Annotated in this window: 93 protein-coding genes and 2 pseudogenes (2 of these 95 cut by a window edge); 52 read left to right on the top strand and 43 right to left on the bottom strand. The window is 45.8% G+C overall.

Annotated elements, in window-relative coordinates; translation table 11 throughout:
* Nucleotides 1-95: the beginning of a hypothetical protein gene (locus tag VOA_RS08675; protein WP_001187745.1), read on the bottom strand. Its footprint begins 256 nt before the window's first position; only the first 95 of its 351 coding nucleotides appear in the window; it begins with the start codon at nucleotides 93-95; the stop codon falls past the left edge of the window.
* 308 nt (nucleotides 96-403) lie between these two features.
* On the opposite strand from VOA_RS08675, the gene VOA_RS08680 reads away from it, so the two are divergent.
* Nucleotides 404-1456 carry an alpha/beta hydrolase gene (locus tag VOA_RS08680; RefSeq protein ID WP_001037588.1) on the top strand — a complete coding sequence of 351 codons (1053 nt, stop codon included), beginning with the start codon at nucleotides 404-406 and terminating at the stop codon, nucleotides 1454-1456.
* Nucleotides 1457-1621: 165 nt separating this feature from the next.
* On the opposite strand, the gene VOA_RS08685 is transcribed toward VOA_RS08680, so the two are convergent.
* Nucleotides 1622-2833: a multidrug effflux MFS transporter gene (locus VOA_RS08685; RefSeq protein ID WP_000993849.1), complete on the bottom strand. Its 1212-nt coding sequence runs from the start codon at nucleotides 2831-2833 to the stop codon at nucleotides 1622-1624.
* Between the two features lie 89 nt (nucleotides 2834-2922).
* On the opposite strand from VOA_RS08685, the gene VOA_RS08690 reads away from it, so the two are divergent.
* Entirely contained in the window at nucleotides 2923-3813 is an 891-nt protein-coding gene (locus VOA_RS08690; RefSeq protein ID WP_000383816.1) for a LysR family transcriptional regulator, read from the top strand.
* A gap of 290 nt (nucleotides 3814-4103) precedes the next feature.
* A complete protein-coding gene (locus VOA_RS08695; protein WP_000204838.1) occupies nucleotides 4104-5954 on the top strand; it encodes a putative bifunctional diguanylate cyclase/phosphodiesterase in 1851 nt (616 codons plus the stop codon).
* 62 nt (nucleotides 5955-6016) lie between these two features.
* On the opposite strand, the gene VOA_RS08700 is transcribed toward VOA_RS08695, so the two are convergent.
* Both VOA_RS08700 and VOA_RS08705 read right to left on the bottom strand, forming a co-directional pair.
* On the bottom strand, nucleotides 6017-7276 hold the full coding sequence (locus VOA_RS08700) for a peptidoglycan DD-metalloendopeptidase family protein (RefSeq protein ID WP_001228054.1): 1260 nt from the start codon (nucleotides 7274-7276) through the stop codon (nucleotides 6017-6019).
* Nucleotides 7277-7509: 233 nt separating this feature from the next.
* A complete protein-coding gene (locus VOA_RS08705; protein ID WP_000608710.1) occupies nucleotides 7510-7809 on the bottom strand; it encodes an isoamylase early set domain-containing protein in 300 nt (99 codons plus the stop codon).
* Nucleotides 7810-8149: 340 nt separating this feature from the next.
* On the opposite strand from VOA_RS08705, the gene VOA_RS08710 reads away from it, so the two are divergent.
* From VOA_RS08710 to VOA_RS08720, 4 genes are all read left to right on the top strand, one after another.
* Nucleotides 8150-9829: a SulP family inorganic anion transporter gene (locus VOA_RS08710; RefSeq protein ID WP_000457406.1), complete on the top strand. Its 1680-nt coding sequence runs from the start codon at nucleotides 8150-8152 to the stop codon at nucleotides 9827-9829.
* 404 nt (nucleotides 9830-10233) lie between these two features.
* The gene (locus VOA_RS08715) at nucleotides 10234-11610 is read left to right on the top strand and encodes a YjiH family protein (RefSeq protein ID WP_001153663.1); all 1377 of its coding nucleotides are present in this window, start codon (nucleotides 10234-10236) and stop codon (nucleotides 11608-11610) included.
* Between the two features lie 293 nt (nucleotides 11611-11903).
* Nucleotides 11904-12371 carry a molybdopterin-dependent oxidoreductase gene (locus tag VOA_RS0117860; RefSeq protein ID WP_032468237.1) on the top strand — a complete coding sequence of 156 codons (468 nt, stop codon included), beginning with the start codon at nucleotides 11904-11906 and terminating at the stop codon, nucleotides 12369-12371.
* Nucleotides 12368-13468, top strand: coding sequence for a GGDEF domain-containing protein (locus tag VOA_RS08720; protein ID WP_001097207.1), 1101 nt, complete (start codon nucleotides 12368-12370; stop codon nucleotides 13466-13468). The genes VOA_RS0117860 and VOA_RS08720 overlap by 4 nt, the downstream gene beginning before the upstream one ends.
* Before the next feature lie 46 nt (nucleotides 13469-13514).
* Here the strand turns inward: VOA_RS08720 and pstB are convergent, their stop codons facing one another.
* From pstB to VOA_RS08740, 4 genes are all read right to left on the bottom strand, one after another.
* The gene (gene pstB, locus VOA_RS08725; protein ID WP_000858917.1) at nucleotides 13515-14270 is read right to left on the bottom strand and encodes a phosphate ABC transporter ATP-binding protein PstB; all 756 of its coding nucleotides are present in this window, start codon (nucleotides 14268-14270) and stop codon (nucleotides 13515-13517) included.
* 28 nt (nucleotides 14271-14298) lie between these two features.
* Nucleotides 14299-15162 (bottom strand): phosphate ABC transporter permease PstA, encoded by an 864-nt coding sequence (gene pstA / locus VOA_RS08730; RefSeq protein ID WP_009355943.1) that lies wholly within the window; start codon nucleotides 15160-15162, stop codon nucleotides 14299-14301.
* 5 nt (nucleotides 15163-15167) lie between these two features.
* Nucleotides 15168-16088: a phosphate ABC transporter permease subunit PstC gene (gene pstC / locus VOA_RS08735; protein WP_000150744.1), complete on the bottom strand. Its 921-nt coding sequence runs from the start codon at nucleotides 16086-16088 to the stop codon at nucleotides 15168-15170.
* A 78-nt stretch (nucleotides 16089-16166) separates the two neighbouring features.
* On the bottom strand, nucleotides 16167-16988 hold the full coding sequence (locus VOA_RS08740) for a phosphate ABC transporter substrate-binding protein (protein ID WP_000754396.1): 822 nt from the start codon (nucleotides 16986-16988) through the stop codon (nucleotides 16167-16169).
* Nucleotides 16989-17363: 375 nt separating this feature from the next.
* Here VOA_RS08740 and VOA_RS08745 point away from each other — a divergent pair, with 375 nt between their 5' ends.
* Nucleotides 17364-19007, top strand: a complete 1644-nt coding sequence (locus tag VOA_RS08745; protein ID WP_001249524.1) for a methyl-accepting chemotaxis protein — start codon at nucleotides 17364-17366, stop codon at nucleotides 19005-19007.
* Nucleotides 19008-19072: 65 nt separating this feature from the next.
* Here the strand turns inward: VOA_RS08745 and VOA_RS20510 are convergent, their stop codons facing one another.
* The 5 genes from VOA_RS20510 to VOA_RS08750 all read right to left on the bottom strand — a co-directional run bounded on the left by VOA_RS20510 (nucleotide 19073) and on the right by VOA_RS08750 (nucleotide 21852).
* Nucleotides 19073-19378, bottom strand: coding sequence for a hypothetical protein (locus VOA_RS20510; protein ID WP_198006580.1), 306 nt, complete (start codon nucleotides 19376-19378; stop codon nucleotides 19073-19075).
* Nucleotides 19379-19410: 32 nt separating this feature from the next.
* Nucleotides 19411-19818 (bottom strand): transposase, encoded by a 408-nt coding sequence (locus VOA_RS20505; RefSeq protein WP_198006579.1) that lies wholly within the window; start codon nucleotides 19816-19818, stop codon nucleotides 19411-19413.
* 27 nt (nucleotides 19819-19845) lie between these two features.
* Complete coding sequence (locus VOA_RS20500; RefSeq protein WP_009355942.1) at nucleotides 19846-20085, bottom strand: hypothetical protein; 240 nt, start codon at nucleotides 20083-20085, stop codon at nucleotides 19846-19848.
* Between the two features lie 88 nt (nucleotides 20086-20173).
* Nucleotides 20174-20314 carry a transposase domain-containing protein gene (locus tag VOA_RS20495; protein WP_009355941.1) on the bottom strand — a complete coding sequence of 47 codons (141 nt, stop codon included), beginning with the start codon at nucleotides 20312-20314 and terminating at the stop codon, nucleotides 20174-20176.
* Nucleotides 20315-20505: 191 nt separating this feature from the next.
* Complete coding sequence (locus VOA_RS08750) at nucleotides 20506-21852, bottom strand: DEAD/DEAH box helicase (RefSeq protein ID WP_001159713.1); 1347 nt, start codon at nucleotides 21850-21852, stop codon at nucleotides 20506-20508.
* Between the two features lie 327 nt (nucleotides 21853-22179).
* On the opposite strand from VOA_RS08750, the gene VOA_RS08755 reads away from it, so the two are divergent.
* Nucleotides 22180-22428, top strand: coding sequence for an Lpp/OprI family alanine-zipper lipoprotein (locus tag VOA_RS08755; protein ID WP_001038493.1), 249 nt, complete (start codon nucleotides 22180-22182; stop codon nucleotides 22426-22428).
* Between the two features lie 67 nt (nucleotides 22429-22495).
* Here the strand turns inward: VOA_RS08755 and VOA_RS08760 are convergent, their stop codons facing one another.
* From VOA_RS08760 to VOA_RS08775, 4 genes are read right to left on the bottom strand one after another with little or no spacing between them, the layout of a single operon-like run.
* Nucleotides 22496-23416: a L,D-transpeptidase family protein gene (locus VOA_RS08760; RefSeq protein ID WP_000269110.1), complete on the bottom strand. Its 921-nt coding sequence runs from the start codon at nucleotides 23414-23416 to the stop codon at nucleotides 22496-22498.
* Between the two features lie 8 nt (nucleotides 23417-23424).
* Complete coding sequence (gene phrB / locus VOA_RS08765; RefSeq protein WP_001241782.1) at nucleotides 23425-24834, bottom strand: deoxyribodipyrimidine photo-lyase; 1410 nt, start codon at nucleotides 24832-24834, stop codon at nucleotides 23425-23427.
* 9 nt (nucleotides 24835-24843) lie between these two features.
* Nucleotides 24844-25644, bottom strand: a complete 801-nt coding sequence (locus tag VOA_RS08770; protein ID WP_000742038.1) for a MerR family transcriptional regulator — start codon at nucleotides 25642-25644, stop codon at nucleotides 24844-24846.
* Nucleotides 25634-26587 carry a YbgA family protein gene (locus VOA_RS08775; RefSeq protein ID WP_001195133.1) on the bottom strand — a complete coding sequence of 318 codons (954 nt, stop codon included), beginning with the start codon at nucleotides 26585-26587 and terminating at the stop codon, nucleotides 25634-25636. The genes VOA_RS08770 and VOA_RS08775 overlap by 11 nt, the downstream gene beginning before the upstream one ends.
* Before the next feature lie 321 nt (nucleotides 26588-26908).
* Between VOA_RS08775 and deoD the strand changes: the two genes are divergently transcribed.
* From deoD to VOA_RS08805, 6 genes are all read left to right on the top strand, one after another.
* Nucleotides 26909-27619, top strand: coding sequence for a purine-nucleoside phosphorylase (gene deoD / locus VOA_RS08780; protein WP_000224883.1), 711 nt, complete (start codon nucleotides 26909-26911; stop codon nucleotides 27617-27619).
* A 64-nt stretch (nucleotides 27620-27683) separates the two neighbouring features.
* Complete coding sequence (locus VOA_RS08785) at nucleotides 27684-29153, top strand: hypothetical protein (RefSeq protein WP_001132376.1); 1470 nt, start codon at nucleotides 27684-27686, stop codon at nucleotides 29151-29153.
* A 155-nt stretch (nucleotides 29154-29308) separates the two neighbouring features.
* Nucleotides 29309-30793 (top strand): hypothetical protein, encoded by a 1485-nt coding sequence (locus VOA_RS08790; RefSeq protein WP_009355940.1) that lies wholly within the window; start codon nucleotides 29309-29311, stop codon nucleotides 30791-30793.
* Nucleotides 30777-32357, top strand: a complete 1581-nt coding sequence (locus tag VOA_RS08795) for a GGDEF domain-containing protein (RefSeq protein WP_000444719.1) — start codon at nucleotides 30777-30779, stop codon at nucleotides 32355-32357. Before VOA_RS08790 ends, VOA_RS08795 begins: the two co-directional genes overlap by 17 nt.
* A 197-nt stretch (nucleotides 32358-32554) precedes the next feature.
* A complete protein-coding gene (locus VOA_RS08800; protein ID WP_000478183.1) occupies nucleotides 32555-32944 on the top strand; it encodes a DUF3302 domain-containing protein in 390 nt (129 codons plus the stop codon).
* Entirely contained in the window at nucleotides 32944-34074 is a 1131-nt protein-coding gene (locus VOA_RS08805) for an HlyD family secretion protein (protein WP_000364995.1), read from the top strand. The genes VOA_RS08800 and VOA_RS08805 overlap by 1 nt, the downstream gene beginning before the upstream one ends.
* A gap of 61 nt (nucleotides 34075-34135) precedes the next feature.
* On the opposite strand, the gene VOA_RS08810 is transcribed toward VOA_RS08805, so the two are convergent.
* Together VOA_RS08810 and VOA_RS08815 are read right to left on the bottom strand one after the other, a co-directional pair.
* Complete coding sequence (locus VOA_RS08810) at nucleotides 34136-37390, bottom strand: S41 family peptidase (protein ID WP_000550601.1); 3255 nt, start codon at nucleotides 37388-37390, stop codon at nucleotides 34136-34138.
* A gap of 128 nt (nucleotides 37391-37518) precedes the next feature.
* Nucleotides 37519-37806 (bottom strand): GNAT family N-acetyltransferase, encoded by a 288-nt coding sequence (locus tag VOA_RS08815; protein WP_000002922.1) that lies wholly within the window; start codon nucleotides 37804-37806, stop codon nucleotides 37519-37521.
* 130 nt (nucleotides 37807-37936) lie between these two features.
* Here VOA_RS08815 and VOA_RS08820 point away from each other — a divergent pair, with 130 nt between their 5' ends.
* The gene (locus VOA_RS08820; RefSeq protein ID WP_001088588.1) at nucleotides 37937-38695 is read left to right on the top strand and encodes a PilZ domain-containing protein; all 759 of its coding nucleotides are present in this window, start codon (nucleotides 37937-37939) and stop codon (nucleotides 38693-38695) included.
* A gap of 82 nt (nucleotides 38696-38777) precedes the next feature.
* On the opposite strand, the gene gltS is transcribed toward VOA_RS08820, so the two are convergent.
* The gene (gene gltS / locus VOA_RS08825) at nucleotides 38778-40004 is read right to left on the bottom strand and encodes a sodium/glutamate symporter (RefSeq protein ID WP_001071812.1); all 1227 of its coding nucleotides are present in this window, start codon (nucleotides 40002-40004) and stop codon (nucleotides 38778-38780) included.
* Nucleotides 40005-40614: 610 nt separating this feature from the next.
* Here gltS and VOA_RS08830 point away from each other — a divergent pair.
* The 6 genes from VOA_RS08830 (at nucleotide 40615) to VOA_RS08855 (ending at nucleotide 46732) form a co-directional block, all read left to right on the top strand.
* Nucleotides 40615-41526, top strand: coding sequence for a DUF368 domain-containing protein (locus VOA_RS08830; RefSeq protein ID WP_001108570.1), 912 nt, complete (start codon nucleotides 40615-40617; stop codon nucleotides 41524-41526).
* Nucleotides 41527-41669: 143 nt separating this feature from the next.
* Nucleotides 41670-42089: a hypothetical protein gene (locus VOA_RS08835; protein ID WP_198006582.1), complete on the top strand. Its 420-nt coding sequence runs from the start codon at nucleotides 41670-41672 to the stop codon at nucleotides 42087-42089.
* Entirely contained in the window at nucleotides 42086-42676 is a 591-nt protein-coding gene (locus VOA_RS08840) for an SCO family protein (protein WP_000042318.1), read from the top strand. The genes VOA_RS08835 and VOA_RS08840 overlap by 4 nt, the downstream gene beginning before the upstream one ends.
* A 4-nt stretch (nucleotides 42677-42680) precedes the next feature.
* Nucleotides 42681-43133 (top strand): copper chaperone PCu(A)C, encoded by a 453-nt coding sequence (locus tag VOA_RS08845; RefSeq protein WP_000769855.1) that lies wholly within the window; start codon nucleotides 42681-42683, stop codon nucleotides 43131-43133.
* Between the two features lie 322 nt (nucleotides 43134-43455).
* The gene (sstT, locus tag VOA_RS08850) at nucleotides 43456-44697 is read left to right on the top strand and encodes a serine/threonine transporter SstT (RefSeq protein ID WP_001180727.1); all 1242 of its coding nucleotides are present in this window, start codon (nucleotides 43456-43458) and stop codon (nucleotides 44695-44697) included.
* Nucleotides 44698-44947: 250 nt separating this feature from the next.
* Nucleotides 44948-46732: a M28 family metallopeptidase gene (locus VOA_RS08855; protein WP_001198094.1), complete on the top strand. Its 1785-nt coding sequence runs from the start codon at nucleotides 44948-44950 to the stop codon at nucleotides 46730-46732.
* Between the two features lie 60 nt (nucleotides 46733-46792).
* Here VOA_RS08855 and VOA_RS08860 read toward each other — a convergent pair whose 3' ends face one another.
* A complete protein-coding gene (locus VOA_RS08860; protein ID WP_000857419.1) occupies nucleotides 46793-47545 on the bottom strand; it encodes a phosphatase PAP2 family protein in 753 nt (250 codons plus the stop codon).
* A 229-nt stretch (nucleotides 47546-47774) separates the two neighbouring features.
* Between VOA_RS08860 and VOA_RS08865 the strand changes: the two genes are divergently transcribed.
* Complete coding sequence (locus VOA_RS08865) at nucleotides 47775-48605, top strand: HDOD domain-containing protein (protein WP_000240306.1); 831 nt, start codon at nucleotides 47775-47777, stop codon at nucleotides 48603-48605.
* Nucleotides 48606-48663: 58 nt separating this feature from the next.
* On the opposite strand, the gene VOA_RS08870 is transcribed toward VOA_RS08865, so the two are convergent.
* From VOA_RS08870 to VOA_RS08885, 4 genes are all read right to left on the bottom strand, one after another.
* The gene (locus VOA_RS08870) at nucleotides 48664-50538 is read right to left on the bottom strand and encodes a PhoX family protein (protein ID WP_000265847.1); all 1875 of its coding nucleotides are present in this window, start codon (nucleotides 50536-50538) and stop codon (nucleotides 48664-48666) included.
* Between the two features lie 235 nt (nucleotides 50539-50773).
* A complete protein-coding gene (locus VOA_RS08875) occupies nucleotides 50774-51610 on the bottom strand; it encodes an arginase family protein (RefSeq protein WP_009355939.1) in 837 nt (278 codons plus the stop codon).
* Nucleotides 51611-51616: 6 nt separating this feature from the next.
* Nucleotides 51617-52351, bottom strand: coding sequence for an IclR family transcriptional regulator (locus VOA_RS08880; protein ID WP_001006059.1), 735 nt, complete (start codon nucleotides 52349-52351; stop codon nucleotides 51617-51619).
* Nucleotides 52352-52717: 366 nt separating this feature from the next.
* Nucleotides 52718-55261, bottom strand: a complete 2544-nt coding sequence (locus VOA_RS08885; protein ID WP_001080022.1) for a glycosyl hydrolase family 18 protein — start codon at nucleotides 55259-55261, stop codon at nucleotides 52718-52720.
* Nucleotides 55262-55687: 426 nt separating this feature from the next.
* Between VOA_RS08885 and VOA_RS08890 the strand changes: the two genes are divergently transcribed.
* Complete coding sequence (locus tag VOA_RS08890) at nucleotides 55688-56323, top strand: DUF2057 family protein (protein WP_000803880.1); 636 nt, start codon at nucleotides 55688-55690, stop codon at nucleotides 56321-56323.
* A 114-nt stretch (nucleotides 56324-56437) separates the two neighbouring features.
* On the opposite strand, the gene VOA_RS08895 is transcribed toward VOA_RS08890, so the two are convergent.
* Entirely contained in the window at nucleotides 56438-57826 is a 1389-nt protein-coding gene (locus VOA_RS08895; protein ID WP_001081265.1) for an SLC13 family permease, read from the bottom strand.
* 310 nt (nucleotides 57827-58136) lie between these two features.
* Here VOA_RS08895 and VOA_RS08900 point away from each other — a divergent pair, with 310 nt between their 5' ends.
* Complete coding sequence (locus tag VOA_RS08900) at nucleotides 58137-59093, top strand: AEC family transporter (RefSeq protein WP_001002575.1); 957 nt, start codon at nucleotides 58137-58139, stop codon at nucleotides 59091-59093.
* 130 nt (nucleotides 59094-59223) lie between these two features.
* On the top strand, nucleotides 59224-60249 hold the full coding sequence (locus tag VOA_RS08905) for an acyltransferase (RefSeq protein WP_009355936.1): 1026 nt from the start codon (nucleotides 59224-59226) through the stop codon (nucleotides 60247-60249).
* A gap of 62 nt (nucleotides 60250-60311) precedes the next feature.
* On the opposite strand, the pseudogene VOA_RS08910 reads toward VOA_RS08905, so the two are convergent.
* From VOA_RS08910 to VOA_RS08950, 9 genes and pseudogenes are all read right to left on the bottom strand, one after another.
* Nucleotides 60312-60696: pseudogene (locus VOA_RS08910) on the bottom strand (MAPEG family protein).
* 62 nt (nucleotides 60697-60758) lie between these two features.
* Entirely contained in the window at nucleotides 60759-61859 is a 1101-nt protein-coding gene (locus VOA_RS08915) for a hypothetical protein (protein WP_000498620.1), read from the bottom strand.
* Nucleotides 61860-61861: 2 nt separating this feature from the next.
* A complete protein-coding gene (locus tag VOA_RS08920; protein WP_000097990.1) occupies nucleotides 61862-65146 on the bottom strand; it encodes a toxin VasX in 3285 nt (1094 codons plus the stop codon).
* The gene (locus tag VOA_RS08925; RefSeq protein WP_001177869.1) at nucleotides 65143-66009 is read right to left on the bottom strand and encodes a DUF4123 domain-containing protein; all 867 of its coding nucleotides are present in this window, start codon (nucleotides 66007-66009) and stop codon (nucleotides 65143-65145) included. Before VOA_RS08925 ends, VOA_RS08920 begins: the two co-directional genes overlap by 4 nt.
* Entirely contained in the window at nucleotides 66009-68093 is a 2085-nt protein-coding gene (locus tag VOA_RS08930; protein WP_000212081.1) for a type VI secretion system Vgr family protein, read from the bottom strand. The genes VOA_RS08925 and VOA_RS08930 overlap by 1 nt, the downstream gene beginning before the upstream one ends.
* A gap of 127 nt (nucleotides 68094-68220) precedes the next feature.
* Nucleotides 68221-68739 carry a type VI secretion system effector Hcp-2 gene (gene hcp-2, locus VOA_RS08935; RefSeq protein ID WP_001142921.1) on the bottom strand — a complete coding sequence of 173 codons (519 nt, stop codon included), beginning with the start codon at nucleotides 68737-68739 and terminating at the stop codon, nucleotides 68221-68223.
* A gap of 305 nt (nucleotides 68740-69044) precedes the next feature.
* Nucleotides 69045-71234: a 1,4-alpha-glucan branching protein GlgB gene (gene glgB / locus VOA_RS08940; protein ID WP_000705030.1), complete on the bottom strand. Its 2190-nt coding sequence runs from the start codon at nucleotides 71232-71234 to the stop codon at nucleotides 69045-69047.
* A gap of 212 nt (nucleotides 71235-71446) precedes the next feature.
* The gene (gene malQ / locus VOA_RS08945) at nucleotides 71447-73627 is read right to left on the bottom strand and encodes a 4-alpha-glucanotransferase (protein WP_001070812.1); all 2181 of its coding nucleotides are present in this window, start codon (nucleotides 73625-73627) and stop codon (nucleotides 71447-71449) included.
* Nucleotides 73628-73713: 86 nt separating this feature from the next.
* Entirely contained in the window at nucleotides 73714-76167 is a 2454-nt protein-coding gene (locus VOA_RS08950; protein ID WP_000805374.1) for a glycogen/starch/alpha-glucan phosphorylase, read from the bottom strand.
* 574 nt (nucleotides 76168-76741) lie between these two features.
* On the opposite strand from VOA_RS08950, the gene malT reads away from it, so the two are divergent.
* Complete coding sequence (gene malT, locus VOA_RS08955) at nucleotides 76742-79450, top strand: HTH-type transcriptional regulator MalT (RefSeq protein WP_000264961.1); 2709 nt, start codon at nucleotides 76742-76744, stop codon at nucleotides 79448-79450.
* A gap of 67 nt (nucleotides 79451-79517) precedes the next feature.
* Here malT and VOA_RS08960 read toward each other — a convergent pair whose 3' ends face one another.
* The gene (locus VOA_RS08960) at nucleotides 79518-79874 is read right to left on the bottom strand and encodes a YibL family ribosome-associated protein (protein WP_001050214.1); all 357 of its coding nucleotides are present in this window, start codon (nucleotides 79872-79874) and stop codon (nucleotides 79518-79520) included.
* A gap of 143 nt (nucleotides 79875-80017) precedes the next feature.
* Here VOA_RS08960 and VOA_RS08965 point away from each other — a divergent pair, with 143 nt between their 5' ends.
* Nucleotides 80018-81679 (top strand): methyl-accepting chemotaxis protein, encoded by a 1662-nt coding sequence (locus VOA_RS08965; protein ID WP_032468235.1) that lies wholly within the window; start codon nucleotides 80018-80020, stop codon nucleotides 81677-81679.
* A gap of 82 nt (nucleotides 81680-81761) precedes the next feature.
* On the opposite strand, the pseudogene VOA_RS08970 reads toward VOA_RS08965, so the two are convergent.
* From VOA_RS08970 to VOA_RS08985, 4 genes and pseudogenes are all read right to left on the bottom strand, one after another.
* A pseudogene (locus VOA_RS08970) lies at nucleotides 81762-82664 on the bottom strand (NAD(P)-dependent oxidoreductase); the annotation flags it as partial.
* 47 nt (nucleotides 82665-82711) lie between these two features.
* Nucleotides 82712-83431, bottom strand: a complete 720-nt coding sequence (locus VOA_RS08975; protein WP_000533703.1) for a YebC/PmpR family DNA-binding transcriptional regulator — start codon at nucleotides 83429-83431, stop codon at nucleotides 82712-82714.
* Between the two features lie 87 nt (nucleotides 83432-83518).
* Nucleotides 83519-83728 (bottom strand): DUF3283 family protein, encoded by a 210-nt coding sequence (locus VOA_RS08980; RefSeq protein ID WP_000009500.1) that lies wholly within the window; start codon nucleotides 83726-83728, stop codon nucleotides 83519-83521.
* A 163-nt stretch (nucleotides 83729-83891) separates the two neighbouring features.
* Nucleotides 83892-84089: a PA3496 family putative envelope integrity protein gene (locus tag VOA_RS08985; protein WP_000026552.1), complete on the bottom strand. Its 198-nt coding sequence runs from the start codon at nucleotides 84087-84089 to the stop codon at nucleotides 83892-83894.
* A 423-nt stretch (nucleotides 84090-84512) separates the two neighbouring features.
* On the opposite strand from VOA_RS08985, the gene VOA_RS08990 reads away from it, so the two are divergent.
* Complete coding sequence (locus VOA_RS08990; RefSeq protein ID WP_001292188.1) at nucleotides 84513-84995, top strand: hypothetical protein; 483 nt, start codon at nucleotides 84513-84515, stop codon at nucleotides 84993-84995.
* Between the two features lie 196 nt (nucleotides 84996-85191).
* On the opposite strand, the gene VOA_RS08995 is transcribed toward VOA_RS08990, so the two are convergent.
* Nucleotides 85192-87168, bottom strand: a complete 1977-nt coding sequence (locus VOA_RS08995) for a replication initiator protein RctB domain-containing protein (protein ID WP_000093506.1) — start codon at nucleotides 87166-87168, stop codon at nucleotides 85192-85194.
* Nucleotides 87169-88390: 1222 nt separating this feature from the next.
* On the opposite strand from VOA_RS08995, the gene VOA_RS09000 reads away from it, so the two are divergent.
* Both VOA_RS09000 and VOA_RS09005 read left to right on the top strand, forming a co-directional pair.
* Nucleotides 88391-89608, top strand: a complete 1218-nt coding sequence (locus VOA_RS09000) for an AAA family ATPase (protein WP_000817995.1) — start codon at nucleotides 88391-88393, stop codon at nucleotides 89606-89608.
* Nucleotides 89609-89615: 7 nt separating this feature from the next.
* Nucleotides 89616-90587, top strand: a complete 972-nt coding sequence (locus VOA_RS09005) for a ParB/RepB/Spo0J family partition protein (RefSeq protein WP_000985770.1) — start codon at nucleotides 89616-89618, stop codon at nucleotides 90585-90587.
* A 61-nt stretch (nucleotides 90588-90648) separates the two neighbouring features.
* On the opposite strand, the gene VOA_RS09010 is transcribed toward VOA_RS09005, so the two are convergent.
* The gene (locus VOA_RS09010) at nucleotides 90649-91683 is read right to left on the bottom strand and encodes an ABC transporter substrate-binding protein (protein ID WP_000846693.1); all 1035 of its coding nucleotides are present in this window, start codon (nucleotides 91681-91683) and stop codon (nucleotides 90649-90651) included.
* 219 nt (nucleotides 91684-91902) lie between these two features.
* Between VOA_RS09010 and VOA_RS09015 the strand changes: the two genes are divergently transcribed.
* The 8 genes from VOA_RS09015 (at nucleotide 91903) to VOA_RS09050 (ending at nucleotide 100532) form a co-directional block, all read left to right on the top strand.
* Complete coding sequence (locus tag VOA_RS09015; RefSeq protein WP_000193424.1) at nucleotides 91903-93915, top strand: tRNA(Met) cytidine acetyltransferase TmcA; 2013 nt, start codon at nucleotides 91903-91905, stop codon at nucleotides 93913-93915.
* Between the two features lie 254 nt (nucleotides 93916-94169).
* Entirely contained in the window at nucleotides 94170-94772 is a 603-nt protein-coding gene (locus VOA_RS09020) for a thermostable hemolysin (protein ID WP_001016204.1), read from the top strand.
* Nucleotides 94773-94782: 10 nt separating this feature from the next.
* Nucleotides 94783-96282 carry an AMP-dependent synthetase/ligase gene (locus tag VOA_RS09025; RefSeq protein ID WP_000993198.1) on the top strand — a complete coding sequence of 500 codons (1500 nt, stop codon included), beginning with the start codon at nucleotides 94783-94785 and terminating at the stop codon, nucleotides 96280-96282.
* 2 nt (nucleotides 96283-96284) lie between these two features.
* Entirely contained in the window at nucleotides 96285-96968 is a 684-nt protein-coding gene (locus VOA_RS09030; RefSeq protein WP_000200303.1) for a TenA family transcriptional regulator, read from the top strand.
* A 9-nt stretch (nucleotides 96969-96977) separates the two neighbouring features.
* The gene (locus VOA_RS09035) at nucleotides 96978-97775 is read left to right on the top strand and encodes an SDR family oxidoreductase (protein WP_000351949.1); all 798 of its coding nucleotides are present in this window, start codon (nucleotides 96978-96980) and stop codon (nucleotides 97773-97775) included.
* 59 nt (nucleotides 97776-97834) lie between these two features.
* Complete coding sequence (locus VOA_RS09040) at nucleotides 97835-98467, top strand: tetratricopeptide repeat protein (protein WP_032468260.1); 633 nt, start codon at nucleotides 97835-97837, stop codon at nucleotides 98465-98467.
* Nucleotides 98468-98470: 3 nt separating this feature from the next.
* Entirely contained in the window at nucleotides 98471-99127 is a 657-nt protein-coding gene (locus VOA_RS09045; RefSeq protein WP_001238032.1) for a response regulator, read from the top strand.
* 61 nt (nucleotides 99128-99188) lie between these two features.
* Entirely contained in the window at nucleotides 99189-100532 is a 1344-nt protein-coding gene (locus VOA_RS09050; RefSeq protein WP_009355934.1) for an ATP-binding protein, read from the top strand.
* 69 nt (nucleotides 100533-100601) lie between these two features.
* Here VOA_RS09050 and VOA_RS09055 read toward each other — a convergent pair whose 3' ends face one another.
* Entirely contained in the window at nucleotides 100602-102248 is a 1647-nt protein-coding gene (locus VOA_RS09055; protein ID WP_001265509.1) for a phosphoethanolamine transferase, read from the bottom strand.
* 964 nt (nucleotides 102249-103212) lie between these two features.
* Here VOA_RS09055 and VOA_RS09060 point away from each other — a divergent pair.
* The 13 genes from VOA_RS09060 to VOA_RS09110 form a co-directional block, all read left to right on the top strand.
* On the top strand, nucleotides 103213-103482 hold the full coding sequence (locus VOA_RS09060; RefSeq protein WP_000956861.1) for an STAS domain-containing protein: 270 nt from the start codon (nucleotides 103213-103215) through the stop codon (nucleotides 103480-103482).
* Nucleotides 103483-103492: 10 nt separating this feature from the next.
* Nucleotides 103493-103852, top strand: coding sequence for a response regulator (locus VOA_RS09065; protein ID WP_000170010.1), 360 nt, complete (start codon nucleotides 103493-103495; stop codon nucleotides 103850-103852).
* Between the two features lie 49 nt (nucleotides 103853-103901).
* The gene (locus VOA_RS09070) at nucleotides 103902-106064 is read left to right on the top strand and encodes a chemotaxis protein CheA (protein ID WP_001162441.1); all 2163 of its coding nucleotides are present in this window, start codon (nucleotides 103902-103904) and stop codon (nucleotides 106062-106064) included.
* Between the two features lie 9 nt (nucleotides 106065-106073).
* Nucleotides 106074-106601 carry a chemotaxis protein CheW gene (locus VOA_RS0117850; RefSeq protein ID WP_000555412.1) on the top strand — a complete coding sequence of 176 codons (528 nt, stop codon included), beginning with the start codon at nucleotides 106074-106076 and terminating at the stop codon, nucleotides 106599-106601.
* Entirely contained in the window at nucleotides 106598-107062 is a 465-nt protein-coding gene (locus VOA_RS0117845; RefSeq protein ID WP_000194056.1) for a chemotaxis protein CheW, read from the top strand. The genes VOA_RS0117850 and VOA_RS0117845 overlap by 4 nt, the downstream gene beginning before the upstream one ends.
* 10 nt (nucleotides 107063-107072) lie before the next feature.
* On the top strand, nucleotides 107073-109112 hold the full coding sequence (locus VOA_RS09075; protein WP_000508173.1) for a methyl-accepting chemotaxis protein: 2040 nt from the start codon (nucleotides 107073-107075) through the stop codon (nucleotides 109110-109112).
* Between the two features lie 14 nt (nucleotides 109113-109126).
* Nucleotides 109127-109957 (top strand): CheR family methyltransferase, encoded by an 831-nt coding sequence (locus VOA_RS09080; RefSeq protein ID WP_000881725.1) that lies wholly within the window; start codon nucleotides 109127-109129, stop codon nucleotides 109955-109957.
* Nucleotides 109944-110597: a chemoreceptor glutamine deamidase CheD gene (gene cheD / locus VOA_RS09085; RefSeq protein WP_032468234.1), complete on the top strand. Its 654-nt coding sequence runs from the start codon at nucleotides 109944-109946 to the stop codon at nucleotides 110595-110597. The genes VOA_RS09080 and cheD overlap by 14 nt, the downstream gene beginning before the upstream one ends.
* Nucleotides 110594-111643: a protein-glutamate methylesterase/protein-glutamine glutaminase gene (locus VOA_RS09090; RefSeq protein ID WP_000821438.1), complete on the top strand. Its 1050-nt coding sequence runs from the start codon at nucleotides 110594-110596 to the stop codon at nucleotides 111641-111643. The genes cheD and VOA_RS09090 overlap by 4 nt, the downstream gene beginning before the upstream one ends.
* Nucleotides 111644-111670: 27 nt before the next feature.
* Nucleotides 111671-112834 carry a methyl-accepting chemotaxis protein gene (locus tag VOA_RS09095; RefSeq protein ID WP_000632949.1) on the top strand — a complete coding sequence of 388 codons (1164 nt, stop codon included), beginning with the start codon at nucleotides 111671-111673 and terminating at the stop codon, nucleotides 112832-112834.
* A gap of 10 nt (nucleotides 112835-112844) precedes the next feature.
* A complete protein-coding gene (locus VOA_RS09100) occupies nucleotides 112845-113144 on the top strand; it encodes an STAS domain-containing protein (protein WP_000155320.1) in 300 nt (99 codons plus the stop codon).
* Between the two features lie 30 nt (nucleotides 113145-113174).
* Nucleotides 113175-114860 carry an ATP-binding SpoIIE family protein phosphatase gene (locus tag VOA_RS09105; RefSeq protein WP_000634469.1) on the top strand — a complete coding sequence of 562 codons (1686 nt, stop codon included), beginning with the start codon at nucleotides 113175-113177 and terminating at the stop codon, nucleotides 114858-114860.
* A gap of 389 nt (nucleotides 114861-115249) precedes the next feature.
* A protein-coding gene (locus VOA_RS09110; protein ID WP_001104652.1) for a BtpA/SgcQ family protein crosses the window boundary here: on the top strand, nucleotides 115250-115343 show its beginning. It continues 716 nt past the right edge of the window; only the first 94 of its 810 coding nucleotides appear in the window; the start codon lies at nucleotides 115250-115252; the stop codon falls past the right edge of the window.

Below are 115343 nucleotides of genomic sequence, written 5' to 3'. Positions count from 1 at the left end.
TCATCTTCACTGTTTTTCAGTAGCGTTAATGCCGCCGGTAAAGTGGTTTGCTCACATAAAAGTTTCACTAAAGATTCAAATTGGCTCTGCTGCATGGTGTTCCCCGTAAAAAGTGCTTCCCCGTAAAAATGAGCGCCGATTATATACACTTCTGCAATAAAACGTCAGCGAATCCTAGCTGCTGAAGCCGCATTGAATTTATGAAAGACAAAACGTGTCTTCTCCACCCTATTTAGAGCAAGTCAAAACAGCGAACTTGCATCCTCACTTTCGGAAAATTCATAGCAAGATTGTTGTTCAAAATGCAACAGAGTTATTTGTTGTGGCATATATATCAACAATAAACAGCCACATATAATCCAATCTGTTTTCAAAAACACCATGAATATAATTGGAGAATTAAATGAACAAACTAAAAACAATCAACCTTTCTTTGGTGATATCAGCAATATTAAGTGCAGCACCAGCAATGGCAGAAAGTCAATTTTTAGGTGATGAATACCAAGCAGGAAAAAATAAAGTTTCATTCCTCAGTGAAAATATACGTATTGCGGGTAACGTATTTCTTCCCCCTAATTACGATGAAAATAAAAATTATCGAGCGATTGTGGTTGTCACACCAGCGAGTGGTGTTAAAGAACAAACCGCTGGTATTTATGCAGAGAAAATGGCTAAAAAGGGGTTTATTACATTAGCATTTGATCACCGAACTTACGGTGAAAGTGGCGGTTATCCTCGTGGCATGGAAAACGCACCAATGAAAGTTGAAGACATAAAAAATGCTATTACATTTTTAAGTCATTTCCCTGGTGTTGATTCTGAACGAATTGGTTTATTGGGACTTTGTTCTGGCGCTGGCTATAGCCTCCAAGTCGCGACACAAGATACCCGGTTAGATTCAGTAGCAACCGTAAGCGGTTTCGTTGATTTTACTGATTACGGTATGGGAGGGGCGACTCAGTATATGGATGAACTCACGGGAAGTCCGGTCGAGCAGTACCGCCAACAAATTAAAATGGCGAGTGATGCAAGACAGAAATATTATGAAACCGGTGAAGTAGTGCTAGTGGATGGTATTCCATCGATGGAAAAAGCCAAGACCATGAATGAATTTTGGGTTCGAGCTGCAGATTACTATCGAAATCCTGAACGTGGTGGTGCCGCTGAAAATTATACCCCTCTGCGAGCGGCGATGTCCCTTGATACGCGATATGCTTTTAACCCATCTGAAAATATGGAACTGATTGGTGATACTCCATTTTTGGCTATCGTGGGAACCAAAGCACTTTCAGCTTATTTTAGTGAAGTAGCAGTAAAACGAGGCATTGAAGCAGGTAAAGATGCTCAGCTATTTAAAATTGAAGGAGCCCAACATTTTGATCTCTATGATCAAGAAAAATATGTTAATCAAGCAGTGAATAAACTAGATGATTTTTTCTTAAAAACGCTGCGCTAATTCTTTATTAATAAGCAAAACCACCATTTTATGGCATCATTCAATGGTGGTTTTCATTTACCTTTGGAGATATACGGCTTATCAACCATCACTTATCTCACTCTGAATATTATTGCTTCCAAGCAAATAGCAGTACACACAAACCTCCACCGCTTGTGAAAAGAATCATGTTGATGCCTGTGCGATACTCGACTGTGAATATGATTTCTTAGTAAGAATTAACACGGTGAGCATAGTACCGCTGACCATAATGTAAAACACGCCCATGGCCGTCTGAGTTGTCACCCAATGCTCCACTAAATAACCACCCAATAAGCCCGCAATCCCCATTTGAATTGAGCCAGAAAGTGCAGAAACAGAACCCGCTTGCGCTTTATGCGGCGACAGTAACAGCGTTGTAGCCAATGGGAAAGAGATCCCCTGTGCGATACTGAGCCAAGTAAATGCCCAAATAAGGTTGAAAACAGAAAACTCAGTCAGCAATAACCAGAGGCCAGAAAACACCATCAAGCTAATTGCACAGGCTAGTAACTGGCGCGCAGAAAACCGAGAGGTCAACATATTCACCAATAGGCTTCCTACCAGTAAACCTGCTGAAGGTATGATTAGGGTAGAACCATAATCCGCTGCCGTCATTCCGAGCTGTTTTTGCAACAAGAAGGGAAGAATCGACAATGTCACTAAACTGGCTAAATAGCTCAGCCAGTTATAACTCGCACTGCTGGTGACTTGGTGATTGGTCAGTAGTTTCGCATAATTCATCACAATCCCACGCCACTGAACGCGCCGCTTCGGGTAAGGCAGGGTTTCCGGCAAAATCAAAAAACCGAGCGTAAAAATTGCCCCGATATAGATCAGCACAAAAATAAACACCGATTGCCAACTCAAATGATAGGCCATCCAACCCCCGAGCACTGGCGCAATAATCGGCATGATCGACGCAGTAATCGACAAATACGAGAGCGCTTTGGTGAGATGAAAACCATCATAGCTGTCTCGCAACACACTACGCCCAAGTACCGAAGCACTGCCCGCCCCTAATCCTTGTAAAAGACGACCAAATTCAAGCGCTTGGAAGTGATCAGCCATCATCACACAAACGATCGTCCCAACCAGATAGATGCCTTGACCAAGCAAAAATGTGGGGCGTCTCCCTACCGCATCAGACAATGCACCATAGAACAACTGAGAACCGCCAAAGCCCAACAAAAACAGAGTGACGAGCATCTGCGCACTCGCTTGATCCACCTGTAAATCGCGGCTAATCAGAGGCAGTGAGGGTAAATAAATACTCACACCAACTTGGCCTGTCGCGATGATCATCATCGCAAGTAGCATAGGGGTGCGGCGAAAACGAGAAGATGTTTGTGCGTTCATAGCAGAGAGTCTATATTGGCAACTCTCATTTGATAATCTCGCAATTTGGAAATAAATTAGTTCCCAGTTGGAATGAATAAGGCAAAGAGATGGATTGGATCCAGAGCGTAAAAACCTACATCAAGGTGGTTGAAGAAGGTAGCTTCAATGGGGCCGCGCGCAAGCTCAACACCACCAGTTCTGCCGTCAGTAAACGCATTCACTGGCTTGAGGAACGTATTGGCGTACAACTGCTTAAACGTACTACACGATCTGTCACTCAAACGGAAGCCGGCGCACTATTTTATCAACGTGCAAAAACGCAACTGGAAAGCTGGCAATCGGTAGTGGATGAAACTCGCTCCGTCAATCAAACTCCAGCGGGATTACTGCGTATAGGTGCGACTCTGGCCGTTGGCTCTAAGTTTTTGATGCAGTATCTCGATGAATTTTTACAACGATATCCCGATATTCGTATTCAACTTATCACCACGACACCCGGGCAGTTACCTGAACTGCATCTTGATCTCTTCATCAGTCGCGAGATAGAACAGCTCAATTCACTCAGTTTTAAGGCTACGCCGCTGTTTGAGCATCAAGCTGGGTTTTACGCCTCTCCTAGTTATCTACAAAAGCAGGGCACCCCAAAAACATTACAAGAATTGACTCAACACAATGTGTTGTGTTGGGGGGAACAAACATTCCGAGAAGTGAAGAATGCGCAAGGCAAGCGCATTACCTTAACGGGAAATTTTGCTACCACCAACCCTGAAGCATTATTTTATGCGGGGAAATCGGGAATGGGTGTCATTGTAACTGGCCACATCATGATTAAAGAGGAGCTAAAACAAGGAAACTTGATGAGAATTTTACCGGATATCACTGTCGATGAAGCCACGGTATACGCTTACTATCCCAAACTGGAATATCAGCACACTCGCACTCGACTCTTTGTGGATTATCTTAAAGAGAAGCTGACACACAGCAAAGCATTCACCTAATATGCCCTGAAAATAGAAGAGAAGGCGTACACCATGGGCATGCCTTTTCTTTCCCAACCAAAACGTGCTGTATTAACCACTATTAAAGATAACTTTAAGAAAAAATAATTCATTCATTCATTCAAACTAACCAATTGAATTTGAATTCGATCTCATTTCTGATGCAAATTGGCTTTGGAATTTGTAGTGGAAAAAGCGCCAAGTCTCATCAATAGTAACTGTGTGCATATAAGAATTTATTTCAAATAAACACATTCATTTGTCAGTCAAGGCTAAAAGAGATCAAAAGTATGACAAGCACTCAACTTATCGCTGAAGAACTGAGTCTGGATGCCATACACCATTTCAATGGACTTTGTGGCCCAGAGCTGCTCACACAAATCACCCAGTTTTTACATCGCACTTTTAATAGCCACAGCTCAATGATTATAGAGTTAGATAAACTGCGTTATCGTGCGCAAAATTTGTGCTGCGCCAGCCTAGAACCGAGCAGTTTAGACCCCTATTACGAGCTGAAAGGCACCCCTTGTGAGCAAGTTGGTATAAAAAAACAACCTTATTGCTTATATACCAGTAAAGTCGCAGAGCTTTTCCCTACTGATACCTATCTGGTCGAAAACCGCATTGAGGCTTATCTTGGCATTCCCATCTACCTATCTAACGGTGAAAATTACGGAGTCTTACTCTCTACCTTTACTCGCCCGTTAGAGGAGATGACGCATCTGGTGCTAATCCATCAGGTTTTGGCGCAGATCATTGCCCATGATTTGGAATGTAAACAGATAGAAGCGCGCTCGCAAAGCCTAGTTAATCAACTGCGCCATGAGATTTCCCACGATAGTCTAACTGGGTTAATGAATCGCAATGATTTAGCAGAAAAACTTTCTACTTTCATTCAAGAAGGACAACAGCATTTCACTTTAGCCTTCCTCGACATTGATGAATTCCGCTCAATTAACGACCTGTACGGACACTACATTGGGGATTTGGTGTTGAAGTTTGTCGCTGATGCTATCGCAAAAGCAGTACCTGAAGAACATCTCGCCTTTCGTATCGCAGCCGATGAATTTGCTTTTATAACCACCGATCGTGAACCGATGAAAGTCTGTCAAAGCATACTCAATTTACTGGCGCAAGACTTCGTCAATCAAGAGCTACAGATTAAAGTCAGCGTAAGCATAGGGATTGCTAAATACAATGGTGAAAAAGTAACGGCAGACCAATTGCTGTTCAATGCCAGTCTTGCTCTAAAAGAGTGTAAGCGAAACCATAACACTAAAATTCGTTTCTACGATACGTTACTGAGCAACCAGTACTATCGGCGAACACAGATTATCGATGCGTTGCGACATGAATTGAGTAAGCCCTTTCATCAAACAGAGCTGTATGTCGTGGCACAACCGATAGTAAAAAGGAACCAACAAGATTGGCGCTATTTTGAGATTTTAACCCGTTGGAAAAGCAGTTTGCTTGGTTTTGTCTCTCCGATCGAGTTTATTGAAGCCGCCGAACAATCTGGTTTAATTATCGAACTGGGAGAACAGATACTTGAATTGGCTTGCATAGCCAAATCCGAATTAGAGCAGGGGCTAGGGCATAAAGTTCGTTTAAGCATCAATTGCTCCGCTGATGAACTCACCAATTCCAACCGCTACCTTGAGTACTTATTAAAAACGCTCAATAAATATGGCTATCAGCCTGATGAGTTTACAATTGAACTCACTGAAACCGTACTGCTATCAAAAGCAGTAGAAGCACGCAGCATCTTAACAATATTGCGCGAGCTCGGTTTTAAAATTGCCTTGGATGATTTTGGAACTGGCTATTCAAGCTTGAACTACATTCACAGCTACCCGATTGACTGCATCAAAATTGATGCAACCTTTGTCCATAATCTACTAACGAATCAAACCGCTGAAAGCGTTGTCTGGCTGATTATTCAACTTGCCAATCAACTCAAACTCGACTTGGTCGCAGAAGGCGTAGAAAACCAGCAAGCCTTAGACAAACTCTACCAAATGGGTTGTGAACAGATTCAGGGTTATTACTTCAGTAAACCAGAGCTGCCTTCTAAAATTGTTAAACAATGGCAGCAGAAAACTTCTCACCTCCCCCCCAAAGCTCAAGCCAGCAACAACTAGCACTAGAGCCAGCAAAAACAACAAAGCCCCAAACTGGGGCTTTGTGATAATAAACATCGCGATTATTGAGAGGCTAACATACTTTCTTGACGAGCAAGCATTTGATCCAGCTCTTTACGCTTCGCCACAAATTGCGACATCTCTTTCTTTGGCACAGAACTCGCCATAGGGATGTTCGCCTTCATCGCGTTCACCGCTCGGCCACGAACAATTAATTCATAGTGAAGATGTGGTCCCGTCACACGCCCTGTATTGCCAGATAAACCAATACGCTGGCCACGTGATACTTTCTGGCCTTTCTTCACCAAAATTTTGCTCATGTGCAGGTAGCGGGTCATATAAGTGCTACCGTGTTGAATCACCACATAGTTACCCGCATAAGGGTGGCTACGTGTCATCACGACTACGCCATCACCCGAAGAATAAATTGGCGTACCAATCGGCATGGCGAAGTCTGTACCGTTGTGAGGCGCAACTCGTTTAGTTACAGGATGCAGGCGCTTCGGATCAAAATTCGATGAAATACGCCACTTACTATCGACCGGATATCGTTGGAAAGCACGCTGTAAACTTTCACCATTCTTATCGTAGTACTGACCATCTTGATGCAAATAAGCGGTGATCTCTTTGCCTCGATTGAAAATCTTAATCGCCTGAATCTCAGAATTACCCGTGAGCTTTTCACCAACAAACTGGCGCGACAACACAACTTCAAAACGATCACCACTACGCAGATCTCGTCCAAAATTGATTTTGTCTTTTAATAACGTAACGATTTGGTCCACATCAGCAGCACCCAATCCTGCACGGCTCGCAGAAACAGAAAAACTTCCATCCACATCACCGATCAGTGGTTCCACTTTCCATGTGCCGGGGATTTTACGCTCTTCAAATTCATAGTTACCATCATTAAGACGTGTATAAACCGCGCGATCAACCAAGCTAAACTCAAGCTCCATCTTGCTCAGTGTATTGTCTTTTCCTTTCCAGAAGCGCAGCACGTTACCAGGTCTCAACGTATCGAGAGCTAAGTAGTTCAAGTCAGTTTCCATGACTTTCATCAGCTCGGTATAAGCAAAGCCAAGCTGACTGAAGATTGTACTCAGATTATCGCCCGGTTTAATCTCATACTCATAATCTGGATGACCCGCTCGGTAGACTTCTGTCTGCTCAGCCGCGGACTCTGCGGTTGAGAAAGGAACTAATGCGGACTCAGGAAGAGAGAGCTCAATTCGTTGTTGCCGAATCGGACTGTTTAGCGAAGTTGTGATCGCTGCCACAGCCAAAAGCGGCAAACCTACCAATGTCACCTTCTTTCGCATTGAGAGCTCAGAAAATCGCAAAATAATAGATTTAGATGTCACTCATTTACCTGTGGAGAAAAGTCAAAATTAGCCCAAGAGTAAGGGTTTCAGCACGGCTTGTCACCTGTGCTTGCGTCAATTTAAAGCAAAAAAGGCACGTCAGTGCCTTTCAAAAATAGAAGATTTTGTGTGGTAGCAGCAACTTACTTGTTTGTGATTTTTTAGCCTTTCGTTTAAAAATGCTACTCAAATCACTGATAAGTGGTCAGCAGACAGTTCTCTTCCCCAAAACCATTGGCGATGTATTGATCTGCATGGGGGTCATTCACCCATTCTTGTTGGTTGAGTAGATAGCGAAATTGAAATTCGCGATCTTTCGGCAAACGTGTTTTGAATTTGAACGTACCCGATTTGGCCACTTTTTTCATCGGCTCGGGCTGCCAATCTAAAAAATCTGCCACAATCGCCACTTCAGATGCCGCATGATGTGCATCACATTCAAAAGTAACTTCAACTTCATCTTTTGTTTTAAGAAACTTCTTGTTAATCATGTCAAACTCCATTTTTGAACAAAAAACAGCCAACCAAAGGAATGATAGGTAATTTGCCCTCTATACTCAACCTGCAATCTGTCAATTGGATGCATATTGGTAAAATAAACTGAATTTCCATTTTTCAACATGCAATTCCAATTAATTATCGAGTTTCTGGTAAACAAGGAGAAAATGCCAAGTTACACGAAGTTAATCACATGAAATTAAAAGATTAATATTCTAAACACACCACGATAGTGACCTGCCTGCTATGCTGAAAGTATCCCTTTACAGCCTATAAAATGGGCGTAGAATCCTCGGCGTTTTCATTTCCCTATTTTTATTAAGGTGATCAACTATGTTTGCCATCTATGAATCCTATAAAGCCGGTCTGTTGCAACCTAAGCATTGGGTCAACAACATTACAGCAGGATTGATAGTTGGGGTGGTAGCACTACCATTAGCCATGGCTTTTGCGATAGCTTCTGGGGTGAAACCAGAACAAGGAATTTATACCGCAATCATCGCGGGGATCATTGTTTCCCTATTTGGTGGTTCACGCGTACAAATCGCCGGCCCAACCGGCGCGTTTATTGTTATTCTTGCTGGCATTGTGGCTGAGCATGGTATTGCTGGATTACAGATCGCAACAATTATGGCGGGCTTTATTCTGGTTATTCTCGGCTTAGCTCGTTTAGGCAGCATAATCCGTTATATTCCCGATCCCGTGATCGTTGGTTTTACCTCCGGTATTGGCGTAATCATCTGGGTGGGTCAATGGCGTGATTTCTTTGGCTTGCCAGAAATTAAAGGCGAGCACTTCCATCAGAAACTGATCGCGATTTTTCACGCTTTTCCACAGCTCCACCTCACAACAACCTTACTCGCGATCTTATCTTTAGCTTTGGTGATTTTGGGCCCTAAAATTCCAAAACTCTCCAAGATCCCTGGACCTCTGTTGGCGTTAGTGGTTGTTACTTCACTACAATACGTCATTGGTTTCGAAGGTGTGAGAACGATTGGTTCCGCATTTGGTGGTATTCCGCAAGGTCTACCTGAGTTTGCTTTACCGGATGTTAGCCTGAGCCAAATGATCCAACTGATTGGCCCCGCGTTTGCGATTGCGATGTTGGGTGCTATTGAATCCTTACTTTCTGCAGTCGTGGCCGATGGCATGGCGGGTACAAAACACAACTCTAACCAAGAATTAGTCGGACAAGGCGTTGCTAACATTATTACCCCTTTATTTGGCGGTATTGCTGCTACAGGGGCAATTGCCCGTACTGCCACCAACATTCGTAATGGTGGTACCAGCCCGATTGCCGGGGTGATGCACGCGTTAACTCTCGTGATCATTCTGTTGGTATTGGCTCCTTTAGCGGTGAATATTCCTCTAGCCACACTGAGCGCTATTTTGTTTGTCGTGGCTTGGAATATGAGTGAAGCCCCTCATTTTGTTCAACTGGCAAAACGTGCACCGCGCGCGGATGTTGCGATTTTGCTACTCACCTTTGGTTTGACGGTATTTGCAGATCTGGTCGTGGCCGTCAATATCGGTGTGATCATTGCCATGTTGCACTTTGTGAAACGCATGGCCTCCAGTGTTGAAGTAAAAGCCAACGGTTCGCAAGATATGAACTATGAACTTGCGCAGCAAGGCAAAACCGCGCTGCCTCGTGAACTCGCAGTGTACGCACTAGAAGGGCCTTTCTTTTTTGCGGCAGCAGAAACCTTTGAACGTGTTATGAGCAGTATTCAAGAAACACCACAGATACTGATCTTGCGTTTAAAGTGGGTGCCATTTATGGATATCACCGGTATTCAAACGCTAGAAGAGATTATCCAAAGCTTCCATAAACGTGGTATTAAGGTTCTGATTTCAGGGGCGAATCCGCGAGTTTCTCAGAAACTGATCAAGGCGGGCATAGTTGGCCTAGTGGGAAAACAGAATGTTTATCCTGCTTTTGAAGGTGCACTCAACGCAGCTTTAACTGAAATCGACAATGCATCCAGCACCACTCCCAATATCACTGAATAAAAAAGGTGTGGGTTTAATCTAATTTACGCTTACGCTTTAAGTAACAAGCCCTCTGTTTTACTGAGGGCTTTTTTGCTTCTAATTTGCTTCTAACTATCTGCTTTCTCGCTACAGAAATCCCTTGCCCAATCACGCCTTGTAGCCCTCTCTATTCTCCAGCCGATGATTGATTTAACAATAAACATACAAAAACCCATCATAAGCTGAAACATCAGCAAATAAATTTGAATGCATACCCAAAATAAATGAATAGTATTGCGAATGGTTGCAAAAATAGCTATTCTTGCGCCCGCTGACTAAATACGGAAGTACAGTGAATTTTTATGCCATGGATAGCTCAGTTTCACCCGTTCCGTGCGTCTGAACGACGCAATAATCAATGCAGTAAGAGATAGAGACAACGAATGCAAGATAACGCGCAAACCCTAGAGCCACCTGTAAAAAGTCACTCTGGCAATCTCTGGATGTTCCTGATCCCCTCTTTGATCGGGCTTTTCCTGTTTATGGCCCCGATCAGTTACGATGGGTCGTTCACCATTCCGGTTGCCGTATTGGCAAAATCGGTGCAAGCGCTATTTGGTGATTCGCTTGTCACTGTCGTCACTGTGATTATTGCGTTTATGTCAGCCGCTTCTGTTGTCACAAAAATCTTTCAACCAAGTTGGGGCACAAGTCGCCCTTTTTTAAACAGTCTGTTTAACCCTTCTTGGCTTTGGTTGGCGGTGCGCGTGATTGGTGGTGTCGCCGTCATCATGACTTTTTTCCAGATTGGCCCGAAAGCGATATGGGAAGAAAACACCGGTGGCTTGGTCTTAGAAGGTCTGCTACCAACTCTGTTTTCTGTGTTTATTTTTGCAGGCCTACTGCTACCACTGCTGCTCAATTTCGGCTTATTAGAACTGTTTGGCAGCCTACTTAGCAAAGTGATGCGTCCGGTATTTAACTTGCCTGGTCGCAGCGCGATTGACTGTATGGCGTCATGGCTTGGGGATGGTAGCGTGGGTATTTTGCTCACCAGTAAACAGTACGAAGAAAAATTTTACACTCAGCGTGAAGCCGCTGTGGTGGGTACCACGTTTTCTGCTGTTTCAATCACGTTTAGCCTTGTTGTGATTGCCCAAGTTGAGCTTGAGCATCTCTTCTTGCCTTTTTATGGTGCCGTCTGTTTAGCCGGTTTTGTGGCCGCTGTGGTGATCCCCCGCCTTCCGCCTTTGTCATGGAAAAAAGATACCTATATCGATGGTAGCAAGCCGCATCCGGATGCTGATGCGATCCCTGAAGGTCATACTGCTTTCTCTTGGGGTATGGAGTTAGCTTTAGCCAAGGCCGCCAAAGTCAGCTCGGTGAAATCAGTAATTGGCGAAGGCGTACGCAATGCCATTGATATGGTATTCGGTGTACTTCCTGTCGTCATGGGACTAGGCACTATTGCTTTGGTTGTCGCGGAATACACCTCAGTCTTCTCGCTACTTGGCCAGCCCTTTATTCCTTTCTTGGAACTGCTTGGTGTTCCAGAAGCCGTTGCCGCATCAAAAACCATTGTCGTGGGTTTTGCAGATATGTTTATTCCCGCTATTTTGGCCGCATCGATCGACAATGAGATGACACGTTTCGTGATTGCCGCAATGTCCGTGACCCAGCTGATTTATATGTCTGAAATTGGGGCGCTGTTGCTTGGCAGCCGCATTCCAGTCAACATTTTTGAGCTGTTTATCATTTTCATTCTTCGCACCCTAATCACTTTGCCTGTGATTGCCGCAGTAGCACACCTTTTGTTCTAAGTTGTCTCCCATTTAAGAAGCGCCATAGCAATGGCGCTTTTCTTGCTTTATTTCTCATTTCTGAGTCTTTATATCATTAGTATTGTTAATATTGGTGATTTTCATTTCACTCATCTCCGCCTATAATTCAACCAATTAAGAAACTAACCACAGAGTTATCAGCGGCAAACCATTTGCTCGGTTGACTTTGTGCGTCATGTATCGCGTAACAGCAGTAACCATTCTCTCGCCAAGCTAAAGCCACAATAAAGAAGTCGGGAGATCAAATGTCAAACAGCACGGAATAACAAATCATGAGATGGATGTTGCTGATATTGGCCTTGTTGTGCAGCTCCTTAACTTATTCGTCTGAGATTACGATACAAGTTGCGGACTCACCCACTAAGGTTTTGTCACTCAAAACATTAGCCACTGAGCTACCAAAGACGACGTTTACCACCCACCTACCTTGGCTAGAGGGCTCACATCGTTTCACTGGTTTTAAAGTGAGTGATTTGTTGGCTTACTTACAGCTCGAGCAAGCAAATTCAGTGACCTTTATGGCATTGAATGACTATGCTGCTAATATTTCAATAAAAGATATTAATCAATATGCACCGATTGTGGCGTATGAGATGGATGGAAGCGAAATGCAAATACGCAACAAAGGGCCATTTTGGTTGGTGTATAACTTAGATCAGAATCCTAAACTCAAGGATCCTGTTTATTACACCCATATGGTTTGGCAAATTAGCCATATCCTTATTCATAAGAAGCCATGAATACACAAACTCAAAAAACACTTCACCCGCTAATTCTGCACGCGAAGACATTGCTAATTGTCATGTCAGCCATACTGATTCTGGCTAACCTCTACGTGCTCAATACCACTCGTGAGCTTTCTAAATCCTATTCTTCACAAACCAATCAAGCGATCTGGTTTTTATTCCAACTCAATAAAGAGTTCACGGAAATGCTGTCTATCGCGCCTTATTTACTGGAATCGCAAACAAACCGCCAACAAGTCATGGTGAAGTATGAACTGACTTGGAGCCGCTTTGACTTGATCCTCAATAGTCCAGAAGCGGATGGCATTATCGGGATGCCCAATACCCGTGCATTTTTCCAATCCGCATTCGCTCGTTTTAAACAACTTGAGCCATTACTGTTGGCAGTTAATAACCCCGAAAGCCTGCAAAATTTTGTTTCTGCTAGCCAAAATGAATTGGATATTTTCATCCAATTTATTAATCGTACATTTGGGGTACAAAGCCCACTGTACATGGAACAGAAGGAGCAAGTGAATTACCTCAGCCGGATTCAGATTATGCTGATGTTGCTGATGTTTGGCTGTGCGGGTGTGGTCAGTTTCATTTTGCACAAAGAAGCCGCTTACCACCGGATTTTGGCTTTAACCGATCCTTTAACGGGTTTGGAAAACCGCACCGCAATGTTCACCGAGTTAGAGCGCTATCGCCGTAGCGGTGGATTTTCGCTGTTTTTGATTGACCTTAACGGCTTTAAACAGGTCAACGATACCCATGGCCACCAAATGGGAGATGCGGTACTCAAACAAGTCGCGTACCGCTTAACACATTGTATTCCTGCGCTTGATTATCGAGTATTTCGGATGGGAGGTGATGAATTTGCCTTGATCCTGAGCAGCATTAATTCAACAGAGCAGATGATGATGCAACGTATGATTAAAGAGTGCTTCAACCAAGATTTTGCCATTAGTGATAATTTGCAAGCGAAGCTCAGCACTAGCGTGGGATTTAGTACCTATCCACTTGATTCCACCAATTTGAGCCAACTGATTTATCTGGCTGACCAGAATATGTATGAAATGAAATTCCTACAAAAAAGCCCCTCATCGTGAGGGGCAAAGTTTACCATCGCTTATAGTTATAATCTGTTTATGTTCATTAACCGAAGTCACCATTAACGTAGCCGCGAGTACGATCATCACGTGGGTTACTGAAGATCACTTGCGTATCATCATGCTCCACCAATTCTCCCATCAAGAAGAATGCAGTACGGTCAGAAATTCGGCGGGCTTGCTGCATCGAGTGCGTCACAATCACAATGGTGTAGTTCTTCTTCAGATCTTCCATCAACTCTTCGATTTTGTGCGTTGCAATAGGATCGAGTGCCGAAGTCGGCTCATCCATCAAAATCACATCGGGTTCCATCGCTATCGTGCGTGCAATACACAAACGCTGTTGCTGACCGCCTGATAAACCAAATGCATGAGACTTAAGGCGATCTTTCACCTCATCCCACAACGCGGCACCACGCAATGAGCGCTCAACCACTTCATCGAGATGCTTTTTGTCTTTAATCCCTTGCGCACGTAGGCCATACGCTACGTTTTCATAAATGCTCATAGGGAATGGATTCGGCTTTTGGAACACCATGCCAACTCGAATGCGTAGGTCTGACACATCGATATTGCCATACACATCTTGTCCATCCATGGTCAGCTTGCCCGTAATGGTCACACCTTCAATCAGATCATTCATGCGATTCAGGCAGCGCAACAGGGTTGATTTACCACAGCCAGATGGGCCAATCAGCGCCGTCACTTGACGGGTTGGAATTGGCAGATTGATCGATTTTAGCGCTTGGTTCGCACCGTAGAACAGGTCAAGATTTTCGATATTGAGTTTGGTTGTTTTCATTGTGTTATCTCTAAATTCTGTCAGGGACTTAGTAAGTCGCAGTATTGAATCGTTTGGCGATGAGCTTGGTGACCGTGTTGATCAGCAAGACGACAACAATCAGTACAGTTGCGGTGCCATAAGCTTGATTCCACTCTTCAATAGTGAACAACTCCGTGGTCAGCTTGTATAGGTGGACGGTCAACGTACGTCCTGAATCGAGCAACGTATCTGGAATACGAGCCACCATACCTGCAGTCAAAAATACTGGGGCAGATTCACCAATCACTCGGCCAATACTCAAAATGACAGAAGTTAAAATCCCCGGCATCGCACTTGGCAAAATCAGCCGACGGATAGTGTAAATTTTCGAAGCGCCCAATCCATAAGAGCCTTCACGAAACGTTTGCGGTACCGCCATTAACGCTTCTTCTGTGGTACGAATAATCACCGGTAGGATCAAAATACTCAGCGTCAAAGCACCGGAGAGAATCGAAAAACCAAGACCTAAAATTGCGACAAAGAAAGTCATACCGAACAGACCGAAGATGATCGACGGAATCCCTGCCAGTGACTCAGTACAAAAACGGATAATTTTGACTAAACGGCTGCCCACTTTGGCATATTCCGTTAAGTAAATGGCCGTCATGATGCCAATCGGCGCCGCCACCGCGATAGACGCTACCACCATGTACAAGGTAGAGATGATCATCGGGAAAATGCCGTGTTCATCACCCGTATGGGTGTAGTTGTCAGTAATAAACTTCCAGTTAACGTGTTGTAAGCCGTTAGACAGGATGTACCAAATAATCCAGAACAGGAAGCCGACAGTCAGCGCTGCTGAGATCCAGATAAAAGCACGCAGGATATTGTCTTTCAATACACGCGCTTGTTTGAGTTTTACGCGATCCATAGCCATTACCTCGCTTTCTCACGGTTTAAATACAGCAGCGCAGCGTTCAACATCATGATAAACACCAACAGCACCACACCCGTTGCGTAAAGTGCATTGGCATGCACACCACTCGCGTATGACATTTCAATCGCAATGTTCGCGGTCAGTGTACGCGCAGAATCCAATATCCCTTGAGGCATAGCAGGCGCATTGCCCATCACCATGATGATCGCCATAGTTTCACCCAGAGCACGACCGATCCCTAATATAACGCCAGTCATGATCCCCGAACGAGCAGCAGGCACCAGCAGTTTGAAGATGGTGTAGATGCTTGAAGCACCGAGAGCGAGTGAACCTTCTTTGTATGTACGAGGTACAGCACGAATTGAGGTTTCAGAAACCGTAATCACGGTCGGCAGAATCATCACCCCAAGGACAATAATCCCAGCCAAAATAGTATTGCCAGCAGGAACGTTAAACACGTTTTGGATCAGCGGAACGATGATCACCAAACCGAAGAAGCCGTACACCACAGAAGGGATACCCGCAAGCAGTTCAACTGCAGGGCGAATCACATTCGCCACGCGTTTTGGAGCCACTTCCGCAATAAAAACTGCGGTAAGTACGCCAACCGGAACCCCCACAATCACTGCACCGAAAGTTGAAACGACAGAAGCGACAATCATAGTCGCGACACCGTACAGCGCAGGAGGTAACCAATCTTGGCCAAGCACAATGCCTGACACGCCAGCCTCTTGGAAAGCTGGGATACTTTCTCGAACAATGAAGTAAGCAATGATGCCAAGAGAAACAATACCAATCACGGCACTGGTGAGAAACAAACCGTGAAAGATACGTTCTTTCCAGTCAACACGTCGCTGCTCACGCAGGCTACGCATAGAGGTATTATCCATAAGCTTGTCACTATTTGTTGCGATGGTCATAAAATCACCTATCGAACTGATGTCGATGTAAACAAAGTACCCGACCCAAATTGGGTCGGGAAAAGAGTGTGGAGCATATTAGTTAACTGTGATATAGCCTTTTTCAGCCACGATCTTTTGTGCGTCAGCAGACAGCATCCACTCTAGGAATTTTTTCGCTTCTGCAGATGGCTTATCTTGTTTGTACAGCACAAGGAACGGACGAGAGACTTTGTATGTACCGTTTTTCACGTTATCTACGCTCGCTTCAACGCCGTTAACAGATAGCGCGTGAACCGAGCCATCGACCGTACCAAGTGAGATGTAACCGATAGAGTATGGGTTTGATGCCACCATAGTTTTCAGCGAGCCGTTACCGTTAGCCACTTGCGCACGTTGAGAAATCGCTGAAACTTCTTTATCGGCAATTTTCTTTTTCAGTTCCATGATGTCTTCAAAAGCACCACGAGTACCAGAAGCGGTATCACGAGTGATCGCAACGATTGGCTTATCTTCACCACCCACTTGTTTCCAGTTAGTGATTTCGCCTTTGTAGATTTCAGAAACTTGCTCAGCCGTTAGGCCTTTCACTGCATTGCTTGGGTGAACTACCACAGCGATGCCATCCAGAGCAATTTTCTCTTCAACCAGATTGGTTTCTTTTTCAGAGTCTTTCAGATTACGCGAAGACATACCGATGTCTGCGCTGCCGTTTTTCGCGGCTTTGATGCCTGCAGAAGAACCAGGGCCTTGTACTTCAATGAAAACTTCAGGATTCATTTTTGCGTAAGTTTCAGAAAACACTTCCATCAGCGGAGTAACACTGCTTGAGCCCACTGCTGAGATTGTCTCTTTCGCCATAACTGGAGTTACTGCAAGTGCGCCCATAAGAGCGATAGCACCGATTACTGTTTTTTTCATCACAAATTTCCTATAAGTGGCTTTGTTGCCGTTGTGTTTCACTTGAACGAAGCTCACTTTAGGGGGTGAATATGACAGTTATGTTTCACTTAATTGAACCCTGTATGACACGACCAACTGATTGTTTATAAAATCCACACACATAGCTTGTCCATCCCACGCCTTAGCAACTGCGCAACAAAAATTTCACCCGCAAGACTTAATATTTCTTCTATCGACAATAATTATGCATAACTGTGATTAACATCACTCACTTGTGGTCAGCATGAGTTTACTAGTGATTGCATTCTCAACAACGATACATATCATCATGCTGCCATTATTTCTTAAATAACAATAACTATTCTTACTTAATTTTTTCAAAAGAGGACCACCATGCGCCAGTTACTCAGCGGTTTGTCTATCAAACTGCAGGTTGTAGTACCTGTGTTTTTCACAATGCTTTTACTCGTGACAGGGATTGTATACAGCACATCAACATTGAAAACCGCCTTTAGCCAGGTTTCAGACTCCACCGAACACCTCATTGTCGATAAAGACAATCTCACCAAAATTATCGATAACACCTATGCAATGCGTATCAGTGCTATTTATAGCCTTTTTCGACCTGCTGAAGTGAAAGTTCTTCCCTCTGCACTAAAAGACCGCCAAAACCAAAACTTACAGTTGATGCGCTCTTTTAGTGATAACCCTGAGCTGCAAGATGAAGTTCAGGCGTTAACTAAAGCCATGCAGCATTATGTGGATTTTTCGATCAATAACATGATCCCTCTGCTCAATATTAAGCAAAGTACCGAGCAAACTAGCGCTGAATTCGACCAACAATATCAACAGGCTTCCGATGCCTATCGTGCAGCGGGTAACGACATGGTAAAAGCAATCAGTAACCTATCTCAGGCACTAAACGAGCTCGCCATGCGTACGATTAAACAGAGCGAAGAACAGCATAATGGTGTGCTAAGCAATTCCACCGTTTCACTGATTGCCATTCTGCTGGCTGCAGGTGTGTTCAGCTGGATTTTGGCAGGCATCATCGTTAAGCCATTGAGCCAGCTACAGCAAACAATGCGTGAAGTGGCAAAAGGCAACCTGCTCGTTACAGCCCAAGAGGTGGGTAAAAACGAGATCACCTTGCTTGCACGAGATGTGAACGCCACCGTTGCCCAACTGCGTCAAACCGTGGAAAGTTTAGTTCGCATCAGCACCGATGTGGCTTCTGCTTCGACAGAATTAGCTACGGTGATGACGCAAGCCAATGTCAACTCAAATCAGGAAAAGCAAGAAGTCGAGCAAGTGGCTTCCGCAGTTAACCAGCTGCAAAGTACCGCGCAAAGTGTGACTGACCATGCGCATAGCGCTGATGGTGCAGCACAGCAAGCGAACCTGCTCGCCTCACAAAGTTTACGCATGTTTGAAGAGAGCCATCGTGCCACCGCAAAAATGGCCGATCAGCTTACCGAGGCTGCACAAGTAGTCAATCAACTCAAAGATCAGTCGGAGCGTATCGGTAATGTCACGGAAGTGATCCGTAGCATTTCAGAGCAAACTAACCTGCTTGCTCTGAATGCAGCGATTGAAGCGGCACGCGCAGGAGAAAGCGGACGGGGCTTTGCTGTTGTAGCCGATGAAGTGCGTATGCTAGCAGCGCGTACCCAAACCTCCACCCAAGAGATCCAAGCCATTATTGAAGAGCTGCAAAATCAGTCCAATACGGCAAATAGCAGCATGCATTCGAGCCTACAATTACTAGAGCAGAATCAATCATTAGCGGCCAAAGTCAGCACCTCACTCAATGAGATCAATCTCTCAATCAGTGCACTGGGGCAGATCAACGCCCAAGTGGCAACGGCCTCGGAAGAACAAAGTCAGGTTACCAAAGACATTAACCGCAACTTGAGTAACATCTACGAACTGGTCAGCCAAAATGTCACGGGGATCACTCAGTCGGCCGCAGCAAGTCATGAGCTATCCAACCTTGCAGAACAACAAAACCAGCAGTTGCACTATTTCCGAGTGTAATTTCCTGCCACTGTCAGCACAAAAATCTCATAAAAAAGGTCTAGTTTACCCATAATGCCACTCGCTTAAGAGCGAGTGGCTTTTTTCTCTCTGGCTATCGCTGGATACTTTAAAGCTTTCTTCAATACTGCCCTAGGGTAAGCTTTCCTTTTTCTTTTGTTAGGCAATATCAGCCGCTTTCCATTTTCTCGAAGCATTTTTAGCGCCTTTGGGATAGCACCAGGGCTTCTCCCGTCAGACCAGATAAATTCATCTTGAATGAGGTAAAGTGCGTTGATGAAGCTTATCCTCAACAGCTCAACTTTATGCTCCGCGGCCATCGCTGCCATTTCTAAACGCACGATGTTGTAAGAGGTGAGGATGCACCACATCTCTTGATATATTCCTTCGTACTTCAAGCTTCTTAAGAGGGCTTGCTCGACAGTTGATACTGCTTCAGCTCACCGTAACCCCGCTCGATTTCCCAACGTTGCCAGTAAACGTCGACCAGCGCTTCCAACGCATACGTTGTTAGACATAGGCAAGACGTGATAAAGCCTTTTATCTCTCCCTTTGGTGAAGGGATGAGTACCAGTCTCACTGTCCAACTGTCTCCCAAGTATGGAGCTTGCTGCTGAGCTTGAGGAGAGACTGGCAGTTCAACAAGATGGTCATAGTCGCTGTATGACTCAATAATTTTATACCTGAGTTTAGATTTAATGAGCGTCAGCCAGTGCGTGTTTTGACCACAGCCCTGCCAGCTGGCAAAAAGCTCGGCTGACATAAAGCCTCTGTCAATGAGAGTGAGGGAATTGTCTAGTGCTGACCCCACTAATTGCTGTGCATACGCGATTTCACTTTACGTCACTGGCCCAAACGCTGCGTCAGATATCATGTGTGTTTTGGTCGACATCAAGGTGACAGCAAGCGCTGAGGGGAATGAGGCTGACTTTTGCGCATAGCCAAATCGCTGGTTGCTGTCAGTATCATGAGTTTTAAAGTAGGTGCCATCGATACTGAGTACCGTCAAGCCGCATACCTTGTCGAAGTCACATTGCTTCTCCCACTGTGCCGCCGTTAGCTTGAAGAGATAACGCATCGGCTCAGCCTCCCAGTTTTTCTCTTCCCTTTATGATGCTGCTCGTGGCAAGAGGAGGCTGCTCCCCTTTAGCATCCGGGAAAGCCAGTTACAGTTGGTCACAGACACGTTGAATAGAACGGTTGCGCAGCAATCCAATCCCTAAAACCAGCCAGACAGCCTGCTCCGCGGGGAAGCGTCTTTTACGCAAAGAAGCTCGTCCGGTCTGCTTGACAGCTTCTTCCCCCATTCTAGAGGGATATGCTTAGAAAAAGCATTGATATGATGGTCTTAGGAAAACTCAGACATAAAAAATCGGCCTCAACAATGTTGAGACCGATTATGAAGCCCGCATAGGATCGTTCAATTACTTAAAACGATCGGCATTATGGTTTACCCAGACCTTTTTATTACCAATCATCTATTCAATTTCTATTCGGCTTATTCGATTTCGTCTTCCAAATCCGCATCTGGCTTAGGCGCGACTTTCTTTTTCGGGATAAACACAGCGTCACCCACAGACACATTTTGGTAGAAGCTCTTATCACGCGGTGTGGCTTTTTTCGCTTTCGTAGGGGCTTTCGCTTTCACCACACGCTTGCTTGACGCGGTTTTTTGAGCCGCTTGGCGAGGTTTGAGGCCTTTGAATTTACCTTCCAAGCCTTCCATCACGTCAAACTGAATCTCTTGTTGTAAGAAGGCCTCTACACGTTTGAAGCTATCCCAATCTTTAGGGCCTACTAACGACATAGCATCACCTTTGTTGCCTGCACGACCAGTACGACCGATACGATGCACATACTCTTCCGTATGCTTTGGCATATCAAAGTTGATCACGTGAGTGACCGATGGAATGTCCAAACCACGTGAAGCCACATCAGTTGTAACAAGGATCTTAAACACGGTGCGCTCAAACTGCCCCATAATGGTGTTACGCTGCGTTTGGTTTAAATTACCGCTTAACGCTACCGCTTTTAGGTTGTTTTTATTGAGTTTTTCGGTCAAGCGATCGGTATCTGCACGCGTGGCAGTAAAAATGATCACTTGGCGATAGTCGGCGTCCGCCAGAATGCGATCCAATAATGCTTCTTTATGATCTAAATGGTCACACAAGTAGAAGTGCTGAGTAATGTCTTTGTGCTCTTCGCTGCCAACCCCAATCGCGATACGTTTTGGATCATTGAGCATCTCCATCGCCATGTCATTCACATCCGCGTGATCTAACGTAGCTGAGAACATCAAAGTTTGGCGACGGCGGTGCTTCGCTGCGTTATGAATACGACGCAACTCTTTAGCAAAACCTAAATCCAGCATACGGTCGGCTTCATCCAACACTAAGGTTTCTAAACCATCCAAAAACAGAGAACGATGATCCAGATGGTCCGCTAAACGCCCCGGTGTCGCTACAATAAAACGAGGTCCACGCGCTAACGCTTTCACTTGATCGTTAAAGTTTTCACCGCCAGTAATTACGGTTGCGGTATAGCTCAAGCCCCCTAGCATCGAACGCAGCTCACCATACACTTGTTTCGCCAGTTCACGAGTTGGAACTAAAATAACACCACGAGGATCTTTTGCCGAAAATGCTTTGGTTTTTAAAGATTTGTGCAACATAGGTAGCACAAAGGCTAACGTTTTGCCTGAACCAGTCTTAGATGAAGCCAACAAATCACGTCCCGCTATCGTTAACGGTATTGCTTGCTGTTGGATTTCTGTCGCTTGTTTGAAATTATAATGTGCTAGATTTTTCAGTAAGCGATTATCTAAGCCTAAATCTTTAAATTGCAAAGTATTCTCCATCTTTGGTTATGCTTAAAAGTACGAAGCAGATCACGAAAAAGTCCGTCATGATAGCGCAAATCACCTATTCATAGATAGTCAATGGATAAAATAATCCAAGAATGGATAAGCAGTAGGAATGAAAAAGGCCATTCTCATCAGCGCCAAACTAGAATGCACGACAATTTGTTGATTCCTTGTCATATTATTGGATTTTTTTAACTTTTCAGGACTAGTTTTACGCGAAATTGCGACTACAATGATCTCGTCCATATTTTAAATGCACATAAGTATAGGACGTAACTGATACCGACTTACCAAGTTAAGGAACTCTCTATGAACAAGATGTTAATCGCAGCAGCAGCGTCTTCTGTACTCCTACTAGCAGGCTGTGCCTCTGGTCCTGATGAAGCTACTACTGCAAAAATGAACGAAATCAGCAATCAGGTTAGCGAACTGAACTCACAAGTTTCTGCACTGGCATCAAAAGTAGATCAAGCAAACGAAGCAGCGAAAGCAGCACAAGAAGAAGCTGCTCGTGCTAACGAACGTATCGACAACATTGCTCAGTCTTACACTAAGTAATCTCTGAGTAATGCTTTAATTGAAGAGCCAGCGATTGCTGGCTCTTTTTTATACTGGCTATTGGGCTTTATTGAGCTAAAGATTCCCACTGTGGGGGAGCGACTTCTACCGGCACGCCATTTTGTGCCAATACGGCGGCGCGTGCTTTGGCATCCGAAAGTTTATTTTCAGCTAGCCACCAACTCAAATCCTCTGGCATCACTAACTCTTTTTTCTCGCCATTGCTGCGGGTTAAAGGTTCATGAACTTCAATAAATACGCTGCGATCTGGCTCTAACGCCACTTTGATCGGCTCGTTGATAATACGAACTTTCTCACCGCGCTCCACCTGCTGAAATAACCATTCGATGTCTTTGGGATCCATACGAATACATCCTGCACTCACGCGCATACCAATCCCGAAATCTTTGTTGGTGCCGTGGATCAAATACTCTCCAGAACCATAAGCTAATCTCATTGCATAATCGCCAAGTGGGTTATCCGGCCCTGCAGGCACGACTGCGGGTAAAATATCGCCCTTCGCTTTATGTTCGCGACGTACAGACTCTGGTGGTGTCCATGTTGGATTTTTGCGTTTGCTGCTGATTGAGGTTTGCATCACCGGAGTATCACGGCCAATTCGTCCGATCCCAACTGGGAAAATATGCACTTTACCTTCGTTAGGTCGGAAGTAATAAAGACGCAGCTCAGCAAGATTGATCACAATGCCCTCATAAGCCACTTTAGGTAGAATGATTTGCGCAGGGATCGCTAATACAAAACCGTCTTGAGGCAAGAACGGGTCCACACCACGGTTAGCTGCCATCAATGCCAAAAAGCCAATATCATACTGCTTGGCAATTTCTGACAGTGTTTCCCCTTTCTGAATCTCGTGGTATTGCGTGCTACCGACTATGCTACTGCCTTCCACAGGTAGATCGAACACGGCGGCATCAACGCTATAACTGACCACCAATGAACAACCGATTGCCCAAACTTTCCGCCACATACTGCTGGTTATCCCTTCGCTGTTTTATACAAACGTAAGGTTACTTCTCTTTCCTGTTTATGATCAACTAGTGGCGCAGGATATAACACGCTATTGACAGCCGGATAGGTCCAAGGCTGATGAATATATGCTGAAGAAAGCCCCCTTAATTCAGGCACCCAACGACGGATGAAATCACCATTCGGGTCAAATTTTTCCCCTTGACTGACGGGATTAAAAATCCGGAAGTAGGGCTGCCCGTCACACCCCGTTGACGCGCACCACTGCCAACCGCCATTGTTGGCTGCGTAATCACCATCAATCAGTTGACTCATAAAATAGCGTTCTCCCCAACGCCAATCGATATGCAGATCTTTAGTGAGAAAACTCGCGACTATCATGCGTAGCCGATTGTGCATCCATCCCGTTTGATTAAGTTGGCGCATCGCGGCATCGACGATCGGATACCCGGTTTGGCCTTCACACCAACGTTGAAATTTTTCGTGATCGTTCCACCATTCAAGGTGAGATCCCCACTCATGAAAATCACGGCTTTTGGAAAGATTGGGTTCCCGCGCGACCAAATGCTGATAGAACTCACGCCAAATCAGTTCACTTAACCAGACTTGAGCCCCTTCGCCAAGGACCCCCATTGCCGATTCACGATACAAACGAGCAACACATTGACGCGCCGACAAAGCACCAATCGCTAGATAGGGGGAGAGCGAACTCGTACCTGTACGCGCAGGGAAATCACGCCATTGATGGTAATCCTGCACTCGCTCTCGGCAAAAATCGCGCAACTGATTACGTATGGTTTCAAACTCCACAGGCCATTGGGAGCTATCGACTCTCTCGTAATCAAACGCTTGTTCACTATTCCAAATCCAATCTGTTAATTCAGAGGGGATTATCCCTTTCAAGGCTGGAGAGTTTTTGACAATCGTTGGGGGTTGAAACAAGCTCAGCCACGCACGTTTAAAAGGGGTGAACACTTTAAAAAACTCACCTTGCTGAGTGCGTACAGAGCCAGGAGGAAGAATGCACTTATCATCAAATGCCCACCATGCAATCTGCTGTTCTGCGAGCCGCTGCTCCGTGCGGAGATCACGCTGCTGTTCATCCAGCTCATAATCTCGATTCGCGAATACCTGCTTGGCTTTAAGAGTCTTCGCTAACTGACAGATCACCTCGGCAGCATCATGGAAATCAGCAACTTGGCGATAAAGAAGCGGAACATTCAGCTTCGCGAGTTCTTGCTGCAGGGCTCCCAAACGCCGCCAGATAAAATCCGCTTGTATCGGAGCTAAATGGTGCTGTTGCCACTGCTTCGGTGTAGCAAGGTACACCGCCACCACGGGGTCACCACTTGCAATAGCCGCCGAGAGTGCACTGTTATCGACGCAGCGCAGATCGCGCCGCAACCAAACCAATCGCATACCAATACCTTATTGCTGTTGTAACTGTTGCAATACCTCGGACAGCACACACCGATCACCAAACCGCTGTTGCAAACTGTCTAATGCCGAGAGCTGCGTGGCTGGCAAAGAGCGATGAGCATGAAGCGCCAAGGTGTGATATGAAGCTAGACTGGGATGATCTTGTAAACCGCGAATATCCTCTACCGCTTCAAGTAGAGTCACTTGATAACCTTTTTCTGCCCAAGCGAGAGCCCATAGCCAAGCATTGAGTGAACCAGCTTCGTCCAAACTGATGCACAAACACTTGCCTTTGGTGGAGGCTTTGTTTTCAGCATCGAGAATAAACGCTAACTTAGTCAACATTAGAATGCGAAACAGCCCCATTTGTAGGGAACGCAGTGGCCCTTTCACTCTTTCTAAAGCTTCTGCAACAGGCTGTAAAAACTGAGCTTGCATCACATTCAGTGGGTATTCTTTTAATACAGTTGCGATGATCTGCTCTGCTTTGGAGCGCTGTAATGCAGCCAATGCCGTGAGTAAAGCTTCGCACTCTTCCAGTTGGTGAGCACTTTGTGGGGCGAATTCTGGATCAGTCACACCACTTTGTAACAGTGGCCCGACTTTACCAATCGCCACCCCTTTCGCCAGCCAGCTTTGGATTTGGCGGATCATTTCGATGTCTTGCTCGGTGAACAAACGGTGCCCTTTTTCAGTACGATCCGGCTGCACCAAATTATACCGACGCTGCCATGCACGCAGAGTTACAGGCTTTACGCCGGTTATCTCTGCTACTTCGCGAATCGCGTAACGTTTTTCATCACAAGCCATAACGTAATTTCAACTCCGAAGGATAAGGATTCAGATAGCGTTGTTGATCAAGATACCCATCGGGATACAACGCGAGATAATGTTTTAGCAAAGTCAGTGGCGCAAGCAGTGGCAGTTCACCTAATCGGTAGCTTTCGATCACTTGCGACAATTCTGCTTTTTGCAATTTGTTGAGCGAGCGTTTGAAATACCCTTGCAGATGCATCAGCACATTGGTGTTGTTCTTGCGACTGGCACGGTGAGCCAAGGCCTGCATCAAACCTAAGCGGTACTCCTGAATAAAAGTATCCAGCGGATACTGTTTCACATTGGCCACCAATTTTCCCAAAGCCCGATAGGACTCTGGATGATGCGCCATCAAACTCAATTTGTAGCGAGAGTGGAAATCCACCACTTTTTTGGCACTAGGCAATTCACCCATACTGAGATGAAAATCATGCAAGCAATACAGACGAGTGATGAAGTTTTCACGTAGCACTGGATCATTCAAACGACCATCCTCTTCAACAGGCAACCAAGGCATTTTTTCCATCAAGATTCGAGTGTAAATACCCACCCCCTCTTTCTCAGTGCCATGCTGTTTGTACACTTTGACTCGTTCCATACCGCAACTTGGGGACTTCGCACAGACGATATAGCCGCAAAGATCTGAGGTTTGCAACTCAGCGATTTTTTGCTGCGAATAGCGTTCCAGCCCTTCGGTATGGTCACGAGTGCCATCTTTGGTTTCCACCAAGGCAATCCGTTCACTCTCAGAGATCAGCCGTAAGGTTGCTCGTGGCACTGGCAAGCCCATCCCCATTTCAGGGCAGACAGAAACAAATTCAGCGTAACGCGCGAGTTCATCTGTAACGAAATGGCTGATTTTGTGCCCGCCATCGAAGCGTACTTTCGCCCCGAGAAGACAAGCACTGATGCCAATTTTGAGCGGCGTGGTCTGCATACGAGTCTCCAACACTTATCTGTACAATTAAAATTTCCGTACAAGATCTATAGCACGCCACCACAAGCTATACAAATTTTATTTTTGTACACGAAATACACCTACACACTAGCCAAACGATTAGCTCAACGGTTGCCTTATCAATTTCAACATATTTCGTTATCAACCTCTTAAATTCCGTTTGAAAGAGAGTATTTTGTGACAACCCTCTCAAGGAGCCCTGTCTATACTGGCTAGTATTGGCGCAACAGATAAATCCTCAGCCAACAGGATTTGTAATCAATCTTTACTCCGTTGGCTGAACTGAATTGGAGAATAACCATGGCAACCCCACACATTAATGCACAAGCTGGTGATTTTGCTGAAACCGTATTGATGCCAGGCGACCCACTACGCGCAAAATACATTGCAGAAACCTTCTTAGAAGACGTGAAGCAAGTGTGCGATGTACGCAGCATGTTTGGTTTTACTGGCACTTATAAAGGCAAAAAAGTGTCTGTCATGGGCCATGGGATGGGCATTCCATCTTGCAGCATCTATGTCCATGAGTTGATTGCAGAATATGGCGTGAAGAACATTATTCGTATCGGTAGCTGTGGCGCAGTGCGTGACGATGTGAAACTGATGGACGTGGTGATCGGCATGGGTGCATCGACCGACTCTAAAGTAAACCGCATCCGCTTCAGCGGTCATGATTTTGCTGCGATCGCGGATTACGATCTGCTGGAAACTGCCGTGAATCAAGCGCGTACTCAACAAGTACCAGTGAAAGTGGGTAACGTTTTCTCTGCGGATCTGTTCTACACCCCTGAGCCAGAAATCTTCGAAAAAATGAAGAAACTGGGCATTTTAGGTGTGGATATGGAAGCAGCTGGTATCTACGGTGTAGCCGCTGACCTTGGCGCTCGTGCACTGACGATTTTGACTGTTTCTGACCACATTCTGCGTGGTGAAAAACTCAGCTCTGAAGATCGTCAAAAATCATTTAATGACATGATGAAAGTCGCGCTTGAAACCGCAATCAACATCTAATTTATCTTGTCATCACCGTCAGGCCAAAAGGTCTGACGGTCAGAAATACCCCGAGGGGGAGATCGTGCCTAACGACCAACTACCACCGGACGCAGAAGGTTTACAACTCAACTTTTGTAAAACATTGGCGTGTGACAACTTTGGATTGAGTGAAGCAAAACATTACGTTTTGCAGCGCGCAAACCCGAAACGGCCAGCGATGGTTTGTCGTGAATGTGGAGCTTTCCCCCCCTTACTTAACAATCGCGAAGTGGTGAATGAACTGCACCGCTTACGTCAATTGCACAGCGAAGGCCTCCCCGCTTGCCATAATCCGGCTTGCACGAATACGGGGTTATCTGTGCACACTCACAAGCAGCTGTACCATGCCTTTGGTTATAGTGGTGATCGTCAGCGTTACCGCTGCAAAGCCTGCCACGCGACTTTTGTTGATAAATGGTCGGGGGCAAACCATAAACTCAATTTCCAAGAATCACTGCTCGGGCTACTGTTTACCGGCTATTCAGTGCGTGAAATCTGCCGTAAATTGGCGATAAATCCTAAGACGTTTTACGATCATCTTGACCATATTGCCAGCCGTTGCCGACGCAAATTAGCAATGATCGATGCGCGTTGGATCAACCATGCTAAAGCGTATCATTTCGCCTCTCACTACCAACCTTTACAGGCGCACAGCCAAAATGGTGTGTATTGGATAGCCACGGGCGATGCCCAAACAGGATACATTCTCTGCCAACATCTAAACTACTCCGCCAAAGAAGAACCCATTGGTAGCCTAGACCACGACCCGTACCAAACGCCTGCGCGTTTTGTACCTCGAGCATATCAGGCAGAAACCCAAGCCTCGCCCCCTCAAAATGCCACACTACTTCGAGAACGGATTGATAACCACTACCAGTTAATTCTGGCTCGAGCCAATGTGGAGGATCCGATGGGCAACATGGCTCAGTTCCACTACCCCTCTAAAGGGGCAGTGATTCGACCACCTTACACCTCGTATGCACACTATTTACATGTGTTGGATATGTGCGATCCGGAGAAACGTGTTTCGATTTACATGCCGCAGGATCCTCTGCTGCGTTCGGCGGCATTGAGTGTCAGCCTATCTCGAATTCAACGTCAAAACGTTGACCTTATGTACGTGGAAGAAGACCCCGATTGGCAAGCGCATACCTCATTTGATAAAACAGATATTGTTCATATGGGATGGTGGCGTGACCGTTGGGCTATCGCTCATTCAGGGACCAAAGCGAAAGGCATCTGTTACCTCGCTGGCAGTAATCCAGAGCCGCAGCATTGGCTGCAGCATGCTTCCATCAAACAAATCGAGTTTTATCAAAATCGATTCCAGCTGCTGTTTGAATCTTTCATTAATGAACCACGTCGCAAGCTACGCCCTGGCGGCATCCAACCGTTATTGGATATCTTCCGAGCATGGCATAATTTATGCTATCAAGATAAGCATGGATTCACTGCGGCACAAAACTTAGGTTTATCTCAGCATCCCCTAACATTAAAGGAACTTTTGTCCTAAATTGCTTAGAAAGGAAGAGTGTGAGATAACACCAATTATTGTCGAATGACATGATAAAAGTGTCCGTAATTTCACATGAATTCGTGTTTAATGACGTCTTGCCTCTATAATAGCAAGCCATGACGAGCATTAAATCGCCCAAGGACGACACCATTTTGGACAAAAGCCAATATCTTCTTGAACTGGAAATCGAACAGCTGAGATTGCGTATCGAATCTGAGCCTGAGAAGGTATTAGTTCAAGCTGAACTGTGTTTAATCCGAGCTCGGCAGATTCATTTCACTTCAGCCATGATTGAAGCGCTGATCATCATGTCGCGCTGCTACTGGTGCAAGATGGATTACCGTACTGGGCTGAAATACATCAAAGAAGCTTTTCAAAACCAAAGCAACCTCGATACTGATCATTTTCTGCCAGAGATCCTTCATATCCATGCCCTACACTACTGGGGACAAGCTAAGTATTACACCGCCCAGCAGTTTTGGATTAATGCCTTAGAACAATCGGCACTCGTTGATCAACCAGAAACTGAAATCGAATGCCTGATCGGTCTTGGTAATATTTGGCGCATCACGGCAGAATACAAACTTGCCTGCTCAACCCATGAACTGGCAGTGAAAGTCGCCAATAACACCCGCATCGACTGGCTAGAAGGTAAAGCCCGCATTCTATGGGCATGGGATCTTTACCATCTCAACCAGTATGTGGACATGTTGACTGTTCTTGATGGGGCAGAAGAAGTGTTGCAAAACCATCCGAACACCACTTGGCAAGCCGAAGTATGGGATTTTCGCGGTTTGGCACTACTTGGTTTAGAACGCATCGAAGATGCTGAAGAAGCCACGCGTAAGGCCCATGAACTAGCCGTTGTCAATAACTTGACTTGGATGAAAGCGCACTCCTACATCAGCCGTGCGCGCCTTGAACTCCTGCGTAAAAATTTCTCCGCCGCCGCCGAATTACTCAGCAATGCCGAAAAAGCGGCCACCGCCTTTGATAACGGCGAATTACTGTCACAGATTTGTTATCAGCAATCTCGCGTTGCTGAAGAAAATAGCAATGCGCAAGCCGCTTTGATCGCCTTTAAAAAATATCGCCACTACACCGTAATGATGCTGCGTGAGCAAACCATGCGCGTTGGTATGGATAAAGCGCGTTCGTCAAAACGCCAACTTGAACAACGCGCTCGCAAACTGATCAACCGGATTCGCGGTCAACACGAATTCGACCCTGAAAAACACCTCTCTAATGTTGTATCTGAAACTTATTGGTGGGAACAGTTAGTGTTGTTCAAAACCGAGCTGAAGAAATCCAACCACGCAGTTGTTGTGGTTGAACACACCAACCCCAAATACATCGATGTGTGCACAGAGGTGATCCACTCACTCTGCGCCCCCCAAGATTTACTCTCACGCATCAGTGGTGACCGTTTAGGCCTGCTGTTGGCAGAAAAAGGCGATGCGGCCTTAGAGATTTTCCAAGTCATGGCCAAAATGATTGAAATTTACCCGTGGCATCGTAAAGGATTAGATGGCCCACTTCCCAAAATTACGCTGCAAGATATTCTGTCCTTCCCATTTACTTTGGAACAGTTGATTGATAACCAAGCACAGGAAAAGTCGAATGGAAAGCCTGCTTAATAAGATCAAAGAAGCTGGATTAGATGCGGCGGCAGTGACTGGCGAAGAAGCGATCATTTTTTGGAATCATGTTAGACAACATGTGGCCAGCACAACGCAAGAGCGCGCACAGAGTTACATCATCAGCGCGGAATATCGCCGCGAAATGAAACAGTGGCAAACCAGTATTGAAGAGTTACGAGCTGCACTTTCACTTTTGGAGCTGCCCGCCGATCTCGAGTTACTCCTCTCCGTTAAACACAGTTTAAGTGAGCGTTTACTGGATCACGGTGAGTACGTGGTTGCTCTATCCGAATATGTCGCGATTTCAAATATTGCGGTTGAACACGGCATGATAGATGACTACGTTTTGGCAGTTCTCGGTATGGGCAACTTGTGTGATGCATATGGTGATCATAGTCGAGCCTTACGCTACTACCAGAAAATCGACAGCATAGATCATGCAATTTCCAGTCGCTCACTGCGCCTACGGTACAAACTCTACATGCTGGCTTGCTACATCAGCCTTGGACGTTTTGCGGTTGCTAATGATCTCATCAAAGAGTGCGAAGAGTTGAGTATTTTAGTCAGTGATAAATTGCTGACTGGGCAGATCATGCTGTATCAAGCCAAGCTCTACTTACAGCAAGGCAAAGTGCAAAAGGCCATGATGACATTGGCCAATGCGCAATATTCATCATCTCTCACGCCCTCAGATTGGCTTTCAAGCATGCTGCGCATCGAGCTAGCTCATTGCCTATCAAAAGCAGGAAAAGCCCATTTAGCCACTTTACTGCTCAGCAGTACCGAAAAGCGCCTAAAAAACATTCAGTCGCCTTTCCTTGAAAAACGCTTATACGAAGCGTTCAGTGAAGTATGCGAAATGGAGAATTTGTACTCCACCGCCCTCACTTATGAGAAAAAAGTTTTCCGCATCGAAAGCGATTTAATGAAACGGATCCCGATCAGTGAGCTAGGCCCGATTCAGCTTCGTCGCCTATCGCGTTTTGAACTGCAGCTGAAGTTGATCTTGTCAGAACTCGAAAACCGAGAACTCAAAGAAACTACGGAAAATCAGAAAAATACCGTGCTGCAGTTGCAGCAAGATGTGTTCACTGATCCATTAACCAAATTACATAATCGCCGTTGGCTCGATGTAAAACTCAAAGATCTGCTGCTCCATGAAACCCCGTTTGCTTTCTTGGTAGTGGATATCGATCACTTTAAATCGATCAACGATGAGTTGAGTCATTTGGTTGGCGATAAAGCAATTACCAATGTCTCCAGTGAACTAGCCACCTACTTTAAATTCCGCGGAGCCTCTTGCGTACGCTTTGGCGGCGAAGAGTTTTTGGTGATCCTTGAACACGTGACTGCCGACATGGCACAAATGCACGCAGAAACCTACCGCCAACGTATTTTTGACTTCCCTTGGCAAGAAGTGCTTGGAGAACGTGGGCTCACCGTTAGCATCGGCATCACTTTACATCGTGATGGTGAAAACACTCAGCGCACCTTCTACCGTGCAGACAAAGCGTTGTATCGTGCCAAAGCCAATGGCCGTAACCAAGTATGTGTGGAATAGCAAAAAATCGGCAAATCTACCACTTAGCTTCCTCTTCTGCGCTTTGTTTCTAGTATTATTCCGTTTACTATCATTTCGGCAGTGAATGTGGAGGTGGACACAGCACCATCAGGACGTCTTTCACATTACTCGCCATCTGCTGCCCTACTCATTAGTTCAGCAGCTTATTTCGCCTTATTGGACAAAAGGACCACTGCATGTTTCTCGACTATTTTGCCCTTGGGTTACTGATCTTTGTCGCCCTGGTCATTTTTTACGGCATCATTGTCATTCATGACATACCCTATGAAATCTCGAAAGAACGTGACCATCCACATCAAGATGCCATTCATTACGCAGGTTGGGTAAGCCTATTTACTCTCCATGCTTTATGGCCATTTTTATGGATTTGGGCCACCTTGTGGCGCAAAGAGCGTGGTTGGGGTTTTGCAAAACTCGAAGCCGAACAGCATGATATTCACCACCGAGTGGATGTGCTGATTGACGAAGTCAAACAGCTGCGTACCGAGCTAGAGACATTGAAAGCCTCAGCTTCTCCGGTTTCCCCCCCCCCCGTTGCTGCACCGAGTTCAGAGGAGAAGCAATAATGGATTTACTGCTGATCCTAACTTACACAGCATTGTGCGTTGCGGTATTTAAAATTTTCAAAATCCCTCTCAATAAATGGACAGTACCGACGGCGGTTTTAGGCGGTGTGGTTTTAATTGGTACGCTGATTTTGTTGATGAACTACAACCACCCTTTCACTCAACTGGGCAATCAGGTGTATTCAACCACCCCGATTGTTTCTGGCGTTCGTGGTCGTGTCATTGATGTTCCCGTTAAAGCGAACCAACCGCTCACACAAGGGGATGTGCTGTTTCGTATCGACCCTGTACCTTTTGAAGCGGAAGTTGCTCGCTTGAGCGCGAAAGTGAAAGAAGCAAGTCAAGGCGCTTTAGGGCTAGAATCAACGTTGAAGGAATCGCAAGCTGCAGTATTAAAAGCAGTAGCAGAACGAGACAAAGCACAACGTGAGTTCGACCGTTACAAACGTGGCTATGATCGTGGGGCTTTTACTGAGCAACAAATGGATACCACTCGCCAAGCCTACAAAGCGGCGCAAGCGGCCTTAGAAGTGGCACAGTCAAAACAAGAGCAAGCCCAAATCGCTTTAGATTCAGAAGTCGGTGGCGAAAACACCACGGTAGCTCAACTGTTAGCTGAACTGCGTAAAGCAGAATTCGATTTGGAACAAACCGTTGTTCGTGCACCAACGGATGGGTATGTGACTCAATTGGCACTGCGCCCTGGCATGATGTCGGTACCACTGCCGTTAGCTCCCGTGATGACTTTTGTGCACACTGAAGAGAAAATCTATACTGCGGCGTTCCGCCAAAACTCGCTACAGCGCCTACAACCCGGGTTTGAAGCTGAATTCATGTTCCGCGCATTACCTGGTAAGGTATTCAAAGGTGAAGTGATTGAAGTGCTACCTGCCATTGGCGAGAGCCAGTTCCAAGCGCGGGGTTCGCTCCTTGGGACGGAAGCACTCAAAACATCGGGACGTGTATTTGTCACGCTTCGTATTACCGATGATTTATCTCAGTACCATCTTCCAATGGGCACAGCTGTTGAAGTTGCGGTGTATTCAGACAGCTTTGAGCACGTCTCTATCATGCGCAAAATTCTGATCCGTATGAAGAGCTGGCAAAACTACCTCTATCTCGATCACTAATTTTCGGGGATGATGAATGTAACAAGCCGCTCAATTGAGCGGCTTTTCTTTAGTTAGTCGTTTATTTAGAAGCCGTGTCGGCTAGCAGTGCTTCGACTGCAGCGGCCAACTGGCGATCTTCACCTGCCACAACGGATTCTGGATCGTTATATACCAAAATATCGGGGACAATTTCTTGGTTTTCGAACCAACGACCTTGTTCATCTTTAATGCCTAATTGCGGCACTCCGTACACCAATCCCGGTTCTTGTTGCCGCTCCCAAATCACGGCTGTGCCTGTACCAGGGACTCGTTCTCCAACCAGCTTTCCGAGACCTTCTTTTTGATAGAAATAAGGCACAATCGATCCATCAGAATAGCTGTCAGCATTGGCGAGCATAATGCTCGGTTTCGCCCAGCGTCGTTCTGGGAAGGAGGAAACCACATACCCATCACGAGTTTGCAGCACTGAATGCCGTGTTCCTGATAAGATCTCCATCACTTGATCATGCAGCCAGCCACCGGCATTAAAACGTACATCCACCACTAAGCCTAGTTTGTCTTTCTCACGGCCAAACATATCATTTTGCATCTGCTCAAAGCTATTCGCATCCATCGCGGCAAGGTGTACATACCCCAAACGACCATCCGACAGCTTTTCAACGAGCCCTCGGCGCTGCTCAACCCATTGCTCATAAAGCAGCTCACTTTCTTCCTCTAAACTGATCGGAATTAACGTGAAATTCTGCGCTTTATCCTCCCCTGGTACGAGCACGTTTAAACGGGTCAATTTGCCTTGGGTAAAATTCAGGAAAGTGTGAATATCCTGCTGATCACTAATCTCTTTACCGTTCACCGAGTAAATAATGGCACCCGCTTTGATGGGGGATTGATAGGTATCCGCAGGACCGCCAGGTAAAAGTGATTTCACGCGCACCCCTTTGCCTCGATAACGATCATCATAGTAAAGCCCTAGCGATGCGGGCTCTTCCCAACTAGAGTTATCGGCCATAAAAAATGCTCCGGTGTGTGAGACATTGAGCTCTCCGACCATTTCACTCAGTAGTTCAGCAAAGTCGTTGTAGGTATGAATACTTGGTAAGTGCTTACGGTATAAATCACCGTACTGTTTCCAGTCCATATCATGCATTTTCGGATCATAAAATTTGGTTTGAGTCAGTCGCCATACATGATCAAACAGGTAGGCGATTTCCGCTCGAAAATCAAAATTAGCATTCGCTTGATAACGCACAAATTTCGTATCGCCAGTGACAACGTTCAGATTCTCAATCCCGTGCTCTCCCATAATGAGTAGGCTTTCATCATCAGAGGCCATAGCAAGTAAAAAGGCATCTTCGCTCGATCGATTAAACAAAGCAGTCATCTCACCACTGCGCAGATTGATTTCTGAGATTTGTACTGAATCACCGGTCCGGTAAGCGATGATCAGCGTTTTATTATCTTCTGTTAAGTATTTGAAAATAATATCTAATGAAACTGGTGTCATACGCATAATGCGCTGCTTAAGCCCTTTATTTTCCACCACCGTTAACTCTGCGGGCCGGTGTTGGCTAGGCACAATATTTTTCTCAGCGGCGATTTCATCTTCAAGCCATAACTGCTCTTGGGTTTTATTGAAATCAAATTTGGCTTCGCGGTTCAGTGCAACACCGTAGACATCATACTGCACAACCATATTATCAATATCACGCAGACCCTTGGCATCGGTAAACCAGTAAACCCATTGCCCATCAGCGCTAAATTGTGGCATGAATTCAGCAAAGCCACTTTGGCTTAGGTTGAGCGGCACTTCGCTTCCATCAAATTTCAGTAGTTGGATATCACCATTAAACATTGCTCGGTCACGAGTCACTAAATATTCACTGTCTGGCGACCACTGATAGCTCAGATCGGCATCAACATAAGAATAGAGCGCATGTTCATCTAATAGGGTATAAGTTTGATCCTGTTCGATATCATACACTTTGAGCGTATTACGATTCTCACGGTAAGCGATCCGTTTATGATTAGGGGAATAGAGCGGTTGGATCACATCCGATTCGGTAATCAATAAAGGCTCTTCAACAATATCGAGTGAAGTTGAAAAGCTTTTCCCTCCATCATTCACGTAGCTTTGATAAAGATTCCAACTACCCTCACGCTCAGAGGCATAGACCAAGCGATACCCATCACTGGAAAATGAAATATCTCGCTCCGCTTCAGGAGTGTCAGTGATGCGTTGGGTTAACCCAGAAAGTAAAGACACCACATAAACATCCCCACGCGCCACAATCGCCACTTCAGCGGCATTGGGAGCTACCACCATTTCGGTGGTTTCAAGGTTAAAATTCACACTATGACGGCCATCGGGCATCGTGCTGCGACGTATCGAGACATCCACCTTTTGAGGTTGCTCTGAGCCTGCTTTGAGTCGCCAAATTTCACCATCAAACCCATAGGCTAAGTCGCCTTGTAAACTGGCACTTAAGAAACGCACTGGCAACTGCTGATGATATGTGATTTGCACAGGCGCTGAGCCATCAAAGCGCTGTTGCCAGACATTAAAATTCCCCGCTTGCTCAGACAGATAGAACATAGATGTCCCATCCGTACTCCAGACTGGATTGCGGTCTTCGCCACGGAAAGTGGTGATTTGAGTGTGTTTTCCAGTGAGCGGGGACCACTGCCAAATATCACGTGTGGCATCCGACACCGCACCTTTACGCCACGGTTGCTCATCTGAAGGTTGATTGGTGTAAAGGATTTCAGATTGCGCAGGAGATACCGCCACATCACTCACTGCAATAGGCAAAACTCGCTGCTCTCTGCCGCCAACCGAGGGAACAGAGTAAAGCTGTGCCATAAAACTGCCCTGTTTGACACTTGCATTGGCTTTATCATCGCCGAGTCGACGTGAAGAGAAATAGATAAGTTGACCATCAGCCGAAAACGCATAAGGAATATCCTTCGCTCCGTGGTAGGTTAATCGGCGGCTCTCCCCTCCTTGTATAGAAAGAATAAAAACATCACCAAAGCCATATCGATCTGAGCTGAAAGCGATCGATTGACTGTCTGGGGACCAAACTGGATTTTCGCTGTACACACCGCTTTCGGTCAGTGCAACAGCTTCGCCTCCTTGCGCAGGCACAAGCCAAATCTGCCCCGCGTAGGTAAAAGCGATCTTTTGCCCATCGGGTGACAGTGCAATATCCCTTAACCAAGTTGGCCGAACATGCGCAGCGGTTTCGGGTTGATTCGTGTTCGCGAGCCCTAGATTCGGGGCTATAAGCGACGTCAGCAAGAGCACTGAGCTCAGGGTAAATTGTGGCAAATGCATCGCTCTTCCTTATCAATACTTTAGATACATCATCTTTTTAAATAAGAAGTTACCTCAATATGCTAAGGACGTCTAAACCATTTAAAGCGAACTATGCTGACATCTCTTCAAAATCTTCCTTTCACATGTCAAACGGAACGATGGCGCAAATGCTGCCATTCGGGATGCCGTTCAAGATAATGAGCGACATAGCTGCACACCGGAACAATCGTCAAACCTGCACTCTCAATCTCGGGTAACACACTTTCCATCATTACTTTGCCATATCCTTTGCCTTGTAACTCGTCAGGCACTCGGGTCGATGTAATGTGTAACACCTCGCCTTGCTGTTGATATTTCACAATGGCGTAATATTCACCTTCTAAAGCGACTTTGTAGTAATGGTTTGATTCATCATGTTGCACATTGTTTGCCATATTCACTCCTTTTTTGATAGATAGATCAAATTAGTTGGTGACTCTCTCATTTGAATCTACACTTATATCACCATAGAATTCAATGGACTCTAGGATCCACCGATGTCGTATCTCAACACGGAGAAGTTAAATGAATTCACGGCCCGCTGAAAATATTGATGATAATGAAGGCCAAACGCAGTCTCAACGCAGCAAAACTGTATCAACAATCAACAGTACCGATGCGCTCGCTATGGTGGAACATGGTAGTGAGTTAACGTTGAGTATTACCACACCGGTGGGGACAAAATTTGTCTGCCGTACTCCTTTTATTGGTACTCATACCGATAAATTTTTACTGGTTGAAACACCTAAAATCTCTCCCGAAGATTTAGGATTTTTCTTCCAAGAAGGGTTTTGGATGAACATTCGCGCCATCTCTCCCAGAGGAGAGGGAGCGCTCATTCATTTTCGCAGCCAGCTGATGCACATTTTGCAAGAGCCCTTACCACTGGCTTTTTTGACGATCCCCAATACCATGCAAGTCTCTCAACTGCGTAAAGAACCAAGATTCGAGCTGAATTTGGCTGGCAAAGTAGTCTTTGAGGATCGGCGTGGAGATTGTGAATTGCGTGACCTCTCACGCAGTGGCTGTCGCTTCATTACTCCGCCATTGGGAAGAACTTACCAAATGGGAGACTTGGTTGCGCTTGAGATATTCTCTGATCTACGTGGCAACAATAGCTTTCCCCCGCTAACTGGAAAAATATGTAACCTACAGCGCTCGCTTCATCACGCTCGCTATGGGTTGGAGTTTAATGAGGAAGGTCGAGCTAACGCCAAAAACTTGTTGGCACAGCTGAAGTTTAACGGCACCAAACTCACCTTGAATGTCGACAAGAAATCGTAGTGGTTTCAATTTACTAACATGAGATAAAACAACAGCCGCTAGGATAGCGGCTGTTGGTTTTATTGATCAATGATGAACCCACTCATCCTAGAAATGAGATGTAACCCTGCAAGATGATTAAGTTCACTATGTCGATAAAAAATGCGCCGACAATTGGCACCACCATAAAGGCTTGTGGTGAAGGGCCAAAGCGTTTTACGACCGATCCCATATTCATCACTGCCGTTGGTGTGGCCCCTAAGCCAAAACCACAATGCCCCGCAGAAATTACCGCTGCATCATAATTGGCCCCCATGACTTTAAACGTCACAAAGTAACAAAAAATACCCAATACAACGGATTGAATCGCAAGGATCACCAGAAATGGTAATGCCAAGTCAAAAATGTTCCACAATTTCAGGCTCATCAGAGCCATGGCGAGAAACAGTGACAACGAAACCGTCCCTAAGATATCGACCGTCTCAGCATCAACCTTACGCAGCTTCGTAACTTCCAACAGGTTGGTAATGAATACCCCAATAAACAAGGCATATACAAAATCTGGGATCATCAGCCAGCGGATTTCGAAGGTTTTAACCCAAGCTTCAAGGTACTTCGCCCCCGTAACGCATATGAGCAAGATAAATAGAATTTCAATCACCTTCTTCGCAGTGACTTTATCTTCTTCATATTCGTTATACGTAACCAGCTCAGGGAAGCGAGAATGCGTTTGCGTACCACGTCCGTATTCAGACTCAATACTGTGTTTATCAATTAATTTCTGTGCTACGGGGCTGCCAATGATGCCGCCGATGATCAAACCGAACGTTGCTGAAGCCATAGCGATCTCTAACGTATTGGTTAAACCATAATTCTCTGCAAAAGTATTTGCCCACGCGGCTCCCGTACCATGACCACCCGATAACGTGATTGAGCCGGCAATCAAACCCAACAGAGGATCTAGCCCCAGACTAGCCGCCAGAGAAACCCCAACGCCGTTTTGAATGATGATGAATACCGATGCTACTGCCAAGAACAGGAACACTTTTGCACCACCTTTCATCAGTTGGGTATAGTTCGCCGCTAACCCTACCGTGCTAAAAAACATCAACATAAAGACGTTTTGTAACGGCAGAGAGAATTCCATATCAATACCTTGAAAATGCAATCCCGTGATCACACAGGCAACCACTAATCCACCGACAATCGGTTCCGGTATGTTGAATTTAGTCAAAATGGGAAGTTTGGCATTAATAAAGTGACCTAGAAAAAGGACACTGATAGCAATCAGGAAAGACTCTAATGCTCCAATAGAAATGATTTGATTCATAGTACCTCTTATTTTTCAGGCTCATCTCTCCTTGATAAGCGGGCGCCTCAACCAATCTTGGCGACGCCAAAACAAACATCACTCCAGTGCGATAGTTATCCTCTAATAAACGGCCAAATGGCCACGTAAAGCAATGAAATTAAACGAACCGTTTACCATTTAATGCTAATAATCAGCAAAAAATGAGTGGAAATGGTGGTGGATCATACCTAAAAGACAAAAAAATAGCCAATCGCAAGAATCGCGATTGGCTTATATATGGTGTGAACAATAACATTCACTAACAACGTCAGTTGGCTAGGTGACCCTCGGCTTAACAAGGGTCATGTAAACTAATGCACGATACGTGCCAACTTATTAAGCCCTGATTTTTGTGATGCTTTGCCATAAAAACCTCGATTAACTCCCTTAATGTTGCAATTTGCAATTTGCAATTTGCAACAAGCCGCAATATGAATATGAACCTTATTGTTGAGCATATTGGCTAACGAGCATGAATATCATACAAAAGTATCGATTCAGAACAGTGTAAGCACGTTACGCAGCGCTAGGCTGCAAGTTAAAATAGAACAGGTATAATGGCAGCCTTAATCAATTGGCAGGAAAAACAATGAACTACTTAAGCACCTACTTAAAAGGGCTAGCGATGGGCGCCGCCGATGTCGTCCCTGGTGTATCAGGCGGTACTATCGCCTTTATCACGGGCATTTACGATACTCTGCTTGAAAGCATTCGCCGCATTAACCCAAGCTTACTCTCTGTATGGAAGGAGCAAGGCTTCGCTGGGGTATTTCGCCATATTAATGGTCTGTTTTTGATCACGCTATTTGGTGGGATTTTCACCAGCATTGCCACCCTAGCCAAGCTCATCTCATGGCTGTTGGTCACTCACCCTATCCCTATTTGGTCATTTTTCTTTGGTCTTATTATGGTTTCTGTATGGCACATGCTGCGCCAAATCGAGCAGAAAACCGTCTATCGTCTGCTGTGGCTTATCGCCGGAGCCATCTTGGCTTACGGCATTACCGTGCTTAAACCATTACACCTTGAACCCACTTACCTCAATATTCTGCTCTCAGGTGCCATTGCGATCTGTGCGATGATCCTGCCTGGTATTTCGGGCAGTTTTATTTTGCTGTTGATTGGGATGTATGCACCGGTATTAGGCGCAGTCAAAACCTTCCAGGTTGATATTCTGCTGCTTTTCTTAACGGGATGTATCGTAGGGCTGCTGAGCTTCTCACATGTGTTGTCATGGCTTTTAAGACGCTACCGAGACATCACTTTAACCTTCCTAACCGGACTCATGCTCGGTACTTTACCGAAAATCTGGCCTTGGAAAGAGACGCTTTCTTGGCGTGTCAACTCTAGTGGCGAACAAGTTCCTCTGCTGCAACGCAACCTTTCTCCCTTTGAATTTGAAGCCCTCACTTCGCAACCTTCACAGTGGATTTTAGCGATTGTACTCATGCTCGCGGCCTTCGCTCTTGTACTAGGTTTAGAGAAGTACGCAGAAAAATAACTCTTTCGCAAAAGTGGTCAAGGCGATGCGTATCGCCTTGATTTTTCTAAGATCTCCAGCACATTTCCTTCGCATTCACGCTCCGAATCATTGGTGAACATGCTAACATCCCACCTCTCACAGCTCCATGGAATAATGACATGATGAATACTCTAAAAGGGATTGCCATCATACTGGCGCTCAGCGCAGGTTTCTTCGCCAATGATTTGCTCACTTGGCTACAACAGCCGAAACGCGATCTTAGCAACTACTGTGTTTTATCTAAGAGCGGTTGTGAACAAGCGGGGATCACCATGACCCTAGCGCAAGATAAAGCCCATCCCTTAATAGCCAATCGGCTCACCGTACACTGGCCCAATACCAATGCACCGCATCTTATCCTGACGTTAGAAGGTCTTGAGATGAACATGGGCAGCGCGAAATTTTCGTTATCCCCTTCCGGTGAAGGTGTCTACACTGCTGACATCATTTTACCTGTGTGTACTTCAGACGCGATGACTTGGGTAGGTGAGCTCAGTGATGGTACACAAGCCGTATACCCTGCAATTAGGATGGAAAGATGAGTAAAAACTGGTCTCTAATTTTAGTCGTGGCTTTCACACTCGGTTTTGGTGTGAAAGCTTACCTTGATAGCCAACAAAAACTGACGAATACAACACCTACATCGCTGGCATTATTTGGACAAAACCAGCAACCCGTTCAACTGTTCGACCAAACCGATCCACGAATTCGAATTGTCTATTTTGGTTTTACGCGCTGCCCCGATGTTTGTCCAACCTCTTTAGCTATGCTCTCAGCAGCCTTAAATCAGGTGGATGACAAAGCTAAATCACAACTTCGCCCAATGTTTATTTCTCTCGATCCAGAGAGAGATGATGCCAAGCTTGCCGCACAATATGCCCACTATTTCCATCCAATGATCGAAGGGGCTTCTGGTACCTTAGAAACCACGCAACAGCTTGCTAAAAAATATGGTGTGATTTTTCGAAAAACCGAACTCCCCAATTCAGAGTTAAAATACACCTTGGATCACAGCTCTTATTTCTATTTTTTACAACCAGATGGCACATTGATCGATAAAGTGCCGCATACCCAAGACCCAGCACCAATCGTGGAAGCCATACAAAAAATCGTAAATTCAAAAGGATAATTTGATGAAACTAAAAACTTTACTTCTTTCTAGCCTACTACTCAGCAGCTCCGCGTTTGCAAAATCGGACATCATGATCCATGCGCCTTATGCTCGCGCTACCCCACCTGCAGCGGTTAATAGTGCTTTGTTTGCTGAAGTGATGAACCGCAGCGATTTGGATCGCTATATTGTTTCAGCAAGTACGGATGTCGCTGGAAAAGTGGAACTGCATGATGTCATTAAAGAAGGTGATGTGATGAAAATGCGCCAAGTGGAAGAATTGGTTGTTCCTGCCAAAGGCACCTTAGTTTTGCAACCTGGCAGCTTCCACATCATGTTACTGGAACTGAAAAAACCACTACAAGAAGGCGAAAGCATTGAGGTGGAATTCACTTTCAAAAATGGTGAGAAACAAACCGTCACCGCACCGGTGAAAAAAGTGATGTCCGGCATGGCTCAGCACGGATCACATTAATCCTCACCAGTCTAGGTTTAGCCTGTCTGACGCTATGCTTGGAAAAGAGACTCAACAGGGTGATTCATTCACCCTGTTTTACTATCCGTTATGGAACGATTCTCAACAAAACGTTCGTTTATTGTTCCAAACATTGTGTTTGAGATGGTTTTTCTCAACATTCGGCAACAAATTCATCACTTCATCTCAAAATCGACAACTTATCACGCCTATTATCAATTATCGGTAGACACATTATCTTGTGCGGTTAATATTGGAGACCTTCAGGATTAATGACTGAAGCTACAATAATTCAAATCTTTTATGATTCGCAGGGATAATTATGCAAAACAACTCATTTATAGCCAGTTTTGCGCGTGGAAATCTGGTATTACAAATTTTAGCTGGCATCCTATTAGGTGCTGCTCTAGCTACTTTTTCACCAGATTACGCCCAAAAAGTGGGATTACTTGGTAATTTATTCGTTGGTGCACTGAAAGCCGTTGCGCCTGTCCTCGTGTTTATTTTGGTAGCGTCTTCCATCGCTAATCAGAAGAAAAATAAACACACTTACATGCGTCCGATCGTTGTGCTATACCTATTTGGCACCTTTTCAGCAGCACTGACCGCCGTTGTCCTGAGCTTTCTTTTCCCAACGACCTTGGTCTTAGCCAGCGGTGCAGAAGGCGCAACACCACCACAAGGTATTGCCGAAGTGCTTAATACTCTGTTGTTTAAACTGGTGGATAACCCAATCAATGCGCTGATGAATGCTAACTACATTGGTATTTTGGCTTGGGGTGTAGGTTTAGGTTTAGCGCTGCACCATGCATCTGCCACCACAAAAGCGGTTTTTGAAGATCTCAGCCACGGCATTTCACAGATTGTTCGCTTTATCATTCGCCTCGCCCCACTAGGTATTTTTGGTTTAGTAGCGTCAACTTTCGCAACGACAGGGTTTGGTGCTCTAGCTGGTTATGCTCAACTACTCGCCGTTTTACTTGGCGCAATGGCCTTTATTGCTCTCGTGGTGAACCCACTGATTGTTTACTACAAAATTCGTCGCAACCCTTTTCCTCTGGTACTTCAATGCCTACGCGAAAGCGGTGTAACCGCATTTTTCACGCGCTCCAGTGCCGCCAACATCCCTGTCAACATGGCGTTGTGTGAAAAACTCAAATTGGATGAAGATACTTACTCGGTTTCTATCCCACTAGGCGCTACCATCAACATGGCGGGCGCTGCAATCACGATCACTGTGCTCACCTTGGCTGCTGTACACACTATGGGCATTGAAGTGGATCTAATGACAGCACTACTGCTGAGTGTGGTCGCTGCAGTTTCTGCTTGTGGGGCATCCGGTGTGGCGGGTGGCTCACTACTGCTGATCCCACTTGCGTGTGGTTTGTTTGGTATTTCTAACGATGTCGCAATGCAAGTCGTTGCTGTTGGTTTCATCATTGGTGTGATTCAAGATTCGGCAGAAACCGCATTGAACAGCTCAACAGATGTCATCTTCACTGCAGCGGTGTGCCAATCTGCCCATGCTGAACAACTGCAATCTGAAAAGCTTGAGCAAGCGTAAATCTTCTTGCTTTATTCTCAGCATGTCCAAGACGCTCTTTAGAGCGTCTTTTTTATTAAAAAAACCAATAGCAACAATAAGTTAAAACTATAATGCTTGTGATTTCAATTTCTCAAATATGCAACCATGTTCATTTTTGCATTTGATAATTTGACCTTACTTCATGATATAAAACAATTGCAAAATTAACATTTAATTAACACAAGAACTATTGAACAATGACTCCGTCAAACGACGCAAGGAGTCTACAATGCAAGTACGCACAATAACGAAAACCTTTCTCGCCACCTCAATCAGCACTGTCTTACTGAGCGGATGTTATTGGGATGACCCTCAATGGGTTGCCAATAAAGTCAGCCAATCCATCAGTCGCAGCGATGTGGTGGACCATCTGCAAACTCTGGAAGGAATTGCTTCACCAACCCAGGATGCGGCCTCCATCACTCGTGCAGCCGGCTCTGCCGGTTATCAAGAGTCGGTCGATTACATTATCGAGACGATGAAAGAATTAGGCTACGAAGTCACCACTCAAGAATTTGATTTTCGCTCTTGGGCTGAGCTTAGCGGCACAAAACTGAATGTCGCTGGAGTCGATCTCATCAGTTCGAAACAAGCACCAGAAGGCAGTGAAGGTGAATTTTCGGTTCTCTCTTATGCAGGCAGCTCAAATGGAGAATTAACTGGAGAATTAGTCTTCATTACTCCGGATTTTGACTTTGCCTCCCCCAACTACGATGGTAGTGACGGTTGTGAAGAGGGAGATTTTTCAGGTATTGATCTTCAAGGAAAAATTGCCGTCATCCAACGTGGTGCCTGTGGTTTTAGCGATAAGGTTGTCAATGCTCAAAAAGCAGGAGCAAAAGCCGTGATCGTATTCAACCAAGGAAATAGTGCAGGTCGTACGGGCCTATTCAATGGTACGTTGAGCAACACCAGCACAGCCACCATTCCAGCCTTCGGTGTGCCTTTCCAACTGGGTAAAGATTGGTTCGATGCCGCTCAATCGACTGCGATTCCCGTGGCTCTAACACTCAACGTTGAAGACAAGATGATTGTGACTCAAAACGTGTTAGCTGAGACTCGCAAAGGTAACCCTGATCAAGTTGTCATGCTTGGCGCTCACTTGGACTCAGTACCTGAAGGTCCTGGGATTAATGATAACGGTTCCGGTACGGCAGGCTTGTTGGAATACGCAGAAAAGCTAGCCAAACTTAAAGTACCATTGAAGAACAAGGTTCGTTTTGCTTGGTGGGCAGCGGAAGAAGCAGGGTTAGTCGGTTCAAATTACTATACAAAAGAGCTTTTCGAGCCTCTCTACCAACAAGCTCAACAGCAAATTATGGATGAGCTAGGCATTAGTGATCCTGCACAGCTGACAGAAGAACAGAAAAATCTTGTTGAGGCCCGTTATACTCAACTCAACAAAATCAAACTTTACCTTAACTTCGATATGATTGGCTCACCCAACTACATTTTTGGAGTGATGGATGGCGACCTGTCGGATACCAAAAGCAACTCGGATAACGCCTACACCGGTGATTTCACACCGCCATTTGGAACCTCAGATATCGAACTTCGTTTCAATGAGTTTTTCTCTGACAAAGGCGAAGGAACGGTGCCACAAGCACTTTCTAAACGTTCCGACTACGCAGGTTTTGCTGATTGGGGGGTTGCATTTGGCGGACTCTTCACTGGGGCTGATAGAACCAAAACGGCTCAAGAAGTCGCACAATTTGGCGGTGAGATTGATGTCGCTTATGACCATTGCTACCACCAAGCTTGTGATGACCTCAACAACATCAGCCAAAAAGCGCTATACATCAATACTCAAGCTTTGGCCTATGTCACCACTTACTATGCCATGAGCAAGACCTTATTCCCAGCAGACGTGAATACTCAGCCGAAAACAATGGCCAAGCATAGCCTTCGACTCCAACCTGTTGAGAAACACCGTATTGGTACGATACTGAAAGCGGCGTACAGTGAATCGGATCACGGCCACTTCCATGGGGATTTTGACCAAGAAAAATTCTAGTTTTACTGCGGTCATCAGCTCGGTCAACCACAATAAAAAAATGGGCGTAATGCCCATTTTTTATACCAGATGCATACGCCGTAACCACGGTTGGAAACGAGGGTGTTGCAATGGATACTGCTGCGGAACCAATAAATACAGTCCCCCCACCAACAGTCCTGCACCGAAAAGATCTACCGGATGATGCATACCAAGCCACAATCGGCTGTAAGCCACACTCAGCGCCCAAATGAGAAGCGCCCCAAGACTCAAGTAGCATTTCTTCTCAATAAGCAAGCTACCGAAGTAGAGCAAACAGAGCACAGCGAATACCGTGTGCCCAGAAGGGAAAGAGTAATCCGTTTCACCCTGCCAATGTACGATTCTCCATGGGCTGACTTTCGATTCCATCGCCACTAATAAAGCTTCTTGTTTGGGTTCAGAGAGCTTATAAAAATGCTCGCCATTGGGTAATAACAGAGATTGAGCCATCAATTCAGTGTAAGGTCTTGGCTCTTGAGTCACGGCTTTCAATCCCGTCTTCATCACCATGGCTAACCCTAGTAAAAGAACTAATTGAATAGCTTTATTCAACCATTGTTGGCGTGGTATTTGGCAGCGCCATCCAACCCAGAGCGACAAAAAGAACAAAGAAAATAGGAAACCTTCTTTACCCGCAGATTGCGTCAGATACATCATGGTTTTCCCCACTGACTCATTGACAGGTTTGAAAAAATCCAGTTGTAAGGACACTACAGCGAGTGGAACCAACAGAAGGGTAAACGTCAGCAGTAATACCAAGGCACGCTTACAGCTCTTAATGCGCGTTTTCATAACCATACTCCAACCCAACACAGGAGCAACATTGTAAAAAAACGATCTAAAGAAATGCCAATATCATGTCAATTTGCCGGCAAAAAATGCGCCGTTTCCCATCATAAGCATCGAAAATAAATTAATGCTTATTTAACAATGATGTAGCGCTTAATTCACATCCTTAAGTTGTATTAAAAAAAATCTATAGCCTATATTTTGGTTTAGGTACCCGATAAGGAGAACGACCATGGTGAAGAATGCTCTGCTTAATCGTTTGAATGAACTCCCTAGACTTTCTAAAGTTATGCAAGAATTGTTGGAAATGGCAAACCAACCGAATGTGGATTTTCACAAACTGAGTAAAAAAATTACCTTAGACCAGATATTAACCGCACGTTTACTGCGTATGGCGAATTCAGCCTATTTTGGGGGCAATGGACATATCGCGACCGTCAATGATGCCATCATCCGTGTCGGTATTGAATCCGTTCGCACCTTGATTGTTGCGTCTGTACTCTCCAGCGCCTTTCCGAAAATTGACACCCTCAATTTGAATGAATACTGGATTAATACTTTTGAAACCGCACTCATTGCGAGCAAAATCGCTGAGCAAGTCGGTTTAGATAAATCGGAAACCTTCACTACAGGTGTATTGCACAATATTGGTGAACTGATGATTCACACGTTAATGCCAAGTGAAGCAAAATTGATTGAACAGAAAATTGCCCAAGGAGTCGATCCGATCACCGCTCAAGAAGAGATCTTAGGGATTTCAGCTCCGCGAATTGGTGCCATGCTTGCCAAAGAATGGAAATTCCCATCGGAAATGATTGATGCGATTAAACACTTTGATGAACCTCGCGAAGCCGAAATTTCACCTAAATTGGCGGTAGCAATTCATTTTGCCCGAGACATCAACCGCTACTGGGATAGCTTTGAACAGACTAAAGACAAATCCGTGTATCTCGCCGATCACCCAGATTCACGCTTACTCAATATCTCTGCGACTTTCCAATCCGCGATTGATGGAGTCCGCGGAAATGGTAAAGAAATTGCGACACAAATGATGGCCGCCTAAAAAAACAATCCCAGGAAGAAGCGTTTCTTCCTGGGATTATACTGATCCAATGATTCGATTATGCGCCGATCACTCCATCATCTTCACGAGTGATCATCATCACTGTGGAGCGAGGTTTGCTGTTTCCGCCATAAGGGAAATGAGAAGGAGCGCCCTCTTCACCAGGATGTTGAACCCCAACAAACATAGTTTTATGATCAGGGCTAAAAGTTAAGCCTGTAATTTCACACGCAATTGGCCCAGTCAAAAAACGTTTTACCTCTCCGGTGATCGGATCGCCACACAGCATCTGATTATTACCTTGACCAGCAAAGTCACCTTGGTTGGAATAATTACCATCGGTCAGGATCCACAAGCGACCAGCATCATCAAAACCTAAACCATCTGGACTGTTGAACATATTGTCTGCCGAGATATTCTCACTTCCCGCATACAACGTGCCTTTATGTACAGTCGGATTACCTGCAATCAAATAGAGATCCCAAGCAAATACAGCATTGGTATGATCCCCCTGCGCAGGCATCCAACGTACAATTTGGCCATAATTATTCTTTTCACGAGGGTTAGGTCCCCCCACCGGTTGACCTTCTTTACCACGGTTTTTATTGTTAGTCAGAGTGCAAAAAACATGCTTTTTATCAGGATGTACCGCCACCCACTCTGGGCGATCCATCGTTGTTGCCCCAACCAGAGTAGCGGCACGGCGCGCAAAAATCAGCACTTCTGCCTGATCTTTAAAACCATTTTCTGGAGTCAGACCGTTTTTACCAAAACTTAATTCAATCCAACGCCCGCTGCCTTTCAGTTCCTTATCCTTGATATCGAACTTCGCAACATAAAGAGTGCCCTCTTCAAGCAACTTGCGGTTCTGTTCATCATCACCCTCTCGGTAACGATTTTTTGAAACGAACTTATATAAGTGCTCGCCGCGTTCATCATCTCCGAGGTAAACCACTACATGGCCATCGCTGTTAACCACTAATGCCGCATTTTCATGTTTAAAACGCCCAAGAGCGGTACGTTTCAGTGGCGTTGAATTTGGGTTATGTGGATCAATTTCTACCACCCAACCAAAACGGTTTGGCTCATTCGGATTCTTTGTCACATCAAAACGTGAATCGTGTTTATGCCATTGATAATCACTAGGAGCCGCGGCAATACCGTAACGCTTTTGATCAGCGTTTACACTGCCTTCCTGATCCGCACCAAAGAAATCATCAAAATTTTCTTCACAGGTCAGATACGTTCCCCAAGGGGTTTGGCCATTCGCGCAATTATTAAACGTCCCAAGTACTTTTAAGCCGCTCGGGTCATCAGCTGTTTTCAACAGATCGTGTCCTGCTGCAGGCCCAGTCATCATCATAGGAGTGTAAGCAGTAATTCGACGGTTACGCTCACCTTGGCGATCCACCATCCATTGACCATTCTTACGAACCACTTCAACCACAGTGACACCCACTGCCGCTTGCGCTTTACGCACATCATCAGCCGTCATTGCTTTGCCTTGATGATCAAACAGATATTCGTAGTTGGTGTATTCATTATTGATGGCTAACACACCACGATCCTCACTGATCGAGAAGAAACTCATCCCGTCTGTGTTATCGCCAAATTGCAACTCTTGTGCTTTAGAATCTTGCTTGCCGCTTTGGTCAAATTCCGGAGCCTTGGCAAAAATTGGATCCCCCCAAGACATAAGTGGCGTTGCTTTATAACCTTTCGGAACCATTACCGCATCTTCGGTTGATAAAGGGATCGGAGTGAAGTTGAGCAGGGTGGATTGAGCTGGTGCGGCTACCGCACTCGCTACGGGATTTAGAGCTAAAAAAGCTCCTGTACTCATTGCAGCACTACCCGCTAAAAAATGACGTCTTGAGAGTTGTGCTTCAATCATTTCACTAAATTGGGAATCTTGCTCATCACGCTTCCACATTGGGGGCTCCTTGACTTTATGGTTTTATCCTGAGAATCAGGTTAAGTAAATGTTGCGCAAGCGTAGCGGAGCAAGATGACTTATCGGTGAAATTTATGTTGCTAATCGATGACAATTGGCGAAATAAACCAAAGGCTTAACGTATTGCTTATACAAAGCAAATTGAAAAATAAGTGTAGTCAAAAAAGCCATAGCAATTGCCATGGCTTCAGGAAGAGAATGTCATGAGTTAGGCTTATGCGGCATGTACTAAGTGCGGAGCCAAACTCATCAGTTCATCGACAATTTCTTTAGTCTGTTTGGAGTAAATCAGCTTATCTTTTGCACCGACTAACTGAATGTAACGCAGCTTACCCGAAAGCACGATTTGACGAAGGACACGCAATACGACTTGATTATCAAGCACTTTATGTGCCTCCAGTCCATTGCTTGGCACTAAAGAAGCAAGGTCAATATTCAGCACCAGTTGTTCACAATGTTCAATGTATCCACTGAGTTGGGTTTTAAGTTGAGCGCGATTGAGAAAACCACACTCTTCATGGCTAACCCAGTCACAACCTAAATCTTCGGCGTACTCCAAAGTTTGAGTATTAATATGTTCAGCATCAATGCCAATGCAAAACAGTTTCGCTTGTGAAAAGCGCGATAATGCAAAATGAAAAGCACTGCCTACTTGCAGGTCTAGGCTCGATTTCAGCTCAAAACCATGTCCGATATGCACAATGCCAAAACTCGGATTGTCTTGTGCAAGTACAGGCAAACTGTGCAACAACACCTCATGGCAGTTGCTAAAAGCAACAGGGAGCACTCCCATTGTCGTGGACTGATTCAGTGCTTGTTGAAAGGCGGTGTGATGTTGCCCTTCAAGAAGGTAGTGATTGGCATCTACGGTTTTCCAACCCGATTGCTGCTGATACAACCAGTCAGACGCCACATCCAAACTCTGCTGAGCAAACTCAAACTCTACCAACGACATCGGCTTTACGCGCTGACACACGGTCATAAAGCCAAACGTTGACGTTGGATGACTGGATGTACGATGTAAACGGTAGCGTTTGAATAAGCTAAGCATGATCATTTACCTTTCTGGTGGCAACGCCCGTGCGGCTTGCAGTACGTGTAAAATTATTCGTTGTTTGTTGCTCTCGACACGATGAGCAGGAGCCATCACCGAGATTGCACCAATCAACTTACTCCCTTTCATCACCGGAGCACTGATCCCGGAAACTCCGGGATCAATTTCAGAGGTACTCACGGCATAGCCATGACGACGTATTTTTTCAAACTCACTCTGCCATTTGTCTAGCGTCGGATCCTCACCAAAATAACGTAAGATCTTCTCGCAACGTGCGGCAGGCATATACGCCAACATCACTTTAGATGAGGCACCTCGAAGCAGGGGTTGACTTTGACCCTGGACGAAGCTGCATCGAAGCGCCTGCATACTTTCTTTTTGGCTAACGCATAAAGCTCGGTAACCAACAGGTACCATATAGGCGGCCATTTCCCCAGTCTGTTTTTGTAAACGGCTCAATACCGCTTCCACTGCATCAAGGTTGTGTGGGCTTGTTTCGTAGCTTCTCATCAACAGCAAGGCTGCTGGACCGATGATCAAGGTTTTGTCGTATGGACTTTCTTCTATCAAGTTCCACTCTTTGAGTAGTTTCAAATGTCGGTAAAGACTACTCAGAGGAACTTGCAGTTGTTCACTTAATCCTTTCGCAGATACAGGCTCTGGGTTTACTGCCACTTGCATCAGCAATTGCAGTGATTTTTCATTAACTTGGTTTGCTGAAATCTTTGTTTCGTTCATGTGTGCTTTTTAGCCTTTAATGATGGGCACCTCAAATCTTGATTCTTGTATATCGAGAAATAGAGAGGAATTAAAGAATTGCATTCCCAATAAGTGAGAATGAATGGAAAATTGAATAAATTAACCAATAAAAGTACATCTGTTCAGCCCACATGAAAGGGCCATTAGGCTTTCCAAACCAAAGTTCACTAAAGCTGAATTCGCTCTGTCAGCTTGTAATAGAGGTTGTTGGTTTATTGAGGGATGATTGGATAAATACGTGATAGGCGACAGCCAGAACACGAAAGAAAGAGGCTCTGTAAATTCAGAGCCTCTCTTATTATTTGAGAAACGTTATTTCACTGAGGCAAGCTCAAAGGAAGCCGATCAGTTGGTAGTACAGTTTGCTGCGCCGAGATCTTTCCAAACGCCCCATTCACCTGTTTTGCTTGGATCTTCGCCGCGTGTCCACCATTTGGCTTCCCACACTTTGCCAGCCCAAGTCACTTGTTGGCCACCATTGTAGATTGCTTCTGCACTCCACAAGTTAGTACAGGTAGTACCATCGACCTTTTTCTCAACCAATACTGATACTGATGCTTTGCTGGTTGCTTTACCATCGCTCACCGTCACGGTGAAGTTCAACGTGGTATCTTGCGTGTATTCAGGAGCAACAAAGGTCACTTTTGCCCCTTGAGCCGTTGCCGCTAAACCAACAGGCAGATCCCACGTAAAACTCAGTACGTCTTGGTCTGCATCACTAGACGCAGAGGCATCAACCACTACGGTTTGACCCGCTTTCACTGACGTTGGTGCAGAAACCGCAGCAACAGGCGCAGTGTTAGTCGGCGTGGTTGATTTTGGATTGACCGTCACCACCACAGTATCGGTTGCTGTGGCCCCTTTGTTATCTGTCACTGTCAGTTTAAACGTAAAGGTTTGCTTGGTTGCTACCTCAACAGCATTAAAGCTAGCTTTTGCCGTATTCGCTCCTGCTAAGGTAACGGCGGTTCCAGCCGTTTGTTCCCACAAGTAGCTAGTGATAGTACCATCACTGTCTTTTGAAGCACTGCCATCTAAAGACACCGCAACTGGGCCAGTTACCGCCATATCCGCACCAGCATTCGCCACTGGAGCTTTGTTTGCAGGAGGGGGAGGAGTTCCACCCGCTAAACCTTCATGCATCGCATTGAGGATATCGCCGTTGTCTGCATCAATTTCCCATGAGAACAGACCAGCCAAGCCTAAATTACGTACATAAGCACCTTTCGCTTTGATCGAACGATCATCATCAAAAGTGACTAGCTGACCAGTAGTACGGTTCCATACCCAAGGCGCTTCTGCTTGCTCATCGTAGCCGTATTCAAAGCCATTCACGCCCGTTTTATTGGCGCCAAGCATGTAAGTTTTGATCCCTTTGTAATCAATAACGCCTGCTTCCCAAACACCTTGTGTACTGGTGCCTTTCAGCTTGCCATTACCAACACCCGTCATCGGATCGTTAGGATCTTTCAATGAAGAAGGGGTTACGCCCTCCCAACCACGGCCATACATAGCTGCACCCACCACGAGTTTGCTTGGCGGAACACCTTGAGCCAGCAGCAGCTGGATACCGTTATCGGTCGTGTAAGCAGGGCCTTTGTACGGTTCGCCGTTTTCATCAACGCCTTTGCCATCACATTGGCCAGGGCGCATGAATGAGCCGCAGTACAGCGCAGTTTGATGTCCTAATACGTTGTTCCAACCGCCGTAGAAGTCATAAGTCATCGCGAAGATGTAATCCATGTATTGAACCGCTTGGCCATAGTTCACATCTTCAATCTTGTCGTGACCAACACCGATAGCCGAAGTCAGTTCATACTTACGACCCGTTTCCGCTTCAAGCTCATCGAGCATAGCGCGCAACTCAGCCATTAATGCAACATAGGCAGGGCCATCTTTCACAGGATCACCCAAGTTAGCCGCTTGACCACCACCGCCAGGGAATTCCCAATCAATATCTACACCATCGTAGAATTTCCACGTTTTCAGGAAACGTTTCACAGAAGCGACAAATACGTCACGCTTCGCTTTGTCGGTAAAGCTGAAGAAAGGATCTGAAAGTGTCCAGCCACCAATTGAGGGAATGATTTTCAGATCTGGGTACGTTTTTTTCAGTGCCATCAGCATGGCATAGTTGCCCTTGATCGGTGAGCTGTACTGGTGCCCCGCTTGTGGAAAGCTCTTTTGATACGCCGCCCAAGGATCATGGATGACCACTTCAAAATCAGGAACCCCCTGACAAGCGGTTTGCAATGCATTAAAGCTATTACCACCCACTGATTTCAGAGATTCGTTAGGACCACAAATTGGAATGAAACCATAAAGAATATGAGTTAGGTTTTTTCCTGGGATATTATCAACCGTATATTTACGATCATAAATTCCCCACTCAACAAAGTAAGTCCCCACCACCGTATTTTGTGGTGTGTTGTATGACTTATTGTTCGGGTCAATATTCATGGTTAATGGCTTGAGATGTGAGCCATCAGTATCTGCAATCGTGATTTCAGTTGCTGCACTCTTAGTACAGCCTGTTGCATCACACGCTTCAATCACCAATTGGTAAACGCCGCCCTTAGGATAAGTAAACTTGGCGGTAGTCTGGCTACCGCTGATTGGGCCAGTCGCTACTTCAGCGCCATCAAAATAGATTTTATAAGTGTTGCCCGTCACACCGCTCCACTGGTTGAACTTGAGAGTGATCGGTGCTTGGTCATGGTATTTAACCATCTGGTTGTAACCCGCGGTGCTTTCCATCGCGAGTTCAATTTTCGAAAATTGCAGATTATTCGACCCATACACGTCAACACTAGGAGCCGAAGGTGCTGCCATCGCAGTGCTAGCAAGAGCACAGGCGATACTGGCGGCGCACAGAGTAATTCGATTCATAAGTTATATCTCTCTTCCTTTGATGTTTCTTTTTTATCAATGACTGCCAACAAACCTATAAATCGCATGAAGGCATCGCTTGCAGTATCAGAGAGACTTTTTTATTTGCGAAAAAAAATTAATCAGTTTTCGAGTCACAAATCGCTAATTTTACGAAACCAATGACACGTTGCAGAAATTAAGCAATCTTGAGTCAAGAATTCGGAATTTTGACAAAACAAATTGGCATTAATTATTGATTTACGCTATTGCAAGGCTCGTTTAAAGCATATTTACCTTATTTTATGCGAAATAAGGCTATTCGGATTTTCTGTTAAGTTTCAGTAAATTCGCTTTGCTCTGTGATGAGAAAACCTTGCCTTTTCACCATGAAGAGCGCACCCTTTGCCGCACTCATCACAGAATGAAAAATAAAAGGATTGATCTATGAAACCTATGCAGCGTCTCTCATGTTTGCTTGCCCTTTGTTTTGCTGCCTCAGCCAGTGCCAAAGTGACGATGGATATCCCCGATACGATTGATTTACTGGTCGTTAATGGTGGAAGTCCCAAAATGTCCGGTGGCTTTTTTGATGCCACGAAAAAGCTTGAATTAGAAGATGGTGAGCAGCAAATCGTCTTTCGTTACTCTCCATATTTCAGTCAAGGCAATGACCGTATCATCATTGAAAGTGATGTGGTAATTGCAACTTTTAACGCGGCTAATCAAGAGCTGACATTTGATATGCCTAAATATCGTGATGCGCCACAAGCAACAAAAGCAATCAAAAACATGCAGTGGCAATTGATTGATCAGCAAGGCAAAGCCGTCAATCTACGTCAAGATCGCTTAGTCAAAGAAGGGTTACAGATCGGCCGTAATTTTGAGTTTGAAACTGCGGAATACAATAAAAAGGGAGGGGTAGCCGCCCTTACTGCCTCTGTCGCGGTTCAGCCAGTGCTTCAAGCAGAGATGTCGAATGCGACCGCCACTGCGGCTGCAGAAGAGATGTTGCACTTTTGGTACAACAAAGCGGATGAAGAAACGAAAGCTCGTTTCAAAGCTTTCGTGAATAAACAATAGTCTCTTTCTTCGTATCTGCATTTTCTGATTCGCAAAAGTAAATCAGCACCTAAATGTAAACGAGGCCATAACGGCCTCGTTTTTCATTACTCATTCAATTCACTATTTAATGAATTATTGCCAAAAGAGCATCGCAATCGCCGTCAGTAAACCAATACAAGCGATGTTTAGATACAGCCCTACACGCATCATCTCGCTCTGTTTGATATGACCAGAGGCAAATACAATTGCGTTTGGCGGTGTTGCTACTGGCAGCATAAAGGCACACGATGCGGCGACAGCAATCAATACTGACAATAGCACTGGAGACATTCCGAATGCTTCCGCAACCGTTGCAAACACAGGGATAAGTAACGCTGCACTGGCCGTGTTACTTGCAAACTCGGTCAAAAACACCACGAATGCTGCCACCACCAAAATCACCACAAAAATCCCCATATGGGAAACCATATCACTTAAGGCATTGGCTAAAAATACGCTGGTTCCGGTCTGTTTCAGCACATTACTCAAACACAGACCGCCTCCGAATAGGAGCAATACGCCCCAATCCGCTGTTTTTTGGATCTCTTTCCAATGCACTACGCGGGCAAAACTGAGCATCAAAATGGCACTCAGTGCCACTAAGGTATCAAAACTTTTGAAACCACCTAGTGCAGCATTCACCGGACTACTGAAAATCCACAAAAACACGGTTAAACCAAAAATACCCAGAGTAACGACTTTGCCTTTATCCCAATCCACAGGCTCACGCTCTAAAGCAAAAGTTCCACTGAGGTTTGGTTTAAGCAGAAGATACAGAATTCCAATCGCCATCGGCAGCATCAACAACGCCGTTGGTAAACCAAACTTCATCCACTCGGTAAAGCTCAAGCCCACTTCTGCTGCAGCAATCGCATTCGGAGGGCTACCAACCACAGTAGCAATACCACCAATACTGGCGCTGTATGCAATACCTAATAACACAAACACATAAGTACTACGTTGCTTGTCAGCATCCACTTTACTCAGCACACCCAATACCAGCGGAAGCATCATAGCGGCTGTCGCCGTATTGCTGATCCACATAGAAAGCAGAGCCGTCACACCAAATAGCATAAATACCGCTACGCTCATTTTACCTTGCGCCATCGCGAGCACTTTATCGGCAATGACTTTATCCAACCCTTGGTGGTGCATTGCAGCGGCAAGCGCAAAACCACCTAGAAACAGGAAGATGATTGAGTTTGCGAAGTTATTTAGTGCGGCTTGGGTTTCAAAAATACCAAAACCGACCGCCATGACAGGGACTAAAATCGCCGTTACGGTGACATGCAGCGCTTCGGTTAACCAAAGCACGGCAATGAATGCAAGAATACTGATCCCCAACACTACATTGTGTTCGAAAGGAAGAAAGTTATAGAGAGCGAGAAAGAGTGCTACATCCGCCAAAATAATCAGGTTATTTCGTTGGAGAAACCATTCTCTGGTATTGGTGGGCAAAGGGAGACTATCGTTTCTGTTCATTATTATTTTCCTTGTGAGGGCCATCAGGCTGCGCCATGATCCCACAGATTCAAACAGAAAAGATAATTATCATTGCAAAATTGTTAACTTTATCAAAGGCGCGATTACAAAATTAACACATTGAAATAAATTGAAATTATTTGAATGAACATTTTTCAATCAGAGCATTTATACACCTGTTTAAAACACATTCACCCCATGGATTTCTTTGATGAAAAATCCGTCACTGAGAATTCACTCAAAATCTGATTTGCCATCGTAGAGATCTGTGGAAGAATGCTGATATTGTGAGCATATTCAAAGGATTGGTATGAACGAAATCATAACCCAACTGCAGTTTTCAGCCACCATCACAGGACCAATCTGTCTAATGCTCTGTTTGGGTGTGCTCTTCAAGCGCATCAACCTGATTAATGAGAACTTTATTGAGGTCGCTTCACGGGTCGTCTTTCAAGTCACACTACCTGCCATGCTATTTCTGAGTATTGTCAGTTCCAAGCACGACTTCTCTTCTAGCATGCCACTGGTGCTATATAGCTTAATCGCCAATATCCTCTTCTTTATCTTTACCTTGCTGAGCACTCGTAAATTCATCAATAAGCCACAAGATTGGGGCGTTATTGCTCAAGGTGGATTTCGTGCTAATACCGCGATTATTGGTTTAGCCTATGTTGCCAATACCTACGGTAATGCAGGTGTTGCTTTAGCCGCCATTTATGTCGCGTCAACAACGGTTTTATTCAATATACAAGCGGTTATAGCTTTAACACCAAGAGGAGAAAGCAATGGCTGGCAAGCAGCCAAAATGATGTTTAAAACTCTGACTAAAAACCCACTGATCATTGCGATTATGCTTGGTGTGATTTGCTATATGGTGAGTGTGCCTATTCCACAAGTCATCACCGATGCGGGCCGTTATTTTGCCAATATGACCTTACCATTAGCCTTACTCTGCACTGGCGGATCCCTCAATTTGAACTCTTTAAAAGAGGAGCGAAACTCCGCTTGGTTTGCAACCGGTTATAAGCTTATCCTTTCACCCTTACTGATCACTGGTGGTGCATGGTTACTAGGATTCCGAGGTTTAGATCTAGGGCTACTTTTCTTGATGACCTCAGCTCCTACCGCGGCGGCAAGCTATGTGATGGCACGAGCAATGGGCGGTAATTCAGCTCTTGCCGCCAATATTATTGCTCTTACCACCGTGTTTTCACTGTTTACCTGTACGCTTGGTATTTTCCTGCTTTCTAGTTTTGGCGTGATCTAATCACCACCGGTGAGCACTGGATCGCAAATTCTCTCTTAAGGTTAAGTGCAAAGGTAAAAAGAGACATAAATCAATAGAATTGAGATTTGAATGGCGTATGGTCAGCTTTTTCAATTTGCCGAGTGTCGTTATGTTAAACCATCAAAAAATCGCCAGCCTTGAACTTGGGCGAGTGATCGCCATGCTGGCAATTATTGCTTTGCATTGCCAACTTTTTACCAGTTATTGGCTCACCGATGAAGAACCATGGGTGGCCTACTTATTTAACCAATCCACCCGTTTTGCTGTCCCACTGTTTTTCCTTATTTCGGGCTATTTGATCCAACCCAAACTCAGCCAGAACCCAATACAAACCTTGCGTAATTACTGCTCTCCATTACTGAGGATATGGGTGATTTGGAGTGTGATTAGCCTATTGATGCCCTTCAATCTCGAAGTGGTGGTTAATCAAGGCTATCTCGCTGAGCGTTCTGGCTATTGGGGATTTTTGCTACAAAACCCACTTAACTCACTGTTTGAAGGCGGGCTTGTACACCTTTGGTTTTTGCCAGCTCTCATGATTGCGGTCACCATCATGGCAATGTTGATCCGCCAACAAAAAACACACTGGATGCTACCGATTGCCATCGGGTTATACATCTACGGTGAATTTGCAGGAAGCAGCGCCGTCGTCACAGGCATGAGCGCGCCCATCTATACTCGTAACGGCCCATTTTTCAGCACTTTGTTTGTGGTGGTCGGTTATCTGATTCGTGAAAGGCACATCCTGTGGCAAGCGCGCTCTGCGCTGTTATTAGCGATGCTGGGAATGGCTTTTCACTTCGTCGAAGCCTATGGCTTACATCAACACGGGCAGGTGTTTAATACCAATGATTATCTGTTTGGCACCGCTTTGTGGGCGATTGGACTGTTTCTTTTCCTGCTCGCCAAACCCGATCTAGGCCGAAAGCCTTGGGTATTTTCACTGTCACAAAGCATCCTAGGCTTTTACGTCAGCCACCTTTTAATGGTCATCGTAATGATGAACATCGCTGGCATTTTAGGCCTCGCTGGCTTGCAGAAAGACGCACTGATCCTGTTTGGCACTTTGATTACCACTTATCTGCTCGTGAAAGGCTTAGAACGCACGCCACTCAAACGCCTGCTGCTAAGATAACAATGAGCTAGAAACCACAAAGGGAGCGAACGCTCCCTTTGCTTTTTTATCGGAAATAGTACTTAGAAGAACTTGCTATAAGGCAGCCCATAGGTTTAACACCATCAGCACCGCTAAGCAGCCAAAAGTGAGCTGCATACCGCGCACACGATTAGGAATGGTGGCTTTAAACATCGAATCAGCGTGTAACACCCGCCCTACCACAAAGGCCACGCCGAGTGCGTGAATCCACCATACATTAACGCCATTCATTTCAGCTAAACCGAGTAGGATTAGGAAAATGGGAATGTATTCCGTCGCATTACTCTGCGCACTGCGCGCCCGAACTAAGGCATCCACACCACCATCGGCAAACAGCACCTGATACTTACGCCGCTGACGAATCACCTGTACGGATAAATAAATCAACCAGCCGCACAGCACGACGGCATAAACTGTTGTGACCATAACCTATCCTTATTTCTTATTGGCTTGACGCAATGAGTGTAAGTGCAAATGGGAAAAATAAACTATTGAGTAGGTTGATTAAAATCCATAATGCCACCACCCGCTTCATAGTGTTTTTCTATCGCTGCGCGTTGCCTCAATAATTCCTCACTCGGTTTAGCCCATTCACTTTCAGGAATAGGCTTAGACCACTCCTCAATCTCTTTTGGTAAGTCAACTTTTGCAAGATTATCCGTCCATTCAGATACCCAATAAGGTAACTTCCATCCACTCAGAATATGAAATAAGTAATAAAAAAACATCGAGGCGTAAGACACCCAAGGTGAGTTAGAATTAAGAATAAACCAACACTTGGGGCCTTTTTGAAATCTATCACACATCTCGCGACGGCTCTTGTCAAAATAGGCACGATCCTCTTTGATAAAGGGACTTGGCTCTGGGCGTCGAGTGAGTGGCTCATCCATATACATACGCATCGTCTCCCACATACGCTGTCCATCAGTGACAGAGGCTATCGGGCGGCGCAGTATCCAGTAGTCCTTACCATCTGGCGTAGGAATAGCAAGACCAAAAGTAAAATGCGTCACCATACTGTTACCAGTGGTTCCTCTATTCAACGCAACCCAACACACCACCTCTTCCCATGGAGCAATAATCGGTTTTTTCTCTTTATCAGAGTAATAGCAAATCTCACGGCGTTGTCGATTTAGCCGAATCGGGCGCTGACGGGCAAAATCGATAGACGTACCGATAATGACTTGACAGCTAACACAAAGTAAAAGAAAAAAAGCAATAGTTAGTGACACGGCAACGTCATTGAAAGACTCGATAAATGCGACAAAGAACGAACCGAAGAGTTGCATATCTCGATGACCTACATAAAACAAAATAAGCAGAATCACGATTGCAGAAACACTTATCCCAGAACTCATTATCTGCACCTGCCAAGCTTTACCCTGATTGCGTTGCCCAATATCTAGGTAGGTATCGTTGATTTCCAGAATCTCGGGTGACTGAACTATTGTCTCTGAGGCAATTTTGGCCGAAGGCAAAGGTTTGGGTGAAAAAAACACCGCCTCTCCGGTTAAAAATTTGCGCGTATCGCCAGCCTTGGGCTCAAGCTCTTTGAGATCTATATCTTGACTCTTCTTTTTCCAAAACATAATTATGTTACTTTCCAATAAATTTGCTGGGTAGTTAACGGGGCAAGATGACTAGCAGAGAGATTTCTCGCTTTAAACAGCGCAACTTCACTAAGTGGGCCAACACGGGTAAAGCTTTCTGCTTGAAAACGCAGAATATCTTTCTCTGGCGTATCTGGCACCGGGAAATAGTGCAACTCAATGGCAATCCCGTGCTCGGCATTGATTTCAGAACTATACAAAGGTAGTGCTATCACTATTGGCTCGTGAGCCTCACTTAAACATACCCATTGTTGTTCTAGCTCTTGGGTCCATGGTTGCCAGTTGTTATCACGCAAGCTAGTTTTCCAATAGGCCGACAACATCACACCCGCCTCGTCCAATGTTTCTCGACTAATACCAGGAAAGCCCAATATCAAAGCTTTACCCTGTTCAAACTCACGGATTTCGACACTCGGCTTAGCTGAGATTCTTGCTAACTGAAGGTTACTCTGTTCAAGAGAAATTGACGAAGGCGACTTACCCCACTGGCTGTTTGCAAACCAAGTGAGGTATTGAGAAAGATTAGTGCGGTTATACCACACAGTCGCCCCTAGCTGTATGGCAGAGATAGCAATACCAATCAACGTTAAACGAATACTTAGTGAAAGCAAATTAGCGCCATTTCTTGCCCAGATACCAGCGCGAACAGCTTTATCTGATTTAAAAACTGCATAAGCAACCTTTCCGCTCTCTTTTATACCAACATAATTGACTCCAATCATTACACCTTCTGCCGCCAATGTAATAGAGGCCTTGGTGTCACCTTTTACAACCGCATCGTACCCAGCAGAGGTTGCTTTTACGACTGAACTAATACCACCAAATATATATGCCCATCCACCCAGCATCACGGTCCATTTACCAAGATTGGCACCATAAACAAGTTGACTGACTTTACTGCTGACCAACTTGATGGCAGCCATATCTGTTGCAGCCCGTACCCCCTGCACAAAACCTAAAATACCACTTAATGCACCAGTCATCTCTGAGATAAGCAATGCAGTATCCTTATTACGTGCCTTATAAGCATTACTGATGGAAAAACAGACTAGTATCAAAGACAGCACATCCCACTTTCCTGCCTTAATACGTACTGAATATTTACCCAAATTGACGCTTCTAGTTTTCAACTGGCGCAGATCAGCTGCCATCTGCTTCATATCTGCGTGTGTTTCTGGAGACAAACCTTTGATGTAATAGCCAACTTTGGCAGGGCTATCACCAAGAGGTGAAAGGGCTTCTGCGAGTTTATTTTCCATCATAAGCAGATTTGACTGATTGCGTTTCAAATCCTGACGCATCTTAGAGATCGAAGCAGACTGATTAATTGATTTTCCTTGCTTACGTAATTTTACCAGTTCCTGCCGGAGCTGATTTTTCAAGCTGAGGTTCTCCTCACGCATACTCACCGCTTGATTACGCAGCATATCAAAAGCTTCAAATTCTGCTTTATTGGCCAACCCAACGGAAACTCCATTAACCTGATAAGCTTTAAGCATATTCAACCAAGCACTTCCAGAAAGATCTCGAAAAACCCTCTTAGGATCAAACTGTTTATTGGCATTAGCATCTTCCAGAAATTCCGACGTCGCTTTAGCGAGTACTAACGTATTCGCCTGGGCATAACTGGCGTCGATCAAAGAATCAAAAGCTCGCATGCCTTCATTAAGTGAAATCAACCGACTACCCCAGTCTTGACCTGTAAATTCTTGAGCCAGTAAACCGTTTAGCTCTAAGCCGATGGTGTTGATAGCTGTAAGATCATCTTCAGCTGCAACCAACTTTTGCAGCTCGCTGATTTTCTTTTGTATTTCCTGGGTAATTTTGTCGAAATTTTCGGCAGGCAAGGTAAACAGACCACGGTAGGCAATCCAAGGCATTTTATCCAACTGGTCAGCGATGAGCTTACTGGATGTATCACTCCAGCAAATATCCTGAATACAGGCGTATTCGGCTGCGAGCAAATTTTGCAAGCTCTCAACGTTTGTAGCATCAAAATACCAAGCCGCTGGATAAAAACGACTAAATAATGCCACTCTGTCTTCGGTGATTTGTTCTAGTAGAACTTGCCAGTGAGCCAGTTTTTCTCGTTCCTGTTTTAGAAACGCTTTCATCTCATCTTCATTGATAAGATCCAAAATACCGAGAGTACCCGCATTAGAATCCCAAAACTTGAAACTATTTACACCATGCATTTGACGTTGGTATTGCTCTTCAATATCACCGATTAATTCTTGATATTTTTTCCACAGATCTGTACCAAGTGCATCTTTTAGCTGATTCCTTTTTATCGCATTGAGTCGAGCATTGTTACCACCGTGTTCTTCCTGAAATTCAAGCCACTCAACAACTGCTTGCTTTTGATTGTTATTGAGCTCGTTTATTAAGGTAGTGTCACCAATCGCAACAGCGAGTTGGTCAACTTTATCTGGAGAAAGCGTGATTTGCGATTCAATGTAACATCCTTCGACAAACTGTTGATATCGTTTCTCATCAGACGTCCAATCTTCTAGTGATGTTGCGACCAGTGCTTGAAATGAAGCTAAGTCTCTGAGGATACCAATATCATCATTAAGGATAAGGTAAAAATGGCCGTTTCTATATTGGCGTAGAACTTTGGCACTTAACTCAGTAAAGTCGATTTGACGGTATAGTGGTTTATGCTCCCATTGATAAGTCTGGTAACTCAGTGATGACGTCTGTGAAACTACTTTTTCCGCACATTCAGCAATCAGTGAAGATGCTTGTTTGGGCGTCAACAAATTTTCTCCACCAGTCAGCGGGTTTGCCTGCAATAAGCTCACCCGCTGCATAAAGCGTTTTCTATCTTTATCATTCTTAATGACTTGTGAACATTTTCTCGCTGTCCATTGAACTTCCGAGTAGCACGCATAAAGGATATCGGTCTTTTTGAACACAAGATTAGCATCACCAACAGTCGTTGTTCTGACATCTTTATCAACGTCACTATCTTGCCATAACAAAGTAGTAATCTGTCCACCTTCGGTCCGATACTCATGAAGTAGCCACGCTTCCTCTTGCTTCATCAAAATATATAACCAACCATCACGAAGTAGGCGAACTCCGATAGGTTTTGACTTAGTTTCGAAAGGAGGTGAAGCAACACCTTTAACAGAAAGAGTTTCTACTAGCCCATATCTAACTGGAATAAGTTGTATTTTATCAATGGTTAATGGACAAACAGCAACGGGGCTTTGGGCATCTTTAGTATCACCACACATGGCGGCTTGAAGAGGTGAGCTCACGATCTTTGCTCCTGAATATATTGATGAGAGTATTGCTCTGCGAGTAAGGCAGCATGCTCGATACGCTGCGAAGATGTCTGCTGTGATGTTTGGTGTATAAGCTGATAAATGTCAGGATAAATTGGAGACGCAATGGCCTCAATACCAAGAAACCCAATTACATTAAAGAATAACAACAAGTCTCGTTCAGAATTAAAACCCATTTGATATGCATTTTTCGCTTGTTGGTTAAGCCACTCCTCTATATCTGCATATTGTGAAATTGTTTCGGGAAACCATTTACACATGTGATCTGCAATATTTTCCAGTGTATTACGCCAAGAAATCTGCCCCATCATCTGCCACTGTTCATCAGACAATTTGTACATACCCTCTGAAACAGTGGGTATAGAATCTGGTTTGCTCAATAACTCCCAGCCCCTTTTAGTAGGGAGCCAAGCTTGTTCCATCACTTGCCATAACCGAGCAACTCGAGTTTGCAGCAAAACATAAGCACAGTCACTATTGGCCATTTTCAAAAATACCGATGTACCGTAGGGTGAAAGCACTTTAATCAGACTTCTTATCCTCTCTGCAACATCATCCAATGGTAATGACGATGAGAAAAAATAACCGACTCGGTTGTTATTCAAATCGAAAAACCATTGCTTTACGGGGTCAGTAGCTTGCACTAAATACGGGGATACCTCGATCAGTTGGTTGTATGGTTCATAGAGATAAATTGGCTCTAAATTTAACTCTCCACTCAAGCTGTACAACTGTTTGGCAATGTGCTCGACCTGTGCTCCATCAACCAATAGATACAACGTTTTATTCGGTGCAATAGCGGTATCAGGCAAAACCGTAATCATCTCCATCTGCATCACAAACTTTTTGCCTCTTCACACACTTCACACACAGGTGCAGGACCTTTGAGTGCTTCAATTTGTCGCGCCTTAAGTAAAGGTGACATGGATTGTTGAGTGGGAGTTACCGCGGCTAGCTCAATCTCTTGCGGCGTTTTGGCTTTATCCACCCCTTGTGGCAACTCGGCCATTTTACCGCCATAGCCTGAGCCGCTGCCTGCGCTGCCGCCGGAGTTGAGGTTAATAGCAGAGCCGACGACGTGCACACCGCCGGCATCGACTTTGATAAAACTGCCACCCGCTTTTATTGTAAGCTCGTTGCCTGCTTCCAAGACCAGTTTGTTACCCGCTTTAAGGTGAACCTCTGTGCCTGCATCGTAAATCGCTTTGCTGCCGATTTTTTGCTGCAATGAACCACCGATTTCGCTACTGCTGTCGAGTTTGACGAGCGTGCGACTTTCCCCCTCCACCGTCAGATGTTGATTGTGTTTAATCTGGGTGAACTGGTCATTTTCAACGGTCAGGTGTTGGTCATGGCGAATGACCGTGGTGTGGTCGTTTTCAATCAAACCATCGAAGTCTTTCTGCGCATGCAGGTAGATTTGCTCTTTGCCCGCTTGATCTTCAAAACTGAGCTCGTTAAACCCTTCCCCTTGATGCGTCTCGGTGCGCAGCACGGTTTTGGTTTTGTGCTCAGGCAAGGTGTATGGCGGCGTGTTGGTCGCATGATAAGTGCGTCCGGTGATAATCGGTTGGTCTGGGTCGCCGTTTAAGAAAGAAACAATCACTTCATGACCGATGCGCGGAATAGCGATAAAGCCGTATTGGCTGCCTGCCCAACCTTGCGACACCCGTACCCAACAGGAGCTTTGCTCGTTACCGTTCGAGTAGCGGTCCCACGGGAAATGGATTTTCACGCGTCCGTGTTCATCACAGAAGATTTCTTCGCCTTCAGGGCCAACGACCGTGGCTATCATTGGGCCATCGACTTGCGGTTTAGGTTGTGGCTCAGCGCGCCAGTGGAGATGCCCAGGAATTAAGCTGAACTGGTTGCTGTAGGTCGTTGCACCACTGCCACCGTCTTCTTGTAGCGCTTGCGGCTGCTCACCTTGGTGGTTAATGGAGACCACCACCCAATCGCGGTTCATCGCAGGGTCAAGGTGCTCTTGCAGGTCAAACTTATAGCCCGCACGCAGTAGCGGTTCGTTGCTCTGCCCTGCCGCGGTGTGGGCATTGCGGCGCAGGTAGTCTAAGCGGATTTGGCTAAAGGCTTCACCATTCACATCGTCTTTGTAGCGCCCCGGCGCATCAAAGTGTTGGTAGCGCGTTTGCTGATAGCCAAGCTCTGTGCCCTGCACGGTTTGTAAAAAGGAGTAGGCTGGCTTTTTGAAGCTGTAGTCTTTGAGCTGAACTTCGCTGACTTCTGCTTGGGTGTGATAGGTTAAGCCGTGGATGTACGGCGTATCTATCGCACCACCCGCTAAAGCGTTGTACGGGATGGGCTCCGGCAGTTTGCTTAGGCTATCACTGGCATCACTGAAATAGAGGGTATGTTTGCCCACTTCATGGACAAAGCTGTACACCAAGCCTTCTTCAGCGGCGAGGCGGTGCAGAAAGTCGATATCACTTTCACGGTACTGCACACAAAACTCACGCTGCCCGCAATCACGCTTGAGCGCAAAAGCGTAATCGGTAATCCCCATTTCTTGCAATAAGACGGAGAGAATTTCAGGGACAGTCTGCTTTTGGAAAATGCGGCTATTGTGGCGCAGGGATAAGCGCTCTAAGGCAGGAACTAAGGTGAGTGCATAGAAAGTATGGTGATGGCCGATATCGCCTTGGCTGAAAGCACGCACAATGCCATGCACGCGCTGCACCAGTTGTGAGTTGCGGTAAAGCTTCAGCTCAGCACGCTTATCGACCATCTGCTCAGCGGTCAGGTTGGATACCCGACTCGCCAGTTGCACTTCATAGCGAAACCCGTAACAGGCTTGCTCTAAAAAGACGCTGTTGGAGAGTGACTCCTGCCCGTGAAAGCCTCTGACCACCAGAGTCTCATCTTCCAGCCCTTCCACCTCAATGCTGTACGCTAATGTCGCCATCCTGCCTTTCCTTCCCCTACATTAAAAATGGCAAAACCTTAAACCCACAATACCGCGTCAAACGATACTCTGGGTTTAAGGTTCACAGCCGCCCACCCGAAGGTGAGCGACATACTCGGAGCGTAAATTACGCTTCGATTGGCTTACGCCAGTCATCCGCACCTGAAGTACCCGCGTTAACGTGGTCCCAAGTGATTTTGCGGTAAGACAGAGACACAGTCACATTCTGAGTAAAGTCAGATTTTGCTGGGTCTTGGCAGTGTGGCATTTCACAGTGGATATCGACGATAGACGCGTTTTCCAGCTTAGTAGTGAAGAAGTTTTCTTGTTTGCCTTCGATAGACGTGCGGTACCATTTCAGCTCAACGGTTTTCAGCTTCTCACCTGAAGACAATGCGTTGTATAGCAGAGGAACCGCTTTGTTCAGCGCCACAGTGAATTTGAATGGCTTGTGCACACGTTGGCCTGAAGGCTGACCAGATTGTGGGTCAGTCGGTACGGTTACAACGTGGTCAAACTGTTGAACCAGCATCTCATCTTCGTGGCCTTCAACGAATGAATCGCCGATAGAGTCAGCAGTACATGCGCCTGCAGTGATAAGACCCTGAGTTTGGCCGTCGATAGAGATATAACATGGAGTTGGCATGGCTATTTCCTTTCTAAAAAATCATTAAATAAAATGAAAGCGTTAACGCGCTAAGCGCACCATCGCCATAGAAAGAGCAAGGTCGATGCCAACTTACTTGCCATTAAAAATCAATGTGTTATTAAATTACCTCCATCAATAAAGCAAAAAGCTGCCTGTGTTTGAGCAAGATCTTGCTTGGTGGGCAAAAAGTTTCGGCGCAGTAAAAACCGATCTCTCTGAAAAATCCCACCATCGGCGATAAAAAACCAACCCGCCGTAGCGGGTTGATTGTTTGATGAGGAAATATCGAAAAGTCGCGAGACTTACTCCGCCATCCACTGATAAAACAGCGTCGCAAGCGGAGGAACACGCAATAACAGGGATTGATCTAAGCCTTCACTGCCCACGGCTTCGCTACTGACTTCCTGCAACACAGAGTAATCACTACCATTGTATTGCTTGGCGTCGGTATTGAGTAGCAGGCGGTAACGCCCCTCTTTGGGAACACCTAAGCGGAATTCCTGCTGCGGAACAGGTGTGAAGTTGGTGATCACTAACACGCGATCGCCAGCTTCATCCATACGCTCATGGGCGATCACGCTGAGATCGGCATTATCTTGTAAACGCCATTCGAAACCACGCGGATCGCAGTCAAGCTGATGCAGTGCGGCTTGTGATTGGTACAGATGGTTCAAATCACGCACTAGGCGCTGAACCCCAGCATGGCGTTCAAACTGAGTCAAAAACCACTGCAACTGACCATCGTGATTCCATTCGGCGGTTTGCCCTAACTCGGTGCCCATAAAGTTGAGCTTTTTACCCGGCTGACCATACATATAGCCCAAGTAGGCGCGTAAGTTAGCCGTTTGCTGCCACTCATCACCCGGCATTTTATACATAAGTGAGCGCTTACCATACACCACTTCATCGTGTGACAAAGAGAGCACATAATTTTCGCTAAACGCGTAAATCAGCGGGAAAGTCAGGGTATTGTGGTGGTATTTGCGATGAACCGGATCTTCTTTAATGTACGACAAACTATCGTGCATCCAACCCATGTTCCACTTAAAACCAAACCCTAGGCCGCCCATAAAGGTCGGTGCAGAAACACCGGGGAACGCCGTCGATTCTTCAGCGATCGTCATCGCATTCGGGAAGTATTTGTACACCTCTTCGTTCATCCACTTAAAGGTGGCGATGGCGTCGTAGTTTTCGCGTCCACCGTCAACATTCGGGATCCATTGATCGTGACTGCGCGAATAATCGAGATAAAGCATCGAAGCCACCGCATCAACACGAATACCGTCGATGTGGAACATCTCAAACCAATACAGTGCGTTAGCAACTAAGAAACGGCGTACATGCTCACGACCAAGATCGTAGATGTAAGAGTTCCAGTCTTGATGCCAGCCGCGGCGCGGATCCGGATCATGGAATAGCGGCGTGCCATCAAAATTGGCTAGACCGTGAGAATCTGACGGGAAGTGTGCAGGCACCCAATCGAGCACCACACCTATCCCAGCTTGGTGACACAGATCGACAAAATATTTGAAATCATCTGGCGAGCCGTAACGGCTAGTCGGTGCAAATAGACCAACCGGTTGATAGCCCCAAGAGCCATAAAACGGATGCTCCGCGACGGGCATTAGCTCAACATGGGTATAGCCCATATCAGCCAGATAAGGCACCAATTGATCAGCCAATTCACGGTAATTGAGAAACTCGCCGTTTTCACCCCGCTTCCATGAGCCGACATGCAGTTCATAGAAAGAGAGCGCTTGTTTACGCTTTTCCGTCACGGGACGCTGCTGCCATTCGCTGTCTTGCCACTGATAGCTTTGATGATCGTATGTGACGGAAGCAAAAGAAGGGTATTGCTCGGCATAAAATCCCCAAGGATCGGCTTTATGTGGTAAGCCTTCTCCGTGTGGGCCTTTCAACTCAAATTTATATTGGGTGCCTTCCGGTAAGCCGGGGATAAAAATCCCCCAAATGCCGTAATCAAGGCGTTGCATCGGGTGACGGCGACCATCCCACTGGTTAAATGCACCAATCAAACTGCACGCGGCAGCGTGAGGAGCGTACACCAAAAAGCGCACGCCTGAGACCGCTTCACCATCGCGCTCTAAAGTGACAAATTGCGCACCCATGTGATGGTACATCTGCTTCGGTGTGTGCAGATCATCGTATTCAGCATAAATGGTATGGTATTGGTACGGGTCGTCCAGTAACTGCTCTGTACCTTCCCAATCTACAGCCAATTGGTAACGGGTAAAACGCAGGTTACGGCCATCTTTCAGAATAAAGCCGCTCTCACCTTCACGCTCTAACGTAACGCGCGGTTGCCCTTCAACCACCAACTCCACTTTATTGGCTCCCGGCATCCAGACTCGCAATGCGCCTTGTTCTGCGGGAATGTAAGGGCCTAAAAATGAAAAGGGATCAGCAAACGCAGCACGCGCTAACTGATCATAAATCTGTTCAGCCTTAAATGGCTTTTTTGTGATTTTCAAACCTAACTCCTAACCTAGCTAGCGAAACATTCCCTTCCGGCTTAAAGATTTATGTCGTTTTGAATCGGTATCTTTAAGTTGTTTGGGTATAGCAGAAAGCCCGCAAACCGCGGGCAAAGCGTGTGTCCATCTTACCGGACTTCTCAAGGAGGAAAGAGTGACCAACCCTCAACTTCTTTGGGTCATAGTTAAGAAATTGGTCACTGAGTTCCTTATTGGCTGGCTTTGCTGCGCACTTCGGTCAGTCGAGCCGCAATGCGGTTCACTTCTTCACGCGCAAAAATCTCATCCAGATTCACGGATAATTTACGTCGCCAGTTCGGGTATTCGTTGACCGTTCCCGGAATATTGACCGGCTTATCCATCTCTAGCCAATCTTCCAACTGCACGCTCAGTAGCGCTGAGGAACCTGCCGCTACGTGCAGTTGCAGTGCTTCGCTCAGGTAGGAATCCATCGGAACCTGCGTGGCATCACGCCCAACTCCGGCTGGCAAATAACCGTGCCACGCCACCGAATCGAGGATGCCTTGTTTGGATTTCAGGCGATCATCAAACAAGCCTTGCAGCTGCTCTTCATCCGGATAGAGGCCAATTTCACGCCCCATTTTGAGATCATCACAGTGCCAGAAGCCGCGCAGGGTTGGCATGTCATGAGTACAGAGTGCCGCCATGGATTGCTCTGCGTAATGCGCTGGAGAAACGTAACCACCATCTTCCTTCGAGGTTTCGAAGAAGAAGACTTTGTACGAATGCACGCCCGCATCACGCAGCAGCTCGACGATTTCATCCGGTACGGTTCCCAGATCTTCGCCAATCACGCTGCACTGGTGACGGTGAGATTCGAGCGCCAAAATCGCCAACATATCTTTGACTGGGTAGTAAATGTACGCGCCTTTCGTCGCGTTTTCGCCTTTCGGGATCCACCATAAACGCAGCAAACCTAGTACATGGTCGATACGTAATGCGCCGCAGTGTTTCATGTTAGCACGCAGCAGTTTGATGTAGGCGTCATACGCCGTTGCTTGCAGCACTTGCGGATTGAGTGGCGGTAAACCCCAGTTCTGCCCCAAAGGCCCCAGTACATCTGGCGGCGCACCAATGCTGACATCTTGCAGCAAGTTGCCCTGATCGGCCCACGTTTCGCTGCCAGAATCGGCCACGCCAACCGCGAGATCGCGATACAGGCCAACGGCCATGCCTTTCTCTTCCGCTAATGATTGCGCTTCATGGATCTGCGCATCAGCGATCCACTGCAAATACATGTAGAGATGAACCTGATCTTTCTGCTCATCAATAAATTTTTGTACCGCAGCACTGTCGAAACGATGGTATTTCTCAGGGAAAACTGGCCAACCCCACACTGAAGCATCTTCCGCATGCAACTCGGCATGCAGCGCATCAAATGCCGCTTGATGCAGTAAGCTCTCACCGCCCTGTTCCACGAAATTCAAGAAAGCATGAGCACGATCAGAATGTTTATCCAGATGACGCTTTTTGAACTCAGCAAACAACAGCGGTAACACGCTCATTTTCAGCTCAGCCACTTCGCTGTAGTTCACCCAATGGGCATCACGCACTTTTTGCAGGCGCAGCTGGAACTCTGGACTCCCCACTTTTTGCTGCGCTTCGGCACTGAGTGCGAACTCAGGCACAGAGCTGACATCAATGTACAGAATGTTCAACCAACGGCGAGAGGATGGGCTGTACGGGCTTGCGCCCTCAGGGTTGGCTGGGAATAGTGCGTGAATCGGGTTTAACCCGACAAAATCGCCACCGCGCGAAGCAATATCCGCCACCAACTGTTTCAAATCGCCAAAGTCACCCATGCCCCAGTTGTGCTGAGTGCGCAGGGTATAAAGTTGAATGCTCGGTCCCCATAGCTTTTTGCCTTGTGCCAAGGCGGGTTGCTTGTAGCAAGCTTGTGGCGTCACAATCAGCGTCATTTGGTAAGGTGCTTTGCGGCGCTTACGGGCAATCAATAAAGTGTGATAACCGAGCGGTAGATCATTGGGCAACGCAAACACTAATGGGCCGCCTTCAGCGCGCTCATCACGTACAATTTGTGATTGCAGATAGCCTTCCAGCACCTCGCCTTGCTCGGTCTGCAAGCGCCAATCAAATTCACTTTCGCGCGCACTCACGCCGAGATAAAGCGGCACTTCAATCGCCGCACTTTGGTGCACCACGAGTACCGGATCCAGCACATCTTTCTTGTGTTTTTTCTCAGCCGATTGCAGCAAAGCTTCATCGCTACTGGTGTCATAGCCAAGAGATGCCAAAAGACGACGGATCGTGTCGTCTTCCACTTGAGCTTCACTGCCCCACGCGCTGACATATCGATCGGCAATTTTTGCCATTTCAGCGACTTGTTTTAATGCATTGTCTTGATTCATCGCTCTCTCCGAAGGGACTGCTTTACCCTTCTATGTAGGGTATGTAGAAAAAGGTGAGCCAGAAGGCTCTGACTCACCAAAGGGGCTTAACGCTGAACCGCGCTCAGTTTCCAAATGTTATTCACGTAATCACGGATACTGCGGTCGGAGCTGAATTTGCCCACCAAAGCAGTATTGAGGATGGCTTTCTTCGCCCAACCCGCTTGGTCACGATACTGTTTGTCGATCGCTTCATGTGCTTTTACGTAAGAGGCGAAATCCGCCAGCACTAGATATGGGTCGCCGCCATCGAGCAAGCTGTCATAGGTCGCGCGCAGTTTGCCCGCAGCACCCGGCGTAAACTCTTCGCCCACCAGCAGATCCAGTGACGCTTTCAATAGCGGATCCGCATGATAGAAATCGTATGGGTTGTAGCCACGCGCTTTCAGTGCTTCTACGCCATCCACTTCTAAGCCGAAGATGTAGATGTTGTCATCGCCCACTTCTTCACGGATCTCGACGTTCGCACCATCCATCGTTCCGATGGTCAGAGCACCGTTGAGCGCCATCTTCATGTTGCCGGTACCCGATGCTTCTTTACCTGCGGTTGAGATCTGCTCAGAAACATCTGCCGCCGGAATGATGATTTCCGCCATGCTGACGCGATAATCCGGAATGAACACCACTTTCAGTTTGTTGCCGACCCGCGGATCGTTATTCACTTTTTGCGCGATCATGTTGATGGCGTAGATGATCTCTTTCGCCAAGTGGTAACCCGGCGCCGCTTTCGCTGCGAAGAACACCACACGTGGATGCATGTCAAAACTTGGGTCGTTGATTAAGCGATGGTAGAGCGACAAGATGTGCAACATATTGAGATGCTGACGCTTGTACTCATGCAGACGTTTGATCTGCACATCAAAGATCGCATTGGTATCGAGCTCGATGCCCATGTGATCTTTCACCCAATCGGCCAAACGCGCTTTGTTGGCTTTTTTCACTTCCATAAAGCGTTTTTGGAACACGGCATCTTCCGCGTACTGTGCCACTTTGGTGAGTTGATCCAATTTCGCAGGCCACTCCTGACCAATCTTCTCGGAGATGAGCGCAGACAAATCTGGGTTACAGAACTTCAGCCAGCGACGCGGCGTGATACCGTTGGTCACGTTTTGGATTTTGCCCGGATAGAGCTCAACAAATTCAGGGAACAAGTCACGCTTCACCAATTCAGAGTGCAACGCCGCTACGCCGTTCACCGCATAAGAGCCGACCACACACAGGTTGGCCATACGCACCATACGGTGGAAGCCTTCTTCGATAATGGAGAGCTTTTGCTGTTTCGCGACATCACCCGGCCATTTGGCACGCACTTCTTGCAAGAAGCGATGGTTGATCTCGTAAATGATCTCCATGTGACGTGGCAGTAAGCGTTGGATCAACGATTCGCTCCAGGTTTCCAATGCTTCTGGCAGCAAAGTATGGTTGGTGTACGCAAAAGTGTGTGAACAGATCGCCCACGCCGCTTCCCAAGACATCTGCTTTTCATCGATCAGAATGCGCATCAGCTCAGGGATCGCGATGGTTGGGTGCGTATCGTTAAGCTGAATGGTTTCGTATTTCGGCAGATCCGCCAATGCATGACCTACGGCTTCATGGCGACGCAGAATATCGCGTACCGATGCTGCACTGTGGAAATACTGCTGCATCAAACGCAGGGTTTTACCTTTTTCGTGGTTGTCATTCGGATACAGGACTTTGGTGATGTTGCCAGCATCGATCAACGCGTGCTGCGCTTCAAAGTAGTTACCGTTGTTGAAGCTTTCCAGCGAGAAAGGCGCGATAGCACGACATTCCCACAAACGCAGCGGGTAAACCGTATCACTTTGGTAGCCAACGATCGGCAAATCCCACGGCATCGCTTGCACTAACATGCCCGGTACCCAACGACGACGCTCTTTGCCATTTTCATTGACCACTTCAACGTGGCCGTAGAAGCCAATTTCTTGCTTCAGCTCAGGACGCGCCACTTCCCATGGGTAGCCTTCAACACCACACCATGCATCAGGGGCTTCTTTTTGGCGGCCTTCTTCGAAAGACTGTTTAAACAAACCATATTCGTAGTGCAGACCGTAGCCTACGGTTGGGAATTCTTGCGCCGCACAAGAATCCATAAAACAAGCGGCAAGACGCCCTAAACCACCGTTACCCAATGATGGGTCGCGCTCTTCTTCCAGTAAGTCGGTCAGATTTTGGCCGAGTTCTTCCATCGCTTGAGCAACGGCTTCATACACGCCCATGCTGATCAAGTTATTGCCGGTTAAGCGGCCAATCAAAAACTCCAGCGATAGGTAGTTCAGGCTTTTGCTATTAAGGATGCGCTCATCCTGTTCGGTTTCCAGCAAATCAAACGTCGTAAATTCAGCAAGGGCTCGTCCCATCGCCAAGTACCATGCACGCGCCGAAGCGTGCTCTACCGTTGTGGCATAGGTTGCGGTTAAATGGCGCTTCACGTTTTCTTGGAACGACTTCTTGTCAAACTGTTTCTGTTGAGTAGGTTTCATTGTGAACTCTCACTTTTTGGTTCTAATCCATCTAAGCCCTATCCTGCCTCTACGACTTTGGCAAAACATCCTCCCACTTTTCTCATCAATTGGGAGGAGGAACCAAGGCGTAGAGGCGCAGGAGTCCGGTAGTGAGTGATCTGGCTCCCATCAATGCTCGGTTCAGCCCGAGATAGCAGTGATTCGGATCACACCACCCGCCGATTAACCATAGCTAGGCTTTATGATAGTTCGGAAAACAAGTGGTTGAACATTTGTCCACTCTGCTAAATAGATCACAATAATTTTGCCTCTGTTACCGAATTTTCACTCAATTACGTAGAGGCCTAGACGATATCCTTGCTCACGGGAAGATTAATTAGTGACAAAAATCACAAATATGGGGCGTAGTTATGAGCGAAATGTGAAGAACACAGAAAACTCAGTATGGATCAATAAACGCACCAAATGACTTCAAGTAACATTTGTCCATCTGAGTGTGATACGCCGCGCGTATTCACCCCCCTACGCTTGGAACTTGCGTTTCAAGTTCAAAGAGCATGAAGCTCTGATTGGAATAGACGAGAGAAAGAAGATGTGGATCCCTTCGAAACTGACTCGCCCGGGACGTTTGCATAACGCCATCGTCCGCCCCCGTGTTCTGGAATTATTGCAACACGCCACCTGCTACAAATTAGTGCTATTCCGCTCACCGGCAGGCTATGGCAAAACCACCATGGCGGCTCAATGGCTTTCGGATAAGCCCAATGTTGGTTGGTACAGCATTGATGACAGCGATAACGATCCGTTTCGCTTCATGAACTATCTGCTGCAAGCCATTAATAAAGCGACCCACAATACCTGCCCCAACGCACAAAAATTAGCGGAGAAGCGTCAGTTTTCCTCACTACACTCGCTGTTTAGTGAAGTGTTTGCCGAGATGGCTGACTACCACGGCGAATGCTATGTAGTGCTGGATGATTACCATCTGATCAGCGATGAAGCCATTCACGAAGCGATGCGCTTTTTCTTAAAACACATGCCAGATAATTTAACGCTGGTGGTGACGAGCCGCTCAACGCCACCTTTGGGTACCGCCAATCTGCGCGTACGTGATTTAATGATTGAGATCGGCAATGAGCTTTTGGCTTTTGATACCGAAGAAACCACGCGCTTTTTCAACCAACGCGTTTCCGATGGGATTGATGCACTGACCGCCAATAACCTGCGCGATTATGTGGAAGGCTGGCCTTCAGCAATGCAGCTCATCGCTCTACAAGCGCAGCATCAACACCGCACGCTGGCGCAAACCATCGAATCGGTTTCGCATTTTAATCATGCCCACCTTTGGGATTATCTGGTCGAAGAAGTGTTTGATCTGCTTGATGATGAAACTCGCTATTTCTTGATGCAGTGTTCGGTACTCGACCATTTTGACGATGCCTTGGTGAGCAGTTTAACTGGGCGTGACGATGCCTTGGCGATGATTGAATCTCTCAACCGCTTTGGCTTATTTATCTCGCCGCTGGAGGGGGAAACCAACTGGTATCGCTTTCATAATCTGTTTGCCGAATTTTTAGCGCATCAACGCCAAGCCCGCATTCCACAGCAAGAGCAAGATTTACAACGCTCTGCCGCCAAAGCATGGTTGGAAGCGGCAACGCCTCACCAAGCGCTGCGTCATGCGCGTTTGGCGCAAGATAGCGAGCTGCTGGCGAGCATTTTGAGCCAGTTTGGATGGAAGATGTTTAACCAAGGCGAGCTTGAAGTATTGGAAGCGGCAATCAATCAACTGACCCCCGCTCAACTGTATCGCGAACCTAAATTATGCATGTTGCAAGCGTGGTTGGCACAAAGTCAGCACCGCTATAACGATGTGGGTGCATTGCTGGCCAAAGCAGCGAAAGAGATGAAAGCGCTTAACGTCGAACTCTCAACCAAAGAGCAAGGCGAATTTAACGCGCTGCGTGCGCAAGTCGCCATTAACCAAAACGAGCCAGAAAAAGCACTGGAACTCGCCGAACTGGCCTTAAGCCAGCTTGACCACACCACGTATCGCAGCCGTATTGTCGCCACTTCTGTGGTTGGCGAAGTGAACCACGTATTAGGTCATCTCAGCCGTGCACTCTCAATGATGCAACAAACCGAGAAACTGGCGCGCCAATATCAGGTGTATCACCAAGCCTTATGGGCATTACTGCAACAGAGCGAAATTTTACTGGCGCAAGGTTATGTACAAGCGGCTTACGAGGTACAGGATAACGCGTTTAAATTGATTGAAGAGCAGCAGCTGCATCAAGTGCCACTGCATGAATTTTTGCTGCGAATTCGCGCGCAAATTTTATGGTGTTGGAATCGCTTGGATGAAGCCGAACAAGCCGCTTATAAGGGGCTGAGCGTGCTAGAAAACCATTCACAGAGTAAACACCTGCACTGTTATTCGATGCTGGCCAGAATCACCATCGGCCGCGGCGAGTTGGATAAAGCCGGACGCTTCATAGAGCAGATCCAGCACCTGCTTAAGCAATCGACTTACCATGTGGATTGGACGGCGAACGCTTCACTCTCCCTACTACTCTATTGGCAAGCCAAGGAGAACAGCACCGAAATCCGCCAGTGGCTGCAATCCAGCATTCGTCCCGATAAAGCGTGTAACCACTTCCTTCAACTGCAGTGGCGCAATATTGCCCGTGCGCAAATCCAATTGGGTGAACTGAATGAGGCGCGTGCGACTCTAGAATTTATTCAGGAACAAGCACAGAAATATCAGTTAGTCACTGATACCAACCGTAACTTGATTGTGGAAGCACTGCTGGCTATCACAGCAGGCGATGACCAACAAGCTAGCGACAAGTTAAAACAAGCACTGCGCCTGACCAACCAAACGGGCATGATTGGTAACTTCCTGATCGATGGGGGAAAAATTGGCCACTTGCTCGAAAAACTGGTGCACAAAGGTGAGCTAGGGGATTTGGAGCGCCATCGCGCCCATCTGCTGCTCAAAGAGATCTCGACCACTCAACGTAGCCGCTCCATCCACTTTGACGAAGAGTTTGTCGAAAAGCTGGTCAATCATCCAAATATTCCAGAACTGGTACGCACCAGTCCACTCACGCAGCGTGAATGGCAAGTACTTGGGCTTATCTATTCCGGTTTCAGTAATGAGCAGATTGCCCACGAATTGGATGTGGCGGGCACCACCATTAAAACGCACATTCGCAACCTGTATCAAAAACTCAATATCGCGAATCGCAAAGAAGCGGTACACACCGCCGAGCAGTTATTGCAATTGATGGGCTACTAAATTTGAGTCAAAAAAACGCAAAAGAGCCAGCAAACGCTGGCTCTTTTATTTTAATTCTTTGCCGTATTTAGAATGGCTTAGGCGCGAAACCCGTCATCACTTCGACACGTAATGCTTTGCCAATTTTGGTGGTTGGGTGAACAAGTACCAAACCTTTCACTGATTTTTTCAGCTTGCCCAAATCCGCTTGCTCAAGCTTCGTGATTTCACGTGAGAAAGGCATATCGGCAATCGTTTTACGCGTTTTATTCAGGTCGTAATCTTGCTTGCCTTTCACGCTATTCAAACGCTTAGTCAGAGCTTCTAATTCATCAGTGAACTTGCTGACCATTTCTGAATCGGCGCGACTTTTTGCGGCATCCAACTTACGACGGCAAGTATCGATGCGATTGTTGAGTTGTTGAATATCGGTTTTAAGGTTCATGATTGTCGCTCTATCGAACAGAAAGGGCGCAGAGTATAGCATGGTAAATGGAGGAATACCCAAACAACTTCCTTGCTCAGGCTACACAAGCCCTGCTTTTGGACTAGGCTTATTAGGAATAATTAACCATGTGAGCCACGATTATGAGCCTAACCATTCGACAACGACTGTATATCCTTTCCTTGGTGCCCTTGCTCATCATAGCGTTAAGTATGATGTACTTTACTTTCAGTGAAACTCGCCTGCTCAGCCAAGAGCAAATGCGCAACACCCGCGAAGCGATGATGGAAATGAAACAGGCCGAGCTGAAATCCTATTTGCAAATCGCCGATACAGCCCTAACTCCGCTCAAAACTCGTCAAGCTTCATTGGATGAAGCGCTAACGGTATTGCGTGAAATCCAATTTGGGCAAAACGGTTACATCTTTGGCTACGATTCTCAAGGCACTCGCTTACTACTGGGTAAATCCACTAATGGATTGGGCGAGAATTTTATCAACATGCAAGACACCCAAGGTAACTATCTGATCCGAGACTTAATCAAAAACGCCAGAGTAGATCAGTTTACGACTTACTATTTCCCCAAACCAGGTGAACAAACGCCATTACCCAAGTTGAGTTATTCTGTTTATCTTCCTCAGTGGGATCTCACTATCGGTACCGGTTTTTATACTGATGATGTGGATGCAGAAATAGCCGCCATGGAAGCTCGTGCCGAACAGCAGCTCAAGCAAGTCATCTATACACTGAGCAGTATTACTCTCGTGATTGTCGTTTTGGTTGGCATCATGGCGATTCTTATTAATCGTAGCATCATGCACCCACTTGAACTGTTTGATCGTTCCATCAACTCTTTTGCTAGTGGTGATGCCGATCTCACGGCACGCATGGAGCGTTTCAGCGTTCCTGAATTTTCTAAGCTAAGCCAAAACTTCAACCGTTTTGTGGAAAGTCTGCAAAATATCATCAAACGGGTGAATCAAGTTGGGCAACAAGTCGTCGAAGAAACCAATGCGATGAGTGAGCGAGCAGCGCAAGTGGATAATTTAGCCTCTAACCAGCGAGAAGAAACCGAACAAGTGGCGACCGCGATGACCGAAATGACCACCACAGCGCAAGAAATTTCCAACAACGCCAATAATGCCGCCCAATCCGCCAAAGATGCTGAAAATAATGCAACCGATGTACATAACATAGTGAATGCCGCCGCTCGCTCAGTGCAAGCGTTGGCAGAAGAAGTCGCGGATGCTAGTAGTGTTATCGGAAAGCTCGAAGGTGATGTCAATAACATCACCTCCTCACTGGCTGTCATTCAAGACATTGCTGAACAGACCAACTTATTGGCACTGAACGCCGCAATCGAAGCGGCAAGGGCAGGAGAACAAGGACGCGGCTTCGCCGTGGTTGCTGATGAGGTACGTAAACTTGCCAGCCGTACTCAAGAGAGTACGCAAGAGATTCATACCATGATCCAGCAGTTAAAAGCGGGCTCAGATGCGGCCGTAAAAGCCATGGAATCGAGTCAACAACGCAGTATTACCACGGTTCGTGAAGCCAATGCGGCAGCCGAAGCGCTACAAAAAATCCAAGCGTCCATCGGGACAATTATGGATATGAACGCGCTCATTGCGACAGCAACCGAAGAGCAGAGCATTGTCGGTCAAGAAATCTCACAACGTATTGTGGTGATATCGGATCAAAGCAGTGAATCCGCGACACTCGCGAATCAAAACCGCCAAGGTAGCCAAACCTTGAATGGGCGTGCACATGAACTGTATGAGCTGGTGGCGCGCTTTAAGGTGTGAGTTGTTTACAGTGTAAATTGACTAAGAGAGACATAACTAACGAAAGAAAGCGCCTTGCATTAGGCGCTTTTTAATAAAAGAACTACTTACTGCCAGCATCTTTAATCGCTTTAATCAGCACCGAAGTATCCATTCGCCCTAGCCCTTGTTGTGAAAGGCCTTGATAGACAGTGAACGTGCTTTCTGTCATCGGTAGTCTCAGGCCTAACCGTGCAGCTTCATCCAGGCTGAAACCCAAATCTTTGATCATCCAATCAATCGCAAAGCCAAAATCAAACTTATCTTGACTCATGGTGAGCGCGCGATTTTCCATCTGCCAAGAGCCAGCAGCCCCATTTTTCAAACACGACACCAGCTTTGGAATATCCAGCCCGGCTTGCTCTGCCAACATAAGTCCTTCCGACAGACCATTCAGCACACCGGCAATACAGATCTGATTGACCATCTTAGCGCGCTGCCCCTGCCCTGCTTTCCCCATCAGTACAGAAGAACGTCCGTACGCGGCAAAAATCGGTTGCATCTCAGTAAAGAGTGCTTCATCGCCACCACACATAATGGTTAAAACACCATTTTCAGCCCCAACTTGACCACCAGAAACGGGCGCATCCATAAAACGTAAACCCGAGTGTTGCGCAGCCGCGGAAAGCTCTTCGGCAAGCAGTGCGGAGGTCGTGGTGTGATCGATCAATACTGCGCCCGGTTTCATCGCAGGTATAGCGCCTGGGGCTGCCGTGGTCATGCTGCGTACGTCATCATCATTCCCCACGCAAGTCAGCACCACATCCGCATCCTTAACGCATTCCGCGACGGTTTCAGCGTATTTACCACCAAACTGTTTCGCCCATGCTGCGGCTTTCGCTTGAGTACGGTTAAATACCGTTACCTCAAAACCGGCTTTCTGGAGATGACCCGCCATGGGATACCCCATCACACCTAATCCAATAAAGCTGACTTTCATCTTGTTCTCCTTATTGTTTTTGTTCTTATCCTAAAAGAAAAAGCCGAGCTTTCGCTCGGCTTTTAAGATAACGATTATTCGATATCCGCGTTGTGGTAAACCTGCTGTACGTCGTCGCAGTCATCCAGCATATCGAGGAACTTCTGGAATTTCTCTGCGTCTTCACCGCTCACTACTGTGCGGTTTTGTGGAACAAAAGTGATCTCTTCCACATCCAGAGTCAGGTCTGGGAATGCTTCGTTCAGAGCGGTTTTGACTTTGAAGAACTCAGTGTTGGGTGCAAACACAGTGATCACGCCATCTTCTAGTTCAATGTCTGTCACTTCTGCATCAGCCATCATCAGCGCTTCAAGAATCGCTTCTTCATCATCGCCTTGGAACTGGAAAACAGCTTGGTGATCAAACATATGCGCTACCACACCAGGTGTACCAATTTTCGCGCCTGTTTTCACAAAGCATTGACGAACGTCTTGGTAAGTACGGTTGCCGTTGTCACTCAGACAATCAACGATCACACTTGCGCCACCTGGGCCAAAGCCTTCGTAACGTGCTGGTTGGTAATCTTCACCTGCACCACCGCTAGCTTTATCCAGTGCTTTTTCAATAACGTGCGCTGGTACTTGGTCTTTTTTCGCTTTCGTGATCAGGTGACGAAGCGATAAGTTCATGTCAGGGTCAGTACCGCCGTTTTTCGCACAAACGTAAATCTCTTTACCGTATTTTGAGTAAACTTTAATTTTTGCGCCTTGAGTTTTCGCCATAGAGGCTTTGCGCACTTCAAAACTTCTTCCCATTGGGATGTTCTCTCTAATTCAATTTGTTGCGACGGATTTTAGCAGAAGGCTTGCTGTTTGCAATTTACCACCTGCAGAGCATAGACGCTACGCAACGCCCATCACTCTTTTGTACTTCTCTATCGACTGTTGAAACCACTGTTTTTCGCTTTCAGAAGCAATCTTGGCCATCTGCTTAGTGATCTCTTCCGGTCCTGATTTTACTTGCTTAAGTCGCCAAACAAGGAAAGAAGCTTGTTTATCAAGTTCTACTTTGTTTTTCTCTTCCGCACTCAGTAATGCAAGGTTGAAAGACATTAGTAAGCCCACAGTCAATAAAATCGTGAGGCGAAATATAGCATAGGAATGCAGAAAATTAAGAGTCAAAATGTTGCATTGACTGCTTCAAATCAACTAAACCAGTGAAAATAAGTAAGGGTGACCTCTGTCACCCTTAATCGATTTGGTTTGATGCCAAGCGCTAATGAAGTAATCCAAGCTCTTTGGCTTCCTCAATCGTTAGGCCACTTTCGCGTATCTCACGCAACGTTTCGATACGACGTCGAGCCTCTGCTGATTTTATGCTTTTGGCGGGTTTTAGTGACTCAACCTCTTCGACTGAATCCCATTTGTTGGTAATGCTCGTCATGTCATCATGGTCAATTGAATTAATGGACATAAATACCTCCGAAAAACCATGCTAGGAACAACTCATCTGTAGCAAAGGGGCGGTTCTTTGTTAAGTAGATTTAATCCGTATTGTGACTGTGGCAATACTTCAGAAATCTTATCTATTAAACTATAGATATTCTTTTTGCTAATCCCCAAACACATAGCTAAATTAGCTAACTTTCTTCCCAAGAATCATTCACTGCTACTCCATAACTCTTTCTTTTCACTCAGATCTCTGATTGCCATTTTTATTAACGGATATACCTAAACACTGTGGCGTTGCAGGCTGGGATATTCATCATTTGGCAAATGGATGAATATTGAGCCAAACTTTCGAGATGAGTGCCGAAGATCAATACAGCAGCTCAACAATGCAAGTTCTACTTGATCAAATCGGATCACATCATTTTGGGCAATAGGATCATGTGACATGAGTGAGTTACACCTCTGGTTGAGTGATGTTCATCAATGGTATCAAAGCAAGAATCGCGAGCATGTCGCCATGCTGCAGCCTTTGATCTTCAATGTTCCAGCGCAGATCTGGAATCCGAAATTGAGTGAGACACAGGGTAAAGCCATCGCCTGTTGGCTTGACGCTTGTTTGCGCCAATTTACTTACTATCGTGAAAGTGATGCAGAAAAAGCTTTACAGTACCTAAGCCTAGCTTATGGCCGTTTGCAGCTTTGTGCAGCTCAGCCTCTGTGTGATATAGAGCTGAAATCTTGGTGTATGCTACGTATGCAGCAATTGATGGTATTGAGCTTAGAATACCTGAACCAGCAACCAGATGGCCAACAGCAATCCGTCTCGCTCATTGAGGCACATGTGCAATTTATGGCGTTTCATGCTTGGAACGATGATCAAGGTAACTCTCCTCACAGAAATGATGGAGAAGAAACCCTTCTTTCTTGATCTACTCAAATTGCGGACAAAAAAATAGCGAGCTATTTAAACTCGCTAAAAAACATATGAGCCAATCTACAATCCATCAGATGGGACAAAAGGTTGTCTATTCGTGATCGAGTCTATCTACAGCAAGAGTGAAAAATGTCAGCATCTTGTCAGGTTTAGGTTACAAAAACGATGTGGATTCAACGCCACTTCTCACTCACCCGCCTGCTGCCATCTCATCAAGAGCACGATACACCGTTTCATCAATGTGTCCATCTTGAACCATTTTGCACACTTTACGACGCACAGCGAGACCTGCGATCAGCTTCTCGATCGAGAGATGTTTACTCTCATTTTGGCTGTTATATAGCTCTAGAAGCTTACTCAAGGTTGTATATTGGATCACATCATTCTCAACACGTAGCCAATCAAGCTTGTCAATCAGCTCTACACACTCTTCTTTAATCGAAGAAGGGGCATGTCCAGTCATAGCCGCTAAAGCCGTTATACTGCGTTCTAATGCCTCTGATGAGGTATAGCGTGATAAAGTAATGGTTATTTCGTCAGCATTGATCTCAACCAGATGCTTACGCAGCTTAACACGGCGCCCCAATCTTCCTCGTGGTGATGGTGCTTTACGTTGGATCGGCTCAAATTCACCATCAATAATGCTCGAAAGTTCAGCTAACTTTTGTTTGGAAACTAACTCATTACGTAATGGATTTGGCAAGGTTGGCGCCATATTGCGTTTCCCTGCGTTGGTGGTTTTCGCTCGCGAGTAACGCAGAACTTCTTCCACATCGCATTTGATATCCACTTGGTAATCCACCACTTTGCCTTTTTCTTCGATGCTTTTCACAGTCAAGTGGTAACCCCACAGATTGACCACAAATAGCTCCTCACTCCCCTTCCCTTCAGATAGACGACGAAGCTCGCGGATCAGATCCATAGAAAAACGTCGCCATTCGATGTTTCTGGCCAGTTTTTGGTTCAATTCACTGAGCATCATCACATCCGTATGACGACGTGACATACGACTACGGAAATATGAATAGAGCTGAAATACCAAGGTGTGCTGTTTCAAGATCTCCGGTGGAAATAGGAAGAAGTAATCACGCGTTAATAGCTCTTCAAAAAACGAAGGTTCCCAAACCAGAATGTACAGATTAGGTTTGATCTTGATCTCGCCATCACTCCCCTCCACAGGAGCCTCTTCCGAAGCAGTAATAGTGCGCGCTAAAAATCGGAAGCGATCGCTCTTAAAACCCTCTGGCATGTTCTCGCTGAGCCAACGGCCTGTCAATTCATGCAATTGAAAATCAGTAAACTCAATGCGATCAATACTGTCACGGATCGAATCACGAGCAGGTCCGCTGTCCTTTTTACCACGTAAGGAAAGAATATCCGTAATGTAGAGTGGTGTTTTGTTTGGTGCTTGTTTAGCATTGAAATGGTAATCGTCTTGATGATGATCATGGTATTGAACGGTTAGGGTAAACAGAGCAAACAAGGTCATCAAATCATCAACGGTCATAATGTTTTTTGATGATCGTGTTTCAATCACCGCACGGGTGCCTGATATTGAAACCATGGCTTTCTGGTAACTTTTCCGTGTGCGAGGTGGCGCTAATGCTTGATCAATGATCCCTGCCCAGTTTGTTGGTGAAACAACAAATTGCTCAGATTCATCTTTCATTGCAGGCGGAGTGTTCAAGCCATGTTCATGCAGTAAACGTTGATTGACTTGCGTTTGTGCTAATGCTTTAGAACGTTTTTGTTTTTCGTTTTGTTTAACCGATTCGGTTACTAAACTGGTTGATCCCAAGACAGAGATCAATTGATTAGGATTAATGAATCGGTGCAGCATGGTTTTACCCGCCAAACCTTCTTCAAATCGTACTGGGATTTGTTTAAATAATCCTGTTGCGACAGCGGCTCTTAAACGTTGTTGGATTGCCGCACGCGTGAGTTGGCCATCAGTGGCATCAATCAGTTCTGTTGTCGAAACTAAGCCATCTTTGCTACGTAATCCACGCAGTGAAATAAGGTTCAATAATTCAACGATGCTTTTCGTTACACCTTTGAAGTGCTGATACTGTTCAATCCAGTCAATTGCAGCTTCAGAAACTTCAAAAAGATGGCCATCTTTGTGAGTTCTTGGCAACTTGATCAAGAGTTTTTCTTCTGAGCTCATGGTTAGATTCGTATCACACTTACCGTAATATCATTGTAGTTCCAAGAGAATAAAGAAAAAGAGATCATAAATAAAGAAAAATTTGTTGTTTTTAAATAACTGATCTTTCTGATTAAAATGATTAATTATGATTAGATTGATCTAATGATCTGAATGAATATCGTGGCGTAAGGTTCTGTAATTTAAAGAGATTAATTTTAGCGCCTCAGAAGCATGATCATAAGTGTATTGAAACCATGATCAATGTGAGATCGAAAGCATGATCATTTTTTTCTTAAAGCATGATCACCTAAAGATCGTATCTATGATCAACAGCAAGCTCTAAGCATGATCAAGGTAGGAGCACAGTTTATCCACAGAACTCATTTCTCATTCTCTAATTTTGTGCGCATTCTATCTCGATACCTCGATTTTCTCTTCGGAAAGATGATCAAGAGCTAGCCCGATATTAGACTATTTCATAAAATACTTGCGGATTTTCTGTCGGATGGACGATTGGCTAAGATTGTTTTTCTCTGGCGCTAATTCTGTACTCGTGATGAAAGCATGATCATGGTGAGATGTTTGTGTGTCTACTTGTGACTTTCCTCTTTTTTCTGTAGAGAATTCTGGCTTGTTCGACTCGGAAGCCTTTCTCTATCTGACATTATCCGTAAGATAATCGAAAATTTACATGCTTCCGTACTTCATGAATACTTGATCATTGATCCGTAAAAGGATCATCAGAAAAGGATCTTTTTTAGCCTGTTTCTATACGGGATATTCTCTTGATCATCTTTCCTGATGATACCCCTTTCATTGGAAGCATGATCATGATGCTGCTCTTGATCATCGTTTCGGGAGTGTTTAAGTGATGGATTGAATTATTGAATCTCCATGTTTTGGTTTGGGTTTGGATGGAGATCTTAATCTAAATAGCATTGGCCGTAATTTGGCAACCGAATTCAATCGTTCCGTATCTAGTTACCGTGCCTTATGATTATCTCTACTTTACATTGTAAATAAGTGACGTCGTAATATTTAAAATTTAATAATTATCTACTTCTAATTACCTTCTTATTAAGAGTTATTTTTGATTAGTTCTTTTGTTCATTTGATATCAATTTTCTGTTAATACTCCAATATGTGTGATTTTAATTCATAGTTTTACGTTCACCTTTTTGTTGTTTTTTGTTGTTTATGTTGTACAATTAGTTTTAAGCCCTAATAATGGAAATTGGCAATGAAAAGAGAACAAACAATAGAGAATCTCTATCAGCTGGCACAACTCACCCAGCAAGTGCAGGCTGACCGTATTGAGATCGTATTAGAGGAGCGCCGTGATGAGCATTTTCCTCCAATGTCAAAAGCACTGATGGAAACGCGTTCAGGCTTAACTCGTCGCAAGCTCGATGAAGCGATTGCGAAGATGGAAGAAGCTGGCCATCAATTTACCAAAAATAATGCGAACCACTACTCTATCTCTCTTTCTGAAGCCCATATGTTAATGGATGCGGCGGGTGTGCCTAAGTTCCATGAGCGTAAAAAGAACAATGACAATAAGCCATGGATCATCAATGTGCAGAACCAGAAGGGTGGTACAGGTAAATCGATGACTGCGGTGCATTTAGCAGCTTGCTTAGCGCTGAATTTGGATAAACGTTATCGTATTTGTCTGATTGACTTAGATCCCCAAGGTTCACTGCGCTTATTTTTGAATCCACAAATCAGCCTTGCTGAGCACACCAATATCTACTCAGCTGTCGATATTATGTTGGATAACGTACCGGATGGTGTGGAGGTTGATACTGAATTCCTACGCAAAAACGTGATGCTACCGACTCAGTATCCGAATTTGAAAACCATTTCAGCATTCCCTGAGGATGCGATGTTTAATGCTGAGGCATGGCAGTATTTGTCACAAAATCAGTCATTAGACATTGTTCGTTTGCTTAAAGAGAAGTTGATCGACAAAATCTCTGGTGACTTTGACATCATCATGATTGATACCGGCCCACACGTTGATCCGCTGGTGTGGAACGCCATGTATGCATCGAATGCTTTACTGATTCCATGTGCCGCGAAGCGACTGGACTGGGCTTCAACGGTAAACTTCTTCCAGCATTTGCCAACGGTTTATGAAATGTTCCCTGAAGATTGGAAAGGGCTAGAATTTGTTCGTTTGATGCCGACTATGTTTGAGGATGACAACAAGAAGCAAGTTTCGGTGTTGACGGAAATGAACTATTTGCTTGGTGATCAGGTAATGATGGCTACCATCCCACGTAGCCGCGCTTTTGAAACCTGTGCTGATACCTATAGCACCGTGTTTGATTTGACTGTTAATGACTTTGAAGGCGGTAAAAAGACGCTAGCTACCGCTCAGGATGCGGTTCAGAAAAGTGCACTCGAGTTAGAGCGCGTCCTTCATTCTCATTGGTCATCACTTAATCAGGGGTAAGTAACTTATGGCAATTAAAACTTCTGACCTTAATGCAAAATTGTTTGGTAAGGCGGATAAACGCCGTGCAACAACGCCTGCAGAAGCGCAATCGGCTGCCAAAGCGCAAGCGCAGATGATTGAACTGGCTGTGGCGGGTGAAGAGATCGTCACTTTCGAGCTGATGCGTATTCCTGCACAGGAAGTGGCTGAAAAAACGGTGGTGTTTGCTCAAAATGCCCGCGAACAAGCCTTTTTAACGGAACATGCTCTATCCGATGTACTGACAACTCTGCGTGAGCGCGGTCAGCAGTATCCTGCTGTGGGTCGTAAAACGGCGGAAGGTAAGATAGAAGTTCTCGATGGTAGCCGTCGTCGAATGTCTTGTATCTTGGCGGGCAAAGAGTTTCTGGTGTATGTGGCGGAAAACATTAATGCTGAGCACGCCAAGTTTCTCTCTGATGTCGCAAACGCGCACAAGCCTCTTTCGCTTTATGAAAAAGGCAAGGAGATGCAGGCTAAACTCGATAGTGGTGAAGCGGAAGATCAAAAAGCCCTCGCGAAAATGTTTCAGTGCAGCGAAGCGTTAGTCAGTGGCGCTTTAAAAGCAGCTGCATTGCCGCTAGAACTTCTGCAAGCGTACCCAAGCGTAGTGGAGTTAGGCCGCCCAACTATAGTGAAATTGCATAAGCAGTTTAATGAGTTGAGTGAAACTCAGCGCGAACAGTTGTTGGCAAAATGCCACCAAGAAAATGGTTTTGTGTGGCAACAGTCTCAGGCTCAAGGGGTTTCCCGTATTACGAAAGAAGTCACGGAAACCATCGAAAGCTGGATTCAGGATGTGCTACCCCCTAAGCGTAATGAAACGCCTAAGGTTGAGCTGATCAAAGGCCGCGCAAGCTATGCGCGCAAAGGCAGTAATTTAGTGCTGAATTTGAAGAAGGTGGATGATGAGCTGATGCAAGACATTCTGGATTTTGTACAGTGCAAGCTAAATTAATTGCTGTTTCTAATGGTAAAGCCCGCAAAATGCGGGCTTTATTCGTTTTAGGCTTTGGAAATTATTGGTTTCTTAAGCGTTGCCAGTATTTTTCGTAGATTGCTAGAGTTTCAGGGCCTACGTCATTGATAAATTCACCTTTCTTCATATCTTCTTCAGATGGGAAAATGGTTGGGTTATCACGCAGCTCTGCGGGTAACAGTGCACGGCCACCTTTGGTTGCTGAGGCATAGCCAAGGCTTTTTACGATTTCAGCTTGGTTCTCTGGCTGATACATGAAGTTGATAAACTTGTGCGCTAACGGAATATTTTTGCTTCCAGAAGGGATAGTGAAGTTATCCATCCACAGTACAGCACCTTCTTCAGGCATTACAAATTTTAGCTCAGGCATTTCTACTTGGCCTTGGTAGGCGTTACCATTCCATTGCATGCCTAATGTTGCTTCACCAGAAACATAAGGAACGTGTGGAGCATCTGAGTTATACAGCAGTACGTTATTTTTTAGTGCTACGAGTGATTCGTATGCTTTTTTGATTTCATCTTCATTTTTGGTGTTAATGCTAAAGCCATTGAGCTTCAGAGCCATGCCAAAAACGTCACGAATATCATCGATCAGCATAACTTGTTGTTCATATTGCTTGTCCCACAGATCCGCCCACTTGGTGATACCGTTTGGCAGTGTCGCTGAGTTGTAGTAAAGGCCGGTAATTCCCCAAATGTAGGGGAGAGAATATTTGTTTTGGGGATCATGTGCCAAACCGAGTACCGTTGACATCGCATCTTTCATGTTCGGGATTTGGTTATGGTCGATTTCTGCCAGCAGCCCTTCACGGCCCATCTTTTCGATAAAATAAGCCGACGCGAACACCACATCATATCCAGTACCTTTCAGAAGTTTGAGTTTGGTGTACATTGACTCATTATTCTCAAAGGTTGAATAGTTAATAGTAACGCCTTCTTGTTTTTCAAAAGCTTTCAGCGAATTCTCTGGTAAGTAACCACCCCACGCATACACGTTGAGAGTTGGCTGTTCAGCATACACCTGAGAAGACGCAACAACGGCAGAAAGTACCAATCCTTTAATGAAAGTTTTCATTGCATTTTGATTCCTTTTTAACCCAGCCCAATGCTGGGGTTCGAGTGCATAATTAGTGAATTTTTTGTTGGGATAAAGCAAATATAATTTGTCGTTAAGAAAAAATATTTTAGCCTTCTATTAACAAAACCCTCGACTCCTTGTGATGTGTTTCAAGGCGTTACAGCGATCTGTCTGCATGTGCTAACATGACGCATCACTGATGGGATACGACTTGTTATGACTCAGCCACTCACTTATTTATTGCAACTTCATCAATTGGCTCAACAGCACCACACTCGCTTTGGGTGTTGGTTACGTGGTGAACCGCAATGGCAGTACCAATTACTTAACTCCTTGATTAGCCACTTTACCGAGCAATCGATATTTATGTTAGGCAATAGTGAGTGTGATGGTGTGACTTGTGTCGACTATCGCCAAGGTCAGCAATGGTTGGGGAAAGAATGTGAGCTCTTGATCTGTGATTTAAACCAAGGGTGGGATGCCAATAGTTTTAATGCAGCGCTCGGTACATTAGTAGGCGGTGGCATACTGATTGTGATGGGGGAGGCTCATTCACTTACCCCTGCAGCTCGTGGTTGGTTAGAAGTGGCCCTTGGTAAACTGTTGGTGATTTGTCCTCAGCAACTGCCTCTTCTGCCCGAAAGAGTGGCTAGCTCCTCTGCAATCCGCTATGAGCAGCAAGAGTTTGCGGTTGAGGGCATTATCAAAGTCGTGACTGGGCATCGTAAGCGACCTTTCATTTTAACGGCCGATCGCGGTCGAGGAAAAACCAGTGCTTTGGGGCTCGCAGCGGCGAAACTTATGCAAACGCGCAAGATGCGGATTTTAGTTACTGCTCCTGCGCTGACATCGGTTGAGCCACTTTTCATTCATGCGCAGCGTACACTCTTGCAAGCGAATGCCAAACGAGGCGATATACAGTGGGAGAATTCAACACTCCGCTTTATTGCTCCTGATGAACTGCTAAGAACTCAGCCTGAGTGTGATTTATTGTTGGTTGATGAAGCGGCGGCGTTACCCTTGCCTTTGCTGAAGCGTTTGGTGGAGGGGTATCATCGAGTCGTCTTCTCTTCAACGATTCATGGTTATGAAGGGTGTGGCCGTGGTTTTTCTCTCAAGTTTCAGCAATGGTTACAGCAACAGCGTCCGCAGATGCGTGCGCTGCATCTTGAGCAGCCAATTCGCTGGGCGCAAGCAGATGCATTGGAACAGTGGCAAAATCGAGTATTCTTGCTGCAAAGTGAGTTGGCTGAGCTTCCTGCCGCTCATACTCGATCGCCACTGCGTTTTTCTCCTTTGACCCAAGACACTGGCGTGCAGCAACCAGAGCGTTTAGCGCAAGTGTTTGCACTCTTGGTGAACGCTCACTATCAAACTTCACCCAATGATCTATTTTCTTTACTTGGTGATGAAGCGATGAGGCTGTTTACCGCTTATCATGGAGAGATCTGTGTGGGTTGTGTGCTCGCCGTTCGGGAAGGGGCGCTAGATGAAGGTTTAATTGAAGCGATACAATTGGGTACTCGCCGCCCGAAAGGGCATCTTGCACCGGTTACGCTCGCGAATCAATTGGGCATTACTGAAGCTGCGCGTCAATCTTGCTACCGTATTTTACGCATAGCCGTGCACCCTGATTGCCAACGTCAGGGCGTTGGTAGTCAATTACTGGAGCATTTTATTGAGCAGCATCCTGCGGATTATTACGCCACCAGCTTCGGGGTGAGTGATGATTTACTGCCTTTCTGGCTAAACAATCGATTTGTCCCTGTTAAATTTGGTTCGCATCGTGATCAAGCCAGTGGCTGCTATTCCCTCTTGATGGTGCATCAAAACTCACTGGCTTGGGTAGCTCAGGCTCAGCAGCAGTTTGGTGTGCATTGGGTATTTGAGTTGAGTGACTCGTTGAGAGAGTTAGAGCCAGAAATCATTCAACTGTTGCTGCCGTATGGTATTTCATCCCCCACTTCTCCGCGATGCCAAGTGCTAGTTGAACACTACGCGCAGGGTGGAGCTAATTATGAGAGTGTGGCTGTTTGGCTATTTGGGTGGCTTTGGGAGTATGCTGTATCGACAAACGAGCTTATCTCGCCTTTATTGATCAGTAAAATTCTACAGCGTAAAAGTTGGGCTGAGTGTGCTGAGCAATTTCAGTTCACGGGCAAGCGGCAAGTGGAGTCCGCTTTGCGCACAGATATTTTGGCTTTGCTCGGTGATTTACACTGTAAATAACCGAGGATTTCAATCCTACACTTTTATCTTCCTATCTCATTCACTCCGGGTTGGTTAGCGAATCCGGACATCCTTCTCTGAGCATTTCATGGTGGATGAAGGTATTTCCTTATTTGTGGAAGCGGCTGGTTCGTACTTTGTTTAGTAAAGTCGAAAGAATTAGGCCTTTCGTTGATAACTTTAATGAAGAGTTAAGGGATTCTTAAGTTAAGCGGATTACTTTTGACTTAGCGAGTAAGCAAAGGGAAACGCAGATGAACCATTTACCTTGTCATTCTGAACTGCAACTGGAAGTGATTACTTCAACGCATGTGCGTTGGAATGAAGCAACGTCACTGGTGCATGAGCGTTATCAACAAGCTTTCGATGCCCATCTCACCACGTTTATGCCTGCCTATTTAGCGTTGCTTGACCAAGCGGAAATGAAATCTGTGTGTGGGTTTCGGATTGCCGAGCATGAGCCGCTATTTTTAGAGCAATATCTTGATGAGCCTGCCGATGTGATTCTTTCTGAACGGTTTGCTTGTGCGATTGCCCGCGGTAAATTGATTGAATTTGGGCATCTCGCTTCATTTAGCCGCGGCTTATCCGCGTATCACTTCCGCTTAATTGCTCAGCAGCTTGTGGCTATGGGATTTGAGTGGTGTATTTTTACCGCGACCGATCCCTTACACGCTTTGATGCGTCGTTTCGGCTTACAGCCAACGTTGATTGCGAAAGCCTCTTCTGCCCGTATTCCCAATGCTACCCAAGTGTGGGGAACCTATTATCAGCACAGTCCGCGAATTTTGGCCGGAAATCTTGTGCAGGGGTGTGAGCGTTTAAATCAACTTGCCCTTAATCAAAAGCAAGCGTAAGGAATCAATGATGAACGCAATGATCACCGCGCTGCAGCAACATGCTCAGTACCAGCCACACAAATTGGCTTTTGTTGGACATAATGCGCAGCATGCCAGCGCGAGCTTGAGCTATTCGCAACTGTTCGAGAGAGTCAAACAAACTGCTGAGCACTTGCAGCAGTGGCAAGTGAAAAGTATGGCTCTACGTGCTGAAAACAGTGTGGATTGGGTGGTGATGGATTTGGCGGCAATGTGGTCACACATCGTCATGGTTCCCGTGCCTACTTTTTTTTCGCCTGAGCAAGTTTCACACCTGCTCAGTGAAGCTGAAGTGGATCTGTGTGTAGGTGATTGGCCTGAACTTGGTGCTTCAACTGAGCGATTGGATGAGTATCCTGCGTGGCGTTATTCAAGTGACAAGCTGAACCGCGTACTGCCTTATACACAAAAAATTACGTTCACTTCAGGTTCAACGGGCACTCCGAAAGGGGTTTGCTTGAGTGAGGAAAATCTAGTGCGAGTCTCGCTCGCGATTGCGAAACAGATGAGTGCGCAAGTCGAACAGCACTTAGTTATGTTGCCGTTATCAACGTTGTTAGAAAACATCACCGGAATTTATGTGCCTTTGTTGTTAGGAGTGACCTCGAACGTATTGTTTGGTGAAGAGGTTGGGCTATCAGGGTCTAGTCAATTTTCTCCGCTCCGCTTTGTACAGGCGTTGAGCCAATATCAACCTTCGAGTTTGGTGTTAACTCCAGCACTGTTAATGGCGCTGATCCATGTGGTAAAGCAAGCGCCAATGCTTGCTCAATCCTTGCAATGGGTGGCGGTTGGCGGCGCCCGTGTGGCTGCGGAACTTATCCACTCGGCTCGAGCATTGGGCATCCCTGCTTATGAAGGGTACGGATTGTCTGAGTGTGCTTCGGTCGTCAGTATGAACAGCCCACAACATGATCAACCGGGTAGTTGTGGCAAGCCACTGAGTCATTTACAAATCAAACTGGCTGAGGATGGGGAATTGTGGGTGCGTGGCAATAGCGCGCTCGGTTATATCGGTGAGCCTTTTAGTGATGAGTGGCTAGCCACGGGTGATCTGGCTACTCTTGATGATCATGGTTTTCTGAGCATTATCGGGCGTAAGAAGAATCTCATCATCACCTCTTTTGGGCGCAATATCGCACCAGAATGGATTGAATCTCACGCTCAGGTTTGGATGCCGGAATGCCGTGTCGTTGTCGTGGGTGATGACGAGGCCGGATTGACCGCGGTTATCGATCGACCACTACCTCAGATTGAACAACGAGTCGCGCAACTGAATCATAGCTTGCCGGACTATGCTCGTATCCAACATCTCTTGTTAGTGACTCAACCCAGTGCTTGGCATGCATGGCTCACCGCCAATGGTCGGCCTAAGCGTGCTTTGATTGAACAAGCACAGCGTGAGTTTCGCACCGGCGTGATTGCCCCTAATACGGATTGGCAGCGCCTATCGTTTGTTACCGCTATCTCTTCACCACTAGGAGAATGATCATGACTTCGTTTTTTCAACGTTTACAAATTGAGACTCAAGCTGCCCAACAGCAGATGTTACAAGCTCCGGTGTTTGAAGCCTGTGCACGAGGTGAAATTACATTGGAGATGTACCTGCGCTTTTTGACTCAAGCCTATCACCATGTGAAACACACAGTGCCACTGTTGATGGCGTGTGGTAGCCGATTGAGTGATCGCTATGAATGGGTACGGATTGCGATTGCCGACTACATTGATGAAGAAAAAGGGCACCAAGAATGGATACTGAACGACATACGTGCCTGCGGTGGCGATGCTCAATCGGTGCGCTTAAATCAAGGGGAAGGGCGCGTCAGCACGCCGATCGAATTCATGGTCGCCTATTTATATCACCAAATTGATCGGGCAAACCCACTCGGGTTATTTGGTATGGTTTGGGTGCTGGAAGGAACCAGTGTTGGAGTGGGTGGCAATATGGCACGCATGGTTAAACAACAGCTTAATCTGCTGGATAACGCGCTGAGTTATCTCACGTCACACAGCGAGCTTGATAAGGACCACATACAGTTTTTTGAATCTTTGATGAATAAGATCACGGCGGAAGAAGATCAACAAGCCATTATCCATTCGGCGAATCAAGTGTTTTATCTGTATGGGCAAATGTTGCGTGAGTTAATTCCACAAACTCAGCAAAAGGCCGCTTAGGAGCAAACCATGGATATTAAGCAGCAGTACGTGTTGTTAACGGGGGCATCCGGCGGTATTGGGCAGAAAATTGCCCATACTTTGGCACAAAGTGGAGCTTGGCTGATTTTAGTGGGGCGTGACACTCAAAAGCTGGAAGCGTTGCGTCAATCACTGCTGCTGCCGGAAAAGCACCTCATCCTAAGTGCCGATTTGAGCAAGGACGAAGGGATTGAGCAATTAGAGAAGCTGGCAGAGCAGATTAATCAACGCCAACAACGGATCAGTGTGGTGATTAACAATGCCGGTACGAACCAATTTTGCCTCTTTGCCCGTCGCTCAATGGCATCATTACAACACGAGCTAGTGCTCAATCTGCTGACTCCTATCCACATCACCCATATGGCGTTGCGTTGGGCAAGTAAACCAGAATTGATAGTGAATATTGGCTCAAGCTTCGGGGCGATTGGGTATCCCGGCTATGCCACTTACTGTGCGGCCAAAGCAGGTTTACATCGTTTTAGCGAAGCGATGAATCGTGAGCTTGATGGCTCAGGCGTGAAAGTGCTTTACCTTGCCCCCCGAGCGACCAATACCGCATTAAACAGCGAAGCGGTTCAGCAACTGAATCGAGCGCTTGGCAATCATTGTGATGAGCCTGAAGTCGTCGCAGAACAAGTGAAGAAAATGATTGAAACGGAGCAAAGTGTGTTGTGGATGGGGTGGCCGGAAAAGCTATTTGTACGCCTCAATCAACTGCTGCCGAGTGTGGTTTCCAACGCCATAAAAAAGCAGCAACACATTCTATTATCGTATTTAAACCGCTAAAGCCTTATATCGCAGAGGTGAATAATCATCAAAGCGTGATAGTTCAAGGAGATCGAATGATGAACACTATGTTTAAATGGATCGGCATCAGCGCCCTGTTTGTTGGCAGCATATCCACCGCGTATGCCATCACACCGCTAGAGCAAGCTCAGATGGATTGGGCTAAATGCCAGTACCAAACACCTTCGGCTGATGACCAAGAGAGCTGTTTTGAGCGTGCCATTGCTCGCACCCGCTTAGCGCTGGATTTGGCACGAGATAACTCAGAACTCAAAGTGTGGCTCGCGATCAACCTCTCCTCACTGGCAGGTGTCAAAGGTGGCTTGGGCGCGCTATCTTTAGTGAAAGAAGCCAAAAGTTTGTATGAAGACGTGATCGCGCAAGCGCCTAATACACTGGATGGTTCGGCATTGACCAGTTTAGGCACGTTATATTACAAAGTGCCAGGTTGGCCAGTCTCGTTTGGTGACGATAAAAAAGCCGAACAGTTATTAAAACAAGCTTTGGTGGTTAATCCCAATGGCATTGATGCCAACTATTTCTATGGTGATTTTTTAGTGCAGCAAGGGCGTAATACCGAAGCAAAACCCTATTTGCTGCAAGCGCAGCAAGCACCCGCCAGACCCAATCGCGCGGTAGCGGATGCTGGGCGGCAGAAAGAGATCGCCCATTTATTGGAGAGCATTAAGTAAATTATGCGTTTATTACTGGTTGAAGATGACACCTTGCTTGGCGAATCCATGCAAGAGGCTTTGAGTCGGCAAGGATATACGGTTGATTGGTTGGAACGAGGTGGCGGTGTCGTCAGTGCTTTGAAAACCGAGCAATTTACTGCGCTGATTCTGGATCTTACTTTGCCGGATATGGATGGATTAGAAGTGCTCCGCCAAATCCGGCGAGCAGGATACAGTTTGCCAGTCATGATCTTGACCGCTCGTGACGACATTAGCGATCGAGTCAAAGGTCTGGATGGTGGGGCCGATGAGTACATCGGCAAGCCTTTTGCGCTAGAAGAATTGTTGGCTCGTTTAAGGCTGATTATTCGCCGTAGCACAGGGAGTGCAGAAGCACTGATTTCAGCGGGTGAGTTAAATCTCTCACTCTCAAAACAAGAAATCTACTATGCTCAACAGGCACTGAAATTGACGCGTAATGAATACAAAATACTGGCGAGCCTAATGACTCAAGCTGGACGAGTGATGAGCAAAGAGCTGTTACAGCAAGCACTCCACGGTTGGGACGAAGGCAGCAGTGACAATGCGATTGAAGTGCATATCCACAATTTACGCAAAAAATTGCCAGATAATCTGATCAGAAACGTACGCGGTGTGGGGTACATGATTGAAAAATAAACCTCTATTTTCAATTAAACGCCGTCTTACTCTGACCTCAGTCTTGCTCAGCTCAGGGTTGATGCTGATTTCGCTCTATTTCAGTTATACCAATGCCAAGCATGAAGTCGAAGAGGTGTATGACGCACGTCTTGGACAATCGGCCAAATTATTACTCATGGCCACTTCTGTGTCCGGAAACGAGTTTTCTGCTCAAAATCAACGTGAACATTTTGATCTGTGGATGCAGCATATTCAGCGCCTTGCTAAATCCAAGGATGAATCGGCTACCCAGTTTGGGCATCCCTATGAGCAGTATCTGCTGTTTCAGTTTTATCGCGATGGCAAGTTACTGTTTAGCTCGGATGCACGTATGCCGGCATTGAGCTCCAATCGAGATGCGATTGGCTTTGCGGATATCACTCTCAATAGTGAGGATTGGCGCTATTTTCAGCTCACGCAACCGAGCCAAGGAGAGAGTAAAGAGTACATAGTGGTTGCCGAAAAACAGCGGATCCGTGATGAAGCGATCAATGAGATAGCTACTTCAACCGCGCTTCCCCAGTTCATTTTGATTTTCTGTCTGATCATCGTATTGATTGTGCTGATTGAGCGCAGTTTCCAACCGATACAGTCACTCAAATCGGCAATTGCGATTCGCAGTGTACATAAGCTTGATCGCATTTATGTCGAAGAACCCACCGTTGAATTATCCCCACTCGTTGAAACACTCAATGAACTGCTCAGCGAATTGGAACAGGCGTGGCAGCGAGAAAAGCGCTTCACTCGTATGGCTGCGCATGAGCTGAAAACACCGCTCACCGTATTAAGACTTAATGCAGAAAATGCGCTACTGAGTACCAATCCAGAGCAGCTTAAACACGATTTAAGTCGGATCTTAAAAGGGATTGAACGTACCGATCGACTCATTCAACAGCTTTTGATGTTGGCGAAAGTGGAGAGTACCCATACCCTCACTAAACAGCCTGTTGACCTCGCGAATGTGATCAAGCAGGTAATTGCTGACCTTGCACCTATGGCATTTAAACAAGATCAACAATTGAGTTTTAGTGGTGAAAGCCCTCGGCTTTGGGGGGATGAGTTACTGCTCGGGATCTTATTTAAAAACTTGCTCGATAACGCTATTCGCTATTCTGGCGATTCCAGTTCGATAGAAGTACAACTTAGTCACCATGATGGGGAGATCGAGGTTAGGGTGTCGGATACTGGCGCCGCCATCGATGAACTGACCCGCGAAAAAATGTTTGATAATTTCTATCGTGCAAACAGCCAAAAAGGTGATGGTGCAGGGCTTGGCATGTCCATTTGTTGGGATATTGCGGCATTACATGATGGCGAAGTGAAGCTTCTCCCTCGCACCGATGACCGAAATACGTTCCTAGTGCGTTTTCGTGATATTGAGTGATAGGAAAAACGCCTGACAAGGAACAACCCTGTCAGGCGTTTAGTTATTCATAACCCCATGTTGTGTAGATTAGAGCTTTGCCTTACGGCATTGAGCAAACAGATCTAAAGCGGGTTGGTAAGCTTCGGTCGAGACATCCATTACCCCAAGAAGAGAGTGGAACAGATTTTCGTGCGCATAAGGTAACTCAGTATTTTTGCGCAGGCACTCCACATCAATCCCTTTACTTTGGCTAAAACCTTGTGACATCCAGACTAACAGAGGTACTCGAGTTTGGTGCTCAGGAGCGAGGCTGTATGGCATACCATGCAAAAACAAACCGTTCTCACCCAAAGATTCACCGTGGTCAGAAACATAAATCAGAGCGGTGTTGTAACGATCTTGCAGTGATTCAAGTTTGCTGAGCAACTGCGCCATCACATAGTCCGTATAGCGAATGGTGTTGTCATAGGTATTCACGATCTGCTCAACACTGCAGTTCTCAATATCCGCTCTTGGGCAGTCAGGTTGGTAAACGGCCATCTCTTTTGGGTAACGTTTAAAGTAAGTGGGGCCGTGGCTACCAATGAAATGCATGAATATCATTCGATTGCCTTGTTGTTCAGAAATTTCTTGATCTAAATTTTCCAACATTGCGATGTCGTAGCAAGTGTCACCATCGCAAAGCCCTTCACGCTTATCCCTTGCTAACTCTTTTAGTGGAATATTTTTCGCTACATCTTTATCGCCACCATCATTCTCCTTCCAAAGCAAACTGATGCCTGCACGCTGAAGAATATCCAACACGTTGTCTTGGTTGTCTGCGCGGTTGCGATCAAAATTATGGCGATTCATGTTGGAGAACATACAAGGCACTGAAACAGCGGTTGCCGTGCCGCAACTCGCCACATCTTTAAAAAAGATGGGTTGAAAAGGGGATGTATAAGCATTGGTATCTCGTGGATAACCAAAGTATTGGTAGTTGTGTACCCGAGCTGTTTCGCCTAGCACAAAAAATACCAGCGTTGGTTTTTGTCCATCACCACTTGCGGTTGAATTTGCCAACTGTTTGGCATCGAGGCCGATCTTTTTGTAAACCAAAGGCTCAGTGAAATAGCGCTGTTTGACCAAACCAAAACTGCTGTAGAGGAAATGGGTTGGAATAATCATTTTTTTGAGTGAGCTATTATTACGGCCAACGGAAGAGTAATTTTGATAATACAGCCCGGCAATCGCAGCAACTACCAACAAAGAGAGCAGCATGGATAATCCCTTTTTGGCCAAAAAGCTCAGTACACTGGTTTCGTTGCGAATTGGAGTAAGGATTAGCCAGATGGCTGGCAGAATGCCTAACACGACAAACCAAGAGATCGAATACATAGTGAGATAAGATCCCGCTTCGCTACTGTGGGTTTCCAACACATTCACGAGCATGTCTTGATCAACAATGGTGCCATATTGGTAACCCGCAAAACTCACCAGTGCAGAAATGACCAACAGCAGTACAAATACGGGTTTAAAGAGATAAGGCCAACTCAGGATCTGAAAAATAAAATTAAGAGCAAACAGAAAAAAGAGTGGGATGGAAAGCGCAAATCCCCAGTGGATTTGTGCCGATTCCGAGAAAATCTGCGCAAGTTTAGCGTAAATCGGCAAATTGATCGGTAATGCAAAAAAAACAGCCAACAGGAAGACTAACTGATTATAAGAGAAAGCTTTTAACTTCATGACTCGCATGCTTACCTCAAATAGCGATTTTAATGATAGGTGACACATCTAAAATGAATGTTGGATGAGCAACTCATAAAAACTCAATCCAGAGTGGTGGACAGAAATGAAATATCCATACTCAATGAGATTGAGTGAATAACCAGTTCTGGGCTCGATGAATTCAAAACTCATTCCAATGGGCTACAACATATCAACAGTTTCTTAATAAAACCTTAAGAAAAGGCAAATCAATTTCAGAGTGTGATTTGTGTTACATATATATTGATATGGAGTGTATTTATTCAAAATAATGTCATCCATTTATATGAACTGCGTCATTTACAGTGTAAATACGTTGATGTTGCGTGGTGGCGACTTTTTGGGGGTGATATATCCCCATGCTCTCTGAAGTGGAAGTGGTGTTCGCTCCGTCCGTTCCCCCAATGACATAGCCTATCTATGCTCATGGGAAGCATGAGTGCCATTTTTGTCTCTTACCAAATCCATATACTGCCTGCGGCTGTACAAGTTGGTTCAAACAAATGTGTCACGCATTTACCGTCTACCTGCAACGTCAAGTCCTTTGGGTACAAAAATGATAGAAATAAGAAGGGATGACTTTCCTTGCATTCCACGATTGGGTAATCATAAAAATAAGGAATAAGATGATTATTTTTTAGAATGTCTCTGTTTTTTAAGAAAAATAAAATAAGAACACCACTCAGTTCAATCCCATTTGAACTCACATTATCTCAGTTGATATCTCCGTAAGCCCTGCGTGATCATCATTTCAACACCAGCTAAAGAAAGAATTGTGTTTGTGCCTCCCGCCTTTTATGTCTGCATTTGTAGTGGTTAACAAATTCCGGATACGACTTTGGTGCGAGATATCCCTTGTTCAATTTGATAATTGGCTAATCCCTCCTAAACTCAAAATCGGGAAGTAAGAAAATAGTTGATTATTTATTTCGACTTAAAGGTTGAGCCTGCCATGTTGACTCTGAATGAAGCATTAGACATTGCCCATGTACACGAGTGTAAACAACAATTTTTGCTATGGATTGCAAAAGAAGAGCCATTGGTGATTGATGGCTCGGCAGTGGTTCGAATTGATGCCGCAGGTTTGCAGTTACTTACTTCTTTGATGATGACAGCACAGCACAGTGGGCTTGAGATCCATTTTGACCAATTATCTGACGTTTTAGAAGAAGGGTTTGCTCAACTAGGCATGACAGACCTAATGCAAACTAAGAGTGCGTGAGGGAAAAGCTATGACAAAAGTTTTGGCAGTAGATGATTCAATTTCGATTCGACAAATGGTCTCCCATACTCTCCAAGATGCAGGTTATGAAGTAGAAACGGCATCCGATGGGCGTGATGCTTTGACCAAAGCGCAGAAAACCCGTTTTGATGTGATCATCTCGGACGTCAACATGCCTGTTATGGGAGGGTTTGATTTTGTTAAAGCGGTTCGAATGCAGAGCCAATACAAATTTATCCCGATTTTGATGCTGACCACGGAAACCAGCCCAGAGAAAAAGCAAGAAGGTAAAGCGGTAGGTGCAACAGGTTGGCTAGTTAAGCCCTTCAACCCAGAGACATTGCTAAAAACGTTACAACGCGTTTTGTAAAAAACTGAGTTTTAAAATAATTCAAAATGAGTCAGTCGGCGGGTGAGTTATGGCTTTAGATATGGAGCAACTGCGTAAGATTTTTCACGTCGAATGCCGTGAAAATCTTGAGACATTGGAAGGGGAGTTGTTGCAACTGGACCCTTCTCAAGTCGATCTTGAAGTTTTAAACACCATTTTTCGTGCCGCACACTCCATTAAAGGCGGGGCTGGTACGTTCAATCTGAATGAAATCAGCGAATTTACCCATGCGGTTGAAACCTATCTCGACCTGATCCGCAATCAGAAAAAACAGCTGACAGCGCAAGGTGTTGATACTTTGCTAAAAAGCTGTGATGTGATTCGTAACATGCTCGATAGCCGAGAGCAGAACACTGAGAGTGATCAAGCACTAAAAGAGCAAGTGAGTATTGAGCTACAGGCGCTACTTGCTGATACGCCATCGACTCCAACCGAATGTTTGCCAGCGACACCAGATACCCCAACTGAACAAATCCGTGAGCCAGCAACATTCGCGAACAACGTGGTCGGGTGGCAAATCCAGTTTATTCCCCATCAAACGATGTTCTACAGCGGTAATGACCCACTGCGGATTTTACGTGAATTGCGTGATCTCGGGGCTGAGTGTGAGATCGAAATGCACCAGCAAACGTTACCCGAGTTAGCGGAAATCGATCCCGAGCTCTGCTACTTGAGTTGGACGATTCGATTAACAGGTGAAGTGCCAGAAAGTGACATTCGTGAATTGTTTGAGTGGGTTGAAGATGAATGCGATTTAGTGTTGCGAGCCTTGCAACCTGAGAGTACAGAACTTGACGACTCGAAATGCGAGACTCCTAGTGACGCGAATGCACCACTTGCTTCAACGGCTATTACTGCCGTTGAGCCACCTAAAACATCTATCTTGAGTCAGCCATCGGTGGCTGAAAAAACGCCATCGGTGGAGCACCTCTCAACGCCAGCTAAAACGGAGGCGGCCAACAAGCCTGCCAAAATGGAATCGAGTGTCTCTTCGATTCGGGTTGATATAGAGAAAGTCGATAATCTGATCAATTTAGTGGGTGAGTTGGTGATTACTCAATCCATGCTGACTGAGCTAGGGAATGACTTCTCGATGGACAAGCTAGAGAAGCTCAAAGTGGGACTGGCACAACTACTGCAAAACAGCAAAGACTTACAAGAAAACGTGCTGAATATTCGCATGCTACCGATGAGTTTTGCATTCAGTCGTTTTCCCCGCTTAGTGCGGGACTTGTGTGGTCGCTTAGGTAAGAAAGTCGACTTACAGATTCAAGGTGAACAGACCGAGTTAGATAAAACGGTACTGGAGCGAATTGTTGACCCATTGGTGCACCTTGTACGTAATGGCATCGACCATGGAGTTGAAATGCCCGAAGTCCGGTTAGCAAAAGGCAAGCCGGAAACGGGAGTGATTACCTTGAAAGCCTTTCATCAAGGTGGGTCGATCATTGTCGAAATTTGCGATGATGGTGCAGGGATTGATTGCGACAAGTTGTGGCGCAAAGCCGTAGAAAAAGGGGTATTGGAAGCCCAAACCCAGCGTAGCGATCTCACCGATAAACAGATCATCAACCTGATTTTTGCTCCTGGTTTTTCTACCGCAGAGCAGGTTTCCGACATCTCAGGCCGTGGAGTGGGCATGGATGTGGTGAAGCGCAATATTGAAGAGCTCGGTGGACAAATTGAAGTCGAGTCCGAACTTGGTCGTGGCAGCCGCTTTACTATCAGTTTGCCACTGACACTCGCCATCCTAGATGGCCAGTTGGTGAAAGTGGCTGATCAGGTGTATGTGATCCCCTTACTGACGATTGTTGAGTCAATTCAGATCAACACAGGCAGTGTGAAACATGCCGCAGGTGGGATTGAACTCTATCGCCTGCGTGAAGAAAACATCCCGATTCTACGTTTACAAGATGAGTTAGGGATGGGGCGCAGCGGTAGCTTAGAGAAACGCTTGCTCTGTTTTGTCGAGTCAGCTGGTCACCGTGTTGGTCTATTGGTGGATGACTTACTCGATCAACAGCAAGTCGTGATTAAAAGCCTTGAATCGAACTACGCCAAAGTGGCGGGAATTTCCGGGGCGACAATTTTAGGGGATGGCTCCGTCTCATTGATCCTCGATATACCCGGCTTAATTACGCATTTTATGAAGCGAACTTCCTCTCCTACCAATAAAGGCAAAGCCGCGTAAGGAGCTCGTATGCATTCAGAGAATCTCAGCACCGCATCCAATTCGCCGCCAATCCCCATTCTGTCTATTGATATGGGCTTAACGGGGGGCGCGGACTTTTTGAGCTTTATTTTAGGCATGGAGCTTTATGGTGTGCCGCTTTCTCACGTTGAAGAGATTCGAGTGTGGGAGAAACCGACCCCTATTCCAAGAGCTCCTGATTTTGTGAAAGGCGTGATTAACCTACGCGGCATGATCGTCCCCATCATAGATTTACGCGAGCGCTTTGGCTTAGAGGAATGCCACTATTTACCCACGACCGTTGTGCTGATTTTGAGCTCCAGTGAGCAAGAGCAAAAGCGGTTGATGGGACTGGTTGTGGATTCAGTCAGCGATGTGATCGGGCAAGGTGAATCGCTGTTGCATCCTGCGGTAGGCGAGAGCGTCGTGGTGCCTTTTATCAGTGGAATTTTAAATGTTGGTGATGACGTAATGTCTCTGCTTGATGGGGATGCATTGCTGGATATGGACAGGATCCTCAGTGGGGGACAGGCATGACACAGCGAGAATTTCTGAGCTTCATTTTAGATGATGAAGAGTATGGCATTCCAATACTGGAAGTACGTGAAGTGCGAGGTTGGAACCCAGTACGAGTGCTTCCCAACGCCCCTCCTTTTGTTTTGGGCTTGCTAGACATTCGTGGTGAATACATTCCGATTGTGGATCTCAAGAATCGTTTGGGATTGGTTCCCGTTGAGATAAATGCAACCACAGTCGTGGTGGTGATTAACACCGCCAACCAACAACCGCTAGGGTTGATCGTGGATGCAGTGGCAGAAGTGTATGCCCTGTCGGATCAGGAGATCAAACCAGCGCCCAGTATTTCAACTGTGATTGGCAGTCAGTATGTTAAAGGGATTGCCGCAATCAAAAACCGACACTTAGTTTTAATTGATATCGATGCGCTGTTTGATGTGAATGCGCTGCGCTTAGGCACCACTGCTGAAAGCACACAATGAGGGAAGACACATGGGATTTTGGAATAATAAGCAACAGGTTGTGCCCCAGTTTGTTGAGCCAGCCAAAGAGAGTGTAACCAGCGAGTTTGAAGAATCGGAAAGCAATGGTGAGTTATCCAACTACCAGCTGTTATCCGCGCTCAATGCAGCAAAGACCGCATTAATGATGATTGATCGGGATTTTCGGATCACCTATTTCAACAATCAAACGCTCAAACTGCTCAAACACCATGAAGCGCTATTTCGTAGTGTATGGACCGATTTTCGAGCGGAGGCAGATTTCCTGCAGGGCTACTGCATTGATAATTTTCATGTCAATCCCAGTCATCAGCGTAAGTTACTCGCCGATCCCAAAAACTTGCCTTACACCACAGTGATTACCATCAAAGAGATCAAGATTGAACTCAATGTTGCAGCAATCATCGATGATCGTGGTGGGTACATAGGCAATACGTTGGAATGGCGTGATGTGACCGAAGAGATCAAGCGTGAGCAACAGATTGGGCGTCTAGCCTCTGCGGTTGAGGGTATGACAACCAATTTAATGATGGCGGACAAGGAAGGGGTCATTCAATACCTCAATCCGGCACTTTTACAACTTCTTACCCACCGTGAACCGCAATTAAAACAGGCTTTCCCTGGATTTAATGCATCCGATTTGGTGGGCAAAAATATCGATATTTTTCATAAAAACCCAGCCCATCAGCGCTCGATCATCAATAACCCTGATCGCTTACCTTTTAGCTCTATGATCAAAGTCGGTGACTTAGAATTTAACTTAACCTGTATTGCGATGCGTGATGCAAAAGGGCAATACATCGGCCCCGCTTTGCAGTGGGTCGATATCACTGAGCAACGTGATGGGCAGCGCCAAGTGGAAACACTTATCCAAAAAGCCATCAAGGGCGATTTACATGACCGCATTAATACCAGTGTCTATAACGGCTTTATGCGTGAATTGGGGGATGGCATTAATAACTTGCTCAATACCTTAGTGGAACCTCTTGGGCAATGCATCAACGTGATGAGTCGAGTGGCGGAAGGGGATCTCAACACCAGCATGTCGGAAGAGTACCAGGGCGAATTTGGCCGCTTAGCCAGTGCGGTTAACTCATCGATCGTCAACTTACGCAACATGGTCGACAAAATCACCGTTTCTTCAGCTCGCGTTGCTACTGCTTCAACAGAAATTGCTGATGGGAATAACGATTTGAGCCAACGAGTAGAGGCTCAGGCCTCTAACTTGGAAGAAACCGCTGCCAGTATGGAAGAGATCACGGCTACGGTTCGCCAAAATGCAGATAACGCGAAAGATGCGAACGTACTCGCGACCGATGCCGCGAAAAAAGCGACTCGAGGTGGGGAAGTGGTGGGTGAAGCTATCGGCGCAATGGGAGCGATCAACACGGCAAGTAAGAAAATTGCCGACATTATTAGCGTGATTGATGAAATTGCTTTCCAAACCAATCTGCTAGCACTCAATGCTGCTGTTGAAGCGGCACGCGCTGGTGAACAAGGGCGCGGTTTTGCAGTCGTGGCTGGAGAAGTGCGTAACCTAGCCCAGCGAAGTGCGGGAGCTGCCAAAGAAATCAAAGGGTTGATTAACGACAGCGTGGATAAAGTGAATGAAGGTTCGCGTTTAGTGAATGAGTCAGGATCCACACTGAAAGAGATCGTTGAAGCGGTGGTGAGAGTTTCAGACCTGATCGGGCAAATTGCGGCATCTAGCGTTGAGCAATCGACAGGGATTGATGAGATCAATCGTGCGATAGCAGCGATGGATGAAATGACTCAACAAAACGCCTCTCTGGTAGAAGAAACCTCAGCGGCGAGTCAATCCCTCAAAGATGAAGGTAAAGAGCTGCTTAATTTAATGAATTTCTTTGTCACTGAAAATAATGTCACAACATTTGAGCGCAAGGCTCGTCAGCCTACCACACCACCCAAAGCGAAACCGGTAGTTAGTATGCATAAAGCTTCAGTTAACCAAGTGGCGCATAAAATGCCGCCGCATGCGGCGGATGAAAGTGATGAATGGGAAGAGTTTTAATCTAGGGAAAACGTATGCTGGCGGTCAATAAACAAGAATTTGAGCTAACCGAAAAGGATTTCAAATTCATTCAGTGGTTTATGCATAAGACAGTAGGCATTTACCTACCGGACTCCAAGCGTGCCATGGTATATGGCCGCTTGAGTCGGCAGATGCGCCGTAAAGGATTACAGCGTTTTAAAGAGTTTCGTGAGCTGATTGAAAATGATGAGCAAGAACGTATTCACTTTATTAATACGCTAACCACCAATAAAACCGAGTTTTTCCGTGAGAGTCACCACTTTGATTTCATAGAAAAAGCCTTGGTGGAGGAGTGGCGTAAAGAGCGAGTTGGTCAGTTACGTTTTTGGTCAGCGGGATGCTCCACGGGGGAAGAGCCTTACACCCTCGTTTCAGTTCTTGAAAGTGCAGGAGTGTTGGACTTTTGCCCTGATGTGAAAATTTTGGCTACGGATTTGGATACGGCCGTGCTTGATAAAGCTCGTTTAGGGATTTACCCCATAGAATTGCAAAGTTCGATTCCTACTCGTTATTTACGTCGTAGCTTTGTGCGTGGAGTAAAGGATCAGCAAGGCAATATGAAAATTAAGCATTATTTGCAGCGTCATATTGAGTTTCGTCAGGTCAATTTGATCCAAGACTGGCCGTTTAGAGAGCAGATGGATTTGATCTTCTGCCGCAACGTGATGATTTATTTTGATCGGCCAACACAAGAGCAATTGATCGAGCGCTTTCATCAGCAACTTAAGCCGGGTGGGGTTTTGATGTTAGGACATTCGGAGAGTGTTGGGCGTTGTAGCTCTCTTTTTCATCATCTGGGGCATACCATTTATGTCAGACAGTAAGCTTGCTACACAACACAGATTGAAACAGGAGGAGGCAGATGGTCATTACCATCGCTTCAATCATCCTGTCGATCGTCGGCATTGGGTGAAAGTGATGCCGGGTGGAGTGTATGCAACGGTGGATCACGAGATCATTCATACTGGATTAGGTTCTTGTGTGTCCGTATGCGCATGGGATAGTGCCGTGGGTGTGGGAGGAATGAACCATTTCTTACTGCCTTTCCATAGCCAGTTTGAAAGCCAACATTGGCATCCCCAAGCCTTGTTGTCTGAGACGTCACGCTACGGATGCTACGCCATGGAACTGTTGATTAACCGCTTGTTAGCTCTTGGCGCTGAACGAGAAAGATTACGTTATAAGTTGTTTGGTGGTGCGCGTTTAATGGGGTACCAATCGCTAGTTGGGGACAAAAATGTTGAGTTTGTGCTTGAGTATGCCAAACGGGAAAAATTGGATGTGATTGCTCAGGATCTTGGTGGAAGTGAACCTAGGAAGCTGCTTTTTGATCCACAAACTGGCCAAGCTTGGGTCAAGCGGATTAGCTTTAATGCCGCCCGAACCATTAAGAATGTTGAAGAGCAGTACCAGCACAACATAGGTAAGCAAATCTCCTCTGACAATGTGGAGTTGTTTGAATGAAAAGAATCAAAGTGTTGATTGTGGATGACTCGCCAGTATTTCGAGCACTGTTAACGCAGCTTATTGATAGTGATCCGGAGCTGGAGGTAGTTGCTTGTGCACAAGATCCTTTCCAAGCTCGTGAGCTGATCAAACTTCATAAGCCTGATGTGGTGACCTTGGATGTCGAAATGCCCAAGATGAATGGCGTACAGTTTTTAAAAAATCTGATGCGCCTTCATCCTCTGCCTGTAGTGATGATCTCAACCTTAACTCAGCATGGCGCAGAAGCGACATTATCGGCACTTGAATTGGGCGCCGTAGATTACTTCCCCAAACCTTCTTCCGACAATCCGGCCGAAATGCTCAACTACAAAACGTTGGTGAATGAAAAAATAAAAATGGCGGCACAAGCGAATGTGGGCAGCACACAAAATGTGGCTCCTACCTTCTCGTCATCACGACTGTCTGGCCAAGTGTTAAGTGATTTTCAGTTGATTGCGATTGGCTCATCAACAGGTGGAACGGAAGCCGTTAAACAAGTGCTATCTGCATTACCCGCAGGACTGCCTCCGATCGTAATGACTCAGCATATCAGTGCACTTTTTACCCCGTCATTAGCCAAGAGACTTGATGAGAGTAGCGCAGTGCATGTTCAAGAAGTGACGCAGCAAAGCACCGCTTTAGAAATAGGGTGCGCTTACCTCGCACCTGGGGATAAACACATCGTCATTGTGAAACGTTCCGGCAAATTGTATGTCGAGTTAGACGATAGACCTGCGGTGAATCGGCATAAGCCTTCCGTCGATGTGATGTTTGATTCCGTTGCGCAAAGTGTTGGCAGTAAAGCGTTAGGCATTATTTTAACCGGCATGGGACAAGATGGCGCAAGAGGGATGCTCGCGATGCATCAACAAGGTGCAATCACAGCGGCGCAAGATGAACAATCCAGTGTGGTATGGGGTATGCCCAGAGTGGCAATTGAGTTAGGTGCAGCTAGTGCAGTGAGGCCGTTAGGCTCAATGGCTGCGTGGATTGTTGAACAATTACAAAAGAAATCCAAATAACCCTAATAGGGTATCGCGAGGTTCAGAATGATAACCAGAAAACACAAGATTACGCTGATACTAGTTGGGCAAATTCTCTTACTTTTGGTGTTGATCCAGTTTGGGGTTGTCTGGTGGCATTTATTAATTGCAGCATTGTGTGCCGCTTTACCTTGGTGGATTGGGCTTGAGTCACAAGCATCTCCTAAGCAGGTGGATGCTGAGCGGTCAACCGCAGAGTTTAGCCTCTCTAAAGAGCATAAACAGATACTCAGTCAGCTTGAAGAAGTGCTGAAAGAGAATATTCAGCGCATTTCAGATCCTTTGGCGAAACAACTGCAAATTGTTAACGCATCCGCAGAAACCATCAACCACAGCTTTTTTAGCTTGCAGCGCGTAAGTGAAGAGCAAGCCACAATCTCTACTCAGTTGGTGGATAACTTACTGGCTAACCAAGGCAGTGAGTTTGACCTAATGCAAGTGCTGCCAAGAACGGATGCCATCATCCAACAGTTTGTGCAGATCCTCGTGGATATTTCGGAGAAAAGTATCTCCGCTGTGCACAGTATCCATGATATGTCGCAGAAACTAGAGATCGTTTTTAAGTTGTTAAGACAGGTAGGAGGATTGTCTGAACAAACCAATTTACTGGCGCTGAATGCTGCGATTGAAGCTGCTCGTGCAGGGGATGCAGGGCGAGGTTTTGCTGTGGTGGCACAAGAGGTTCGTGAATTATCAATAAAAGCAGGCAACCTCAACAGCCAAATCGAAAAAGAGATGAAAATCGCTCAAGACACGGTAACTATTGCCAATCAAACGGTAGGGGAAATGGCCTCATTCGACATGACTCAAGCAATAGAATCCAAAGAAAAAGTGGATTACATGTTGCGTGGTGTTCAGCAACTGAGTACGGGTATAGAACAAGAAGTAACGAAGCTGCAGCTCTTAGGGCAGCAACTCACCCAGCAAGTTCGTGATGGCACGCGGGCTCTACAATTTACCGATATTGTTTCACAACAAGGGGAGTATGCACTGGACTCACTTAAATTTCTTCAGGAAGCGGCAGGCTTATTAAAAGCGGTTCATTCAAGCGCACGCTATAACCACCAACTCATCCAAAACATCGAGGATTTGAAGGAACGTTCACAGAATCGTCGAGATCTGGCGGCCAATCAGCACAGCATGGATGAAGGCGAAGTCGAGCTTTTTTAAGGAGAACACGATGACCATTCAAACAAATATCGATAGTCATAACAAACACATCACCATTTCGATTGAAGGTGCATTTTGTTTCAACCTTGTGCACGATTTCCGAGCGAGTTATGCCAAGCGCCATGATCATCGTTTCACCATCGATTTACGGAAAGTGGATTACATCGATAGCGCAGGGCTTGGCATGTTACTCAATATGCAGAAATACCTAGAGCAGGCCGATGGCATGATCCGAATTGTGAACATCCTGCCTCAAGTAAGGAAAATCTTATTGATATCTCGCTTTGATAAAAAGTTTGATATCGAGTAGAGAGCCGTAGGAGCTGTTTTTGTGAGAATAATGATTGTTGATGATCATGGAACGAACCGTGAACTGTGCCGCTTTATTTTGGCGCATATCGCATCGCACATTGATACTTTTGAACATGGGCAGCAAGCATTAGATGCACTGCGTGAAATGGAAGATCTGCCCGATGTGATTTTGATGGATGTGATGATGCCGATTAAAGACGGCTTCACCACAGCCAAAGAGATTCGCCAGAGCTTTGTAAGGCATCACATCCCGATCATTTTTCTCACCGTATTGGACGATCGCGACTCCTTCCAAAAATGCTTGGCATTGGGGGATGACTTTATTCTCAAGCCGGTTGAGCGCAGCGTGTTGATTGCTAAAGTACAAGCGCATTATCGAATTGTGAAAATGCACAATGAGGTGATGGAACAACGGGATGAATTACGCCATTTTCGCGAACAGGTTCAATACGATTACGCCATTTCAGAGTCTATTTTCACCAATTTGATGGAGGAAATGTGCCATCAAGTGGAACATATTTTTGGTATTCATTACATCTCCACCCCATCGACCATTTTTAATGGGGATTTGATCGTGGTGGCCAATCGACCACATGGTGGGGTGTACGTGATGATTGCCGATGCCACGGGACATGGATTACCCGCTGCAATATCCACCATCCCAGCGACACGTACTTTCTTTTCGACAGCGCAAAAAGGCTTATCACTGGGAGAAATGGTGGTGGAGCTGAACCACTCATTAGAACGTTTTCTCCCTATGGGGATGATGTTGGCCGCGAGTGTGTTTGAAGTACGAGCCAACGGCTTTGAGATTTCTTGGTGGGGAGGTGGCTTACCAGAAGCCTATTTGCTCGATCATGAAGGCCAAGTGGTTAGCCGTCTTATTTCTAATCACATGCCGCTTGGTGTATTGCCTTCCAATGAATTTGAAGCCGATATCCAACACTTCAAACTTGAGCCGAACCAAAAATTGGTGTGTTACACCGACGGTATTATTGAAGCGATGAACGAAAAGGGAGAGCACTTTGGCCAACACCGGCTTGAGCAAGTGCTGACTAAAGCCTATTCAGAGGCCTTGATCCCTACACTTTATGATGCAGTTAAAAAGTTCTCGAACCGAGGAAAGGGCGATGATCTTTCTATCTTGAGTATGACTTTTCCTATTACTAACAGTAACCCGAGCAACAAAGGGCTGCCGAGAGTGATGTTAAGCTGTATTCCGTTGCAGACCGAATTGCACTTTCCAGCCGATGTGTTACGCAAAATTACGTTAATGAATGAAGTTCGCCGCTTTTTGACCGGTATTGTGAGTGGTGGCGAACACCTTGATCTGCTCTGCTCTGTGCTCTCAGAGTTGTTTGCTAATGCCATCGAGCACGGTTTGTTAGAACTTGATTCCTCTTTAAAAGATACACCTGATGGCTTTTTTGAATTCTACCAACTTCGAGATAAGCGCTTAAAAACCCTACCGGATTACCACTGGCTTATTCTTAAAGTTAATTACCAACCCGAAAAACAGTGGCTAGAGATAGATTTAGAGCACAGTGGCGCTGGGTTTGATTATGAGCAGCGCAATACAAAGAACAGTGATGATCATAATCACGGCCGAGGCATTATCTTGGCGCAAGAGCTGTGTGAATCTTTGGTGTATTCAAATCAAGGGCGCCGGGTTACGGCGACCTACTCTTTCAAATCTCGCGATACCTTCGTTTAATCAACGGTTTTACAGTGTAAAGCGGCCATATCTCCAAGCTACTTAGAGTGGCAAGTAGGCGGTAAATGAGTGCATCCCCATGAGCGTAGACCGATGATGTGATTGGGGAGATGTTTTCGCTATCTATTCATTGATTCAAGTGCAATACCAGTCATATGAGAAAGGGTATTTACACATTTTCCTGAACCAACCACGTCAATTGGTTGGATATAAACGCTCAAAATTTGTGATTGATTCTTTGATTGTTCAATCACACCCTGCGTAATACCTGTCCAAAACACCATTAAAATGTGATGCGTGTCGATAATTTGATGGTTTCTAATCACTAATTTGTTCTTTAGCGTAACCGAGGAAGCTTGGTTTCCTTTCCTGATTAAAGAGAGCGATTTATGAACTGGACAAAGCAGATTTTAAAAACCGACAAACCGATCATTGCCATGTGTCACATCCGAGCCTTGCCGGGAGATCCCGGGTATGACAAAG

The organism is Vibrio sp. RC586 (genome assembly GCF_000176715.1).
Lineage (GTDB): Bacteria > Pseudomonadota > Gammaproteobacteria > Enterobacterales > Vibrionaceae > Vibrio.
This window is presented reverse-complemented; position numbering and strand designations above follow the sequence as displayed.

Excerpts from the sequence above, each read along its gene's own strand:
- VOA_RS09005 (WP_000985770.1), top strand. The coding sequence starts at position 89,616 with ATGGCAATTAAAACTTCTGACCTTAATGCAAAATTGTTTGGTAAGGCG.
- malT (WP_000264961.1), top strand. The coding sequence starts at position 76,742 with ATGTGGATCCCTTCGAAACTGACTCGCCCGGGACGTTTGCATAACGCC.
- VOA_RS08770 (WP_000742038.1), bottom strand. The coding sequence starts at position 25,644 with ATGGCTTGTGATGAAAAACGTTACGCGATTCGCGAAGTAGCAGAGATA.
- VOA_RS08965 (WP_032468235.1), top strand. The coding sequence starts at position 80,018 with ATGAGCCTAACCATTCGACAACGACTGTATATCCTTTCCTTGGTGCCC.
- VOA_RS08980 (WP_000009500.1), bottom strand. The coding sequence starts at position 83,728 with ATGTCTTTCAACCTTGCATTACTGAGTGCGGAAGAGAAAAACAAAGTA.
- VOA_RS08865 (WP_000240306.1), top strand. The coding sequence starts at position 47,775 with ATGGTGAAGAATGCTCTGCTTAATCGTTTGAATGAACTCCCTAGACTT.
- VOA_RS08830 (WP_001108570.1), top strand. The coding sequence starts at position 40,615 with ATGAACTACTTAAGCACCTACTTAAAAGGGCTAGCGATGGGCGCCGCC.
- VOA_RS09030 (WP_000200303.1), top strand. The coding sequence starts at position 96,285 with ATGACTTCGTTTTTTCAACGTTTACAAATTGAGACTCAAGCTGCCCAA.
- VOA_RS09055 (WP_001265509.1), bottom strand. The coding sequence starts at position 102,248 with ATGCGAGTCATGAAGTTAAAAGCTTTCTCTTATAATCAGTTAGTCTTC.
- VOA_RS08890 (WP_000803880.1), top strand. The coding sequence starts at position 55,688 with ATGAAACCTATGCAGCGTCTCTCATGTTTGCTTGCCCTTTGTTTTGCT.
- VOA_RS08905 (WP_009355936.1), top strand. The coding sequence starts at position 59,224 with ATGTTAAACCATCAAAAAATCGCCAGCCTTGAACTTGGGCGAGTGATC.
- VOA_RS09000 (WP_000817995.1), top strand. The coding sequence starts at position 88,391 with ATGAAAAGAGAACAAACAATAGAGAATCTCTATCAGCTGGCACAACTC.
- VOA_RS08820 (WP_001088588.1), top strand. The coding sequence starts at position 37,937 with ATGAATTCACGGCCCGCTGAAAATATTGATGATAATGAAGGCCAAACG.
- VOA_RS08840 (WP_000042318.1), top strand. The coding sequence starts at position 42,086 with ATGAGTAAAAACTGGTCTCTAATTTTAGTCGTGGCTTTCACACTCGGT.
- VOA_RS09065 (WP_000170010.1), top strand. The coding sequence starts at position 103,493 with ATGACAAAAGTTTTGGCAGTAGATGATTCAATTTCGATTCGACAAATG.
- VOA_RS08755 (WP_001038493.1), top strand. The coding sequence starts at position 22,180 with ATGAACAAGATGTTAATCGCAGCAGCAGCGTCTTCTGTACTCCTACTA.
- VOA_RS08710 (WP_000457406.1), top strand. The coding sequence starts at position 8,150 with ATGTTTGCCATCTATGAATCCTATAAAGCCGGTCTGTTGCAACCTAAG.
- VOA_RS08760 (WP_000269110.1), bottom strand. The coding sequence starts at position 23,416 with ATGTGGCGGAAAGTTTGGGCAATCGGTTGTTCATTGGTGGTCAGTTAT.
- VOA_RS08870 (WP_000265847.1), bottom strand. The coding sequence starts at position 50,538 with ATGTGGAAGCGTGATGAGCAAGATTCCCAATTTAGTGAAATGATTGAA.
- VOA_RS09100 (WP_000155320.1), top strand. The coding sequence starts at position 112,845 with ATGACCATTCAAACAAATATCGATAGTCATAACAAACACATCACCATT.
- VOA_RS09070 (WP_001162441.1), top strand. The coding sequence starts at position 103,902 with ATGGCTTTAGATATGGAGCAACTGCGTAAGATTTTTCACGTCGAATGC.
- VOA_RS09020 (WP_001016204.1), top strand. The coding sequence starts at position 94,170 with ATGAACCATTTACCTTGTCATTCTGAACTGCAACTGGAAGTGATTACT.
- VOA_RS08745 (WP_001249524.1), top strand. The coding sequence starts at position 17,364 with ATGCGCCAGTTACTCAGCGGTTTGTCTATCAAACTGCAGGTTGTAGTA.
- VOA_RS0117845 (WP_000194056.1), top strand. The coding sequence starts at position 106,598 with ATGACACAGCGAGAATTTCTGAGCTTCATTTTAGATGATGAAGAGTAT.
- VOA_RS20500 (WP_009355942.1), bottom strand. The coding sequence starts at position 20,085 with ATGCGTTATCTCTTCAAGCTAACGGCGGCACAGTGGGAGAAGCAATGT.
- VOA_RS09025 (WP_000993198.1), top strand. The coding sequence starts at position 94,783 with ATGAACGCAATGATCACCGCGCTGCAGCAACATGCTCAGTACCAGCCA.
- VOA_RS08880 (WP_001006059.1), bottom strand. The coding sequence starts at position 52,351 with ATGAACGAAACAAAGATTTCAGCAAACCAAGTTAATGAAAAATCACTG.
- VOA_RS08715 (WP_001153663.1), top strand. The coding sequence starts at position 10,234 with ATGCAAGATAACGCGCAAACCCTAGAGCCACCTGTAAAAAGTCACTCT.
- sstT (WP_001180727.1), top strand. The coding sequence starts at position 43,456 with ATGCAAAACAACTCATTTATAGCCAGTTTTGCGCGTGGAAATCTGGTA.
- VOA_RS09095 (WP_000632949.1), top strand. The coding sequence starts at position 111,671 with ATGATAACCAGAAAACACAAGATTACGCTGATACTAGTTGGGCAAATT.
- VOA_RS08985 (WP_000026552.1), bottom strand. The coding sequence starts at position 84,089 with ATGTCCATTAATTCAATTGACCATGATGACATGACGAGCATTACCAAC.
- VOA_RS09015 (WP_000193424.1), top strand. The coding sequence starts at position 91,903 with ATGACTCAGCCACTCACTTATTTATTGCAACTTCATCAATTGGCTCAA.
- VOA_RS08930 (WP_000212081.1), bottom strand. The coding sequence starts at position 68,093 with ATGGCGACATTAGCGTACAGCATTGAGGTGGAAGGGCTGGAAGATGAG.
- VOA_RS09010 (WP_000846693.1), bottom strand. The coding sequence starts at position 91,683 with ATGAAAACTTTCATTAAAGGATTGGTACTTTCTGCCGTTGTTGCGTCT.
- VOA_RS08855 (WP_001198094.1), top strand. The coding sequence starts at position 44,948 with ATGCAAGTACGCACAATAACGAAAACCTTTCTCGCCACCTCAATCAGC.
- pstA (WP_009355943.1), bottom strand. The coding sequence starts at position 15,162 with ATGGATCGCGTAAAACTCAAACAAGCGCGTGTATTGAAAGACAATATC.
- VOA_RS0117850 (WP_000555412.1), top strand. The coding sequence starts at position 106,074 with ATGCATTCAGAGAATCTCAGCACCGCATCCAATTCGCCGCCAATCCCC.
- VOA_RS08875 (WP_009355939.1), bottom strand. The coding sequence starts at position 51,610 with ATGCTTAGCTTATTCAAACGCTACCGTTTACATCGTACATCCAGTCAT.
- VOA_RS08800 (WP_000478183.1), top strand. The coding sequence starts at position 32,555 with ATGTTTCTCGACTATTTTGCCCTTGGGTTACTGATCTTTGTCGCCCTG.
- VOA_RS09045 (WP_001238032.1), top strand. The coding sequence starts at position 98,471 with ATGCGTTTATTACTGGTTGAAGATGACACCTTGCTTGGCGAATCCATG.
- VOA_RS20510 (WP_198006580.1), bottom strand. The coding sequence starts at position 19,378 with ATGTGGTGCATCCTCACCTCTTACAACATCGTGCGTTTAGAAATGGCA.
- VOA_RS08995 (WP_000093506.1), bottom strand. The coding sequence starts at position 87,168 with ATGAGCTCAGAAGAAAAACTCTTGATCAAGTTGCCAAGAACTCACAAA.
- VOA_RS08845 (WP_000769855.1), top strand. The coding sequence starts at position 42,681 with ATGAAACTAAAAACTTTACTTCTTTCTAGCCTACTACTCAGCAGCTCC.
- VOA_RS08810 (WP_000550601.1), bottom strand. The coding sequence starts at position 37,390 with ATGCATTTGCCACAATTTACCCTGAGCTCAGTGCTCTTGCTGACGTCG.
- malQ (WP_001070812.1), bottom strand. The coding sequence starts at position 73,627 with ATGAATCAAGACAATGCATTAAAACAAGTCGCTGAAATGGCAAAAATT.
- VOA_RS08705 (WP_000608710.1), bottom strand. The coding sequence starts at position 7,809 with ATGATTAACAAGAAGTTTCTTAAAACAAAAGATGAAGTTGAAGTTACT.
- VOA_RS08915 (WP_000498620.1), bottom strand. The coding sequence starts at position 61,859 with ATGTTTTGGAAAAAGAAGAGTCAAGATATAGATCTCAAAGAGCTTGAG.
- deoD (WP_000224883.1), top strand. The coding sequence starts at position 26,909 with ATGGCAACCCCACACATTAATGCACAAGCTGGTGATTTTGCTGAAACC.
- phrB (WP_001241782.1), bottom strand. The coding sequence starts at position 24,834 with ATGCGATTGGTTTGGTTGCGGCGCGATCTGCGCTGCGTCGATAACAGT.
- VOA_RS08805 (WP_000364995.1), top strand. The coding sequence starts at position 32,944 with ATGGATTTACTGCTGATCCTAACTTACACAGCATTGTGCGTTGCGGTA.
- VOA_RS09105 (WP_000634469.1), top strand. The coding sequence starts at position 113,175 with ATGATTGTTGATGATCATGGAACGAACCGTGAACTGTGCCGCTTTATT.
- VOA_RS09080 (WP_000881725.1), top strand. The coding sequence starts at position 109,127 with ATGCTGGCGGTCAATAAACAAGAATTTGAGCTAACCGAAAAGGATTTC.
- pstC (WP_000150744.1), bottom strand. The coding sequence starts at position 16,088 with ATGACCATCGCAACAAATAGTGACAAGCTTATGGATAATACCTCTATG.
- VOA_RS08925 (WP_001177869.1), bottom strand. The coding sequence starts at position 66,009 with ATGCAGATGGAGATGATTACGGTTTTGCCTGATACCGCTATTGCACCG.
- VOA_RS08885 (WP_001080022.1), bottom strand. The coding sequence starts at position 55,261 with ATGAATCGAATTACTCTGTGCGCCGCCAGTATCGCCTGTGCTCTTGCT.
- VOA_RS08895 (WP_001081265.1), bottom strand. The coding sequence starts at position 57,826 with ATGAACAGAAACGATAGTCTCCCTTTGCCCACCAATACCAGAGAATGG.
- VOA_RS08990 (WP_001292188.1), top strand. The coding sequence starts at position 84,513 with ATGAGTGAGTTACACCTCTGGTTGAGTGATGTTCATCAATGGTATCAA.
- VOA_RS08690 (WP_000383816.1), top strand. The coding sequence starts at position 2,923 with ATGGATTGGATCCAGAGCGTAAAAACCTACATCAAGGTGGTTGAAGAA.
- VOA_RS08740 (WP_000754396.1), bottom strand. The coding sequence starts at position 16,988 with ATGAAAAAAACAGTAATCGGTGCTATCGCTCTTATGGGCGCACTTGCA.
- VOA_RS08795 (WP_000444719.1), top strand. The coding sequence starts at position 30,777 with ATGGAAAGCCTGCTTAATAAGATCAAAGAAGCTGGATTAGATGCGGCG.
- VOA_RS08695 (WP_000204838.1), top strand. The coding sequence starts at position 4,104 with ATGACAAGCACTCAACTTATCGCTGAAGAACTGAGTCTGGATGCCATA.
- VOA_RS08950 (WP_000805374.1), bottom strand. The coding sequence starts at position 76,167 with ATGAAACCTACTCAACAGAAACAGTTTGACAAGAAGTCGTTCCAAGAA.
- VOA_RS0117860 (WP_032468237.1), top strand. The coding sequence starts at position 11,904 with ATGAGATGGATGTTGCTGATATTGGCCTTGTTGTGCAGCTCCTTAACT.
- gltS (WP_001071812.1), bottom strand. The coding sequence starts at position 40,004 with ATGAATCAAATCATTTCTATTGGAGCATTAGAGTCTTTCCTGATTGCT.
- VOA_RS09090 (WP_000821438.1), top strand. The coding sequence starts at position 110,594 with ATGAAAAGAATCAAAGTGTTGATTGTGGATGACTCGCCAGTATTTCGA.
- VOA_RS09075 (WP_000508173.1), top strand. The coding sequence starts at position 107,073 with ATGGGATTTTGGAATAATAAGCAACAGGTTGTGCCCCAGTTTGTTGAG.
- VOA_RS08720 (WP_001097207.1), top strand. The coding sequence starts at position 12,368 with ATGAATACACAAACTCAAAAAACACTTCACCCGCTAATTCTGCACGCG.
- VOA_RS09050 (WP_009355934.1), top strand. The coding sequence starts at position 99,189 with ATGCTGATTTCGCTCTATTTCAGTTATACCAATGCCAAGCATGAAGTC.
- VOA_RS08685 (WP_000993849.1), bottom strand. The coding sequence starts at position 2,833 with ATGAACGCACAAACATCTTCTCGTTTTCGCCGCACCCCTATGCTACTT.
- VOA_RS08835 (WP_198006582.1), top strand. The coding sequence starts at position 41,670 with ATGAATACTCTAAAAGGGATTGCCATCATACTGGCGCTCAGCGCAGGT.
- cheD (WP_032468234.1), top strand. The coding sequence starts at position 109,944 with ATGTCAGACAGTAAGCTTGCTACACAACACAGATTGAAACAGGAGGAG.
- VOA_RS08860 (WP_000857419.1), bottom strand. The coding sequence starts at position 47,545 with ATGAAAACGCGCATTAAGAGCTGTAAGCGTGCCTTGGTATTACTGCTG.
- VOA_RS08700 (WP_001228054.1), bottom strand. The coding sequence starts at position 7,276 with ATGCGAAAGAAGGTGACATTGGTAGGTTTGCCGCTTTTGGCTGTGGCA.
- VOA_RS08960 (WP_001050214.1), bottom strand. The coding sequence starts at position 79,874 with ATGAACCTTAAAACCGATATTCAACAACTCAACAATCGCATCGATACT.
- VOA_RS20495 (WP_009355941.1), bottom strand. The coding sequence starts at position 20,314 with ATGGGGGAAGAAGCTGTCAAGCAGACCGGACGAGCTTCTTTGCGTAAA.
- hcp-2 (WP_001142921.1), bottom strand. The coding sequence starts at position 68,739 with ATGCCAACTCCATGTTATATCTCTATCGACGGCCAAACTCAGGGTCTT.
- VOA_RS08975 (WP_000533703.1), bottom strand. The coding sequence starts at position 83,431 with ATGGGAAGAAGTTTTGAAGTGCGCAAAGCCTCTATGGCGAAAACTCAA.
- VOA_RS09040 (WP_032468260.1), top strand. The coding sequence starts at position 97,835 with ATGAACACTATGTTTAAATGGATCGGCATCAGCGCCCTGTTTGTTGGC.
- VOA_RS08900 (WP_001002575.1), top strand. The coding sequence starts at position 58,137 with ATGAACGAAATCATAACCCAACTGCAGTTTTCAGCCACCATCACAGGA.
- VOA_RS08775 (WP_001195133.1), bottom strand. The coding sequence starts at position 26,587 with ATGCAGACCACGCCGCTCAAAATTGGCATCAGTGCTTGTCTTCTCGGG.
- VOA_RS08680 (WP_001037588.1), top strand. The coding sequence starts at position 404 with ATGAACAAACTAAAAACAATCAACCTTTCTTTGGTGATATCAGCAATA.
- VOA_RS09060 (WP_000956861.1), top strand. The coding sequence starts at position 103,213 with ATGTTGACTCTGAATGAAGCATTAGACATTGCCCATGTACACGAGTGT.
- VOA_RS09035 (WP_000351949.1), top strand. The coding sequence starts at position 96,978 with ATGGATATTAAGCAGCAGTACGTGTTGTTAACGGGGGCATCCGGCGGT.
- pstB (WP_000858917.1), bottom strand. The coding sequence starts at position 14,270 with ATGAAAACAACCAAACTCAATATCGAAAATCTTGACCTGTTCTACGGT.
- VOA_RS08815 (WP_000002922.1), bottom strand. The coding sequence starts at position 37,806 with ATGGCAAACAATGTGCAACATGATGAATCAAACCATTACTACAAAGTC.